General features: G+C 35.0%; 108 protein-coding genes and 19 tRNA genes (1 of these 127 only partly in view). 69 read left to right on the top strand and 58 right to left on the bottom strand.

The features are described 5' to 3' along the window. Positions 1–15: 15 nt before the first annotated feature. From JOE44_RS13610 to JOE44_RS13590, 5 genes are all read right to left on the bottom strand, one after another. A complete protein-coding gene (locus JOE44_RS13610; protein ID WP_105684364.1) occupies positions 16–732 on the bottom strand; it encodes a DUF3822 family protein in 717 nt (238 codons plus the stop codon). A gap of 18 nt (positions 733–750) precedes the next feature. Further along, positions 751–1,245, bottom strand: coding sequence for a Smr/MutS family protein (locus JOE44_RS13605; protein WP_105684363.1), 495 nt, complete (start codon positions 1,243–1,245; stop codon positions 751–753). A gap of 120 nt (positions 1,246–1,365) precedes the next feature. Further along, positions 1,366–1,863, bottom strand: coding sequence for a metallophosphoesterase family protein (locus JOE44_RS13600; protein ID WP_209785994.1), 498 nt, complete (start codon positions 1,861–1,863; stop codon positions 1,366–1,368). Further along, complete coding sequence (locus tag JOE44_RS13595) at positions 1,863–2,312, bottom strand: hypothetical protein (RefSeq protein WP_209785993.1); 450 nt, start codon at positions 2,310–2,312, stop codon at positions 1,863–1,865. Before JOE44_RS13595 ends, JOE44_RS13600 begins: the two co-directional genes overlap by 1 nt. 58 nt (positions 2,313–2,370) lie before the next feature. Next, a complete protein-coding gene (locus JOE44_RS13590) occupies positions 2,371–2,835 on the bottom strand; it encodes a hypothetical protein (protein ID WP_209785992.1) in 465 nt (154 codons plus the stop codon). Between the two features lie 88 nt (positions 2,836–2,923). Between JOE44_RS13590 and JOE44_RS13585 the strand changes: the two genes are divergently transcribed. Continuing rightward, complete coding sequence (locus tag JOE44_RS13585; RefSeq protein WP_209785991.1) at positions 2,924–4,468, top strand: serine hydrolase; 1,545 nt, start codon at positions 2,924–2,926, stop codon at positions 4,466–4,468. A gap of 163 nt (positions 4,469–4,631) precedes the next feature. Here JOE44_RS13585 and JOE44_RS13580 read toward each other — a convergent pair whose 3' ends face one another. Together JOE44_RS13580 and JOE44_RS13575 are read right to left on the bottom strand one after the other, a co-directional pair. Next, complete coding sequence (locus tag JOE44_RS13580; protein ID WP_209785990.1) at positions 4,632–5,525, bottom strand: archaemetzincin; 894 nt, start codon at positions 5,523–5,525, stop codon at positions 4,632–4,634. Then, positions 5,506–5,982: a histidine phosphatase family protein gene (locus JOE44_RS13575; RefSeq protein ID WP_062675602.1), complete on the bottom strand. Its 477-nt coding sequence runs from the start codon at positions 5,980–5,982 to the stop codon at positions 5,506–5,508. The genes JOE44_RS13580 and JOE44_RS13575 overlap by 20 nt, the downstream gene beginning before the upstream one ends. Before the next feature lie 115 nt (positions 5,983–6,097). On the opposite strand from JOE44_RS13575, the gene ruvX reads away from it, so the two are divergent. From ruvX to JOE44_RS13550, 5 genes are all read left to right on the top strand, one after another. Beyond that, positions 6,098–6,514 carry a Holliday junction resolvase RuvX gene (ruvX, locus tag JOE44_RS13570; RefSeq protein WP_209785989.1) on the top strand — a complete coding sequence of 139 codons (417 nt, stop codon included), beginning with the start codon at positions 6,098–6,100 and terminating at the stop codon, positions 6,512–6,514. Continuing rightward, the gene (def, locus tag JOE44_RS13565; protein WP_105684357.1) at positions 6,511–7,083 is read left to right on the top strand and encodes a peptide deformylase; all 573 of its coding nucleotides are present in this window, start codon (positions 6,511–6,513) and stop codon (positions 7,081–7,083) included. Before ruvX ends, def begins: the two co-directional genes overlap by 4 nt. Positions 7,084–7,158: 75 nt before the next feature. Then, a complete protein-coding gene (locus JOE44_RS13560; protein WP_209785988.1) occupies positions 7,159–7,716 on the top strand; it encodes a DUF5606 domain-containing protein in 558 nt (185 codons plus the stop codon). Between the two features lie 321 nt (positions 7,717–8,037). Next, the gene (gene mazG / locus JOE44_RS13555) at positions 8,038–8,805 is read left to right on the top strand and encodes a nucleoside triphosphate pyrophosphohydrolase (protein WP_209785987.1); all 768 of its coding nucleotides are present in this window, start codon (positions 8,038–8,040) and stop codon (positions 8,803–8,805) included. Between the two features lie 57 nt (positions 8,806–8,862). Then, positions 8,863–9,738 carry an SdiA-regulated domain-containing protein gene (locus tag JOE44_RS13550; RefSeq protein WP_209785986.1) on the top strand — a complete coding sequence of 292 codons (876 nt, stop codon included), beginning with the start codon at positions 8,863–8,865 and terminating at the stop codon, positions 9,736–9,738. A gap of 183 nt (positions 9,739–9,921) precedes the next feature. Here the strand turns inward: JOE44_RS13550 and JOE44_RS13545 are convergent, their stop codons facing one another. After that, positions 9,922–10,644, bottom strand: coding sequence for a hypothetical protein (locus tag JOE44_RS13545; RefSeq protein WP_209785985.1), 723 nt, complete (start codon positions 10,642–10,644; stop codon positions 9,922–9,924). Positions 10,645–10,960: 316 nt separating this feature from the next. Further along, the gene (locus tag JOE44_RS13540) at positions 10,961–14,677 is read right to left on the bottom strand and encodes a metallophosphoesterase (RefSeq protein WP_209785984.1); all 3,717 of its coding nucleotides are present in this window, start codon (positions 14,675–14,677) and stop codon (positions 10,961–10,963) included. Positions 14,678–14,703: 26 nt separating this feature from the next. On the opposite strand from JOE44_RS13540, the gene JOE44_RS13535 reads away from it, so the two are divergent. Continuing rightward, positions 14,704–15,879, top strand: a complete 1,176-nt coding sequence (locus JOE44_RS13535) for a Pycsar system effector family protein (protein WP_209785983.1) — start codon at positions 14,704–14,706, stop codon at positions 15,877–15,879. Positions 15,880–15,896: 17 nt separating this feature from the next. Beyond that, positions 15,897–16,820 (top strand): bestrophin family ion channel, encoded by a 924-nt coding sequence (locus tag JOE44_RS13530; protein WP_209785982.1) that lies wholly within the window; start codon positions 15,897–15,899, stop codon positions 16,818–16,820. Positions 16,821–16,828: 8 nt separating this feature from the next. Here JOE44_RS13530 and JOE44_RS13525 read toward each other — a convergent pair whose 3' ends face one another. The 23 genes from JOE44_RS13525 to JOE44_RS13415 all read right to left on the bottom strand — a co-directional run bounded on the left by JOE44_RS13525 (position 16,829) and on the right by JOE44_RS13415 (position 42,352). Continuing rightward, on the bottom strand, positions 16,829–19,141 hold the full coding sequence (locus tag JOE44_RS13525) for a GAF domain-containing protein (RefSeq protein ID WP_209785981.1): 2,313 nt from the start codon (positions 19,139–19,141) through the stop codon (positions 16,829–16,831). 310 nt (positions 19,142–19,451) lie between these two features. Then, positions 19,452–20,567, bottom strand: a complete 1,116-nt coding sequence (locus JOE44_RS13520) for an SH3 domain-containing protein (protein ID WP_209785980.1) — start codon at positions 20,565–20,567, stop codon at positions 19,452–19,454. Between the two features lie 350 nt (positions 20,568–20,917). Beyond that, positions 20,918–22,054 (bottom strand): SH3 domain-containing protein, encoded by a 1,137-nt coding sequence (locus JOE44_RS13515; protein ID WP_209785979.1) that lies wholly within the window; start codon positions 22,052–22,054, stop codon positions 20,918–20,920. Beyond that, the gene (locus JOE44_RS13510; RefSeq protein WP_209785978.1) at positions 22,041–24,290 is read right to left on the bottom strand and encodes a hypothetical protein; all 2,250 of its coding nucleotides are present in this window, start codon (positions 24,288–24,290) and stop codon (positions 22,041–22,043) included. The genes JOE44_RS13515 and JOE44_RS13510 overlap by 14 nt, the downstream gene beginning before the upstream one ends. Before the next feature lie 12 nt (positions 24,291–24,302). Next, the gene (locus JOE44_RS13505; protein ID WP_209785977.1) at positions 24,303–25,154 is read right to left on the bottom strand and encodes a DUF4280 domain-containing protein; all 852 of its coding nucleotides are present in this window, start codon (positions 25,152–25,154) and stop codon (positions 24,303–24,305) included. Further along, complete coding sequence (locus tag JOE44_RS13500; RefSeq protein ID WP_209785976.1) at positions 25,126–26,184, bottom strand: hypothetical protein; 1,059 nt, start codon at positions 26,182–26,184, stop codon at positions 25,126–25,128. Before JOE44_RS13500 ends, JOE44_RS13505 begins: the two co-directional genes overlap by 29 nt. Positions 26,185–26,339: 155 nt before the next feature. Then, positions 26,340–27,719 (bottom strand): NADH-quinone oxidoreductase subunit N, encoded by a 1,380-nt coding sequence (locus JOE44_RS13495; RefSeq protein WP_105684347.1) that lies wholly within the window; start codon positions 27,717–27,719, stop codon positions 26,340–26,342. 16 nt (positions 27,720–27,735) lie between these two features. Beyond that, positions 27,736–29,229, bottom strand: coding sequence for an NADH-quinone oxidoreductase subunit M (locus tag JOE44_RS13490; RefSeq protein ID WP_105684346.1), 1,494 nt, complete (start codon positions 29,227–29,229; stop codon positions 27,736–27,738). A 2-nt stretch (positions 29,230–29,231) separates the two neighbouring features. After that, positions 29,232–31,145: an NADH-quinone oxidoreductase subunit L gene (nuoL, locus tag JOE44_RS13485; RefSeq protein ID WP_209785975.1), complete on the bottom strand. Its 1,914-nt coding sequence runs from the start codon at positions 31,143–31,145 to the stop codon at positions 29,232–29,234. 2 nt (positions 31,146–31,147) lie between these two features. Then, a complete protein-coding gene (gene nuoK / locus JOE44_RS13480; protein WP_002983557.1) occupies positions 31,148–31,477 on the bottom strand; it encodes an NADH-quinone oxidoreductase subunit NuoK in 330 nt (109 codons plus the stop codon). A gap of 4 nt (positions 31,478–31,481) precedes the next feature. Next, positions 31,482–31,979: an NADH-quinone oxidoreductase subunit J gene (locus JOE44_RS13475; RefSeq protein ID WP_209785974.1), complete on the bottom strand. Its 498-nt coding sequence runs from the start codon at positions 31,977–31,979 to the stop codon at positions 31,482–31,484. Beyond that, positions 31,979–32,536, bottom strand: coding sequence for an NADH-quinone oxidoreductase subunit I (locus tag JOE44_RS13470; protein ID WP_034693420.1), 558 nt, complete (start codon positions 32,534–32,536; stop codon positions 31,979–31,981). The genes JOE44_RS13475 and JOE44_RS13470 overlap by 1 nt, the downstream gene beginning before the upstream one ends. 153 nt (positions 32,537–32,689) lie before the next feature. Then, positions 32,690–33,754, bottom strand: a complete 1,065-nt coding sequence (gene nuoH, locus JOE44_RS13465) for an NADH-quinone oxidoreductase subunit NuoH (protein ID WP_105684411.1) — start codon at positions 33,752–33,754, stop codon at positions 32,690–32,692. A 92-nt stretch (positions 33,755–33,846) separates the two neighbouring features. Further along, positions 33,847–34,845, bottom strand: a complete 999-nt coding sequence (locus tag JOE44_RS13460; RefSeq protein WP_105684344.1) for a 2Fe-2S iron-sulfur cluster-binding protein — start codon at positions 34,843–34,845, stop codon at positions 33,847–33,849. 41 nt (positions 34,846–34,886) lie between these two features. Beyond that, complete coding sequence (locus JOE44_RS13455) at positions 34,887–35,798, bottom strand: hypothetical protein (protein ID WP_105684343.1); 912 nt, start codon at positions 35,796–35,798, stop codon at positions 34,887–34,889. A gap of 5 nt (positions 35,799–35,803) precedes the next feature. Next, entirely contained in the window at positions 35,804–37,162 is a 1,359-nt protein-coding gene (gene nuoF, locus JOE44_RS13450; RefSeq protein ID WP_105684342.1) for an NADH-quinone oxidoreductase subunit NuoF, read from the bottom strand. A 102-nt stretch (positions 37,163–37,264) separates the two neighbouring features. After that, positions 37,265–37,774 (bottom strand): NAD(P)H-dependent oxidoreductase subunit E, encoded by a 510-nt coding sequence (locus tag JOE44_RS13445; RefSeq protein WP_034693429.1) that lies wholly within the window; start codon positions 37,772–37,774, stop codon positions 37,265–37,267. Between the two features lie 103 nt (positions 37,775–37,877). Then, a complete protein-coding gene (locus JOE44_RS13440) occupies positions 37,878–39,101 on the bottom strand; it encodes an NADH-quinone oxidoreductase subunit D (RefSeq protein ID WP_209785973.1) in 1,224 nt (407 codons plus the stop codon). Positions 39,102–39,179: 78 nt separating this feature from the next. Then, the gene (locus JOE44_RS13435; protein ID WP_034693433.1) at positions 39,180–39,674 is read right to left on the bottom strand and encodes an NADH-quinone oxidoreductase subunit C; all 495 of its coding nucleotides are present in this window, start codon (positions 39,672–39,674) and stop codon (positions 39,180–39,182) included. 6 nt (positions 39,675–39,680) lie between these two features. Further along, positions 39,681–40,241 (bottom strand): NADH-quinone oxidoreductase subunit B, encoded by a 561-nt coding sequence (locus tag JOE44_RS13430; protein ID WP_002983540.1) that lies wholly within the window; start codon positions 40,239–40,241, stop codon positions 39,681–39,683. A 99-nt stretch (positions 40,242–40,340) separates the two neighbouring features. Continuing rightward, positions 40,341–40,712, bottom strand: coding sequence for an NADH-quinone oxidoreductase subunit A (locus JOE44_RS13425; RefSeq protein ID WP_047096005.1), 372 nt, complete (start codon positions 40,710–40,712; stop codon positions 40,341–40,343). Positions 40,713–40,985: 273 nt separating this feature from the next. Beyond that, positions 40,986–41,162 (bottom strand): hypothetical protein, encoded by a 177-nt coding sequence (locus tag JOE44_RS13420; protein ID WP_002983535.1) that lies wholly within the window; start codon positions 41,160–41,162, stop codon positions 40,986–40,988. Positions 41,163–41,221: 59 nt separating this feature from the next. After that, positions 41,222–42,352 (bottom strand): GTP cyclohydrolase, encoded by a 1,131-nt coding sequence (locus tag JOE44_RS13415; RefSeq protein ID WP_209785972.1) that lies wholly within the window; start codon positions 42,350–42,352, stop codon positions 41,222–41,224. 104 nt (positions 42,353–42,456) lie between these two features. Between JOE44_RS13415 and JOE44_RS13410 the strand changes: the two genes are divergently transcribed. After that, complete coding sequence (locus tag JOE44_RS13410; protein ID WP_185126835.1) at positions 42,457–43,167, top strand: zinc metallopeptidase; 711 nt, start codon at positions 42,457–42,459, stop codon at positions 43,165–43,167. Here the strand turns inward: JOE44_RS13410 and JOE44_RS13405 are convergent. The 8 genes from JOE44_RS13405 to rbfA all read right to left on the bottom strand — a co-directional run bounded on the left by JOE44_RS13405 (position 43,164) and on the right by rbfA (position 51,523). Next, positions 43,164–43,769, bottom strand: a complete 606-nt coding sequence (locus tag JOE44_RS13405; protein WP_105684339.1) for a YigZ family protein — start codon at positions 43,767–43,769, stop codon at positions 43,164–43,166. The genes JOE44_RS13410 and JOE44_RS13405 overlap by 4 nt on opposite strands. 321 nt (positions 43,770–44,090) lie before the next feature. Continuing rightward, a complete protein-coding gene (locus JOE44_RS13400; RefSeq protein ID WP_165791713.1) occupies positions 44,091–44,255 on the bottom strand; it encodes a hypothetical protein in 165 nt (54 codons plus the stop codon). Positions 44,256–44,318: 63 nt separating this feature from the next. Continuing rightward, positions 44,319–45,344, bottom strand: coding sequence for a bifunctional diaminohydroxyphosphoribosylaminopyrimidine deaminase/5-amino-6-(5-phosphoribosylamino)uracil reductase RibD (gene ribD, locus JOE44_RS13395; RefSeq protein ID WP_209785971.1), 1,026 nt, complete (start codon positions 45,342–45,344; stop codon positions 44,319–44,321). Between the two features lie 62 nt (positions 45,345–45,406). Then, entirely contained in the window at positions 45,407–47,209 is a 1,803-nt protein-coding gene (locus tag JOE44_RS13390) for a DUF349 domain-containing protein (protein ID WP_209785970.1), read from the bottom strand. A 74-nt stretch (positions 47,210–47,283) separates the two neighbouring features. Further along, the gene (locus JOE44_RS13385) at positions 47,284–48,021 is read right to left on the bottom strand and encodes a shikimate dehydrogenase (RefSeq protein ID WP_209785969.1); all 738 of its coding nucleotides are present in this window, start codon (positions 48,019–48,021) and stop codon (positions 47,284–47,286) included. A gap of 62 nt (positions 48,022–48,083) precedes the next feature. Continuing rightward, positions 48,084–49,874: an endonuclease gene (locus JOE44_RS13380; protein WP_209785968.1), complete on the bottom strand. Its 1,791-nt coding sequence runs from the start codon at positions 49,872–49,874 to the stop codon at positions 48,084–48,086. Between the two features lie 80 nt (positions 49,875–49,954). After that, on the bottom strand, positions 49,955–51,160 hold the full coding sequence (locus tag JOE44_RS13375; protein WP_209785967.1) for an ABC transporter permease: 1,206 nt from the start codon (positions 51,158–51,160) through the stop codon (positions 49,955–49,957). 3 nt (positions 51,161–51,163) lie between these two features. Further along, positions 51,164–51,523, bottom strand: coding sequence for a 30S ribosome-binding factor RbfA (gene rbfA, locus JOE44_RS13370; RefSeq protein ID WP_209785966.1), 360 nt, complete (start codon positions 51,521–51,523; stop codon positions 51,164–51,166). Positions 51,524–51,616: 93 nt separating this feature from the next. Here rbfA and mce point away from each other — a divergent pair, with 93 nt between their 5' ends. From mce to JOE44_RS13340, 6 genes are all read left to right on the top strand, one after another. Next, positions 51,617–52,015: a methylmalonyl-CoA epimerase gene (mce, locus tag JOE44_RS13365; RefSeq protein ID WP_105684333.1), complete on the top strand. Its 399-nt coding sequence runs from the start codon at positions 51,617–51,619 to the stop codon at positions 52,013–52,015. Positions 52,016–52,077: 62 nt separating this feature from the next. Further along, a tRNA-Ile gene (locus JOE44_RS13360) sits at positions 52,078–52,151 on the top strand. Between the two features lie 369 nt (positions 52,152–52,520). After that, entirely contained in the window at positions 52,521–52,814 is a 294-nt protein-coding gene (locus JOE44_RS13355; RefSeq protein WP_348635073.1) for a hypothetical protein, read from the top strand. Between the two features lie 191 nt (positions 52,815–53,005). Further along, entirely contained in the window at positions 53,006–54,301 is a 1,296-nt protein-coding gene (locus JOE44_RS13350; protein WP_209785964.1) for a DUF262 domain-containing protein, read from the top strand. A 1-nt stretch (position 54,302) separates the two neighbouring features. Further along, positions 54,303–55,316, top strand: coding sequence for a DUF3696 domain-containing protein (locus JOE44_RS13345; RefSeq protein WP_209785963.1), 1,014 nt, complete (start codon positions 54,303–54,305; stop codon positions 55,314–55,316). Between the two features lie 4 nt (positions 55,317–55,320). Beyond that, positions 55,321–56,193 carry a hypothetical protein gene (locus JOE44_RS13340; protein ID WP_209785962.1) on the top strand — a complete coding sequence of 291 codons (873 nt, stop codon included), beginning with the start codon at positions 55,321–55,323 and terminating at the stop codon, positions 56,191–56,193. Between the two features lie 299 nt (positions 56,194–56,492). On the opposite strand, the gene JOE44_RS13335 is transcribed toward JOE44_RS13340, so the two are convergent. From JOE44_RS13335 to JOE44_RS13280, 12 genes are all read right to left on the bottom strand, one after another. After that, positions 56,493–57,479 (bottom strand): GLPGLI family protein, encoded by a 987-nt coding sequence (locus JOE44_RS13335; RefSeq protein WP_245169784.1) that lies wholly within the window; start codon positions 57,477–57,479, stop codon positions 56,493–56,495. Next, positions 57,361–57,687, bottom strand: a complete 327-nt coding sequence (locus JOE44_RS13330) for a DCC1-like thiol-disulfide oxidoreductase family protein (RefSeq protein WP_209785960.1) — start codon at positions 57,685–57,687, stop codon at positions 57,361–57,363. The genes JOE44_RS13335 and JOE44_RS13330 overlap by 119 nt, the downstream gene beginning before the upstream one ends. A gap of 11 nt (positions 57,688–57,698) precedes the next feature. After that, a complete protein-coding gene (locus JOE44_RS13325; protein WP_209785959.1) occupies positions 57,699–58,235 on the bottom strand; it encodes a hypothetical protein in 537 nt (178 codons plus the stop codon). Between the two features lie 18 nt (positions 58,236–58,253). Then, the gene (locus JOE44_RS13320) at positions 58,254–58,931 is read right to left on the bottom strand and encodes an ATP-binding cassette domain-containing protein (protein ID WP_209785958.1); all 678 of its coding nucleotides are present in this window, start codon (positions 58,929–58,931) and stop codon (positions 58,254–58,256) included. Then, positions 58,924–59,823 (bottom strand): hypothetical protein, encoded by a 900-nt coding sequence (locus JOE44_RS13315; RefSeq protein ID WP_209785957.1) that lies wholly within the window; start codon positions 59,821–59,823, stop codon positions 58,924–58,926. The genes JOE44_RS13320 and JOE44_RS13315 overlap by 8 nt, the downstream gene beginning before the upstream one ends. Next, positions 59,816–60,223 carry a hypothetical protein gene (locus JOE44_RS13310; RefSeq protein ID WP_209785956.1) on the bottom strand — a complete coding sequence of 136 codons (408 nt, stop codon included), beginning with the start codon at positions 60,221–60,223 and terminating at the stop codon, positions 59,816–59,818. Before JOE44_RS13310 ends, JOE44_RS13315 begins: the two co-directional genes overlap by 8 nt. Before the next feature lie 487 nt (positions 60,224–60,710). Then, positions 60,711–61,349, bottom strand: a complete 639-nt coding sequence (locus JOE44_RS13305) for a hypothetical protein (protein ID WP_209785955.1) — start codon at positions 61,347–61,349, stop codon at positions 60,711–60,713. Between the two features lie 52 nt (positions 61,350–61,401). Next, positions 61,402–61,674: a hypothetical protein gene (locus JOE44_RS13300; protein WP_105684325.1), complete on the bottom strand. Its 273-nt coding sequence runs from the start codon at positions 61,672–61,674 to the stop codon at positions 61,402–61,404. 389 nt (positions 61,675–62,063) lie between these two features. Continuing rightward, positions 62,064–62,909 carry a thiopeptide-type bacteriocin biosynthesis protein gene (locus JOE44_RS13295; protein WP_209785954.1) on the bottom strand — a complete coding sequence of 282 codons (846 nt, stop codon included), beginning with the start codon at positions 62,907–62,909 and terminating at the stop codon, positions 62,064–62,066. A 9-nt stretch (positions 62,910–62,918) separates the two neighbouring features. Beyond that, positions 62,919–65,147: a lantibiotic dehydratase family protein gene (locus tag JOE44_RS13290; RefSeq protein WP_209785953.1), complete on the bottom strand. Its 2,229-nt coding sequence runs from the start codon at positions 65,145–65,147 to the stop codon at positions 62,919–62,921. Beyond that, on the bottom strand, positions 65,148–67,328 hold the full coding sequence (locus JOE44_RS13285) for a prolyl oligopeptidase family serine peptidase (RefSeq protein ID WP_209785952.1): 2,181 nt from the start codon (positions 67,326–67,328) through the stop codon (positions 65,148–65,150). A 6-nt stretch (positions 67,329–67,334) separates the two neighbouring features. Continuing rightward, complete coding sequence (locus JOE44_RS13280; protein WP_209785951.1) at positions 67,335–67,502, bottom strand: hypothetical protein; 168 nt, start codon at positions 67,500–67,502, stop codon at positions 67,335–67,337. 196 nt (positions 67,503–67,698) lie between these two features. Here JOE44_RS13280 and JOE44_RS13275 point away from each other — a divergent pair, with 196 nt between their 5' ends. The 4 genes from JOE44_RS13275 to JOE44_RS13260 all read left to right on the top strand — a co-directional run bounded on the left by JOE44_RS13275 (position 67,699) and on the right by JOE44_RS13260 (position 73,349). Then, complete coding sequence (locus tag JOE44_RS13275) at positions 67,699–69,414, top strand: helix-turn-helix domain-containing protein (protein WP_209785950.1); 1,716 nt, start codon at positions 67,699–67,701, stop codon at positions 69,412–69,414. A 178-nt stretch (positions 69,415–69,592) separates the two neighbouring features. Next, positions 69,593–71,341, top strand: a complete 1,749-nt coding sequence (locus JOE44_RS13270; protein ID WP_245169783.1) for an alkaline phosphatase D family protein — start codon at positions 69,593–69,595, stop codon at positions 71,339–71,341. 96 nt (positions 71,342–71,437) lie between these two features. Next, complete coding sequence (locus tag JOE44_RS13265; protein ID WP_209785948.1) at positions 71,438–72,133, top strand: hypothetical protein; 696 nt, start codon at positions 71,438–71,440, stop codon at positions 72,131–72,133. Positions 72,134–72,299: 166 nt separating this feature from the next. After that, the gene (locus JOE44_RS13260; RefSeq protein WP_209785947.1) at positions 72,300–73,349 is read left to right on the top strand and encodes an MBL fold metallo-hydrolase; all 1,050 of its coding nucleotides are present in this window, start codon (positions 72,300–72,302) and stop codon (positions 73,347–73,349) included. A 58-nt stretch (positions 73,350–73,407) separates the two neighbouring features. On the opposite strand, the gene JOE44_RS13255 is transcribed toward JOE44_RS13260, so the two are convergent. Beyond that, complete coding sequence (locus tag JOE44_RS13255; protein WP_209785946.1) at positions 73,408–74,247, bottom strand: DUF4822 domain-containing protein; 840 nt, start codon at positions 74,245–74,247, stop codon at positions 73,408–73,410. A gap of 275 nt (positions 74,248–74,522) precedes the next feature. Here JOE44_RS13255 and JOE44_RS13250 point away from each other — a divergent pair, with 275 nt between their 5' ends. The 12 genes from JOE44_RS13250 to JOE44_RS13195 all read left to right on the top strand — a co-directional run bounded on the left by JOE44_RS13250 (position 74,523) and on the right by JOE44_RS13195 (position 82,022). Further along, positions 74,523–75,236 (top strand): DUF434 domain-containing protein, encoded by a 714-nt coding sequence (locus JOE44_RS13250; RefSeq protein ID WP_209785945.1) that lies wholly within the window; start codon positions 74,523–74,525, stop codon positions 75,234–75,236. A 2-nt stretch (positions 75,237–75,238) separates the two neighbouring features. Then, positions 75,239–75,889, top strand: coding sequence for a hypothetical protein (locus JOE44_RS13245; RefSeq protein WP_209785944.1), 651 nt, complete (start codon positions 75,239–75,241; stop codon positions 75,887–75,889). Positions 75,890–76,085: 196 nt separating this feature from the next. Further along, positions 76,086–77,450, top strand: a complete 1,365-nt coding sequence (locus JOE44_RS13240) for an SDR family oxidoreductase (RefSeq protein WP_209785943.1) — start codon at positions 76,086–76,088, stop codon at positions 77,448–77,450. A 10-nt stretch (positions 77,451–77,460) separates the two neighbouring features. Continuing rightward, a tRNA-Ser gene (locus tag JOE44_RS13235) sits at positions 77,461–77,531 on the top strand. Between the two features lie 8 nt (positions 77,532–77,539). Further along, a tRNA-Gly gene (locus tag JOE44_RS13230) sits at positions 77,540–77,610 on the top strand. A gap of 3 nt (positions 77,611–77,613) precedes the next feature. Next, a tRNA-Ala gene (locus JOE44_RS13225) sits at positions 77,614–77,687 on the top strand. 14 nt (positions 77,688–77,701) lie between these two features. Then, positions 77,702–77,771 (top strand) — tRNA-OTHER (locus JOE44_RS13220). A gap of 108 nt (positions 77,772–77,879) precedes the next feature. Continuing rightward, positions 77,880–78,389: a hypothetical protein gene (locus tag JOE44_RS13215; RefSeq protein WP_209785942.1), complete on the top strand. Its 510-nt coding sequence runs from the start codon at positions 77,880–77,882 to the stop codon at positions 78,387–78,389. Continuing rightward, positions 78,376–80,307: a hypothetical protein gene (locus JOE44_RS13210; protein WP_209785941.1), complete on the top strand. Its 1,932-nt coding sequence runs from the start codon at positions 78,376–78,378 to the stop codon at positions 80,305–80,307. The genes JOE44_RS13215 and JOE44_RS13210 overlap by 14 nt, the downstream gene beginning before the upstream one ends. 4 nt (positions 80,308–80,311) lie before the next feature. Then, positions 80,312–80,381, top strand: a tRNA-OTHER gene (locus JOE44_RS13205). Between the two features lie 20 nt (positions 80,382–80,401). Beyond that, on the top strand, positions 80,402–81,253 hold the full coding sequence (locus tag JOE44_RS13200) for a Sir2 family NAD-dependent protein deacetylase (RefSeq protein WP_209785940.1): 852 nt from the start codon (positions 80,402–80,404) through the stop codon (positions 81,251–81,253). Beyond that, entirely contained in the window at positions 81,237–82,022 is a 786-nt protein-coding gene (locus JOE44_RS13195) for a TatD family hydrolase (protein WP_209785939.1), read from the top strand. Before JOE44_RS13200 ends, JOE44_RS13195 begins: the two co-directional genes overlap by 17 nt. 60 nt (positions 82,023–82,082) lie before the next feature. On the opposite strand, the gene deoD is transcribed toward JOE44_RS13195, so the two are convergent. Then, positions 82,083–82,793: a purine-nucleoside phosphorylase gene (gene deoD / locus JOE44_RS13190; RefSeq protein ID WP_209785938.1), complete on the bottom strand. Its 711-nt coding sequence runs from the start codon at positions 82,791–82,793 to the stop codon at positions 82,083–82,085. A gap of 262 nt (positions 82,794–83,055) precedes the next feature. On the opposite strand from deoD, the gene JOE44_RS13185 reads away from it, so the two are divergent. The 33 genes from JOE44_RS13185 (at position 83,056) to JOE44_RS13025 (ending at position 106,294) form a co-directional block, all read left to right on the top strand. After that, on the top strand, positions 83,056–83,445 hold the full coding sequence (locus JOE44_RS13185; protein ID WP_209785937.1) for a VOC family protein: 390 nt from the start codon (positions 83,056–83,058) through the stop codon (positions 83,443–83,445). 302 nt (positions 83,446–83,747) lie between these two features. Further along, a complete protein-coding gene (locus tag JOE44_RS13180) occupies positions 83,748–84,404 on the top strand; it encodes a hypothetical protein (protein WP_209785936.1) in 657 nt (218 codons plus the stop codon). Beyond that, complete coding sequence (locus tag JOE44_RS13175; protein ID WP_209785935.1) at positions 84,391–84,972, top strand: DUF4919 domain-containing protein; 582 nt, start codon at positions 84,391–84,393, stop codon at positions 84,970–84,972. The genes JOE44_RS13180 and JOE44_RS13175 overlap by 14 nt, the downstream gene beginning before the upstream one ends. Before the next feature lie 12 nt (positions 84,973–84,984). Continuing rightward, the gene (locus tag JOE44_RS13170; RefSeq protein ID WP_209785934.1) at positions 84,985–86,118 is read left to right on the top strand and encodes an AAA family ATPase; all 1,134 of its coding nucleotides are present in this window, start codon (positions 84,985–84,987) and stop codon (positions 86,116–86,118) included. Next, complete coding sequence (locus JOE44_RS13165; RefSeq protein WP_209785933.1) at positions 86,091–86,834, top strand: hypothetical protein; 744 nt, start codon at positions 86,091–86,093, stop codon at positions 86,832–86,834. The genes JOE44_RS13170 and JOE44_RS13165 overlap by 28 nt, the downstream gene beginning before the upstream one ends. Then, positions 86,825–89,203, top strand: coding sequence for a hypothetical protein (locus JOE44_RS13160; protein ID WP_209785932.1), 2,379 nt, complete (start codon positions 86,825–86,827; stop codon positions 89,201–89,203). The genes JOE44_RS13165 and JOE44_RS13160 overlap by 10 nt, the downstream gene beginning before the upstream one ends. Further along, positions 89,193–90,890 (top strand): APC family permease, encoded by a 1,698-nt coding sequence (locus JOE44_RS13155; protein ID WP_209785931.1) that lies wholly within the window; start codon positions 89,193–89,195, stop codon positions 90,888–90,890. The genes JOE44_RS13160 and JOE44_RS13155 overlap by 11 nt, the downstream gene beginning before the upstream one ends. Next, on the top strand, positions 90,883–91,905 hold the full coding sequence (locus tag JOE44_RS13150; protein ID WP_209785930.1) for a hypothetical protein: 1,023 nt from the start codon (positions 90,883–90,885) through the stop codon (positions 91,903–91,905). Before JOE44_RS13155 ends, JOE44_RS13150 begins: the two co-directional genes overlap by 8 nt. Before the next feature lie 283 nt (positions 91,906–92,188). After that, positions 92,189–92,317 carry a penicillin-binding protein gene (locus JOE44_RS13145; protein ID WP_167595381.1) on the top strand — a complete coding sequence of 43 codons (129 nt, stop codon included), beginning with the start codon at positions 92,189–92,191 and terminating at the stop codon, positions 92,315–92,317. A gap of 574 nt (positions 92,318–92,891) precedes the next feature. Continuing rightward, a tRNA-His gene (locus JOE44_RS13140) sits at positions 92,892–92,959 on the top strand. A gap of 6 nt (positions 92,960–92,965) precedes the next feature. Then, positions 92,966–93,039: transfer RNA gene (locus tag JOE44_RS13135), tRNA-Cys, on the top strand. A 74-nt stretch (positions 93,040–93,113) separates the two neighbouring features. Beyond that, positions 93,114–93,187: transfer RNA gene (locus JOE44_RS13130), tRNA-Lys, on the top strand. A 7-nt stretch (positions 93,188–93,194) separates the two neighbouring features. Beyond that, a tRNA-Arg gene (locus JOE44_RS13125) sits at positions 93,195–93,268 on the top strand. Positions 93,269–93,276: 8 nt separating this feature from the next. After that, positions 93,277–93,348, top strand: a tRNA-Asp gene (locus JOE44_RS13120). Between the two features lie 68 nt (positions 93,349–93,416). Beyond that, positions 93,417–93,488: transfer RNA gene (locus tag JOE44_RS13115), tRNA-Pro, on the top strand. A 6-nt stretch (positions 93,489–93,494) separates the two neighbouring features. Beyond that, positions 93,495–93,569 (top strand) — tRNA-Glu (locus tag JOE44_RS13110). A gap of 2 nt (positions 93,570–93,571) precedes the next feature. Further along, positions 93,572–93,645 (top strand) — tRNA-Ile (locus JOE44_RS13105). Between the two features lie 4 nt (positions 93,646–93,649). After that, positions 93,650–93,721, top strand: a tRNA-Asn gene (locus tag JOE44_RS13100). A gap of 725 nt (positions 93,722–94,446) precedes the next feature. Beyond that, a tRNA-Glu gene (locus tag JOE44_RS13095) sits at positions 94,447–94,518 on the top strand. A 349-nt stretch (positions 94,519–94,867) separates the two neighbouring features. Further along, a tRNA-Leu gene (locus tag JOE44_RS13090) sits at positions 94,868–94,943 on the top strand. 109 nt (positions 94,944–95,052) lie between these two features. Continuing rightward, positions 95,053–95,125, top strand: a tRNA-Phe gene (locus JOE44_RS13085). 164 nt (positions 95,126–95,289) lie between these two features. Next, positions 95,290–95,360 (top strand) — tRNA-Trp (locus tag JOE44_RS13080). 100 nt (positions 95,361–95,460) lie between these two features. Next, positions 95,461–95,946: a ribonuclease H-like YkuK family protein gene (locus JOE44_RS13075; RefSeq protein WP_209785929.1), complete on the top strand. Its 486-nt coding sequence runs from the start codon at positions 95,461–95,463 to the stop codon at positions 95,944–95,946. 36 nt (positions 95,947–95,982) lie between these two features. Continuing rightward, positions 95,983–96,354, top strand: a complete 372-nt coding sequence (locus JOE44_RS13070) for a cyclic-phosphate processing receiver domain-containing protein (protein WP_209785928.1) — start codon at positions 95,983–95,985, stop codon at positions 96,352–96,354. After that, a complete protein-coding gene (locus JOE44_RS13065; RefSeq protein WP_209785927.1) occupies positions 96,354–96,917 on the top strand; it encodes a DinB family protein in 564 nt (187 codons plus the stop codon). Before JOE44_RS13070 ends, JOE44_RS13065 begins: the two co-directional genes overlap by 1 nt. Positions 96,918–96,923: 6 nt before the next feature. Continuing rightward, entirely contained in the window at positions 96,924–97,940 is a 1,017-nt protein-coding gene (locus JOE44_RS13060; RefSeq protein WP_209785926.1) for an RNA ligase, Rnl2 family, read from the top strand. 195 nt (positions 97,941–98,135) lie between these two features. Further along, positions 98,136–99,080: a peptidase gene (locus JOE44_RS13055; RefSeq protein WP_209785925.1), complete on the top strand. Its 945-nt coding sequence runs from the start codon at positions 98,136–98,138 to the stop codon at positions 99,078–99,080. A 165-nt stretch (positions 99,081–99,245) separates the two neighbouring features. Further along, positions 99,246–99,809 (top strand): metallophosphoesterase family protein, encoded by a 564-nt coding sequence (locus tag JOE44_RS13050; protein WP_209785924.1) that lies wholly within the window; start codon positions 99,246–99,248, stop codon positions 99,807–99,809. Between the two features lie 106 nt (positions 99,810–99,915). Further along, complete coding sequence (locus tag JOE44_RS13045) at positions 99,916–100,458, top strand: 3'-5' exonuclease (RefSeq protein WP_209785923.1); 543 nt, start codon at positions 99,916–99,918, stop codon at positions 100,456–100,458. A gap of 108 nt (positions 100,459–100,566) precedes the next feature. Continuing rightward, positions 100,567–101,118, top strand: a complete 552-nt coding sequence (locus JOE44_RS13040) for a 3'-5' exonuclease (protein WP_209785922.1) — start codon at positions 100,567–100,569, stop codon at positions 101,116–101,118. Between the two features lie 674 nt (positions 101,119–101,792). Beyond that, positions 101,793–102,212: a DUF6493 family protein gene (locus JOE44_RS13035; RefSeq protein WP_209785921.1), complete on the top strand. Its 420-nt coding sequence runs from the start codon at positions 101,793–101,795 to the stop codon at positions 102,210–102,212. 38 nt (positions 102,213–102,250) lie between these two features. Then, entirely contained in the window at positions 102,251–104,947 is a 2,697-nt protein-coding gene (locus JOE44_RS13030; protein ID WP_209785920.1) for a DUF6493 family protein, read from the top strand. A 3-nt stretch (positions 104,948–104,950) separates the two neighbouring features. Next, positions 104,951–106,294, top strand: a complete 1,344-nt coding sequence (locus JOE44_RS13025; protein WP_209785919.1) for an SWIM zinc finger family protein — start codon at positions 104,951–104,953, stop codon at positions 106,292–106,294. Between the two features lie 139 nt (positions 106,295–106,433). Here the strand turns inward: JOE44_RS13025 and JOE44_RS13020 are convergent, their stop codons facing one another. Then, positions 106,434–106,886, bottom strand: a complete 453-nt coding sequence (locus tag JOE44_RS13020) for a VOC family protein (RefSeq protein WP_209785918.1) — start codon at positions 106,884–106,886, stop codon at positions 106,434–106,436. A gap of 450 nt (positions 106,887–107,336) precedes the next feature. Between JOE44_RS13020 and JOE44_RS13015 the strand changes: the two genes are divergently transcribed. From JOE44_RS13015 to JOE44_RS13000, 4 genes are all read left to right on the top strand, one after another. After that, entirely contained in the window at positions 107,337–108,854 is a 1,518-nt protein-coding gene (locus tag JOE44_RS13015; RefSeq protein ID WP_209785917.1) for a TROVE domain-containing protein, read from the top strand. A gap of 159 nt (positions 108,855–109,013) precedes the next feature. After that, on the top strand, positions 109,014–109,676 hold the full coding sequence (locus JOE44_RS13010; protein ID WP_209785916.1) for a hypothetical protein: 663 nt from the start codon (positions 109,014–109,016) through the stop codon (positions 109,674–109,676). Between the two features lie 252 nt (positions 109,677–109,928). Next, positions 109,929–110,459, top strand: a complete 531-nt coding sequence (locus tag JOE44_RS13005; RefSeq protein ID WP_209785915.1) for a DUF6584 family protein — start codon at positions 109,929–109,931, stop codon at positions 110,457–110,459. 344 nt (positions 110,460–110,803) lie between these two features. Continuing rightward, positions 110,804–111,025, top strand: a complete 222-nt coding sequence (locus JOE44_RS13000) for a phosphate ABC transporter substrate-binding protein (protein ID WP_209785914.1) — start codon at positions 110,804–110,806, stop codon at positions 111,023–111,025. Between the two features lie 892 nt (positions 111,026–111,917). On the opposite strand, the gene JOE44_RS12995 is transcribed toward JOE44_RS13000, so the two are convergent. After that, positions 111,918–112,256: a hypothetical protein gene (locus tag JOE44_RS12995; RefSeq protein ID WP_105684283.1), complete on the bottom strand. Its 339-nt coding sequence runs from the start codon at positions 112,254–112,256 to the stop codon at positions 111,918–111,920. An 11-nt stretch (positions 112,257–112,267) separates the two neighbouring features. Then, the gene (locus JOE44_RS12990; protein ID WP_105684282.1) at positions 112,268–112,696 is read right to left on the bottom strand and encodes a transposase; all 429 of its coding nucleotides are present in this window, start codon (positions 112,694–112,696) and stop codon (positions 112,268–112,270) included. Positions 112,697–113,275: 579 nt separating this feature from the next. Between JOE44_RS12990 and JOE44_RS12985 the strand changes: the two genes are divergently transcribed. Beyond that, the gene (locus tag JOE44_RS12985) at positions 113,276–114,814 is read left to right on the top strand and encodes a SulP family inorganic anion transporter (protein WP_209785913.1); all 1,539 of its coding nucleotides are present in this window, start codon (positions 113,276–113,278) and stop codon (positions 114,812–114,814) included. A gap of 464 nt (positions 114,815–115,278) precedes the next feature. On the opposite strand, the gene fusA is transcribed toward JOE44_RS12985, so the two are convergent. Further along, a protein-coding gene (gene fusA, locus JOE44_RS12980) for an elongation factor G (RefSeq protein WP_245169782.1) crosses the window boundary here: on the bottom strand, positions 115,279–115,343 show its end. It continues 2,002 nt past the right edge of the window; 65 of the gene's 2,067 nt are visible here — the last part of the coding sequence; its start codon lies beyond the right edge, outside the window — the gene reads right to left on this strand; the stop codon is at positions 115,279–115,281.

Raw genomic sequence — 115,343 nt, 5'->3', positions numbered from 1 at the left:
CCTGCAGCCTGGAACCTAATTAAGTATAAAATTTTTATTGGGAATATTGTCAAAAACAATTTTCAGGTTTTTAACAAATTTCTGGAGTTCTGAAATAAATGTTTCATTCTCCGTAGTCTCTCCATAAGCATAAAAGCTGGTTTCATTAATTCCGAAACCTATTTTGCTTAATGTAAACATAATGAAGTAAAGAAAATCTACCTCTGAATTGACATCCAGGTTATTATAAAGAATGATTTTTTTATTGTCAATCGCAAAAAATTCACACTGATTGTGATAGAGATTGATGTGAATTTCCTTACCTGTTTTATTATTAACTGAACTTAGAAACTTTTCACCGGAGAAATTGAAATGAGCCGGTATTGCCAGTTCTTTTATTTTTTTATAATAATTTTTCGGGAAGGTATAATAAAACTGAATGTTGAATTTTTTGTTGATAGAAAGCATCAGCTCTTCCTTTTCTCTGTCAGTAGGAGCATTAAAGGCAATCAGATCAAATCCTGCATCATGTTCAGAAAAACCTTCCGGCATCAGGGTAAAATGATTAAATGCTGAAATCACATGGATTTCCTCATAGCGCTGCTTAATAAGAACTTCGTCCAGCTTTTGCTCAATAAGATTAGCTGGTGTCTCTTCAGTAACGAAATAAGACTTTTCCTCCAGAATGTTTTTGTTTTTAACAATCTGGCAGATCAATCCGTCTTTGGTAAAAAGTAAATTAAGTACGTTCATATTTCAATTCCTGCAAATTTAGTGAAATTCTACCATTACCGCACCCGATTGATGGTGAAGTATTTCCTTATTATAAAAATCAATATTAACCTGGCTTTCCAACACATCCCGAACCATCCTCTGCAAAGTCCCGTCACCAATGCCATGAACAATTTCCAGTCTTTTCAGGTTGTTCTTTCTGCAAAACTCAATCACTTCAATCAGTTTTTCCTTTTGTATAAAGAGTCTTTCAAAGCTGTCATAGTCATTGGGATTCTTTACCAAATTATGAAAATGCAGGTCTAAAACCAAATGATTTTTCTGATGTTTCTTGGAAATTACTTTTTTAGGTTCTGGTTTTCTCACAACCCTGATGTTTTCATACAGATCAGCATCTTTAGGAACCAGTTTTTCTTTAGGATATTGATGGGTAAAGCCATATTCATCTTTAAAAACGGCAATATTTCCCTTCACGGAAGTAATTACTCCGCTTAAATCTTCATCTACTACCGAAACCTTATCGCCGATCTTCATATTTTTTTAAGACTTGTCTGAACCCATTATGGGTGCAAAGGTAAAAAGTAAAAGGTATAGAAAACAAACTCCTTTACTCTCCAACCCTCAAATTCTCCAACTCAGACGCATTCTCACTCATCAAACTCTTGGTCCCAGTTCTATAACTTCCAGATCTTTGATTTCTTCACCATCCACTACAAAGCGCATCATTGTTCTTACTTTATGCCAGCCTTGTTTTCCACAGGCACCGGGATTCAGATGGAGCAGACTGTTTTTCTCATCATACATCGCTTTCAAAATATGCGAATGCCCTGAAATAAATAATTTCGGAGCTTTTTCTGCAATTTCTTTCTTCGTAAGTGGAGTGTATTTTCCGGGATAACCTCCGATATGGATCATCAAAACTTCCAGTTTTTCGCAAAAAAATCGGTTCACTTCCGGAAACTCAGCCTGGATTTTAGCATCATCAATGTTTCCGTAAACACCTTTCAGAGGTTTTATTTTTTCCAGCTGTTCTATGACATCCAGACTTCCAAAATCACCACAATGCCATACTTCGTCGGCCTGAAAAGCATATTCCAGAATTCTGTCATCAATATAAGAATGAGAGTCGGAAAGGAGAAGGACTTTGGTCATTATCTAATGGTTCTTTCAGTAATATTTTCGTTGTATTTATCTTTGAATACCGCTACACGATCAGGATTTAGCTCTCCGTCATGATTGATCACTCTTTCTTTTAATAACCATCTTACCAGTTTTTCCATTCCTTTTTTGGAATTCATAAAATTGGAGATTTTACCCAAATCAGTAGATTCCACTTTTGTTTTTTCTGTGAGAAAATTCAGGATAAAATAATCATCATTTACATACCTTGGCGTTTCATTATCCATATATCGGTAAAGAAGAATCTCCTCATCGTCTTTCATGGAAAAAAATGAATATTGGGCTACATTGATCTTTTCTGCTTTCAGAATTTGTTTCCCATCCAATAAAACTTTATCATCTTTAATGGTTACATCCTGGGAAAAATATAAATTACAGCTTATCATCAGTAAGAAGAAAGCGAATAACCTGTTTACTGCCATTTTACTATTTTTTAAGATTGCAAATATAAAGAAGCTTTAATAAAACGGATCAGAGATCTTAATCCGTAATATTTTTTGTTCTGCGGATAGAATCCAGTTTCTTTTCAATATCCGCACTGAAAACCTTTTTTAGTTTCAACCCGTTTTCTGTAAGCTTTGAAATAACAAAAGTTCCGGTCATATTCGTATTGGACGGAAATATAATAGTGACTGTGGAATCTGAAGCTTTTTTCCAGCTTCCTATATAACGGTCGGGCTTTTCATTTTTAGTCACAGGTTCTTCTAAAGAATCATATCTTAATGTAGATTTAATCAGGTTTCCTGTGATTTTTCCATTTTTTTGAAATCTGATCCCTTCTTTTCTTGCTTCAAAACCATCCTGTTTTTCATAGGTATAAATATAGGTGTCCATTTTATTTAGATTCCAGGTTTGTAAAAGCAAAGGATTGGATGTTCTGTCCTGAGCTTTCAGGCCACTGATAATGAAAAGAGAAAAAATACAGATACAAATAGGCTTTTTCATGAATACAACTGATTTATCGTAAAGTTTTAGCAATGCTGAAATTAGCATCCCTTAATAATTAGTAAATTTGGGAAAATTAAAATAAACAATGAAACAGAAACTTTCTTTTTTCATTTTTCTTTTGACCGTAGGATTGGCCAATGCGCAGGTTGAAGAAAAAAAACTGGATGAACTGATCCAAAATACCCTGAAAACCTTTGATGTACCAGGAATGTCCGTTGGAATTGTAAAAGATGGGAAAATGATCTATTCCAAAGGGTTTGGTGTACGTTCACTTACTTCTAAGCAGCCCATGGATGATAACACATTGGTAGGGATCGCTTCCAATTCTAAAGGTTTTACGTGTGTGGCACTAGCCATTTTAGCAGATGAAGGAAAACTGAACTGGGATGATAAAGTTTCAAAATATATTCCTGAGTTTCAAATGTACGATCCTTACGTTTCTCAAAATGTAACAATTAAAGATCTTATCACGCACAGAGCCGGATTAGGGCTAGGGCAGGGAGATCTTATGTTTTTTCCGGAAGGAGGAAATTTAACCGTGAATGATATTGTTCATAATGTGAGATACCTGAAACCGGAGAATCCTTTCAGAACGAAATTAGACTATAATAACATCATGTTTATTATTGCCGGAGAAGTAATCCACAGAGTTTCAGGATTAAGCTGGGCAGAATTTATTGAGCAAAGAATTATGAAACCTGTAGGAATGACTTCAAGTTTTGGAAGCTATAACAGAGCGAAGGCTGTAACGAATAAAATTGATGCACATGCTCCTGTAGACGGAAAAGCAATTGCTGTTCCTCACGACTGGAATGAGACAGCCAATGCTGCCGGAGGAATTATGAGTAATATTAAAGATATGACCACCTGGGCAGAATGTCTGTTAAATAACTTTACGACTAAAGATGGAAAAAAACTGGTTTCTGATAAGAATGCTCAACAGCTTTGGAGCCTGCAGATTCCAGACAGAGTAGCTGCAAAAAATCCATATGATACAAGTTTCTACGGATATGGTTTAGGATGGTTTCTGAGTGATGTTAAAGGACACAAGCAGGTACAGCATACAGGAGGATTGATCGGAACTGTTACTCAGTTTACCTTAATTCCGGATATGAAGCTGGGAATCGTAGTATTGACAAATCAACAGTCAGGAGCGGCTTTCAATACGATTACCTATACGGTGAAAGATTCTTACCTTGGGGTAGCAGACAGAAACTGGCTAAAAACTTACGGCGACAGAATGTCTAAAATGGAGGCTGAATTCAACAAACAGAAGAAAGATGCCTTTGCAAAATCTGAAGCATTCAAAAAAGAAAAATCTCTTCAGCCAAAAGCAGAACAGTTTACAGGAACATACAATGATGCCTGGTTTGGTGATGTGGAAATTGCACAACAGGGAAATACCTACAGAATCTCATGCAAAAACTCTCCAAGATTAAAAGGCGAGTTACTTCCTTATTCCAACAATTCTTTCATTATCAAATGGGACGACAGAAGCTATGATGCAGATGCTTATATTATTTTCAATTATGATGAAAACGGAAAGGCAGAATCTGCAAGATTGAAAGCAATCTCTGATGTAACGGATTTCAGTTTTGATTTTGATGATCTGGATTTGAAGAGAAAATAGAAAATGAAATCGCAAAAGATATTCAATAGAAACGGGCTAAGCCCGTTTTTTCATTTTTACCACGATAATGGCTTTAGCCGATGCTAACCACCCCGTCCAAAAATAAATTTTTTGACACCCCTCCGATGGAGGGGAATATGCAACCGGTACAACAAATGTTGGTTTATTTTACAAGATTCAGATCCTGATTTGTTAAAGTAAGTTCTGTGTTAAGATGTAGCTTTTCAAAGAAATTTTTCAGCTCAAGAAGTCTTTTCTTACTGTCATAATGGATACTTGAATTCAGTTTTCTCTGGCAGAGTGAGCAGGCTCTGGCAAGATGATAATCTGTTTCCGATAATGAATTAGTTCCGTTCATCACGCAGTTGGCATTCAGACAATGACTAATTCCAAACATATGACCAATCTCGTGTGAACTGATTTTTATGAGTCTTAAAAGACTTTCATTAAAATTAGAATCTGTTAATTGACCTCCGGCAAATCTGTACATCGAGGTTACTCCCACGCCATCCTCATATGAAGCCAGTCCGAAAACATAGTTCCATTCCGGTTTTGGGAAAAGATCTTGCTCTGTGATTCCCATCAGTACCACTGCATCTTTCGGTTTCCTTTTAATTAGAATACTGTCTAAAACATATCCAGCAAGAACCTGTTTCTGCCCTTCTTTTGAAATTCTTTTAACCTTTTCAGGAAATATTGTATTGGGTAAAACAGGAAGTACCTTTGTTTCCAGCTGAAAATAGGTTTTCAGATATTGTTGGGTAAGTTCTATTTCTTTTTTCTGAAGTTCATCAAATTGCCCGATCGGCTGCAGATAAATAGTGTTCTTTCCAGGCTCAGGTTTTATCTTTTTTAATTTCTGAAAATCTTCAAATGTCTGGAAATGTTCATCATGATTATACCGCCAGCTTCCGGGTTTTGGAGAAGAGGAAAGCTTTATATCATTCAGTGCAATAGATTCATAGTAGTTTTTCTTCTGTTTCTGGCATGAGAAAAGAAGGATTAATAGGGGTACATAAAAAAATAAAGAGGTGAAGTTATATTTTCCCTGGCTCATAAAAGAAGAGAAGTTTCTTTTTAGCACCATCAAATTCGGACCATGATTCACAGTCTACTTCAAAGCCTGCAACTCCGCAAGTGGGGAAATGGAAAATATCCTCAGAAATAGAATTGGCAAAATTGGAAATTCCATTATTGTGAGAAAAGAAAGCAACCGAATTCAGGTTGTCATCCAGGTCATAAATTACAGATTCAAAACTTCTTTCCGAAGGATTATATAATTTTTCATCAGTGGAACAGTTCAGCTGATATGCCTGATTGAAAATTTTACAGGTATTCAGCGCACGCACCGCAGGGCTGGACACAAAATGATCGATGGAAATATTATTGTTTTTCAGGAATCTGGACATGTGCATAGCATCCTCCAGACCTTTGTCTGCCAAAGGTCTGTCAAAGTCCTCCGTTTCCTCAGGCCAATCGCTTTTTGCATGTCTTACGAGGATGAGTTTCTTCATATAATTGTTTTTTGGAAGATTAAAATTATAAAAAAAATAATGGAATAAAACATGATTTATATAAAAAAACTGCGTTATGAATAAAATCAGTAAATTTTACTAAATTTGCAGACTTATGGGACAAATCCTTGCAATAGACTACGGAAAAGCTCGTTGTGGTATCGCTGCAACCGATGATATGCAGATTATAGCCAGTGGGCTGGACACTGTAGAGAACCGTTCTTTAATGGAGTTTTTGAAAAAATATTTCAGCGAAAATAAAGTAGATGACGTAGTAATTGGGCTTCCCATAGATTTGAAAGGAAATGTTTCAGAGGTGGAAACCGATATTTTAAAATTCATTGAAGAATTTAAAAAAGAATTTTCGGATATTGCAGTTCACCGTTTTGATGAAAGATTTACTTCCAAAATGGCTTCATTCTTTATTTCTCAAAGCGGAAAAAATAAGAAAAAGAGGCAGGAAAAAGGACTAATAGATAAAGTAAGTGCAACAATCATATTGCAGAATTTTTTAGAACAAAGATTAAGATGATATTACCGATAAGAGCTTTTGGGGATCCTGTTTTGAGAAAAGTGGGAAAAGATATAGACAAAAATTATCCCGAATTACAGGAATTGATAGATAACATGTTCGAAACCATGTACAGCGCAAATGGCATAGGTCTTGCAGCGCCACAGATTGGTTTGGATATCCGTCTGTTTGTAATAGATGTAACGCCTCTTGCAGAAGATGAGGATTATGAAGATATTAAAGATGAATTGGCAGACTTCAAAAAGGTATTTATTAATGCTCAAATTCTTGAAGAATCTGGCGAAGAATGGAAGTTTAATGAAGGTTGTCTTTCTATCCCGGATGTAAGAGAAGACGTGAAAAGAAAGGGCACAATCGTTATTGAATATTATGACGAAAATTTTGTGAAACATACAGAAACTTTTTCCGATATTAGAGCCCGCGTAATTCAGCATGAATATGACCACATTGAAGGAGTTCTATTTACTGACCACCTAAGTGCTCTGAAGAAGAAACTGGTAAAAGGTAAGCTGACTAAAATCTCTCAGGGTGATGTAAACATCGGTTACAAAATGAGATTTCCAAAGTAATTTAAATAAGGATTAAAAGAAATAATAAAAAGCAAAAAGCTAGTGCTGATTGCAGAATTTACAAAAAATAAAATTATGCTGTTAGAAAAAATAATTTCAATTTCTGGAAAACCAGGACTTTTCAAATTAGTTTCTCAATTAAGAAACGGATTCATCATTGAAGATGTTACCAACAAGAAAAAAGTAAGCATTGGAAACTCAAGCCAAGTAAGTTTATTGGACAATATTGCCATGTTTACATTTGAGAAAGAAGTTCCTTTGTTTGAAGTATTTGAAAATATTGCTAAAAACAACGACTATAAGCCAACGATTTCTCACAAATCTTCTGATGCAGATTTGAAAGATTTTATGCTTGAATCTCTTCCTAACTATGATACAGAAAGAGTATATTCTTCTGATATCAAAAAACTGGCTCAGTGGTATAATATCCTTCATAAAGCAGGATACATCACTCCGGAAAGCTTTGTAAAAGCAGAGCCTGAAACTTTAGAAGGAGAACCGGCTGAAGAAGTAAGCATTGAAAAAGACGCTAAAAAAGCAGCTCCAAAAGCAGAAAAACCAGCGGCTCCAAAAGTAAAAGCTACTTCAGCAGCAAAATCAGCTCCGAAGAGTACACACAGAAAACAAGGATAATTCATTTGAATTAAAAATACAAAGCCTTGTCTGGAATATCCGGACAAGGCTTTTTGTTTTTTATTAGGTAGCAGGAAGCAGATGTTAGGAAGCAGGTAGCAGGTATTAGTGAAATTTTCTGCAGAGTTCAAGCTTCGTCTTTATCTTTAAACCTTAAACCTTAAACCTTAAACCTTAAACCTTGAACCTTGAACCTCGAATCTCACTAACTCCGTATCTCGTATCCTATTTAACCATAAACGTCCAAATTTTCACTTCAAACCTCTACCAAAGACCCAAAATATCCCTTACATTTGTATAAGATTGAATTTCCCATTACTTATGAATACGAAACAGGAGAAACTAGAGGCCTTCGGAAGATTATTGGATATTATGGATGATTTGCGCGAAAAATGTCCATGGGATCAGAAGCAGACATTACAGTCGCTTCGCCATCTTACCCTTGAAGAAACCTATGAGCTTTCAGATGCCATTTTACAGGATGATTTACAGGAAATAAAAAAAGAACTGGGTGATGTTTTGCTTCACTTGGTTTTTTATGCTAAAATAGGTTCTGAAAAAGAGAGTTTTGATATTGCAGATGTTATCAACTCCCTTAATGAAAAGCTGATTTTCCGTCATCCTCATATTTATGGAGATGTTGAGGTGAAAGATGAAGAAGAAGTGAAACAGAACTGGGAAAAATTAAAATTAAAAGAAGGAAACAAATCTATTTTGGGTGGAGTACCGAAAAGCCTTCCGAGTCTGGTTAAAGCTTACAGAATTCAGGATAAGGTGAAAGGTATCGGTTTTGAGTTTCATGATGCAGAAGACGCATGGAAGAAAGTAGATGAGGAGATCCAGGAGTTTCATGCTGAGACTGATCTGGATAAAAAAGAACAGGAACTTGGTGATGTATTTTTCTCCCTGATCAATTATGCCAGAATTTCAGGAATCAATCCGGATTCTGCGCTGGAGAGAACTAATCTTAAGTTTATTTCAAGATTTCAAAAGATGGAAGGGCTTGCTGAAGAGCAGGATTTAAAATTAGCAGATATGTCTCTGGAAGAAATGGATGTTCTTTGGGAAAAGGCCAAAAAACTTTCATAACTTCTGATTGGAACAATTAATGCTTCTTACATTCAATTAAAAAATAAAAATATACCTATGTTACGTTTTCTTATTTTACCTGCTTTGCTTTTATTGAGCTGCAATCCGAAAGCTCAAAATTCTCCTGCTAAAGAAGATGAATTAAAAGTTCAGTTTTCCTTACCTAAAAAGTTGAAGGAAGTTTCCGGAATTACTTTGTCAAAAGATAAGAAAACGATCTGGGTAATAGAAGACAGAGGAAATAAAAATGCAATATACGGGCTGAGTGACAAAGGTGATATGCTGGCAAAGATCCCTGTGGAAAGTGCTGAAAATACAGACTGGGAAGACATCATATCAGATACTCAGGGAAATATTTATATTGGGGATTTTGGTAATAATGATAATAACAGACAGGATCTGGCTATCTTAAAAACAGATTTGAAAGACAGCAAACAAATTACCACCAAGGTTGTTCAGACTACGAAATTCCATTATCAGGGACAGACGGAATTTCCTCCGAAAAAATCAAATCTTTTGTATGATTGTGAGGCTTTTGTAGAAATGGATGGTAACTTCTACTTATTCACCAAAAACAGAAGCAAAGGTTTTGACGGAACTTTCCTTGTATTCCAGGTACCTAATAAAGAAGGGGATTTTGAAGCGAAGTTAATAGGGACGTTAAAGCTTGATGGAGGGTATAACGATGCTGCTATTACCTCTGCTACCATCAATAGTACCAAAGATAAAATTGTATTGCTTACCCATAAAAATGTACATGTTCTTACAGGATTCACGGCCAACGATTTCAGTGCTGCAAAAATTCAGAAAGTCCCGTTGAGTCATAATTCCCAGAAGGAAGCCCTTGTTTTCTTTGATGATAAAACATTAATGATTGCAGATGAGAAAGGGAAGAATGAAGGTGGAAATGTGTATACTTTTTCTCTAAACTAAATTTTTTATAATAAACTAATATCTCGCCAAAAGCATCAACAAAAACATGGAACTATAAATATGATGTCAACGGACAAGTACTCTTATACTTCCCAGTACCATAAATGAATAAATAAAACCCCACAGAGAAATCTGTAGGGTTTTGAATATATGAATGTATTGAAGTGATTGACTTTTTATAGACTATGGAGTAAGATAAGAAATGTGAATATTACCACTCGATAAACGGAAATCCTGCGTATAACGGCAGCGTATTCTGAAGGTTTCTCCGGTATTGAAGAAATTAATGGATGAAAGATTATGATTCAATCCTGTAGTACGTTCTCCGTGCCCGGTGGATATTCCCGCAAGTGTTGTAAGGGCAGGTGATACTTTTTGGATATAAGAATTGGCTGTTCCTGCCGTTTGTCCTGATGGATTTAAATTGAGATCATAGGTAGCATAAGGAACAATATTATAAAATCCCGGTTTTACAACTGTGAAAAGACCTGTTGTTGAATTATAGGTTAAATAAGCCGTATCAATTTTATTACTCACATTGAAAATATAGGTTTGTGAATAATTCTCATGAGTACTGACCGGAGTAGAATGGGTGCCTGTATAACTTCCGCTTGCCGGGCTGATATCTGTTTTGTTTCCAACATACACTACCTTGAGAAAGTTTTCTGATTCAATGGTTTTCCATACCGGAGTATTTCCGGCTCCGTTTGACATTAAGAATTCACCTCTGTTTCCGGAATTTCCTTTTGTTCTGTCATCTCCGCCTACATTCAGATCTTTAACTACCTGAAGCGAGCCGTTGACATGTAATGTATTTTGAGGTGTTGGAGTTTTAATCCCTATCTGTGCATTTAAGTGAATGAACATGACAAATAATGCCATATACAATAGCTTCTTTTTCATCATTTGTTGATTTTTTAATTGCCGCAAAGATAAAATGTTTTTAAAATGTCTATTTTTTAAAGAATTGATAAACATATTGGACTATGTGTAAGTTTGACTTATATAGCTGAAAATATGGCTTTTATTTAAAAGCCATATTTATGTTATCAGTAAAAAATGTGAGTTGAAAATTTTAAATATTAAATTTCATTAAAATTGATATTTTTTGAGGATTCAATTTATAAGTAGTTTAATATACTGTTAAACAGTGTCTTGTGTTGTATTAGGATTTCAATGTTAATAGCAAACACAGAGTTGATTTCATTTTAATAGAAGAAGTTTAAAACTTCATTCCTACTCCGGCAGAAATTCTTCCACCGTCTGAACCATAGAAATAATTCAATCTTGCAGACATCATTTCCACAATACTCAGCCATACCCCTGCGCCGGCAGATTGATGCCATTTTCTGGAATTTTCATTGTCGTTCCATACACGGCCGATATCATATCCGATGAGAATTCCCATGTTTGCCGGAACAATATTATTTCTGACCCTTCCAAAATCCCAGCGGATTTCTGAGTTATTGGTAAAATATGATCTTCCTGAGAACCGTTCATTTCTGAAAGCTCTCATGCCGTTATTCCCTCCGATAGCTGCAGCCTGATAGAATTCAAAATGATTATTATTGATCCACATGACATTACTGGAGTTGGCAAATACAAATTTCCCTTTCTTATCAATTCTGTGGTCAATGGCGAGCTTTCCTTTTACGGTCACAAAGTTTTTGTTGAAATCAGAAAGTGTTGCTTTCCAGTCTGCATTCAACATAAATTCCAAACCAAGAGTAGGGAAGGCCGCATTATCTGCATTTTTATATCCGAATGTATAATTTGCTCCCACAAATTGCTGACTGTTGAATACGCCTGGTCTCACATCCGGTGACTGGTTGATGAAACGGTCCGCTTTTCTTTGTACTTTATTATCTTCAAAAGTCAGTTGAAACTGGTGGCTGAGGTTCATCCAGCTCTTTTGAGAAATAGAAGGAGCAAAGTTGAACTTGGAAATTCTGGCTCTGTTGTATTCCCTTTCTGTATCTTCCTTGTCGTATTCACTTTCATTGGAAAGTCCGAAGAAGTTTTGAGAAAATCTGGGGGTTGTATAAAATGCATCAAGGTTGATATCCCAACCTGAGATGGCTTTTTTAAATACACCTTTGTAGGTAAGACTAAATCCTGCAGTTGCAGTATAAAAATTAGCTTTTAAGCTATGTCTTTGGGTAAAAGGATCACGAATGAAATTATTCACCGTATAATTGGCCAGAACCCCCACAATGACTCCATCGTCCGGGTTGTAATCCAGGTTTGGATATCCGGCAACGGAATTATATTTCGGGTGTTTATAATTATAACTGTTGATATCATAATCATCAGTTATATTCTTGGTTGCATTTCCTGCATTATAGGTGTTCTTCTGAGATTTAAAATCATAAATCTTCACTTTTCTTCCATCCGCAACGTTATAGGTATCATGGTTATATCCCCCAATCAGTCTGATGGTCATTTTAGGATTTCCACTACCTGTTACTACGTAGGTATCATCATCTTCCAGACCATAGATCCATAATTCTTTAGTTTTTGAATGATGGTAAGTCTTTTCAAAAACCAGTTCATTCTGGTCTTTATTCTTACCCAGCTTATATTGCTGTACCAGTACGGAGTGTCCGTTTTTGGTGATCACAAACTTATCAGGATTTACCGTTCCTGCCAGAGGAACTTTTTTCTGCAATACATCATAATACTGTGCAGCGTAGCTCTGAAGTTTTGTTTTTCTTATTTTCAGTTTTCTCTGGATTTCAGCAATGGTGTCATCCTGTACTTCTTTCGGAAGATTATGGAATGCATCATCAATGTCAGCATCAGTCAGATGTTCCTGTATGTATTTTGCCTGAGTTTCCCATTCACTTTGGTCAGCACCTTTTAAAAATACAAGATCCATAGGATAAGGCTCCATCGCAAGCCATTTCACACTGCTGATATCTTCTGTAAAGGTTTTCATGTGGCGGATGGCAGGAACATTCATAATAATCCTGAAGGCTGCACCGTCATATTTACTGAATGCCTGATCTCTGTCTTTAGGGATAGGTTTGTAAACCACTTTGTCGCCCTCTTCATATTGTGCCCATTTCCACTGGTCCGAGTGTCTGTCCCAATCACCGATAAGCATATCAAATAATCTTGCTCTGATATAAGATTCCCTGTCGACAGAATATTTATTGCTTTTGTTGAGGTTCTTTAATACATCATCCGTAGAAACGATATCATTTGCATGATCAAGGGAAGCCAATGTTTTAGGATCAGAAGAAAAACGTTCTTCAATCATATACATTTCATCTCCGTAATTCTCATTGTATCTTCCCAAAGCTTGTTGTTTGGGGATATAGTATAGTTTTGGATTACTATGAAAAATATTGAGCTTTTCCGACATATTTCCAATCGTAAACGGAGTAAATGGATGATTGGTAGTATAAAAATCCAGTAGGAATTTTTCAGGATATGAATCTGCAAGTTCTTCTCCTAATGTACTTTTCTGGAAAGCCATATTGTTTAAGAAACGAATTGCACTTTTTTTCACCCCTCGCATTACAAACTCCTGTCCGTCTGCAGACTTCAGCCGCAAACTGTTGGATTGGTTTCCTCCACCTTCTCTAAAAGGAATATATCCTCCGTTCAATTCTGAAAGGTTGGCCGTGGGAGCTTCAATGGGAATTCCATAATATCTTCTGTAATGATCTCCCCAAAGCCAACGGTAAAACTTTCTTTTTTCAGTAAGCTGAACCGGGTAAATGGTTGAAGAGAATGTTGCAGGAAAAGAATTAGGGAAATTATTGACAAATACATCTGGCTTGGAAATCACGGAAACATGAGTCAGTTTTTGAAGCTGGGCATCTTTGGTTGAAAAATACTCAACATCTGTACTTTCATCTTTTCTGAAATTTAAAACAGCAAAACCGCTGCCTCCGTAGGAAAAGTCTGTCTTTTCTACAATGGTTGCCGGATCTGTTTTAGAACCTGCACCACTGACGATCTGTCTCAGGTTTCCATCTTCGTGATATTGCAGGTTATGATCATGTCCAGAAACGAAAATAATATTTTCTTTATCCTGAACAATGCTTTTCAGCCTGTTGGCCAGATCTGCATAATGTTGGTTATTGATATCTTCAGGACTGGCTCCTGAGGAACTTCTTAAAATATTGATTACACTTGCCACCACAGGAACGGGAACTTTACTCTTTAAAGGAAAGAGATGAGATTTTGCAGAATTGAAACCTGCATGGGTTCCGCTGCTGATGATAGGGTGGTGTAAAGCAACAATTATTCTTTTACCCTGATTTTTAATGATGAGATCTTTAAACTCGGTAAAAAAATCTTCACGGGTTTTGATATTACAGTTTTTATTGATTCCCGGATAATTATCCCAGTTGGCAATTACCCATTCCGTATCGATTGCGATAAGCTTGATATCTTTAGAAACATTAATGTCATCAATAGGACAGCCGTTTTTAGGAAGAAAAGCTTTTTTATCATCAAGATATTTTTTAACCAGTCCTTCCTGGGTATTCAATCCCTCAATTCCATTGTACCAGTCATGATTTCCGGGAATTACGAGTGTTTTTCCTTTGAAATTTTTGGTAATGGCAAGCTGGTTTTCCAGTTTCTGTTTTGCCTGGGCATAGTCTTTATCTGTTTCTTTGGGCATTCCATTGGGATAGATATTATCTCCCAGAAAGATCAGCATAGAGTTACTGTTGGCAGAATCCAGCTTACTTTTCAGTAAATTCAGAGTTTTTTGGGCCTGAGGTTCATCTGCATTTCCTGCATCTCCAATCAGAAAAAGTTTAAAATCATTTTCGGATTTTATTTCGGAATCTTTTACTTCAAATAAGTTTTTGCCCTTTTGTACGTTATAGGTAGCACAGGAATAAAGGACTCCTGCGGACATTACTGTTCTAAGAACAATAGAAGTATTTTTTAGATGAGTTTTAAAGGATAAATTCATAAATTTACATTAACAAAATTTCAGGGATGAGCATTCTACACAAAGCTAAAAATTATGTTGAAATCTTATTCAAAGATAAGTTATCTTCGGTATATTTTTATCATAATTTTATCCATACTGCCTATACTGTCAATAAGGCGGAGGAAATCATGAAAAATACTCCTGTTTCTGAAGAGGATCAGGAGAAGGTACTTGTAGCATTATGGTTTCATGATACAGGGTATATAGAATGTGCTCTGAACCATGAGGAAAGGAGCGTGGAGGTGATGAAAGCCTTTTTACACCAGGAAAATTATCCGGAAAGCTATATTGCAGATGTTGAAAAGTTGATTCTGGCTACGAAAATACATTATGAACCTCAGAACTTGCTTGAGAAAATTGTAAAGGATGCTGATTTCAGTCATTTTGCGGGTCACGATTACAGCGATATTTCCGATGCTTTGAGAAAAGAATGGGAACTGACCAATGTAAGATGTTTTTCCAATGAAGAATGGAATGCCGGAAATCTTGATATGCTGAAAAACAAGCATACTTTTTATACGGATTATGCTAAAGAAAACTGGGAGCCCCTGAAAAAGAAGAACATCAAAAAGATAGAAAAGAAATTGGAAAAAGAAGAAGAGAAAAAAGATAATAAAAAGGATAGCGCAGAGGGTAAAAAGGAAAAAGAAAAATCAGACAGAAGTGTGGATACTTTATTCAGGGTAACCCTGAACAACCATACAAGGCTGAGTGATATTGCAGACAGTAAAGCCAATATTCTTTTATCTGTAAATGCCATTATCATTTCAGTTTGTCTTTCCGTATTGGTTCCAAAGCTGGATGCCCCTAAAAATTCACATCTGATTCTTCCGAGTTTTATTCTGTTGCTATCGAGTGTATTTACGATCATATTTGCTATTTTGTCTACAAAACCTAATGTGACGAAAACAACGTTTACTCCTCAGGATATTGCCAACAGAAAAGTAAACCTGCTGTTCTTCGGAAACTTTCAGCAGATGTTATTTGATGATTATAACAATGCCATGAAAGACCTTATTAAAGACAGGGATTATATCTATGATTCCATGGTGAAGGATCTGTATTATCTTGGAAAAGTTCTGGATAGGAAATATAAACTTTTATCCATTACCTATAAGATTTTTATGGCAGGGATTATTATTTCCGTTTTATCTTTCGGAATGGCTTTTCTTAGTCTTTAATTAATAAACACACACGAATGATAGTCAGACAGCGTACGAATTGGCTGAAAATGTTATTTATATGGAGAGGTTCCGTATTAAAGAAAATTGTTGTTCAGCTTAGCATTATCACGCTGTTTTCTTTGGCTATCTATTTTTTCAAAGGAAAAATATTTGATTATAAAGTGCATCTCAATCCTACCATTTTTACATTGATAGGATTGGCGTTGGCTATTTTTATGGGTTTCTGTAATTCTGCAAGCTATGACCGTTTCTGGGAAGGACGTAAGCTTTGGGGATTACTTGTGATTGAAACCAGGTCTTTGACGAGACAGATTTTATCCTTAGTAAACGATTCTTCACCTAAAGCTAAAGTGGAAAAAGAGAAAATTATTAAGCTGATCTCTGCATTTTCCTGGGCACTGAACTTTCAGCTGAGAGATAAATCCGGGACGGAACACCTTGAAAGGCTTCTTTCTCCTGAACAACTGGAACAGGTAAAGAGTAAGAAATTTATTCCCAGTATTATTCTTGGATTTATTGCAGACTGGCTCAACGAACAGCATAAAAAAGGAAATATAGATACTATTGTAATGACTTCTATGGATCATCAGCTCAATCAGTTTTCTAACATTTCCGGAGGCTGTGAGAGAATTTACAATACTCCATTACCATTTGCTTATAGTGTTTTACTGCATCGCACGGTGTATCTTTATTGTTTCTGGCTTCCTTTCGGACTGGTAGATTCTTTGGGATGGATGATGCCTATGATTGTTTTGTTGATCAGCTATACCTTTATTGCTCTTGATGCCATTATCCAGGAAATCGGTGAACCTTTTGGTGAAGAAGAAAATGATCTTGCCCTGAACAGCATCTGCCGTACGATTGAGTTTTCTATTTTTGAGCAGGCAGGAATTCCTCAAGGAGAGTTGAAGAAACCGGATACTTATTTTGTGGATTAGAATAATTTCTATTCCTGCGGTAGGGTAAAAGAAACCCTTAATGCCAGCAATCCCGTAATTCCCTGAAGATCTTCTACTCTTAAAAATTCTATATCATTTTGTAGAACTCCTTTTTTCTGGAGTTTAGAAATGTAGTCAAGATATTCCTTCTGATTTTCCATTCCGAAATAGACGATGGTGATTTTTCCGGGTGCAGTGATGCGTTCTGAAGAATCTTTCACATGGGCTTTATCCAGACGTTTTTTGATAATTTCGTAGTATGAATTGTAAGCGCCGTCTACATCAAAGCGTTTTTCATCCATTCTGAAACGGATGTCTATTTTTTCATTGTATACAAAGATCAGTGATGCGATATCCAGCGGTACCGGAAGATATTTTTTGAACGACTGAAATTCAAGTTCCATTTTACAGATGGTCTTCAGTTGCCAGTATCTCAGTTTATGAACTACTTTTGAGGTATAATGAAGCTCAGGAGCAATGGTAGTACCAATGTAAAGATTATGCTCTACACCATCAGATTTAAATCTTTCATAATAATGTGGAAATATTTCCTGTGCTTTCACCTGGCTTTCGTCCAGCATATCTGCCAGTTTTCGGTTGACCAGAGTGATAGAATCATCAAGGTTTTTTCTGTGATGATAAAACAGGTCCGTAGAGGTGAAGATGTGTGAAAAATAGTCTTTAATCCTCGTCTTTATTTCCCTTGAAGTTCTTACTTCCAGCTTGCCCTGTAAAAAAGGATGAATTTCTTCTCTTAATAATCTCTGAAAACGTTGTTCTGTATCTGCTTTGATCTCATTGTTGATTTCATTTTCAAAAACATCCAGTGCCAGTACAAATTTCTCTGAATCTGAATTGGTCAACACTAAAATTTCATTCAGCCATTCAATCTGCTGATTGAGATCCTGCAGCATCAGATTAAAACGTTTTTCCGAAGAAGAACGGATATCTGAAACGCCAAACAAAGGAGTAAGATTTTTAAAGGCAATCTGCTTTAAAGTATATATTTTCTTTCCGAGCGATGCTGTAAAATACTTTTCTGCTTCATTTCTGAACTTCCACACCACACTGTCGTGGATGGTTGTATATTCACGCTGGATAATGGCTTCTATCTGATAGTTTTTTTCAAAGTAGAATCTGTTCAGAGAGAAAAGAACCATATCGGTGAAAAACTCCAGTTTTTTAAGCTTTAAACCATTGAAACTTCCTGCAATTGGAGAAGTAAACTCCATGATGGCAAGGAGCTCACCGTCTTTCATAATCGGAATTACCATGAAGCTGTTGACATTATTATCCTTTAATATACTAAAGGAGGGAAGCAGCTTTACATTTTCATCCAGATTGTTTACATTGGAAACAACGACAGGTTTTGAATTATGATTTAAGTTATTAAAAGTCGTCTTACGGGTATCTTCGTCAAAAGCGTTGATCCAGAAATCCAGGATATGATTGGTGAGAAGACTCTCATAAATCGGGAGTTTATCCAGTTTCTGTTCCTTTTTGTTAAAAGTCATCAGGCCGAAACTGAGCTCAGAAACATCAAAATAGGATTTAAAAATTTCCGTCAGATTTTCATTGGGATTCATATTTTCCGGATCAATCTCAATCATACTTGATTTCAGATCGGAAAGGGCTACCTCAGAGGTACAGTCTACCAGTGAAATAATGGTGAATCCTTTCAGTATCCATGATTGCGAAGGGAAATATTTTTTCCACAGTTTAAAATCATCCAGATTTTCCAGCAGCATATCCAGAATATCATCAGATGGAATTTTGGCATCTTCTGTAGGTGTAATTTCCGTGAAATCTGAATTGACTGTAATTTTATAATGCTTCATGATTCCCTGTTTGTTGGGGATATCATAATAAAACGGAAGTGTACTTTTAATATCTTTTTTGAAGTAGCTCTGAAGAATCAGACAGCAGCAGAATACATAAAATTCATTATCTGAAATATTTCTGAGTTCTATTTCGAAGTCTTTCCCTGCATCTTTCAGAATATCTTTAAACCTTTCGGTATAGTTGAAGGTGATATTGGAAAGAGGGATACTTGCTGCTTTTATTTCATTTCTGGTGAGACCTGTGGGGAAAAGATCGGCAAGAAGCAGTCTGATGAGGTCCTCATATTTATCAAGAAGAGCAGTGTCCTGAAACCCTTCTCTTAGCTCTTTAAAATTTCTGGTACTCTCAATTAAAGACTCTGCATAGTTCACCCTGTATTCCAATCTGTCATTATATCGGATATGCTCCAGAACATCCAAATATTTTTTGAATGATATATAAACCTGAAAGGGAGAGTCTTTTTTATAGAGATTAGCCAAGAGGTGAGAAATTTAAAGTAAAGTTATGAAAAAATCACTATTTATAAATTTGTTATTAATTGTTGAAAATAGCCTTTTCTATCACTTTATTTTTGTTTTATAGTGAAATTATTAAAAAGAATATTGAATTTAGTGAATCTCTGTTTCTTTTTATAAAAATATCTGAGCTTTTTAAATGGTAATACAGTTTTAATAAAATAAAAACTTCCATTGACTATAGAAAAGTTTTTATAGTTAAAAATGTGGACAATGGCGAAAAAGAAGGAAAAATCGTCTAAATGTTACTAACCGAAATATATTTTATTATGTATTACTCATTATTTATTCTACTTTTATGAATATAACCTTTTTTGCCATCCTTTGTTTCCACAAGCCACCAATCTCCATTTTGATCTAAAAGCTTTACCTGTTCACCTGATTTTATTTTTTGTAAAACTTCTGAAGTGGTATTTTTATCTTTTCTTAGATTGGTATATCCATCAGGATCACTAATTACTTTATTGTCGTCCGAACCATTGAATATTTCTAAGTTTTCACAAAAGACTTTTAATCTTTCGTTGCCATAATAGCTATTGTGTTCTAACTTTTTAATAAAATCTTTGTTTTTATTGATAAAGCTCTGAATATCTCCAATATCACCTACATTTAATGATTTTTCACATAAAAAAGCAATACTTTTATCACCCTCTGCATAATCGATCTGATTTTTATACATCATATTGAGAATTTCTCCCAATGAATCATATCCGTTTCCTTCTTTGGCTTCAGAGAGTAATTCCTTTGTTTTGCCTTTATAAACAATTTGTTCAATATCATCCACTATACCTTTTCTAAGTACAAATTGGTGATTTTTATTTTTTCTTCCGAAAATTAATTCATGGAAGGATGTTATGTTTGAAAAATCGAAATCTTTGAAAGCAAAATCTACAAGATCTTTATCTTCATTATATCCATAATATAAAACCAGATCTTTTGTAAGATAAGGATCTCTCATTTTCAGGATTTTTAACGCCGTTTTATCTTTATAAATAATAAATTTATTATACTGATATAAAATATCTGGCGTGATAGAATATTTAGCATCAGAATCGCTATCCTGTACTAATATAAATGCTTTACTTTTTATAGCAACTTCTGGAAAATCCGAAATTCTCAGGGAGACAATCCTATTGGTATATTCATCAATATTTACCCCGTAAACTTCTGATATTCTTTTGGAAAATAATTCAGAATCAGGAAATTTATAATTGAAGTTTTCTAAAGATTTAGCTCCATAATTAATAATATCTGGTGAAAGATTATCATAATTGAACTTAGTGTTATCACCTTCTTCAACCAGGTTATAGGGAGCTTTATTTTGTTGTGCTTTATCAGAACAATAAATCAGCGAAATGAATAGGAGAAATATTAAAATACATTTTTTCATCTGTAATACTTTTATTAAAGTTTATTTGCTTTTTTTAAAGTTTTGGATAGCTAACCTTTCAAAAATTGTTGGTGGTTTCAAGATATTGATGAGAATATTTCCTTAGTAATTTTTGATCTAAAATAATTTTCCTGTTGACTGTTTGATTTTAATGTAAATCTATAAAATTTTAAAACGATAAACTGTAGTAATTCTACGATAAGTGATAAATAAATTTTAAAGTAAATATATCAACAAAAAAACCTCCCATTAAATGGAAGGTTTTATATATATGTATCATTTTTATATCTCAAAATATAAAAATAGGAAATTGTCTAAATGATAACTATTGCAAGTATATTTACAGCGATTCATTCGCTCTTTATTCTACTTTTATGTACATACCCTTGTTTGCGATCCTTTGTTTCCACAAGCCACCAATCTCCACTTTGATCTAAAACTTTTACCTTTTCACCAGATTTTATTTTTTGTAAAACTTCTGAAGTGGTATTTTTATCTTTTCTTAAATTAGTATACCCGTCAGGGTCATTAATAACGGCATATGATTCTGAAGTTTTCCCCTGATTAAATGTACTGTAAGCTTCTGTGGCATTTCTGAGCAAAGGATCATTATAAAAGTCATTGTTTTTAAAACGCTTCATCAGCTCTTTGTCTTTATCATAACAATAAGATACCATTCCAAAGCCTTCATTTTGGCTCCAGTCATTATTTTCATTTTTCTTCAACTGAGTGTGGAGTAGAAAAGCTAAAGCTTCATCTGTCTTTGATTGATTTACAGGGCTTTTATTGTTCATCATAAATCTTATAAGCTGGGAAATTAAGGCAGGATTATGATTAAATAACTTTAAGATGAGCCCTTTTCTTATTGTTTCTTTTCTACTATTATCATTATAAAATAAAATACTCCAATTAAAGTATTTGGGCTGATCCTCTATTGACGTTATATTTTTGACGGCTGTTTTTATCAACAGGTCATCCTTCTCATAATCAAACAGGATGACAATATCTGTGGCAAGATCTTTTTTCCAGTTCGTAGCATCAGTTATAGCATTTTTATCATCATGGTATAATATTTTGTTTAAGGCTAATACTTCTTCAAAATAAGGATGCTTTTTATTTTCCCTGATTTGGACCTTTAATTGGTCCAAATCAGGAAGATTATCTTGACCAATCTTGATAAATCGATCATTTTTATTAATCATGTAATCAGCATATTCGTTATTAATAATAATTTCGCTATATCCTTTAGAGGCAAGATCTTTTGAACTGATTCCTAAATAGGTTTTATTTCTGGTATCAAAATCAATGGCTGAAGGAGAGGAATATTTTTTTATGGCAAAGTATTCTGTGAATAAATCTATTTCTTTATCATCCATTATTTCCGATTTTATTATTGTTTGTTTATCATTATTTTTGTCGTTTTGCCCATTACAGGCTATATTTATTGATAGTAACAGTATTAATATCTTATTTTTATTGAGCATCATCTTTTTTATTTTTGCGGTTAGTATTTGCATCTTTAGGGTCAGGAACTGTACCATAAAAACTAAACATATCTTTTATTTTTTCAGGAGAAACTTCTTCAATATAGATTTGAATTTTCTTCCCTTTTGCTGTTAATTCTGAATATATTTTTGTTATCTTAGGCATATCCGCATTGTATACTCTTAGACATCCATGTGTAACCATTAAAGGGCCATTATCGGTTAATCCTTTTTTACCATCTCCCATAGTATGTCCACAATGAAGAAGAATACCCGATCGTGAACTTGCTTTTAGTGCATCTCCTGCTTCTGGGCTCAGTCTAATGACGCCGTGGTTACCAAATGATACACCCGTATTTGGAGTATCCAATTCTAGTTTTGTATTCCAAAGTCCATTGGGGACATTACCATAGCCACCATTAGTGTATCTGTCTTCACCTCCTGTTCCTAACCCTAGTACATAGCACTTGTGTAAAACCTTTGTATCATCAAAAAACACTAATAACCCTTCTTTTTTTCTATTTGAAGGTACAATAACGTCAATGTAAGCATTTTTTGTAGTTGCTTTATAGATTCCATCATAAGTTTGCAGCTTATTTTGTTTGTTATTTTTTGAAGGAGGAGAGCAAGAATCAAGTTGTAAGGTTATTATTGCTTTTTTAAAATATTCCTCAGCTACTTTTAAGTTTTTAACACCAACATTGATCTTCCTTCTGATATCTATAACTTTGTTTACATCATTAACCATTAAATCAGAATTACTCAGCCCTTTACCTTTCCAGTCTGCTAATGCACTGAGAACAGCATATTTTGGTTCTGTGGGCATATCATAATAAGTAACAAAATCAAATAAATCTACATCTTTTATAGTTTTTTGTTTTCTGTTTTCTTCAAATTCAAATTTATCAAAATGCTTTATCCTTTTTTCCGAAGATATTAATTCGTTGTAGATTTTTGCGGGAACATATTCTTTAATCAAGCCCATTGCAGATTTGTAATTACCTTTGCCCGTTAACTGAATCAAGCCTTTTCCCCGGAAGTTAAAGCCATCTCCGCTGGCTTCATTTCCATTACCGTTACCAAATCCGTTTTCAGCTGCATATAAAAAACTGAATAACTTTTTTTGATCGGGTCTTTCGCTACAGAATTCTTCAATCTGTCCTCTTTTATCCAATAATTTACCGCGATCCCCAAAAGTACCACTACGGATATTTCTTGGAATATATTTTACATTTCCTTCTGCCATTTCTTTTTCTCTAAAATGGGTTTCTGCTGCAATTTGAGCTAGAAAATGAGCTTTTTTTGCACACGTATTTATTCCAAAATCTAATTTATATTTATTAATCCAATTAACACAATCCATTCTGAAAGTTTTGTCACTTTCCCCAAATATTTCTTTTATTTCATCCCACGTAAAATCTTTTTCACACCTCGGACATTTCCCTTCAGAATTTTGCTGATTAGGATCCTGTCCCACATTGGTGGCGGTCTCGGGGTTTTCTGGTGGAGGATTGATGCCATTTCCTTTTACCGCAATGATCTGATTCAGGACCTGAACTGTTTGTGGGCTGAAAGTGGAAATATTATTATGTTTAACTACCAAATAGTATTCATGTTCTCCTCCATCTATCATAAAAGATATTCCACTTCCCTGAGCTTTTTTCATCATCAATTCAGTAAGGACTATATTTTCATCATTTACTCCATTAGCATTAACTGTAATTTCTTTTTCATAAAGTAGTGTATTTTCGTCTCTGTTGTGTCCGGTGTCTGCTGTTGTGTCTCGTTCCCAAACCTGTAAAAGCAGCTTTTCTTTAAACATATTCTGCGTTTTTATTTCAGCAACTATGGTCTGACCATATTTAGGTTTTATTGTAATCTTATTTTTATTGCTGTCAAGGAGCGTTAATGATATAATTTTAGGTGTTCCTTTCCTGGGTTTTATGTAAATAATGGTATTGCCCTTTTTTTCAGGAGAATTTAGATAACCCTCTACAAAGAATTCCTGTCCAAGAGCTTTTTCTTCAAAAGTAAATGTCGCCGTTGCCCCTTTCTTTTTGATATTGGTAGAAGTATAACTTCCATTATTTCTTTTTCTGAAGAGTTCCCAAGTGACATTATTCCCATTTCGTTGGCTGGCAGGAGTTTCCTTATACCATTCTGTAACTGAATAGGATGCCGGAATACCAATTTGTGGATTTGTGGGGCCTGTTATTTTTGCTACACCTTTTTTTGACATTGCCTTATAATTTTAATGTGCATAACTATTTTCATTATCAATCTCTTCTTTCAGCTCATCAATGTTCACTACGGGATTATAAATATGCTGTTCCTGAGAATCAGCATTGGCAATCTGCATTTTGCTGATTCCGTTTTGTTGCCCATGCTTCAGGACCGTAATTTTTCCGCCGGTAGTGCACATCAATTCAGAAATTTCTGTTAGACAGTTTTTCCCCATTACCTTCACTTTTTCATAGGTTTTCTGCCATTTTCCTGCAGGAGCATAGATACAAGGTAGATATCCTCCAGAACTCGGCTTGAGTTTACATTGACCGAAAGGTTGTACAGCAGGATCGAATTGTAAATCATCTTCTGTTACAGCCAGATAATCACCTTGATCTTCTGCATTATTCCAGTAATGTTTTTGATGACTTGTCACTTTAAATCTTGGAAATTTGAACCCCTGATTACATTGGCACATACCTTTTTGAATAACGAAATATTTTCCATCATGTTCATTGGTGCCCTTATTTTCCTCTTCAGTCTTCTTAGTCTCTTTTTGATTTTTTGAAGAAGTATTGCCTAACTCCCCCGCAGATGAATCTTCGTTTGAACTTTCATTATTATCAGGATGAGTTTTAGTATTGATTTTCTGCACATCAGAATTGATATCTTCGTTCGGTCTGATGATTTTATCATTGGTTAAAAACTGTAGGTCTTCAGGAATACAAATTTGTTTCCCTGCCTTTAACTCTCCATGTATAATAGCATTTTGGGGGCACGAAAGATTGTGAAAAGTTTTTAAATAGTTTTCATCTTTTATATTGAACTTTTGGGCAATATTGGCAAAAGTATCATTGTCCTTTGTGATATAAATTTTCATTTGTTTTTTGTGTTTTTATATTTAAATCGTGTTTATAAAATAATTCATTCCTATGACAGATAAGTACTGAGGCACTTACTTCAACTAATTGTTTAGTAAGTTTATCCGTGAAATAATGTATATATATGCTGGCATTTATATTTTCTTCCTGTTTTTCATTTTCAAAACGAGATCCTTTTATTAATTCCTGAAGGCTGCAATTCTCTGCAATTATTCCTTTAATGACTGTTTCAACATATTCTATATTTTCATGAAAATATTCGGCATTAAAATCAAATTTCAATGGAAAAGAATTGTGGTATATTTTGAAACATTCTACCCACCTTGATTTTCTGCTAAACCAATTCATATTGGGAAATAATATTTTATTTAATAAGGTAGAGCTTATCTGTTTTAGAAAATATTTTTCATTTGAGATATTTTCATAAAATAAATCAATATAGGCTTTTGAAGGCGCACCTGTAAAAAAATCTCCGATCGCTGTTTGATTATCTTTAAATTTTTGTACTAAAGTTTCATGATCAGCAAATAAAGATATTTTCCCATCAGGGGATATAATAAAGGGAATAGGAGAAACTGTTTCCATACAAGCTAGTGCAAGTGAGGATATTTTGTCAACCGGTGTGCTGTTATTTTTTTTGACATCTTTTTGTCTCGTTGTGGCAATAACCTGGTCTGCTTTCTGCTCTATTTCAATATTAACTTTATAATTAAATGTTAGTTCACTTTTATTGAATTGCTGTATATTTTCTTTGATATTATATTCATCAGCGTGAAACGAAGCTAAATCCTGGACTGAAGGAAGTCTTTTTTGTAATAGGTCTTCATGTTCTTCTTTTGAAATATAGGCTATAGGTATCAAAATAAACTCGACTCCCCTCAGGCTGTCAAACCACAACTTATCCATCTTCCCACAGTTTTGATTATGAAACTCTTTTAGGTCGTGTTTGTTCATATTCATACGAAATGCAATAGAGTTGAGGCTATCACTTGGCTTTACTTTATATTTGATAAAATCTTTTTTCATCATCAATTTTATTTCAAATAATGTAAATCTATAAAATTTTGAAAAGATAAACTGTAGTAATTCTACGATAAGTGATAAATAGATTTTAAAGTTATTATATCAACAAAAAAACCTCCCATTAAATGGAAGGTTTTAATATCATTTATAATAAGGTCGTTTTACAACCCGAACATTCTTGCAAACAGATCCGGGAAAACCCCAAGGATGATAATCAAAGCAATAACAACTACTGCAATGATGTTGTAGGTAAGTGTTACTTTTTCTGATGACTTGAATGTTGATTCTTTGAAGAAGAACATTGCGATAATCAGTCTTAAATAGTAAGCGATAGATAGGGCAGAACCCAATACTGCTACCAATACTAAGAAAGCAGCACCATTCATAGCCTGGGAGAATAAAGCAAATTTCCCCATGAAACCAGCTGTTAACGGAACTCCTGCCATTGAAAGCATAGAAATCGTAGCTGCTGTTGCTAATAAAGGTTCAGTTTTCGCCAATCCTTTGAATGCTCCAAAAGAGGTTTCTCTTTTTAATTTCTCTACCCAGATCAGGCACATGAAAACTCCTACTGTAGATAAAGAATACGCAAATAAATAAAAGGCAAGGTTATAGGTAGAAAGGCTTGTCATTCCGAAGAATACCAATCCGATATATCCTGCGTGGGAAACTGAAGAGTATGCCAGCATTCTTTTTGCATTCGTCTGAGCAAGACCCATAACGTTTGCCAAAAGTAAAGTAATGATTAAGAATACTCCTAAAACATTGATCCATTCGTGAGTAACTCCGGCAAAACCAAGAGTCATCAATCTGAACAGCGCAAAGAATCCTGAGATCTTTACCACACTCGCCATGAAAGCGGTGATTAATGAAGGAGAACCTGCATATACATCAGGGCTCCACATATGGAAAGGCGCCAATGCTACTTTGAAGGCCAATGCACAAAGGATTAGTAATACTCCTAAGATGAACATTACATTCCCGGCATTTGCCACTCCGAAGTCATGAATCTTGTACAAATCAAAACTTCCTGCACTTCCATAGATGAACGCAATCCCGAACAGTAAGAAACCTGTTGCGAATGCACCCATAAGGAAATATTTAATAGAAGCTTCGTTTGATCTAAGATCCGTTTTGTTAGCTCCTGCCATTACATATAATGGAATAGAAAGGATTTCAACACCTAAGAACATCGTCACTAAGTTCTGATATCCGAAAAGGATGATCCCTCCACATAATGCAAATAGCATCAATGCATATAATTCTGACTGGTGGCTTCTGTGATTGCTGAAAGCAAAACCTCCCAGAAAGAATAACAATAAAGTTGTTACGATTGATATTTTAGTGAATAATGCAGTATTGTCACTGTACTCATACATATGCTTGTAATGATCGAAAAACGAACATTCCGGCATAAAACTTACGTACAATGCGATGATTAATCCCAAAATCCCAATGTATCTTGCGAATTTTCCTTGTTCAAAAACTCCTGAAAATAACGCAATAACTGCCGTTAGGAAAACAATAATTAAAACACTCATTTCTTAAAATATCAAATTAACTTACCATTGATTGGTAGATAAACTTCACCGAACTACTCACCATGTCGATTACCGGTTGTGGGAAAATACCTAGTAAAATAACAAAAACCGCTAAACTTGCCAATACAGAAAATTCTACCCCTGATAAATCTTTTGCTGTACTTAAAACTGCTTCATCTCCTTCTCCAAACATTGCTTTTCCGTAGAATCTCAATAAATACACCGCACAAAGAATTACCGTAAGACCAGCAATTACTGCTGCTGTTCCGTTAAAATCATATACTGATTTCAACAAAATAAATTCCCCGATGAATCCATTCGTTAATGGAACTCCCATTGAACCTAATATAATGATCAAGAACAATACAGCAAACTTAGGAGCTACTTTAGCTAAACCACCCATTTGTCTGATGTCTCTTGATTTAAATCTCTTGTATAAAATATCACAACAGTAGAATAATCCTACTACGTTGATACCGTGGGCAAATGTCTGTACCAATGCTCCTTCAGCTCCTTCCACATTGAAAGTTCCTCTAAGAGTTACTACTGCAGAAGCGAAGATCCCTGCTACCATCAATCCTACGTGAGAGAAAGATGAATACGCAATGATTCTCTTCATATCCGTCTGGATAATAGCGATCAGAGCACCGTGAACAATTCCTACAATAGCAAGAATAATTACGATCTGTCCTGAAATTCCTGCTATCGGAAGCGGAGTGATTGGAAGTAAGTAACGCATTACCCCATATACTGCCATCTTAAGCATGATCCCGGATAACAACATCGATCCCTGAGTAGGAGAGTAGGTATAGGTATCAGGCTGCCATGTATGGAAAGGGAATACCGGTAATTTCACTGCAAATGCAAAGAAAATAAACCAGAATACCACCGTCTGCTGTACTTCATTCAGTTGAGCATTGTATAAATCTGTTAAAGCGAATGATGCTGAGTGGTTGTACACATAGATCAATCCGGCTAACATAAATAACGATCCAACGAATGTATATACGAAGAATTTCGTAGTGAATTCAAACCTTTTATTCTCTTGTCCCCAAAGTCCGGCAATGAACCAAATTGGAATCAAAGTTACTTCCCAGAAAATGTAGAATAACAATCCGTCTAAAGAAGTAAACACTCCTACAAGACCGAACTGCATTAACAGAATCAATCCGTAGAATGTATTTCTGTAGTTTACACTTTCGTTGAAAGATGATAAAATAATGATTGGAGCCAGAATGTTGGTCAATAATAAAAGAAGCATGCTCATTCCATCGATACCGAAGTGAAGAGAGCTCTTCATAAATTGTGACCATGGATAATTGATCTCATGCTGCAATACGCTGTCTACTGTCGGAGTAAAATCAAAATCCGAAAGTATGTAAAACGTAAGGAGCATTTGTACCAATGCAATTCCAAGCGCCAAATATTTGCTGGAATTATTCTTCCAGGCAAAAACTAATCCCGAACCTACTAGAGGTAAAAGTAATAATGTTAATAATAAACAAGACATTATTATTGTAATAAAAAGTTAACAATTAATATAATTCCCACCGCTAAAGACATGATAAGGATATATGTCTCTACATTTCCGTTCTGTACACGCTTCATAGCTTTTCCGCTGTCTTCAGCACCATCACCTACAAAGTTTACAAAACGGTCTAAGATACCCTTATCAAACATTTTTCCTCCGCGTCCTAATCCTTCAACAGTTTTTACAATCAATGCGTTGTAAAGTTCGTCAACGTATAATTTCTTAGCAGAAAGCTTTTCCCATCCGGTGTAGTTTTCCTCTGCAACAGCCATCTTTTTCTTACTTACATAAGTATTTCTAACGATGAACCATACAGAGAAGAACATAAGCACTGTAGCTGCTAATAAGATCATTTCAGTATTAAAAGGTACTCCTGAAAGAGTAGCTTCCATCTGGCTGAAGCTTTGTTCTGTAAGAACTGGCTTTAACCATTCCATCAGTTTAGCATAGTGCCCGTGACCGATGAAGTGTGGCAGGTTGATGAAACCTCCGATTACAGAAAGAATAGCCAATACGATCAATGGTAATGTCATATTAGACGGGCTTTCATGTAAGTGGTGTTTTTGTTCTTCAGTACCTCTGAATTCTCCGTGGAATGTCAAATAGTACAGTCTGAACATATAGGTTGCAGTCATTGCCGCTAAAACAAATAAGATTACCCAGTAAACAGGGTTTTTAGCGAAAGCGGCTACTAAAATTTCGTCTTTAGAGATCATCCCTGATAATAAAGGGAAACCTGAGATGGCTAATGTTCCGATAAGGAATGTAGCGTGTGTAAGAGGAATATATTTTTTAAGACCTCCCATGAAACGCATATCCTGTTCGTTGCTCATTGCGTGGATTACAGAACCTGCACCCAGGAATAATAAAGCCTTAAAGAATGCGTGTGTCATTACATGGAACATTGCTGTTGTATAGGCTCCAAGACCTAAAGCGATGAACATAAATCCAAGCTGTGAAACGGTAGAGTATGCCAATACTTTTTTGATGTCGTTCTGACGTAGTGCATAGAATCCTGCCAAAGCAGCTGTTAAGAATCCGATGAATAAAATTCCTCCCTGTACAGTAGGTGCCAAAGTAAATAAGAAGTTTGATCTTACTACCAAATAGATCCCTGCTGTTACCATCGTTGCCGCGTGGATCAACGCTGATACAGGAGTAGGTCCGGCCATCGCATCCGGTAACCATGTATATAATGGAACCTGAGCAGATTTACCGGTAGCACCGATGAATAAACTCGCTGTGATAAAGATAATCACTGTTCCGTCTAATTCAAATTTTGAAGCGTTTTCTGCTACAGAAAGATAATCTACAGCATTGGTCTGTGAAGCGATCATGAAAATACCGATCAATAACGCAAGGTCACCAATTCTGTTCATGATGAAAGCTTTTCTTGCTGCTTTACCGTATTCTTCGTTAGTGTACCAGAATCCGATCAACAGGTAAGAACAAAGACCTACACCTTCCCATCCGATGAACAGGATCAGGTAGTTGCTTCCCATTACCAAAAGTAACATGGAGAAGATGAAAAGATTCAGATAAGTAAAGAACTTGTAGAACCCTTTATCATGACTCATATATCCGATAGAGTATAAGTGGATCAGTGAACCGATACCCGTAATGATCATTACCATCATTAAAGAAAGCTGATCAATCTGGAATCCAAAATTGATTTGAACTCCATTTACTCTAAACCATTCAAAAGCTTTTACAATAACAGGCTGGCTTTCAGAATTGAAATTCATGAAAATACTTACTGCAATACAGAAAGATCCAAAAACCATCAAAGTAGCCAAAGATCCTACCAATATTTTTGGAAGATTTTTTCCGAATAACCCGTTAATAAGAAACCCTAAAAGTGGTAAAAGTACTATTGCATATACTAGATTCTCCATTCTTATCCTCTTAATTTATTAAATATACTCACATCTACAGAACGGGTGTTTCTATATAGCATAGCAATAATTGCCAAACCTACCGCTACTTCAGCAGCAGCTACCACCATAATGAAGAAAACTAAAAGTTGTCCGTCGCCGTTGCCTTTATATGCTGAAAAAGCTGCCAATAAAAGGTTTACAGAATTCAGCATAAGCTCTACACAGCCCAGAATCACAATAGCATTTTTTCTAAGCAATACTCCCATTACTCCCAAACAGAACAATACTGATGAAAGAATGATAAAGTAGTCCAAAGGGATGCTTTGTATAAATGTATTTACTTCTCCCATAATTTTATAAATCTTTTTTACCGATTAATACCGCGCCTACAATACCTGCCAGAATTAGGATGGAAGCAAGCTCAAACGGTAAAACATATTCATTAAACAAAAGTCTACCCAGATTTTTCGTAAGACCAATACCTCTGTCTACATTTTCAACAACAATGTGTTTGTCTTGTACTCCTCTGAATACTCCTAAAACTCCAATTAATAAAAGACATGCTGTAAAAACTCCAACAAATTTTAAAGTATTGTTCTTCTTACTTTCGTCTCCTTTATTAAGGTTAAGCATCATCAGGATGTAAAGGAAAAGTACCATGATGGCACCTGCGTACACTATAATCTGGATAATTGCCAGGAACTGTGCATTTAAAAGAATGTACATTCCTGCAATTGAAAACATTGTAACAATTAATGACAAAATAGCATAGAGAGGATTTCTTGCAAATACAAAGTAAACTGCACTTGCCACTGCTAAAAACGCCACCAAGAAAAATAAAAACTGATCCATTATTTTACCGCATTTTTTTGTTTCTCGGATTGTCTTGTCGTGATATCAATCCTTTCATTTATTTTTTCAACTAGTTTATCTTTTCCGTAAATGAAAGAACCTCTATTCGTTTCTACATCCACTAATCTATCCGTAAGATAGATGGCAGATTTAGGACAAGCTTCTTCACACATACCACAGAAAATACATCTTAGCATATTGATTTCATATACTGAAGCATATTTTTCTTCTCTGTAAAGACCTCTTTCCTCTTTAGTTCTTTCAGCAGCCGTCATCGTAATGGCTTCTGCAGGACAAGCTACCGCACAAAGTCCGCAAGCAGTACATCTTTCTCTGCCTTCCTCGTCTCTTTTCAAGACGTGCTGACCTCTCCAGATGGTAGTTCTTGGTTTCTGTACTTCCGGATACGAATATACTGCGGGAGCACCCTTTATCACGGTTCTTACAGCATGCTTAAATGTAATCCCCATTCCTGTAAAGATGGCAGGAAGGTAGATTTTTTCAGCAAGGGTCATTTCTTTATTGGAAACAACTTTTGATCTGTTTGTAAGTTTCATTTAATTATAGATATTAGATGTTAGACACCAGATTTTAGACTAATCTTGTCTGCTATCTTAATTATTTAATATTGACGATTGAAATATGACAGGCTAAAGATAAAACTTTGATTTCATTATCAAATTTTCAAATCAGCTCATTTTCAAATTTTCTTAGTTTGCAAATGCTAAAATTACAGCTCCTGTAATTAATAGGTTTACCAATGCCATTGGGATTAATGTTTTCCATCCTAAGTGCATTAACTGGTCGTATCTGAATCTTGGAAGCGTCCATCTGATCCACATAAAGATTAGAATTCCGATTACCGTCTTCGTTAAGAATGCTACGATACTTAAGATTCCTGCAGTATTCTCACCCCAGTTCTGAGTTACCCATTCAATACCAGGATAGTTGTATCCTCCGAAGAAAAGAACTACCATGAAAGCATTGGAAATAAACATGTTCACATATTCTCCGAACATATATAAACCTAACTTCATGGAAGAGTATTCTGTAGAGTATCCTGTTACCAGTTCAGATTCACACTCAGGTAAATCGAAAGGGTGTCTGTTGGTTTCTGCTAAAGCGGCTACAAAGAAAACAAGGAAAGCAATCGGCTGGTAGAAAATATTCCAGTTCATTCCGGAACCCCAAGGAATAACGCCCCATAATTTTCCGGTAGTCTGGCTTTCAGTAATTTCTTTCAAATCTAAACTTCCTGTCATCATAATGATAGAAAGAAGTGCTAGTCCCATTGCCAATTCGTAAGAAATCATCTGAGAAGAAGCACGGATAGCACCTAGTAATGAATATTTATTGTTCGAAGCCCAACCTCCGATCATAATTCCGTAAACCCCGATGGAAGCCATTCCTATGATGAAAAGTACACCAACATCAATGTTCGCTACCTGAAGATCAAAAGAAGTACCTGCAATATTTAAACTTTTACCCCAAGGAATAACAGCTCCTGTAATCAATGAAATAAACATTACCAAAGCTGGGCCTAATACGAAAAGGAATCTTTCTGCATTGGCTGGTGTAAAGTCCTCTTTAAAGAAGAATTTTCCACCATCAGCAAGAGGCTGCAGTAATCCGAAAGGTCCGGCTCTGTTGGGACCAATTCTATCCTGCATGATAGAGGCTACTTTTCTTTCTGCCCAGGTAGAGTAGGCTGCAATCGTTAATGATAGTAGGAAAAGTGCTAATACAAGTATAAGTTTAAATGTAAGTAAATCCATTTTTATTTTTATAGATGTTAGATATTAGAAGTTAGAAATTAGAATGAAGAAAATCTGTCATCTAATATCTGAAATCTGAAATCTTATTAAAATTATTTTTCGTCTTTTTCACTGATTTCTTTAGCCATCGGATTGTCTAAAACTCTTAGCTCATCCTTTGGTTTTTCGTAGTGGTTCAATGAAATTACAGAATGTCTGTCGATATGTCTAGGACCTTCAATGTTCCAGTCTGATAATGCTTTTCTTTCGAAACGACATGTGTCACAGATGAATTCTTCTACTTCACCCCACTGGTCTTTTCTTGCAGTTACTCTTACAATTTCGTCACCTTTAAACCATACTAAAGCTTTTCCGGAACATTTATCACATTTACAAGTAGCATTCATAGGTTTTGTGAACCATACTCTGCTGGCAAAACGAGCTGTTCTGTCTGTTAATGCTCCTACCGGGCAAACGTCGATAACGTTTCCGATGAAGTCATTGTCTAGCGCTTTATTTAGATAGGTTGAAATTTCAGCGTGATCTCCTCTGAAAAGAATACCGTGTTCTCTTGTTTCTGTAAGCTGATTGGCTGTTAATACGCATCTTGCACAAAGAATACAACGGTTCATATTCAATTTGATGTTCGGACCAAGATCATCAGCTTCGTAAGTATTTCTTTCGAATTCTGTTCTTGTGTTTTCCACACCATGCTCATATCCTAAGTCCTGAAGATGACATTCTCCTGCCTGGTCGCAGATAGGGCAGTCCAGCGGGTGGTTTACCAATAGGAATTCGGTAACCGCTTTTCTTCCTTCCTGAGCTTTCTCAGAAGTAAGATTTTTTACTTCCATCCCGTCCATTACATTAGTTCTGCAGCTTGCTACTAATTTTGGCATAGGGCGTGGGTCTGCTTCAGATCCTTTAGAAACTTCTACCAGACAAGTTCTACATCTTCCTCCACTGGTTTCCAGCTTGCTGTAGTAGCACATTGCAGGAGGTACAGATTTACCACCGATTTGTCTTGCAGCTTCCAGAATAGAAGTCCCAGGCATCACTTCGGTAGTTTGTCCGTCTATAGTTATTTTGAATTTTTTAACTTCTTCGCTCATATGATATGCTTTAAGCTTTATGCGTTAAGCAATAGGCTTTGTTATTTATATTTCTTTGTATTAAATGTATATCCAATTCCTCCCAGAATTTGTCCGAAAACAAAATCCTGACGTGCTTTGTCTGGTTTATTATTCAATGTAGTTTTAATATCCCACATATTAATATAACCGGCTTTTCCTTCTAATCTCAGCATCCAGTTTTTCCAGAATACCAAGTTAAGACTAGATCTGATATCAGTTCCCATACCTGCAACGTGAAAACGATCACTTCTTTCATTACCAAAAAGTTTTACATTACTTTTCGGAAACATAAATCCGATTCCGGCTCCATAAGACCATACTAAATCTATATTTTTCTTATGAACAAGATTTTTGTATTTCTCAAGACCTAAGTTTTCATAATTAAGTCCATCAGTATGTTCGAAAGTAAGGAACTTCTCATCTGCAAGATTCACCTGCCCGTTTTGAACCATTGCTGCATATTCAGGATCTGAAATATGTCCTTTGAAACCAACAGTCTGGTTCTGATCCATTACATATTTCATATGGTCTATCCCTAATACCAATGCTAAATTGTCTTTAATGAAATATCCTATTCTGAAATTATACTGTGTTACAGTAAACCAGCTTGGATCAAAATAGACAATTCCGAATTTTGTAGGTCTGTCTTGTGCGGTTACGTTATTCAATTGAAAATCGTATCCGTTTCCGGTAAAATGAATGTCAGAATTACTATAAGCGGCTCTGTTCCATCCATAAAATACGAAAACCTGACCTTTTTTGCTTAATGGTAGAGGTTTTTCCTTTTTCTCAGCTTTAATCTGCTCTTTCTCACTCACTACATATGACAAATCCTCTTCTACGGATCTGTTATAATTTGCGGTATCACTCTTCTTGTTCTGTGCAAATACAAGATTCGACATCATTAAGCCGACAACCAATAATTTTTTCATTTTACCTACGCATTCTTTTCAACGGCCGGGATAGGATCTGCATAATGTGCCAATCCATAATTCTGTGTCTGAGACAATTCTGGGTTTTTCACATGCCACTCAAATTCATCTCTGAAGTGACGGATTGCTGCTGCAACCGGCCAAGCTGCTGCATCACCCAACGGACAAATCGTATTTCCTTCGATTTTTCTCTGGATATCCCAAAGCAGATCGATATCTTCCATTTTTCCTTCTCCTTTCTCGATTTTCTTTAAAATCTTGTACATCCATCCCGTTCCTTCACGGCAAGGAGTACATTGTCCACAGCTTTCGTGATTGTAGAATCTCGCTAAAGTCATCGTGTGATCTACAATACACTGGTCTTCATCCAAAACGATGAAACCTCCTGAACCCATCATGGTACCGGTAGCAAAACCACCATCTGCCAATGATTCATAGTTCATATATCTTGGCTCTCCGTTCACTGTTCTCAGCAATAAGTTAGCGGGAACGATCGGAACAGAACTTCCTCCGGGGATACAAGCCTTTAATTTTTTACCGTCTTTAATACCACCGCAATATTCATCAGAGTAAATGAATTCTTCTACCGTGATGGTCATGTCGATTTCGTATACTCCTGGTTTGTTGATATTTCCACAAGCCGAAATTAATTTCGTTCCTGTAGATCTCCCCACTCCGATTTTAGCATACTCAGCACCTGTAATATCAATGATCGGAACAATTGCAGCAATAGACTCAACGTTGTTTACTACGGTTGGTCTCTCCCAAAGACCTTTTACAGCCGGGAATGGCGGTTTTAATCTCGGGTTACCTCTTTTTCCCTCAAGGGATTCAAGCAATGCAGTTTCTTCACCGCAGATATATGCTCCACCACCTCTCTGTACATAGATTTCACAGTCGAAACCTGTTCCTAAAATATTTTTACCTAAAAATCCTGCTGCTTTGGCTTCTTCAATAGCTTCTTCAAGGATATCCGGAATCCATGAATATTCTCCACGGATGTAGATATAAGAAGTATTGGAACCTAAACAGTAAGAAGAAATTAGCATTCCTTCAATCAATAAATGAGGAAGGAACTCCATCAGATATCTGTCCTTGAATGTTCCAGGCTCAGACTCATCTGCATTAACAACAAGGTGTCTTGGAACGCCTTCTGGCTTTGCCAAAAAGCTCCATTTCATTCCTGTTGGGAATCCAGCTCCACCACGACCTCTTAGTCCTGAAGCTTTTACTTCTTCAAGAATTTCGTCAGGAGTCATCTTCAAGGCTTTTTCAGCTGCAGTGTAACCTCCCTGTTTACGGTATGTTTCAAAGTAGCGAATACCTTCTATATGTGCGTCTTTAAGTAAAAGTTTTTTACTCATTGTTATTTGCTTATTGCAATAGGCTTTTGGCTTCTTGCATTAATTATGATTAAACGTTAAGTGAATAATTTAAAATCTAAAATTTAGAATTTAAAATTTCTATTAGTCTAAAGCAACTTGTCCCTGTCTGCAAAGATCAAGGATTTCATCTACTTTTTCTATCGTTAAATTTTCATGAAAGAATTTTCCTAACTGTAGCATTGGTGCATATCCACATGCTCCAAGACATTCAGCTGGCTTTAATGTGAACATACCATCTTCAGTAGTTTCTCCATCCTTAATGTTCAGTTTGGTTCTGATATGGTCAAGGATTTTTTCGCTTCCACAAACCATACAAGGCCCTGTTCTGCAAACTTCCAAAACATATTTACCAACCGGCTTCATATTAAACATGGTATAGAAAGTAGCCACTTCATATACTTCGATCGGTTGGATACTTAATAGTCCGGCAACATAATCCATCACAGGAACATCTAACCATCCTCCGAATTCTTTCTGTGCCAGGTGAAGTACAGGAAGAAGAGCAGATTTCTGTCTTCCTTCAGGGTATCTTGCGATAATTTTGTGTACCTGTGCTAAACTTTCCGGTTTAAAAGCTATTGTTTCGCTCATTTTATTTTGTTGTAAAATGTACATTGTACAAAGTACAAAGTATTTATTAACTATTTATATTTTCAAGTACATTGTACATCCTACATTGTACTTTTTACAATTGTTATGCGTCTAATTCTCCCGCAATAATATTCATACTACACATCGTTACAATGGCATCTGAAATTACAGAACCTGTAATCATTTCAGGATATGCCTGATAGTAGATGAAGCATGGTCTTCTGAAGTGAAGTCTGTAAGGACTTCTTCCTCCGTCACTCACAAGATAGAATCCTAATTCTCCGTTTCCACCTTCTACAGCATGATAAACTTCTCCTTTAGGAACATCCGTTTCTCCCATTACAATTTTGAAATGGTAAATTAATGCTTCCATTTTCTGATAAACATCTGCCTTTTCAGGAAGATAGAAATCAGGAACATCCGCGTGGAATGGTCCTTCTGGAAGATTGTCGTATGCTTGATTGATAATTTTTAGAGATTCCCAGATTTCCTGTTGACGAACCATGAAACGGTCGTAAGTGTCACCAGAAGTTCCTACTGGAATGATGAAATCGAAATCTTCATAAGAAGAATATGGCTGTGCAACTCTTACATCATAATCTACTCCTGCTGCACGTAAGTTCGGACCTGTGAACCCGTAGCTTAATGCTCTCTCGGCAGAAATAGCTCCTGTACCGATGGTTCTGTCCATGAAAATTCTGTTTCTTTCTAATAGCGTACAGAATTCTTTGAATCTTGCCGGGAAAGTTTTTAAGAAGTCCTTTAATAACTCATGAAACTTAGGGGTGAAATCTCTTTCAAATCCTCCGATTCTTCCCATATTGGTTGTCATTCTGGCTCCGCAGATCTGCTCATACATATCATAAATACGTTCTCTTTCGATGAACATATACGTAAGACCTGTAATTGCTCCTGAGTCCATTCCGGTTACCCCGTTACAGATCAGGTGGTCACCGATTCTTGCCAGCTCCATCAAGATAACACGCATATAGTCTACACGTTTTGGAACTTTAACGCCAATCAGTTTCTCTACTGTCATGTGCCAACCTAAGTTATTGATAGGTGCAGAACAGTAATTCATACGGTCTGTAAGGGTAGTGATCTGAGAATAGTTTCTTCTTTCAGAAATTTTCTCAAATGCTCTGTGGATATATCCTACGGTTTGCTCTGCGTGAAGGATTCTTTCTCCGTCCATCGTTAAGATATTCTGGAAAATCCCGTGAGTAGCAGGGTGGGTAGGTCCCAGATTCAGGGTATATAATTGTCCGTCAATCTGTTCCTTACTCTCGTACTGGTTTAGTATATTAGATAATGAGTTATCTTTCATAAGTATTATAATTGATAATTGATAGTTGATAATCGATAATCATTTATCTATCATCATTTATCATTTATATTTTATTTTTTATCTTCCGAACATGCTATCGTTCTTGTCGGTTCTTGTACCGTCTTCAAGGCGATATTCTTTCAACATTGGGTGGTATCCAAGATCTTCCATATTCAAAATAGGTCTCAGATCCGGATGTCCTTTAAATTTAATCCCATAGAAATCATACGTTTCTCTTTCCATCCAGTTAGCTCCTGCATACAACTCTACAAGAGAGTCTACTTCAATATTTTCTCTGGACATAAAGATTTTCAGACGTAATCTGAAATTGGCCATCATATTATGCAAATGGTATACAACACCAATTTCCTTCTCAGGGAATTCAGGATAATGAATACCACAGATATCCGTCAGGAAATTAAATTCCAGTGATGAATCTTTAAGATAGTGAATGATCTTCTTGATATCTTCTTTCTTCACCTCAATCGTCAGCATTCCGTAAGGTTCTGAGCTTGAAATAACAGATTCCGGAAATTCTCTTGTGATTGCTTCTAATACAAATTCGTTTGTCATTTCCGTTTAGTTGCTTATGTTGTAAGAATCTAATAACTTCTGATATTCAGGCATGTCTCTTCTTCTGATGCTTTCGCTTTCTGCAAGAGCTTGTACCTGCATTACTCCTTCAATGATCTGCTCAGGTCTTGGAGGACATCCAGGAACATATACGTCTACCGGAATAATTTTATCAATTCCCTGAAGTACAGAGTAGGTATCAAAAATACCACCGCTGGAAGCACATGCTCCCACTGCTACTACCCATTTCGGTTCAGCCATCTGAGTGTAAACTTCTTTCAGTACTGGTCCTAATTTCTTTGATATAGTTCCGCAAACCATCAGCATATCTGCTTGTCTTGGAGAGAAAGAGTTTCTTTCCATACCAAATCTTGAAGCATCATATGTTGGGTTCAGGGTAGCCATAAACTCAATACCACAACAAGAGGTAGCAAATGGTAACGGCCAAAGTGAAAACTTTCTTGCCATCCCGATTACACTGCTCAGTTTTGTTGCGAAAAACCCTTCTCCTTCATATCCTTCGGGAGCAGGTGCATCTGTTCTTATTACTGGTTTTTTATCTGACATTTTTAGTAAATATTTAAAGATTAAAATATTTAAAGATGAAAACAAGACCTTTACAATCTTTAAATTACTTAAATAAAATCAATCTTTTAATGTTAAAATTTATTTATCCCAATCCAGTGCACCGCGTTTCCAAACATAGAAAAACGCCATGAAGAAGATGGCAACGAATGTAAGTACAGCAAGGAATCCTTCCATACCGAATTCTCTGAAGTTTACAGCGTAAGGATAAAAGAATACGATTTCGATATCGAATAGTACGAACAATACCGCAGTCAAGAAGTACTTGATAGAAAACGGCGTTCTTGCATTTCCTTCTACAGGAACTCCACATTCCCAGCTTTGGTTTTTTACAGAGTCTCCTTTTTTCTGTTGTGGCCCCAAGAAATGTGCCCCAAGCAAAGAAACAGCTACAAATCCTACTGCTACACCAGCCTGGATAAGGATTGGAATATAACTTTCAGGTAAATTCATTTTTGCATTATTATCTCAATTTGCAAATTTAGCGAATAAACAAGAAAGCATGAAATTTATCAGCTTAAAAGTCGGATGAAAATGAGTTAAATCGGTAATTTAGAATCAATAAAAATTAGCTTTTTGGGACTATTTTTTTGTTGTGTTTTTCCCCTTTTTTTGTAGTGACTCTGGAAAAATTGCATTCACTACATGCAATTTGGATATTTTGAATGTACGCAATTCAGGATGAAAATAGGGTGGTAAAGGACTTATTGATGTTGATTTTAGATCTTATTTTTTCATTTTTTTCAAAAGAGTATAGGCCATAAAGGAAATGTATCCAAAAAGAATACTGGCAAAAAGAATATTAATCACCGTATTTGTTTTGTCATCCGGTGACTGGAAAAAGAAGTTGTAACTGATAAATCCTACAATTAAAATAGCGAAAATAATGAGTTGTGGTTTCATAAAGTTCAGAGTTTAGAGTTTAAGGTTGTGAGACTGCTTCTACATTGTAGAAATGTACACTACTTATTCACTTCCATTGAGTAGGTTCTTCTTCGTTTATGGTTAACAGGGTTATAATCCTGCCAAAGAAGCTGCACACTTTTATTTTCTTCCAGTTCAGGATTGGTCTCAGCAAAATCAATTCCCATGCTTGTAAATCGTACAAAAATTTCCTTGAAAATAATAGCAGTTACCCCACGTCTCTGGTATTCCGGATGAATTCCGATAAGATAGAAATTGGCACGGTCATTCTTTTTTCCGGCTTGTAAAAAATGCCACCATCCGAATGGAAATAATTTTCCTTTTGATTTTTGTAGTGCTTTGGAATATGAAGGCATTGTGATAGCAAATGAAACCAGCTGCTGATTTTCATCTACCACGCAGATTACATAATTTTTATTGATGAAAGGGAAATATTTTTCTCTGTATGTTTTGATTTGCTCATCCGAAATAGGAGTGTAAGTGGAAAGATGTTTGTATGTTTCATCTAAAAGCTTAAACATAGGCTCTACATAAGGAAGAATTTCTTCCTTCGACTTGAAATTAAGAACCTTCAGTTTATATTTCTGAGCAATTAATCCACTGAATTTTTCTACTTTTTCGGGAAGTACTTTTGGAAAATTCATTTCATACTCTACCCATTCTTTTTCTTTGGTTAATCCAAGATTTTCCAAATGTTTTGGATAGTATGCGTGATTATAAATTCCAATCATTGTCGCCAGTTTATCAAATCCCATGGTTAGCATCCCTGCTTTGTCAAGATTGGTAAATCCCATTGGACCTTCTATCATGTTGATATTATGTTCCCTGGCGTAGTCGGTAGCGGTTTGTATCAAAGCTTTTGAAACTTCAGCATCATCAATAAAATCTATCCAGCCGAATCGTACCTTTTTAATGCCTAATTCCTTTTCCTCTTTATGATTAATAATCACGGCAATTCTTCCTGCAACTTTGTTATCTTTTAAGGCCAAAAATTGTCTGGATTCTGAATATTGCAGGGCTGGATTTTCTTTTTTATTCCAGATTTTCATTTCGTCTTTAATAAAAGATGGAACATAGTACGGATTATTTTTGTACAGATCCATAGGAAACCTTACGAATTGTTTGAGCTGGTCAGCTGTTTTTACTTCAATAATTGAAATTGTAGACATGTTTTTGGGGATGAATTAGAGGACAAATATAAATAATAATATCTTATACTTTGGCACAGTTTTTATATGATTATGGGTGAAATTAAACACAAAATTTATATAAAATGGTGGGTTATTATATCATTATTGGTATTTCAATGTTGGTGAGCTGGTGGGTTTCGTCCAGATTGAAATCGAAATTTGAATATTATTCCAATGTACACCTTCGAAATGGACTTTCGGGGAAAGAAGTAGCGGAAAAAATGTTGAGGGATAACGGAATAAATGATGTTCAGGTCATATCAGTACCCGGGCAGTTGACGGACCACTATAATCCGGCAGATAAAACAGTTAACCTTTCAGAAGGAGTTTATATGCAGAGAAACGCAGCATCGGCGGCAGTAGCAGCTCACGAATGCGGACATGCAGTACAACATGCAGTAGGGTATTCTATGTTGAATTTACGTTCAAAACTGGTTCCTATTGTGAATATAAGTTCCAATCTGATGCAGTTTGTTCTTATTGCGGGTATCGCAGTAATGGCTGCATCAAGAACGATTGAAAATCCGAATGGAAATACAACTGTTCTTGCGATTGGAGTCGCTATGTTTGCAATGACAACGCTTTTTGCTTTTGTAACACTTCCGGTGGAATATGACGCGAGTAACAGAGCTATGAAATGGCTTAAAGATACAGGCACTGTAACTGCAGAAGAATTTGTAGGAGTACAGGACAGTTTGAAATGGGCTGCAAGAACTTACGTGGTAGCTGCCTTAGGTTCTCTGGCACAGCTTCTTTACTGGGCATCTTTGCTTCTTGGTGGAAGAAGGGATTAATCATTAAATTCAAATGAAACATATTGCATCTCGGAAAGTTTTTCTGAGATGCTTTCTTTTTGTGCCAGTTTTAATGAAGCGGTAAGAATGCAGTTTTCATTAGCATCGAAATTCAAAACTTTAGCATCAAATCTAGAAAGCAACGTGAAAATTGTATTCTGCTGATTGAAATTAAACTGGATTTCAACTTCTGTTTCCAGTTCTCTGGTAATGATATGAGCTTCTTCCAATGTAATCTTCGCAGATTCTTTATAGGCTTTTACCAGTCCTGAAACTCCCAGCTTGGTTCCTCCGTAATAACGGACTACAATCACCAGTATGTTGGTGATTTCATTCGCTAATAGCTGGTTGTAAATAGGTAACCCGGCACTTCCGGAAGGTTCGCCATCATCATTGGCACGATAATTCTCACCATTTAATCCCATTCTGAAAGCATAACAATGATGGGTAGCTTTCGGATGTTCTTCCCTTATTTTTTCCAGTGCACCTTTTAATTCCTTTTCATTGGTCACCGGATAAGCAAATCCGATAAATTTGCTTCCTTTTTCTTTTAAAAGGGTATTTTCTATGGGTTTTTCTATGGTTTTGTATTCAAACGTCATTAGAGTTCCTGCTTTGTTTATGCAAAAGTATTAAATGCTGTAGTAACTTCCATCATTATCATAAATTAAGCCGTCAATTTTGACGGCTTATACTTATTATCTAAGATTTTTAAACTTTTTAAGTGCATAAATCCTCAGGAATCAAGCATAAATAGCTTGTAGGGCCACAAAAATCTGTAGGGCATTTATCTCTGCATCTCGTAGGCTGTCCATTAGGTAGAGTACAGTTTACAAAGACTCCTCCCTGGATTGCTTTTAAGCCGGATTTTGATATTTTTTTCAAATCTTTCATAGTATTATTTTTTATTGAATACTATTGGATTAGCATGAGAATGTTCCGTCTGCCCAAGGTGGTGGACAACTCATACTGGATGGAGTAGCACAGCAATGCTGCAATGAAGGTGGATAAAATGAGCAGCATTCAGGAGCATTTCCTCCGTTTACTTTTTTTAGATTCTGTCGTGAAACTTTCTTTACATTTTTCATAGTAATTTTTTTTTGTGTAACTAATGTAAATAAATTATTTCATTTAACGGTGATAAAAAGGTTTTATTTTGCTTTGAAAAAAGAGATTGTATTGTCTCTGAAATTTTCAGTTTTAGCGTTTGAATGATTGAATTCCGGGGCTTTTGTTCCGTTTTCCAGTTTCAGATTTTCATTCTTAATAACAATGGCTTCGTCCCAAAGATCAGCATTAATAAACTGCTGCAGCGTAAAACGGCCTCCTTCAATAATAACAGATTGTATTTGTTCTTTGTATAAAGCTTCCATCAATTCCTGAAGAAAATTATCCTTATTGATTTTGATGAATTGAATATGTCCTTCAGTAGACTCTTTTATAGAATTTAAAACCAATGTTCTTGCTTCATTGTTGTAAATATTGAAATGGGCTGGAACTTTTAAATCAAAATCAATCAGAATTCTGACAGGATTTACGCCTTCTGCATTTCTTACAGTGAGACTTGGGTTGTCATGCAAAGCGGTTTGAGTTCCTACCAGAATGGCATGCTCGTCAGCTCTCAACTGATGAACAAACTGATTCACCAAGGTGTTGGAAACAGCAGTTGGTTTAAAATCCTTATCCAAAAATCCATCACCGGATTCTGCCCACTTTAGAATGATATAAGGTCTTTTCTTTTCGTGATAAGTGAAAAATCTTTTGTTAAGTTCAATGCACTCTTTTTCCAGGATTCCGGAAACGGCTTCAATTCCTGCATCCTGAATGATTTTTTTTCCTTTACCATTCACTTTATCATGGGAATCCATTGCTCCAATCACCACCTTTTTAAATCCTAATTCTTTAATCTTTAAAGCACAAGGAGGCGTTTTTCCATAATGAGCACAAGGTTCCAGAGATACATAGATCGTTGATTCCGGAATAAGATCTTTATTTCTGACCGAATTGATAGCATTGATTTCAGCATGGTTTTCTCCGGCTTTATGATGGTAACCCTCGCCAATGATTTCTCCGTTATGTACAATCACACTTCCCACAAGTGGATTAGGATACGTGTTGCCAAGTGCCTTCTGAGCCAGCTCGATGCATCTTTTGATATAAAATTCGTCGTTGTTCATAGTATAAAAAGAAAAAGCGAAGACAAATTGCTTTGCTCCGCCTTTATTTATTTTGTTATCTGTTATTCTCCGCTGATGATGCTGTGGAGATTTTGTTTTAATGTTTCAAGATGAGCTTTTTTCTCATCAATCGTGTTGTACGTGTCTTTTAATAGAGGATTTTCTCTTGATGGTTTGTTGAAGAAAGAAAGGTTGTTTTCCAGTTTTACGATTTCTGCCTCAAGATCAGAGATTTGATTTTTGATCTTTCTCGCTTTGTCGGTAAGCTGATTTTCAGATAAGCCTTCTTCTTTCAGTTCAAGTTCGTTGATTTTGTTTATTTTCAATTTCTCTCTTAATGTTTTGTTGAATTCAGAGTTGATTGAAATTTTATCTCTAGGAACTTTTCCAATATTATTCCATGAAGTTTTGATCTGTTCAATTTTTTCGATGCTGCCTTCTTCATTGGAAACTTCTTTAAGTTCATCCAGAAGGGCTTTTTTGTTCTTGTAGTTCTCCTTCCAGTTGTCAGTAGAGGTATTGCTTTTCTCTCTGTAGTTGTTGAAGAATGCATTACAGGCATCACGGAACTCATCCCAGATTTTATTGGTCATACTCTTAGGAACGTGACCAATTTTTTTCCAGTCTTCCTGAAGCTTTTTGAATAACGGAACAGCAATATCCCATTCCTCATTATTCATATTATCCTGTGCAGTCTGGATCAGTTTTAATTTTTCTTCAAGATTAGCTTGCTGAGAGCCTTTCAACGATTTGTAGTAGTTGTTTTTCGTTGTATTAAAACCTCTTAGTGTCGTTTTGAAATCATTCCAGTTTTGGTTGGAAAGTTTCCTTGGAACACTTCCTGTTTTTAAAAAGTCAGAGCGCAGATCTTCCACTCTTTTGATGGAATTCTGCCAGTAGTTATGGTTAGGCGTTTCTGAAGGTTCAGAAAGTTTCTTGATTTCAGCAATGATCTCGTTCTTCTTTTCAAGGTTAACGGCCTGTTCTTTTTCGATAGAAGCAGAAAGTTCAGATTTTCTTTCGTGAATTTTGTTGGAAATTTCTTTGAATTCTTCCCATGTTTTTTCACGGAATTCTTCTGCTACGGGTTCAGCTTCTTCTTTCCATAATTTATGAAGGTACTGAAGCTCATTTAAAGCTTTTTGAATTACCGGTTCGTTTTCCAGTTCTTTAGCTCTGGCTATAATATGCTCTCTTTTTTCCAGGTTGTGGCTGTATTCCTGTTCTAAAAACTCTTTGTTCAGATCCAGCATCTGATAAAATTGATTCAGGTGGTGGAAATAGTTATTGTTAAGAATTTTGAATTCAGATTTTGCAACCTGTCCGGCTTTTGACCAGTCTTCTTTAATCTCACGGATGGATTTGAAAAGATTGATTCCGGGTTCAGAGTTGGTATAAAGGTTTTTAAGTCTTTCGATAATACTTTGGCGATGGTCAAGATTTTTCTTTTGCTCTTCTTCCTGTCCTTTCTGGAAGTCTTCATGTTTTTCTCTGAAGATATTGACCAATGCAGAATACTTAGTTTGAGAAGGGTGTTCATAGCTGAAGTTTTCAGCAGGATTTCCGGCTTCTATATATTCATGTTTTTTATCCTCCACTTCATCATGGATGTAATGACTTGCTTTTTCCTTCAGTTGGTTGAATCTTTTGAAATTCTCACCAGCATTGGGAGTGTTGATGATTTTTTCCATTTCCTTTAAAGCATCAGCAAGGGAAATTTCTTCTTCATGTTCTTCCAGGTGTTCTGCTGCATCATCTTCATGTTGGTTTGCATCATGAGAAACTGCGTTTTCTGATGTGTCCTGAGATACTTCGTTAGGATTTTTCTTTTCTTCGTTTTCAGAAAGATTGTTTTCTGTAGTCATAGCAAATCTTTTATGTGAGTGGCGTTAATATCCTTTAAATATAGCTGAAAGGCCAATTAAAGCACTAATTTATGTTATTTTTTTTGAAAATTCCAAATTTCCCAAGCTTTTTCTGCTTGCTGTTCAAGCATATAATATCCATTCACGGTCTTTGCTCCTTTTTCAGAGGCATTGATGATGAATTGAGTGTAGTTGGGGTTGTAAATCAGATCAATAACCAGATGGTCTGAAGAAAGCCCGTCAAAAGGAAAGTTCAGACAGTCTTTAACATTCGGGAAAGTACCTACCGGCGTACACTGAATGATAATTTTATGCTCTGCAACAGTTTCCTGATCAAGGTTTTCAAAATTGATTTCCGTACTTCTGGAAATGGTCACAGAAGGAATATTATGTTTGTCTAATGCATATTTGACAGCCTTTGCCGCACCTCCGTTTCCTAAGATCAAAGCTTTGTCGTGTGAAGGTTTTCTGTGTAAAAGAAGCGTCTTTTCAAACCCGAAAGCATCTGTATTATAACCGGTCTTCTTACCATCCTGAATAAGAACACAGTTGACAGCGCCTATTTTCTCAGCTTCATCACTTAATTCATCAAGATAATCGATTATTTTTTCTTTGTAAGGAATGGTAACATTAAATCCTAACAGCTCCGGAAATGCAAAAAGATTTTCCACTTCATTGATTTCATTCAGATCAAAAATATCGTAGGAGAAATTCTGCAGCATGAGCTTTTGGAACTTGTTTTCGAAGAATTTTTTAGAAAAAGAATAGGAAATATTTCTTCCTATCAATCCTAATTTTTTATTGGAATCCATACATCAAAAATAAAAAAAAGACCGGATAAATCCGGCCTTTGATTTGAAATATTTTTTAATAATTAATCTACGATAAATTTAGTAGAGAAATGGTCTGCTTTCAGAATGTAAGTTCCTTTTACCAAGCCTTTAAGATTTATTTTGTTTGAATGTCTGAAAGGATTAACAATCGTTTCAATTAATTTTCCTGAAAGATCATAGATACCAGCTTTTGAAATTTTGTCAAGGTTGTCTCCTTTTACAAATAATTCATTATTTCTTACCGGGTTAGGGTAGATGGTAAATGCTGATTGAGCTTTTTGGTTTTCAGCAGTAGCTAGCGTACCGAAACATGCCCAGCTAAGGTCATCCAAAGCAACTCTGTTGGTAGTAGAAGAGTTTGTCAGCTTAATGACAACATTTCCGCTTACATTTATATTGTTAAGGGTAGTTGTCGTTGCCACATTACTGTAAGGAATAGTTCCTACATTCACATCGTTTACGAAAACATTGATATTACCAGCGGTTCCAGAGAATTTCAACTGTGTGGTTAAAGTTAAATTCTGAATTCCGCTTGAAAGGGTTGAACTTGTTAAGTTACCATTTCTGATGGTAATGGCTTTGTTGTTGATGGTCTGGTCAACTCTTGCGTCAGTTGCTGTCCAGGAGATTCCGTTGTTCGTCCAGGTTGCTGTCATGTAAGTGTTTGCTGCTCCGGTAATCATTTCAAAATCCTCCGTTCCACAGCTTCCGCCTCCGGCAGGAACGTCAAGAGTAGTTGCTGTAGCAGTTGTACTTTGTGGAGAAGAGTTTCCGAAAGCATCTTTAGCAATTACATAGAACGTATATTGAGTAAGTGGAGCTAATCCTGATACAATTGTAGATGTTGTTGTACCGGAAACCGTAGCTTTTAATGTACCATTTGCATAAACCTGGTAAGTAGTTACTCCTACATTATCCGTAGCAGCTGTCCAGCTTAGAGCGATAGAGTTTGAAGTAGGATTGTTGGCTACAAGGTTGGTTGCTGCTGTAGGAGCCTGGTTGTCAATTACCGGAGATCCCCAGATTTGAGAAACATATTCAGGATGATCAATGAAAGGGTTTCTGTTTCCCTGGTAAGTATAAGAAGCATTGTTTCTTGCAATTTCTTCTGCAGATACAGGATCCATTGCATTCCATATTAAATACTGATTGAGTGCCCAAGGCTGCAGTCCCGGGAATGGTGTATTGCCAAGCATGTCGCCGGAAGTGAAAGTGGAAAGTTTGTCTTCGTATCTTGTTACAAAATAAAGGAACATTCTGGCAATATCTCCTTTAAAAGCATCAATGGGTTCAAATACAGTACCAGAGTATCCTGCAGATACGGAGGTGCCTAATTTTGATCCGTTTTTAGAGGTAAAAGAAGTATTTCCTACGAGTCCGAAAGGGTAGTTGGATCTCATTCCGTTTACTTTTCCATCTGTAGCACGGATAAAATGAATATCAGCTACCATGGGAGAAGCACTGTTGAATAAACTCTGAGGAATAACGTGTTCTCTATTGTAACAGTCGCCTTCATTAGAGTAGCCATTAGATCCACATTGGTTGGTTCCCAGGGTGAAATTATATTGGTCCGGTCCATTTGGATTTTCAGAATAGATATCCAGAATAGTTCCGTCATTCTCATAAAAATAGTCGCGGTCAGTGGTCGCATAACCTGTCCATAAGCCACCATAGCCATTATCTATATGTCCATTGGTGATAATGTTCTTAAGAGCTGTTTTAAGAGCTGCACCTGTTAATCCTGCCGGTTGATTGTAATATCCAGCCGGAGCTTGTGCTAAAGTGCTGATAAATGTCAGACTTAATAGAAAAAAAGATAAAATTCGTTTCATTTCTTTAAAATTGGGGCGTAAAGGTACGAAAAAATGAAACCGAAGTATATTAACTTAATGTAATATATAAACTTAGAATATTAGTTTTTAGTAATATATTCTTTACTGATCTTTGAAAAGAACCATGAAATTGTGATTCCAAATAAGGACGCTGTAAGTGCTACGATAAGGTAATTTTTGCCCACAATTTTTACAGGGAATGGAAGAACTTCATTAGCTCTGAAAAACTCTGTGTAGAGCTGGAAGTAGCAAAGTGCTGTTCCAAGAATCAATCCGGTAATCACTCCGGAAATAACAATCAGGATTCCGGTGTAGAAATAAGTCATTCTTAAATGGCTTAAAGGGAATCCAAGTGATATCAATGATTTTGCCTGCTCTTTTTTATCAAGCTGAAGGATGATAATGGCTCCGGCAAGATTAAAAGTGGTAATAAAAATGACGAGTGCAAAAATCAGGTAAATAAAAAGTTTTTCCGTGTTGATCATTTTCCAGAAAGCAGCATTCTCTTCTTCCTTGGTTTTAATCTCAATATTTTTCCCAAGCGAAGAAAGCAGGCTTTGTTTTACTGCATCTGCATTTTCCGGATTTTTCAGTTTAATAACAATCTGGTAAGCCGATTTTTTTGGAAGACTAAGTAATTCCTCTGTAAGTTCAATAGGAGAGATGATATAGTTATCCAGCTGATCTTTTCCTGGGAAAACGCCTGTTACCAAAATATCTCTTTTGTTGTAGATATCTTCTTCCTTACTGATAATCCCTGTTCCCGGTTTGGGCATAAAGATCGTCGCATAATGATTGGAAGAATCCACAGGGATTGAAAGTCTGTTATCCAGACTGTTTTCCATCAATACTTCATTGGAATATCTGAAACTTGGATAAGTTCCATAGAACACCTCTTTATTAATAGGGTTTACTTTTACATAAGCGGAATCAACACCTCTTAAATAAGCAATGTCACCCTTACCATTGAAACTGATGTACACTTTTTCTTCAATAACACGGGAGAAACTTTTGATTTCTTTATTACTGCCCAAAACTTTACTGACGTTATCCAGATTTTTGATAGTTTTTCCGGAAGCACTTTTTAAAGTAAGATCAGCATGAAGATTGGAAATAAGGTCTTTGTTCAGATCTTCGAGGCCTGAAAAAACAGAAATGATGACGAACATTGCAGTCACAGCAACCGTCATGGCACCTACAGCCAGCCACGTAATGAACGTAACGGCAGTACTTCCTTTTTTAGCCAAAAGGTATCTGGATGCTATGTAAAATGCAATATTCTTCAAGATCTATAAAACAGGATTGTCGCCTTCGCCTCTTAATTCTCTTTCCAGTTTTTCAACATCATCAAGAGCGGTATCCAGGTAAAAGTTCAGTTGTGGAATGATACGTACCTGTTTTGCCATTTTCTGGCCGATAAAATTTCTGTATTGAGTCTTGTTTTCTTCAATCTCCTTCATGACAGCGGTACGGAATTCCTGCGGGAAAATGCTTAAATAAATCTTAGCAATTCCTAAGTCGGCAGTTACTTTTACATCTGAAACAGATACCAATATGCTCTGTTTGCTCTCTGCAGCCTGTTTGCGGAAAAGCTCTGCGAAGTCTTCCTGAATGATCTGTGCTACTTTTCTTTGTCTGTTACTTTCCATAATTTCTGCAAATTTAGTACTTTTGTTTGAATTGATACTTTGAAATTCAACTGCAGTATCAAATTTACGATTTAATTATATTTATTAATAGTTATGAAGCTAGAACATATTGGTATTGCTGTAAAGTCTTTAGGCATTTCTGATGAACTTTTTACGAAACTCTTAGGAAAAGAATCTTACAAAAAAGAAACTGTAGAGAGAGAAGGCGTGGTGACTTCTTTTTATGAAACCGGGGAGAGCAAAATCGAATTACTGGAAGCCAGCAATCCTGAAAGCCCGATCTCAAAATTCATCGATAAAAAGGGTGAGGGCATCCATCATCTGGCATTTGGGGTTGAAAATATCCTGGAAGAAGTAAAAAGATTAAAAAAAGAAGGATTTCAGTTTATCTCTGAAGAACCGAAAGAAGGTGCTGATAACAAATTAGTTGTATTCCTTCATCCAAAGTCTACCAACGGAGTACTGGTAGAACTTTGCCAAGAAAAGCAATAAAAAATTTTGTAGTGAAAGAAATTTTACTATTTTTGCAAACACAAAATTTAACCAAATTTTGAGGTCCTATAGCTCAGTTGGTTAGAGCACCTGACTCATAATCAGGTGGTCCCTGGTTCGAGCCCAGGTGGGACCACTACAAAAACTCAAAAAGCCCCTATTTAAGGGGTTTTTTGGTAATTATAAGTGTTTTAAGTTCGTCATATTTGTTCATGTTTCGTCAAAAAAAGTTCCCCTTTTCTCCCCTAAAATAAAAGTTGCATTTGCGTGTTTCCATAATTATCAATGTAAAATTTATTACTATCTTTAATTTATATTGGTTTTTTTGATTTAAACATTTGATTTTCAGGTGTTTAATTTTATTTTGGTATATTTTATACTATATTAGCTCAAAATTTCAATGAAAGTGATTTTATAAATCCCAAAAAAGAAATCTCATGAGTGATAAATTTTCAATAAAAGCAGTTTTACGCACTTATAAGATTCTAAAAAGGTAAAACATCCGATTTCTATTCAAGCTATTATGAATTCTAACAAGAAGAGGATTTCAATTGGAGAAAGTATAGATTTGAAAGATTGGAATAAAAAGAATGGTTTAGCAATAGGGAAAGGGGATAAAGACTTAAATTCAAAATTAATTAATGAAAGGAGTGGACTAGATAAATATCTTAGAAATGCTAATTTACCAAGAGTTCCATTAACATTCAGATTAGTTGATGATTATTTCAAAAAACTGATTACGATATGGATATATATCAAAAAATATTTTACGACACCTTTTGTCGTTTCTTCGTATTAGATTTGTAATTATAAATTAATGTAGATAGAAACTAATTATAGCTAATAATTATTTAAAAGGGTATCAAAATCCCTGCTGTGAATGTCGAGAATATATTTAATGAAGAAACGAATTAGATATTTATGATTTATTATTAAATAATAGCTAACATAGAATTACTAATTTTGGAGAATATTAAAAAACAAAATATAATGGAAGATAATAATATTGTAAATCCTATTGATGAGCAAATTATGGATTTTGAAGGGGAAGAAACATTAGATGCAAGCTCTAGTGAGGACGATATTTACCCATATAAAAATATTAATATTGCTAGAGATACTTTATCAGCATTTCAATTATATAGAAAATATAATAATAATATTATTAAGCTTGACCCAGAATTTCAAAGGGAAGGCGTATGGAATCTAAAACAAAAATCTGAATTAATTGAATCGATTATTATAGGTATTCCATTACCAATTTTGTATATAAAAGAAAATAAAGAAGGAGATTGGATTCTTATTGATGGAAGACAAAGATTGTCTACGATATTTGATTTTATGGATAATAAATTCGCACTATCTAATCTATCGATTTTAAAAGAATATAATGGATTTAAGTTTAGTGAAGAAAAAGAATCTAAAAATGATTTTGAAAATACTCATAAAGATTTCCTCAAGTCTAATATTAGAGGTAAAATAGAAGATGTAAATTTAGTTCTACATATTATAAAAGAACCTACACCTGAAAGATTGACTTATGATTTATTTGATAGGGTTAATAGAGGAGGAACTAGGCTAAATAATCAAGAGATGAGAAATGCAATATATCAAGGCAGTTGTACAAAATTTCTCAAAACTCTTAGTAAATTAGATACTTTTAGATTGGTAACTTCTAATATTCCTACCTACAGAATGAAAGATAGATATTTAATATTGAGAACACTATCTTTTTATCTTTGGCGAAAAAAAATCTCTGTTGATCATGAATCTATTAATAAAAATAAGATTGAATATCGAAGCGATTTAGAAGACTTTTTAGCAAAATCTATGAGATTTATGAATACTAAAAGCTTTGATATTTCAGATATAAAAGATGAGAAATATTCAAAAGAAGAATTGGATAGTCTGATTTTAAACGAGGATATTTTTTATAATAATCTATTTAAAAGTTTCAATAAAGCAATGGAAAATGCTTATAGTTTATTTGGTGACGATTGCTTTAGGCTTCCAAAAGATGGAAAAATTAGAAGACCAATTAACATGGCTTTATTTGAGGTGTTTGTTTACTTTTTTATTGAAATAGAAGACTGTTTCGAGAACAATAAAAATTTAGTTATTTCAGAATATAATAGGTTGAAAAACAATGAAAAATTTAAAGAAACGGGTGATGAGGATGATAATTTTGTTAGAAGCTTAACATATACTGTTGATAGTAATAAATCAGTTTATAGAAGATTTGATATAATAGATAAATCCATTGAAATAATAAAATTATTAAGTTAAAATGATTCAAAAATTAATTATAGATAACTTTAAATGTTTTGATAAAGTCGAAATTCCTTTGAAAAATATAAATATATTCTGTGGAACTAATTCTTCGGGAAAGTCTTCTGCAATTCAATCATTACTTTTAATAGACAATTGTTTATCAGAGGAAAATTCTTTAAATAGTAAGTGGTTGAATTTAGGATATTTTGAAGAAATAAGAAACTTTATAGTTCGAAGAGAAGCTATAAATATTGAGATTGAACAAAATGATATTAAATATAATCTTTGTATAGATGAGGATGGTATTTATTGCGAAAAAAATGAAACATATAAGAAGCTAAATTATATTTCAGCTAATAGGGTTGGACCTAAAGATTTTTATCACAAAATAACTTCTACTAAAAACTTCATAGGAGAAAATGCTGAATTTCTAATAGATTATCTTTATAGAAACTCTACTCGAACAATAGATTATGAACGTATGTATGATAAGCAGAGTAGTACTTTGGGGTATAATGTAAATTTATGGCTTAAAAAAATATTAAATGCTAATATTAATTTAGATAATATTATTTCTGGTAATATAATTACTGCGAACTATAATTATAGAGATAATAAACCTGTAAGGCCATATCATATTGGTGCGGGTATTAGCTATACAGTGGGAATTATTATACTTTGTTTAAGTGCTTCAAAAGATGAAACTATTGTCTTAGAGAATCCTGAAATACATTTACATCCTAAAGCTCAATCCGAATTGGCTGCCTTTTTATGTTTTGTAGCTAGTAAAGGAGTGCAACTTATTATTGAAACTCATTCTGATCATATATTTAATGGAGTTAGAAAATCTATTAATAAGAAAGAAATTTCCAAAGAATTAGCTGAAATTCATTTTTTTGAATTAGATGAAAATAATATATCAACTAATAATGCTATTTGTTTAAATGAAGAAGGAAGAATATTAGACATGAAGAAGGGATTATTTGACCAATTTGATAATGATTTGGATGAACTTTTAAATCTGAGGTAATTATATGGAAGTTTTGTTAAATGAACTATCTATTCATAATCAATTTACGTCCTTTGAAGATTTTAGGAATACGGCTTTATTAGAAATAATAAAATTTCTTAATTTGCATAAAGAGGGCTGTATTTCTTTATCTAAAAAGTCAGATATTTATTCTCGAGAAGTTTATAGAGCTAATACATTACATGAAATAATGACTTCGGGAGATATGGGTAGAACTGATGAAATGAGAAAGCTTAAAAGTCAGTTATTTAATATTTTTGATGATCCTTATTGGGATTCTAATAGTTTGTGTGATAGTAAGGCGAAGTATTTATGCGGAAAACTAATTGTAAACAATTCTGCATTAGCAGAATGTTACGAAAGGAAATCTAGTTTAATTTCTATTTCTCCATCAGATTATCTTAAACCTTTAATCGAAGTAATAAAAGATAAAAATCCTCCCCAAGACTTATTAAACTTTATAAACGTAAAAGATTTGATTCTTGATTTATATACAAATAATCAGATAAGTTTTGAATCGTTCTGTAAAAATTATTATCCAGCAACAAAACTTAATTTTACGAAACTTAATTCTAATGATAGCTTTGATTTGATAACGGATAATAGAGATGAGGTTCAATTCCAAAATAGTTTTGATATGTTCTCAGAAGCAAGTTGGACTGATATTTTAAAGCAAGGAGGAAAAGGAGATGGAAAGGTAGGTCTTGCTTATGAGAAGTATCATGATCAAGATTATTTTATTAAGAAATATTCTCTAGCATCTGATGAGGTAGTTTACAAGTTTAGAGTTACTCAAAAATATAGAGCTTTTGGATATAGGAAAAAGGATATTTTTTATTTATTAGAATTTGATTTAACACATAAATTAAGTGATTAACTATCTTTGAAATAAAGATTGAAAAGTTCCCTATTTTTCTCCTTTAAATTTCATGAATTGCTAAACCCATTAAATAATAGAAAAATAAGATATTAGTTCGAGCCCAGGTGGGACCACAATAAAATCAAGCACTTACAGAAATGTGAGTGCTTTTTTTATTTGTTAACTGCAACAATGCTGAACTCTTTTTTCATTTTTCAAGTTTGAAATGTGGAACAATTTTGAATTTGTAGTTTCCGAAATAATAAGACAAAAAAAACAGGACAATACTGCCCTGCCTATACTTTTAATTAAATACTTTATTCTCTTTCAATAGGATTATTGTTAAGCTTATAAGATTCTTTTATTTCTTTCCCTTGCTTCTCAATAAAGTCTTTTACCTTCATGTCTGTTCCAGGCATTGTCATACCTAATAATTGAGGGGTTAGCTCACTTCTCATGGCAGCTAAAGGATCTTGTTTGTAATTTTCGAATGTTTTTGTGAATCTTCCTTTTTCTACGATCTTCACATTACCACTGGTAAATTTTTTAACCAGTGAATCTTCACTGCTATCTTTAGCTTTTCTATTTCCTTTTAAGGTAAATGAATAATGTTGTTGATCGTCTTCTATTTTTACAATTAATCCAGGTAAACCATTAAATTTATAGGGACCGTCATTAAAAGGGAGATCCTTACAAAACCAGGCAGTCCATTTTCTTCCTGCAAAATTTAATGTTGCTTTCTGGGCATTATATTCACCGATTTTTTGTGTTTCTTTCTGAATTTTCCAATCAAAATTTAATTTTTCCTGATAGCCAAATGTAATAGGAGTCAATCCGTTCATAATATCTTCAGTATATTGAACTTCCATATCAGGATGTTTTTTTGTTACAGAATAGGTAAACCGAACATTGGGAAGAGCTGTTTGATTTTCATAGATACCTGTTTTTTGCATTTTTTTAAATACTTCGTTGGAGATCGAATCTGAAACAATTAATTGATAATCTTTAAAGATTGATTGATCTTTTTTAATATCCAAAACCATCATCGCTGTTTCATTTCTTAAAGAATCTTTTTTAGGTTTATATTGTACTTCATAAAAAAAGCGATTTATTTCCTGGGCTTTGGTTTTGATCGTTATTAAGAAAAATAATGGTAGTATTAATAAGTATTTCATAGGGTAATTTTTAAAAATAGTATCTGTATTTTGCAAAAATTTTATAACAAAAATCTGTAAAAAAAGTAGGCAAAAAAGAGAAAAAAGAAATAAACCTCCAGGGAGAAGTAAAGTTGGCCAATATTTCAAATATTGCCTTTGATCTTACCCAAACTTCATTGTTATTGACATAATATATGGTTTGAAGATCTATAAATTTTATTCCTTTATCACGAAGAATTTTTCTTGCCTCTTTGCTTCTTACGGACGTGATTTCCAGTGTTTCAATGTTTGATTGGCTCCATTTTGAAAACCGGGTGCAAAACTTACATTCAGAATCATAAATAATAACTTTCATTTTGTGAAATTTTAATTCGGTTGTAAGTCCGAATGATTTTTTATGTTTTTATATTGTGATAAAATGAATAGCGAAGAAAATGATCCTGCCAACAGACCTGTAAATATCATCACGCCACTTTGGAGAATAAATGGAATTCTTTTCATGTAATCAATATTTTTTGAGGTTACCGCATATTGTCTGGATATAATCTGCAATGTTTCCGCATATTTTAAAGACAGCGTTTTATCAACTAAAGCATAGACGAAAACATCAATTAAAAAAATCATAATGCTGCTTAGGATAAACGTACAAATGATATAATAAAAATTTGCGATATGATTTATTTCTTCTACACTCTTATATTTCTTTAAGGATAGAAACAAAATAATGGCGGCTATTATAAAAGCAATAAGCAATGAAAAAACAGGGAAAAAGGCAACGGCCGTCATACTGAAATTATCATAAGAAAGAGCGTATGCAAGGCCATAAATACATCCTGTAAAGGATAAAGCGATCACTATTGAAGTAATAAAAATATACTCCAATGAAATAAGATTATTGTCCATAGAAATTAGTTTTAAATGCTAAATGTTTGTGTAAGAGACCCAATCTTTCTGAATATCTTCTGTAAGATGTGTCCTTATTAAATGGTATTCTTCTGAAAGATAAATTTTAACGAATTTTCCATTTTGTAAATGACCGATATAATCACAGCAATGGGTAAGAGTTTCCATGATGTGAGAACTTATTAAAACGATCTTATTCCTTTTTTTTAATTCATCAATAATAAAATAGAATTTTTCGACACTGTCAAAATCAAGCCCGTTAAATGGTTCATCAAATAAATATACTGGCCTGTCAATTAAAATATTACAAAGGATTGCAAGTTTCTTTTTTGTTCCTAATGAAAGCTTTTCAACAATAGCATCTGTGGGAATATTAAAGAAATTTGTCAGTTTTTTCATTTTTTCATCCTCGTTTTCATTGATAAACAGACTTAAAATATCGTTAACTGATAGGTAAGGATAAAAATAATTTTCAGATTCCAGATAAGAAATATCTCTTTTACTTATAGGTTGATTTTGTAGTAATATCTGCCCATTGTATTTTGTATTTTGAAAAATAGATTCAAATAAAGTTGTTTTTCCTGCACCATTTCTTCCTAGAACCCCAAATATGCACCCTTCATTTATTTCTAAATTAAGGTTATCTATAACTTCTTTGGCGTTATACTTCACTGTAATATTTTGTATCCTAAACATATTGAGCAATTTTCTTTAAGGCTGATTTTCTATTATTTATTATATAAATTATTGCTGGAATTATCAACCCAATAATAAGGGCAAATTTGAAAAAGTCTGCATCATTGACATGGGTTGTCTTTATTTTTTCATTATAACTTATATACTTATGAATAACAATGATATAATTTGAAAGTAAAAGATAAAGACTGAAATAAATTATATATTCTCTTTGTAAAGGATTTAAAAATGCAAAGGTGATGATTGCCGGAATTGAAATCATCCAGCAAATCAAAAAAGAAGACATGATTTTTTTTTCTAATCTCAATTTTGAAAACTGCAGAATGAGAATTTCTTTATTTTCCTGGAGTGAATATACATGCAGGAGAATGTGCAGCCAACATAATCCTAATATTAGTAAAGTTGCCGGATGATATCCTAAGAAAGCAGAAAGTAATCCAAAAGAAAAGAAAATTACAATATTCTTTCGGATGTAAGCTTTCCATTCTAATAAGGCATTTGGAATTTTATTGATAAATTTTGGATTTGCAACATATTTTTTAAACTTTAATAAGGGCAAAATGAAGCATAAAAAAACATTTCCCAAAAAGACAAAGTTGCTTTCTTTAAAAATGAAAAATAAATTTATGAATGTCCAAATTATACAATATTCTAATGCAAGGCTTATATAAAATTGCTTTCCTAAAATATTCTTTAAAAAATTAATATCCTTTCGCGTAAAATGAATGATAAATAAAACAGTTGATGAAATTAATGCATAATAACTAGTGTTATTTGTTTTAAAAAAGACCAAAAACAAAAGTATTATACTTACTAAAAGACCAATATCCATACTTTGGTTTGAAGCTTTAAGTAATAATTTTAATCTCAGTTTCAGATATCTTTTAAGCATATTCTTTACTAAATATTTTTCTTTTGAATAGCAATGCAATTTTTTGAAAATAGACTCCTGCTTTTTTCCATTCCTCATCACTTATGAAAAAACCGTAACACATCATAAATAGAATCTCAAAATCATGAATCATCATAAAAATATAAATTCCCAGATGGATCAGTATTCCAAGAGCGAATACAACATATTTTCCGGTTTTATGCCAGGCAAGAAAAGGAAATGCTAACTCCCAAATTAACGTAATATAGGTGGAAAGCGTCACAAAAATTCCATTTTTTGCTAAGATGTTATTCATTTCTGTTCCTTTAAATCTTTCTAATTGCAGAGTATAATAAGTGGCAACACCACTGAACCACACTTTAGCATTGAATTTGAATATGGCAGAAACGAAATAAATCAAAGATAAATGAATTTTTATAGATAAAACCGATATTTGATTGACAAAATAGCTGATACTGTCTTTTTTTTGCTCGGTACTGTTATTCAAGGTAAAATATCTGTAACAATCTGTAAAAATCATGTATAGTAAAAGAAACTTCAGCAAGTTATCACCACCATTTAATATAAAAGGATAGGCTCTTTGAACTATTTCCACAGAGATATATAACAATAATGGAGTGATATACCTGAAAATTCCAAAGGCAAATAAAATACTTAGCAACAATATGACACTAAGAATAATATTAATGTTTTGAAAAATAGTAGACTGATGAATACTAAATAGCTGAAATATCTGATTCACCGGAGCTGCTTTCAGAAATGTAGCATCAGTGATTAAATCCTTATTAAAAAATAGTTGTAAGTATTTTTTAAACACATGTATTGATATCAATATCCTGAAAACAGAAAGGTATATATAGTGATTTGAATGGAATAGTTTTTTCATTTTAAAAAGGATATGGATTGAATGCAATTACTTTAGATTCTACATTGGGCTTTTTACTTTCTCTATTGGCAAACTTTTTAATTTCTTCAGAATTTATGTTTATGGTTACATATTTTACTGACTTTAATTTCTCTACGGACATTTTATCTTTTCCAACAATCTTTGCATAGTCTTTCAATAAAAGAAAACCTTGAACATGTTCAGGGACTTTATTGAGTCTTTCTACTGCAAGAAGATTTGCATTGTGAAGATCTAATCCGGGCTGTTCGGTGTTTATTTCAGTTCTTTCTTTCACGATTGTATTCACAATACCTTCAATAGATCCATAAATTGTATAATCTACCATTTCGGCTCTACCATTAAATGGCCTTGTATTTCGTTTTGATTCTATAATTGAAGAATAAACTTCGAAAGCGGCAATTTCATTTTTATTTTCATCCAGATAAGTAAAATAAAGCTTGTAGTTAAATTGCGGTGGAGGAGCAAAAAAACTCCACTTTTGAGCAAAAAAGGTAGAAAATATTTTCATCTCTTTTTGGTACTCAATTTTTATAAAATTATTGGGTGAATTATATAAAAATGTAAAAAGCCAATAAATTGATACACAAGTAACTATAAGTATTTTAATTGCTTTTTTCATAATTATTGGGAAAAAAAATGGCTCATTGTACTAATGAGCCATTAAATCATTATTAGTCTAAGTTCTGAGTGCTTGCTGAAACCTCATCTGTTGCATGTAGACCATCTACTATAGCTGAAACAACCATTACTGCAAGAAGAACGGTACCGGCAACAGCAGATACACTTGAACCTGGAGGAAGTGCCTGGCGTGATGTGTTAGAAGACTGTACTTGGTCACCATAAGCGATACCTTGTGCTTTAACTACATTAGGCACTAAGAAATTTAATGCAAATACGAATGCCATTCCACCTGCGAAAACTGAGTTTCTGATTTTTTTGTTCATGATAAATTTTGTTTTTTTTTGATAATTAATTTTGCCATATAATCCCTGGCATGGGCGTTTTGCTGATCAGCGTTATTTCATTTTTATATTGCGCAGATATTAAAATAAAAAGGTTAAGATTATTTGTTGTTCTAACCAAGGCAAAGATGCGTGTGTTTTTTTGGGGACACAAGAAAAGGATAGCGGGATTTATAAATTTTGGGTGAATATCCTTATGGATTTATAAATTTAGATAAGGGATTTTTAGAATTTAAGTAGTTGTTTATTAGTTTTTTATATTGGATAAAATATCCTGTATAAAAACTTATGAGAAACTCATGTAAAGTTTCTTTGGGGAAGGGAAATAATATCAGAAAATAGAAGTAGAAGCGGTGATTTTGAAAAATTTTTTATAAAGATGATTGATAGGCCATCGTTTTATAATATCTCAGTAGGTAATCATAAATCACCATTTCAAATAATCTCTGTTGAGAAACAAATAATCTATTAATATTCATATGAAAAATGCTCTGAAATAAAATTTGCAGAGACATTTCTAAAGAGTGGTTGTTCTGTTTATGAAGAATACTTTGCAGCGCTGAGTGTTTTTCTTCAATATTATAAATAATAGCGTTTCTTTCTTCCAAAAACTCTTCGGAATTAATAAAGTGTACAAATGTAGGTTTAAACTCTCGGTATTTTTTGTCTAGCTGGCTATTGAGTCTTTTATCTGCATTAAATTCTTGTTTAAAAGTAGTATTATAATGTTTGATCCACTCCAGTTTTTTTTGAATGGGAAGGTTCAGTTTATTCAACATCTCATCAATGTAAAACAAGCTAACCATGATCTTTTCTTCATCACTATAATGCAGACATTTCAGCGTAAACTCACTGTTTTTGTGAAAGAGTGTTTCCACTTCTTCCATTGTATTTTTTCCGTACCTTTCCATTTCCCGGTTATAGGTATCGGTCATAATGGTAAAGATCTCTCCGCTGTCTATATAAAGCTGAAAAAGTCTATGGGCTGCAGTAAGAATTTCATTGTAATATTGGGGATCATTTAATTTTAATCTTATCCTCAAATGGGATCTGGGATCATAATACCGTATGAAAAACCACTCGGATATATAGCCGTTTGTCTGAAAAAATTCTATTAAAGGCTGTATCACTTCTTCAAGGATACTATCAGAAGTTTTTATACCTGTGTATATTTTCAGGTATAACCAATCGCTTCCAGGGATAAAAGTTCGTTGCATTGTTAAATCTTACTTATTTTTATCTTTAATCGCTTTATACATTGGAAAAATAAACTCTCGTCTAAAATGATCATTTTCATCATATAAAAATTCTTCTATAATGATTGATTTTTCACTTTTAACGGTTTGAATAAAAAGCTTTGCCATGTCATAATTTTCGAGAGTCATGGTTAAAGTATTATCGAATTTAGACCATTGAATCCAGTTTGGAATTTTTCTTTTATTTCTCCAGCTTTTTATTTCTTCTAAAAAATCTTTTTTGTTACCCTTTAGCTGATCTAACAAAAAAATATCTTTTTCTGTAATCTTCCATCGTGCTTTTGAAAGAATAATATTATGGTATTCTATCCTTGGCAAAAATGTATAAATATATTCTAAATCACCCCAGTTAAAATAAAGCCCAGGTCTCATATACTGTGCATGCAAGTCGGATAGGAAATGATAAACAGGTAATGTATTTGTATAATAATTATGAGCGTTTGTCAGATAAGGGATAATCCTCTTATTTAGTTTTTTTGAACGTAAAATAATCTCATCATTCTTTAAAGAAATATAAAGATCTTCTGTTGAAATCTGGTTTTCTGCGGGCAATAGAGATTGAGCTAAATAAGGAATCTCATACGCTCTCAAAGTAGGCCTCCGTATTATATTTCCTATTCTTGCTTCCGGTAAATGGATGATTTCGGCCAGGATCTCATCAGGTCTGAGTTCTTCTTCTTTTTGAGCAATATTTTTGAGGAGATTCTGTACTTCCGATTTTTCGGAACAAAATCGCCCTAACAGGGTACCGGCACTACTTCCTGTACTTGCATTTAAAAATATTTTTTCCTGATGATTTTCAGAAATAATTTCAGCCATGATAGATGTTGTATCAGGCATATCATCCCAGTTTTCTTCAAAACCTTCAAAATCCGCATCTGTTAGTTTGATACTGTATTGACTGTCTAATAAAGCTTCCTGTAATTTCTTATTAAGTATGATCTGAACCGGAGTAAACTCAATTTTTTTGTTTTGTTTTTCCTGCAGAGTAGGAAGTGCCAAATCTTCTATATAAGGATGGATACCCTTTGAAGATACATTTTGCTTATATCCAATACCTATTTCAGTGTCCAAGACATAGAGTAGGGGCATTTCCTGAGTATCAAACTTTTCGGTAAAAGCTTTTTTAAATTTTGAAAATTGAGTTTCTTTTTGTTCTACAGTAATCTTATTCAGAAAACTTATTCCTTTTTTTATTTCCTTTTTCCAACTTGTTGATAAGTAAAAACAAGATTTATTATAGAGATCCGTTTGAAAGAGATATTTTTGTTCATAATCCATTGTAAGGGATTGTACTATCTCTCTGATTTCATCATATAATTTAGTTGGATTCCCAATATTTAAATCCAGTTTCTCCAGCTTATTTTTTAAGGAAACCAACATTTCAGTTTCGTTTTTTATTCCTAATCTGTTGAGAACAGTAATGATGGCGTTTAAAAAATCGGTTCCTGATACATTGGGTTCCAGTTCACTTACCAGAACCTGATTTTCAATTAATTCTTCTACAAATTCTCTTGCATCATTTTCTGTTATCTCTTCATTAATAAGGATATGCGAAATCTCGCTAATGGTTTTACCTCGTTCTGAAAAATTTATTATTTGCTGTAATTCTGCAGATATTGGCGCAGAGGAAATAATGTATTCTCTTTTTCCTCCTGTATATTGATATTCTATATAACGGATTTTGTGGCCTATTTTATAGATCGTGTTATTAGGTGAAAATAAAAGCTTGTTCTTTACAACTGGTAGCTGTGTAAAATATTGTGCCAGAGAAACAAGTAAATGCATATCCAATTTGGTATCCCGTAATAATTGGTCTGCTGGTAGCTGATTTCCTGTTTTGTGGTTGGAAAAGTTGGATGCTTCTACAGAAAATTCACCTAACCCTATTCCAGAAAATAAGCCGAATGGGGTACAACGTGTACTCATTCGGCTATAATATTTTAGTAGGGTATTTTTTAGCTTGTGATGTTCTTTGGGTGAAAATTGTTTTTCTGAGTTCAGCCATTTCTCAAACTCCTCATATAAATTGAAGGAAGCAAGATAAATAGACTCCTTAAAAACAGGATTATTAACAATCTCTTTTAATTTCGCATCTGAAATTTCATCTTGATTGAGCTGTTCCTGAAAGCTCTTTCGTGAGAATAACGGGGTACGTACTACATACTCACTAAAAAAATCATAAGGGAAACGTGACATTTATTTTCTTGTATGTTCTTTGGGTTGGTAGTCAGGATGTCCTAATTGCCAGAATGCAAAAGTGAATATATCATCAATGTTGGTATATCGTTGATCCACTGCAACATTATTTCCATGACCTCCTTCAAAATCTATTTTTAATAATTGAGGATTTGAAGAAATATCATTAAACATTAATTTAGCAGCATATTTTACGGGCTCCCAGACAATAACTCGTTGATCATTTATTCCTCCGGTTATAAAGGTCGCAGGATATTTTTCTCCTTTTTTAATATGATGATAAGCATCCATTTCCAGTAAATTTTTAAACTCTTTTGGATCCTTAACCGTTCCAAATTCTTTAGGCTGGCCATTAGGAGTTATTTCATCTCTTAGCGGATTCATTACTCCTACTTCAGCAATAACTACTTTAAAAAGATCTGGTCTCTCTGTCATGGCTCTTCCTACAGTAATTCCTCCTGCACTGGCACCCCAAATCGCTACTTTTTCCTTTGAAGTATATTTTTCTTTTATCAGATATTCTGTACAGTCTATCAAATCCCTCCATGTATTAGGTTTGGTCTCTTTATATCCTCCTAAACGCCACTCTTCTCCTTTTTCTCCTCCGCCTCTGACGTGAGCTATGGCAACCATTCCGCCCTGAAGAACCCATAATAAATAAGTCTTTGAAAAATAGGGGTTGTTAGAAATTCCATAAGAACCGTAACTATCAATGAGGGTCATATTCTTACTATCTTTTTTTATATTTTTATTATAGAGTAAGGATACAGGGATTTCTTTCCCATCTCTTGATTTTACAACAATTTCACTCACAACAATATCCTTGAACTCAGGATAATTTGCAACGGGTGCAAGATTTTCTGGTGTAAAAGTATTGGTTTTTAGATCATATTTAAATGTTTGTTCCTCATTTGCCCAGCCAGAGCAAGTGATCCAAATATCAGAATAGCTTTCGCTTTTAGATCTTAAATTAATGTCTCCGGAAGGATAGGGAATCTCAATAGCATGATTTTGCCCGTTTTTATGTAAATATAGCTTGGCTTCCACACCGTTTTTTGTAGTGGTATAGTAAATGCCATCTTTTGTAATTCTGTAACTTTTAATAATCTCATCCTTTTTTTCAGGAATCAAAACTTCACCATTCTTAAAGTCTGGATTGATAACACTGGTTTTACATAACTTATTAAGAGATGTATTATAACCTGATATAAAAAATATTTTATCTTTTTGAAAATCTAAACTCTTTACTTTGTCGTCCGGATTGGAAAATAATTTCCAATTTTTTTTACCTGATAATAAATCCTGCTTACTGATGATAAATGTTTTTCTGTAAGATTGGAAATCAACTAACATTCCGATATAATATTGATCCTCGATGTTATAGTCTAAAATTATGGGAAACTGATCTTCGGTAATATGCAAATCTGGATTATTCTTAGCCGAAAAAACGTCTATAGAAGTATTGGGATCAGTTCCTATTTTATAGAAGACCGTTTTCGTATTTTTATAAAAATTCTGAGATGTTGGGTCGGTTGTAGAAAATTCTACATAGATAAATCCGGTATTGTCATCCGTCCATTTTATTCCATCGAAAGTGGCAGGTGCGGAGTTGGTAATGATTTCAGGATGAACGTATTTGGTTTTTACATCCATAATGATTACTTCTGATACTTCTTTTCCCTTTTCAGACATTGAAACTGCTATTTTACTAGCGTCCCAGCTTGGGCTGATGTAATTGATAACAAAAGAGTGGTTTCCATCTTTCTCTTTATAGATCACAGGATCATATAGTAATATTTCTTTACCTAAAAAACCATCCCGATAGTATAGTTTAGCGATCTTTTCATCACCATTTTTCTTTAAATAAAAATATTTGTCATTATTGGTAATTTTCAAATCCGATATAGAGTAGCCCTGCCTTCTGTCAAATTCCAGCCTTTTTTCCAGATAATAGTTTTTTTTGGGAATTTGATTTAATATAGAATTTGTATAATTTGTTTGGGATTGCATCCAATTTGTAGTAGAGGGGTTTTGAAGATCCTCTAGATTTCTATATTCATCTATTATTTTAGTTCCAAAATAATTTTCTGTAATAGGTTTTGAAGGTGCTGCATTAGTTTTTTGAGCATATAAAGGAAGTACAAAAAAGATTGCAATAATGACAAATATTAATTTTTTCATATTTATTTAAGGCTTGATTGTCTGTCTAATGGGAGTATTTGGATCAATATCACCATTTTCATCAAGACCCAGTTGATAACCAAGACCTCCCTTAATTGTTCTTAAATCATTAATCCTCATAATCTGTACTTTTTTTAAAGACAATTTCTTTTGCCCTTTGTTTTCTTTTTTCATGATTGTTCTTGTTAAAAATTATTAGTTCACAAAGAAAGTAATATTTCTTTGACCTAACCAATAAAACATTTATAGATTTATAAATACACGTTTATAAAATGTGAATAAAATAATAATGATCAATAAGTTAAAATCAAAATACAGATAATGTATTTTCTTGAAAAAAAGAATATTTTTGTACAGTATAGAAAAATTAATGAAACAGATATTCCTACTTTTATTTACCTTCTTTTGTAGTCTCTTTTTTACTCAAAGCAAAATTGATAGTTTAAGATTATTGAATTATGAAGAGTTAAAAAATAAGTTTAATGTTTATGATGAATCCAATAAAAAGTTAGAAGCAAAAGCTATTTCTCGATATTATTTATCAAAAGCAAAAAAAGAAAAAAATATCCTTGAAACTGCAGAAGGCTATAACCTTATACATTTAACCGAAGATTTTCCATTGGCTTTAAAGTATGTTGATAGTATGGCCTTGATTACAAAAAATGTGAAAGGAGATATATATCCGGCCAGAACATTTATCATAAAAGGAAATTTATACTATAAATATGACAACTTAAAAGCTGCCCTTGATAATTATATTTTAGGTTTAGAATATTCTAAAAGGCAAAAAAATGTAAAGCAGATCGCTTATGCCAATATGAATATTGCCTATTTAAATAGTTATATGGGAAACAATAAAGAAGCGGCAAAAACATTTCGGTATTATTTATTAAACTCCCAAAATATAACAGATGAATATCAGCATGATCAAATGCGGGTAAGTCTTGCTTACTGCTATATTAAAATTAATAAAATTGACTCTGCCAGATTTTTCATTCAGGAAGGATTACATTCTCCCTTCGTGAAAAAGAATAAATATAATATGAATCAATATTTATATTTATCGGGTCAACTGAATCTTAAAATCAAAAATTATCAAACCGCTATTGCTGAGCTCACCAAGGCGTATAATTATTTTTCAAGCATTAATGATAACAATCAAAACTTTGTCTTATATAGCCTGGGAAAATGTTATGAAGAATTACATAATAAACAAGAGACGATAAAATATTTTACCCAAATAGATGCTCACGTAAAAGAAACAGAGGTTACTTTTCCAGAATTAGGAGATGTATATAATTTTCTAATAGATTATTATAGGGAAATTGGTGATAAAGAAAAACAGCTCTATTATATTGACCGTTTTCTAAAAGTTGACAAAAAGCTTGATGATCAGTTTCGGTACTTATCAACAGAACTACACAAAAAGTATGATACTCCCAATCTTCTACAAGAAAAAGAAGATATAATAAACGAATTAAAAAATAAGAAGACATTTTTATATGCTTCTGTTAGTATTTTAATATTAATACTATTGATGTTTATATATTTTTATTACAAAACGAATAAAGCTGAGAAAAGACATCGAAAAATTGCTCAGGATCTGATTCATTTGATTGAAAAAAGAAACCTTGAAACCATTGAAAATAAAAATGATCAACAGATAAAGACTGATGAACCGGTAAAAGTAGAAAGCGAAAGTAAAACGATTAAAACTGTTCCTGAAGATGTAGCGCAATCTATCTTAAAGGACCTGGACACTTTCGAAAACAAGCGTCACTTTTTAAAAAATGGTATTACATTAACAAGTCTTGCAAAAAATATAAAAACCAATACTGCGTATCTGTCGGAAATTATTAATACCCACAAGGATAAAAATTTCACAACTTATCTTAATGATTTACGGATTGATTATGTTTTAGATCAACTTGTAAAAGATAAAAAATTTCGTTCTTATAAATTACCGGTTATTGCAGAAGAAATTGGCTATAATAATGTACAGGCATTTTCTATTGCATTTAAGAAAAGAACGGGAACTACCCCTTCTATCTATATTAAAGAGATTGAAAAATCAATTTCGAGTTAAAACAATTGAAAATCAATTATACAAATTTCCGTTCCTATTTTCTTTAAAAGAGACATTTTATACCACTAAACTTCCTATGCACAACATTAAACATTTGTTTAAAAAACCATAAAAGATATTTAAAACTCAGTTAACAGCCTTCTTCCTGAGATACCGTTGCTTTGCAAAAAAAGTAATGATGGAAAACAACAACCAATTCAACAGAAGAAGATTTCTTAAAAATTCATTATTGGCTGCCGGAGGAATTTTTATTGCTCCTTTAATTGAAAGCTGCAGCGATGATTTTACCGAAAATGGGAATGCTCCCGATGATCTTAAAAACGGAGGTTTTGAATCCGGTGTAGCGAGTTTTGATCCCAGTGCTACAGGAATCATCATCTGGACCCGATATTCCAAAGGAACTGATGCAGAGATTACATGGGAAATAAGTAAAAACAGCAACTTTTCAGAAGTAGTAAGAAGAGGGCAGACCAATGCTACGGGAGTGAATGACTTTACAATAGCGGTGGATGTACAAAATATTTCTTCCAATACAAAATATTATTACAGATTCTATAATACCAAAACCAAAGAAGTGAGTGTAACAGGGGAAACTCTTACTTTACCTTCAAAATCAGATGCCGTAAGTGAAGTGAAGATGGCAGTAGTGTCTTGTTCTAATTTTCCTGCAGGGCTTTTTAATGTATATGGAGCGATTGCAAAATCGGAAGCTGATGTAGTGGTACATCTTGGGGATTATATCTATGAATACGCACCGGGACAATATGGTACGAATCCTTACACCAACCCATTAGGAAGAGCCCATCAGCCAGCAAAAGAAATTCTTAACCTCAGCGATTACAGAGAACGATACAGACAGTACAGAGGCGATAAAAATCTTCAGCTTCTTCACCAGAAAAAGCCATTCATCTGTGTTTGGGATGACCATGAATTTGCCAATGACACCTATAAATCAGGAGCAGAAAACCATCAGCCTAATGAAGGAGATTTTCAGGCAAGAAAAATGGCCGCTTTCCAGGCATACAGTGAATATATTCCTCTTAAAACAGGGAAGGACATGAGAATTTACAGAAGTTTCAACTTCGGAAATATCGTTTCCCTTTACATGATGGATACGAGAGTGATTGCAAGAGACAAACAGATGGAATATTCGGATTATCTTGATAACACGGGAAATTTTAATCAGCTACAGTTTAAAACCGATTTCTTAAGCACCAGCAGAAAACTGATCGGAAATGAGCAGATGTCATGGCTGAGCTCGCAGATCAATGGTGATACGGCAAAGTGGAAAGTGCTTGGACAGCAGATTTTAATGACTAAAATGATGGTTCCAGCTGAATTATTGATGCTTTTGAATCAGATTTTAGCAGAAATAAAACAACATGGAAGCGCACAGCCGGCTACGATGCAGGCACTTCAGAATACCATCACACAACTGATTATTCTTAAAACAAGATACAAACAGCAGGATCCTACATTAACTGCACAGGAAATTGCCAGAATTACAACAACTCTGCCTTATAATTTAGATGCATGGGACGGATATTTCATGGAAAGAGAACAGCTTTATTCTCTTCTCGCGGGAAAAAATGTAGTGGTACTGGCTGGAGATACCCACAATGCATGGTTAGGAAAGCTGACCGATGCTCAGGGTAAATTCATCGGAACAGAATTAGCCTGCAGTTCCGTTTCTTCTCCTGGTCTTGAAGGATATCTGGGAATCAGCTCAGATCCTACAAAAGCAATAGAACTGGCTCAGGCATTTTCATTGCTGATTGATGATCTGGAATATGCCAATCTCTACAAAAGAGGATATCTGCATGTGAAATTTACTGCTGGCAGTTCTGTGGCAGAATGGAGATTTGTAGACAATGTGATCTCCGATACTTACAATACGACAACGGAAAAAACCTATACAATTTCATAGTTTCAATAAACATATTTATTTTCAATTAAGTAAAAAGAGTCATGGTGTGCCACTGTGGCTCTTTTATGTTATTCCCTTTTTTCGTATCTTGAACAGATGCAAGAGGATATAAGAAAAGATTTTTTACCATTAGTTTCTAAAACATGGTGGTTCATGACCTGGCTGACCAGGATTTCTGGGATGCTTTTATTGTTGGCCGCCTTTCTGTTGATATTGGGATTGCCTGTTGTGATTAGCGATAAAGTGGTACTATTTGTTGTCATAGCAATACTATATTATCCGGCTCTTGCATTCGGTTTATATCGTTTCTTTCTTCATCAGAAGAAAATCAGAAAAAGAGTGGTTAGAAAGATAAGGGTTGATGATCAGGGAATTCATTATAAAAGAGCAGATGGAACAACAGATCATGTCCTTTATCAGAACCTGAAAAAATATTGTTTTTCAGATGAATATGATGTAAGCATTACCCCAAGAAACAAAATCTATGTATTGTGGGTAAATGATGGTGGCTCAGTAGCAGAAGTTGATTTTGATGGAATAGAAGCAGGCTACAGTTCTTATATTGGAAATTTAAAAGCCTTACGAAGAAGATATATTCAGGGAATTGTGTACTTCAGACCGGACTTGCACATTGATCCCTTAGTTTATGACGTCTACTATATCAATCCTGTTGATTTTACATTTGATAAAAAAAAGTATTGGACAGCATTTGCGCAGACTTTTGCAATATTGATCGTATGCTGTACAGTATTAGGAATTATTATCTTGGGACTGGTTAAATGGCTTTTTTAAGAATAGACCTCATCAGATGATGGAGGATTAAAATTTCCACCTCCCTTCAATTTTATTTTCCCATCTCAAAATCTTATGCTTATATTTATTTTATATTAAGGTTTGGCCAGCCAATAAGATAGAGAGTATTTCTTTAGAAACTAATGCTGGATTTAAAATTAAGTGAATGAAGAATTTGAAAAAACAGCTCGGACAGTTTCCCGATGAAAAAAGAAAAGAATATTTCAATACACTTCCCAATTATCTCAACGGAAGATTTCAGAATATATTGACAACACCTGCATTATTAGAAGGCGAAAGTATGACCAAACTGCTTCTGCAAAGCCTTTGCAAGGTAGAAAATACATCACCAAAGAAAGCTCTTCCTTTTGTAGTAACTGATCTCAACAATCTTCAGCCTGATGAAAATGTACTGGTGTGGTTTGGGCATAGTTCCTATTTCATTCAGGTGGATGGAAAGAAATTTCTGATAGATCCTGTTTTCAGTGGAAATGCTTCCCCCATGCCAGGTTCTATAAAGGCTTTTCAGGGAGCCGATTATTATAAACCGGAACATATGCCGGATATAGACTTCCTGCTTATTTCACATGACCATTGGGACCATCTGGATTATAAAACTGTTCAGGAATTAAAAGATAAAGTTGGTAAAGTTATTTGCGGCTTGGGAACCGGGCAGCACTTTGAATATTGGGGCTGGAATTTTGACAGAATCATCGAAAAAAACTGGTGGGAAAGTATAGACATTGCAGAAGGTTTCAGAGTTACCCTCACTCCGGCAAGACATTTTTCCGGAAGATTACTGAACCGTAATATTTCACTATGGACTTCTTTTGTTTTAAAAACTCCAACGAAAAATCTGTTTTTGGGTGGTGACAGCGGTTATGGAAATCACTTTACACAAATTGGAGAACAATATGGACCATTTGATTTAGCCATCTTGGAAACCGGGCAATACAATGAAAAATGGCCTTACATTCATACTTTGCCGGATCAGTTGATGACAGAAATAAAAGAACTGAAAGCCAAAAACTTTATTCCGGTACACAACTCCAAATTCAAGCTGGCGCAGCATACCTGGTATGAACCTTTGGAGCTTGCTTCGAAACATGCAGAAGAAAGTAATATTCCAATAACACTTCCTGTGATCGGAGAAAAAGTAAACCTAGATCAGCTGGGAACAATCACCTGGAAAAAGTGGTGGGAAGAATATATTTAAAATTAAAAAACCTGCTCATCACTGAGCAGGTTTTTCCTTCTTATCAAAAAAATAATCACTACAAAGGCTCCTTATGGTTTACCTTAGTATGTATAATATCGTAAAATACTGCTGGGTTAGCTGCATCAGGGGTAATTCTATAAGTAAACGTGGTTTCGTTCAGAACCAGAATATCCACAACACGCGTAAAAGTAGGAGTGGTAAGGGTTCTTTTTTTCCCATCTGGAGAAATAGACCAGGTTCCTTCAGATCTCAACACATCATTCAATCCAAAAATTTTAAAAGTTCCGTTAGCTTTGAAATAAGAATAGCCTACAAATCCGGATACACTGGCATCAGTTAACGCTACACTATTACCACTTTTATCTTTCGCACCTGTTGTTTCCCAGGGAGTGGAAGCCAGAGTAAGCTGTCCGTTGGTGGGTTCTGCATGAGCAGTTTTCGTATGGATGATATCATAATAAACAGACGGATCGCTGGAGTTGGGACGAATTCTGTAGGTAAATTCATTTTTATTTAAAACAAGAATTTCAACATCACGGGTGAAAATAGTAGTTCCATCCGGATTCAATGCTGCAATAGTTCTGGTTTTTCCCTGTGCGTCTACAGACCATGTTCCCATAGATCTCAGCACATCCGTAAGATTGTAAATGGCAAACTTCCCATCTGCTTTGAAATAAGCAAAACCTACATATCCGGCAACACTGGCATCAGTAAGGGCTACACTATTTCCGTTTTTATCTTTAGCTCCTGTCGTTTCCCATGGAGTAGAAGACAATGTCTGTGAGGGAGTCTGCTGTTCAATAATAATTTCATCGTCATCATTTGAACATGAAACGAAAGATGCTGACAACAAAACAGCTGCAGACAAATAACATAATTTTTTCAGGGTATTCATAAGGGTATTTTTTAAGTCTTTGCAAACTTATTCCTAATAAATATCAATACATTGTATAAAACATCTCTTTTGTTGTAGAAAACATAACAGATTCCGATTCAGAATGAGAAAAATGATATTGTAAACAAATGCTGCTAAAAGTGGTACTTAATTCCCCTCCTCTGGAGGGGTAGCAAAAATTCAAAGAATTTGTGACGGGGTGGTTATGGTTGCTGACTTTCACCAATAAAATAAATTTTCTGCCATAAAATTCACCAAAAATTCTATTTTTGAGTATGAATAACAGAAACCGCGGAAAAAATACTGGTGATGATACCCTTTTCGGCTCGGAGAAACAGATCAATAAGCTGAAACTGGCTGTTGAAGATATGAAGTATCTGCTAACCAGAGAGTACCCGGAAAAAGCGGCTTCTGATCTTGTGGGTAACAGATATAGATTGAAAACCCGCCAGATACAGGCTCTGCGTGGAGCATCCGCATCTGCTGTACAGCTTCACAACAGAGAATTGAAACACTTAGAAGCATCTGATTTAAATGGAAAAACAATTTATCTTGATGGTTTTAATGTTCTGATCTTGCTGGAAAGTCTGCTTTCGGAAGCCTATATTTTTGAAGGTTTGGATGGCTGTATCCGTGATCTTTCCGGAGTTCATGGCACCTATAAAAGAGTTAATCAAACCTTGAAAGCAATGGAATTGGTGGCTGCTTTTCATCAAAAAAACCAGATTCAGAAATTGATATGGATCTTTGATAAACCGGTTTCCAACAGCGGAAGAATCAAACAGAGTATTCTTGAATTTGCGGAGCAGCACCAGCTCAATTGGGAAGCGGACCTGCAATACAATCCCGATAAATTTTTGGCGGAGAGTTCGGAACTCATCATTTCCTCAGATGCCTGGATTCTGGATCACTGTAAAGAATGGTTTAATTTGATTGGATATTTGATTACAGAAGAAAATATTTCTGTTAACCTCATCAAAACGAAATAAGTATGAATCTGTTTGAACCTTATATTTCCCTATTTTCCGAAGCCTGGAAAGATCAATATCAATCTGTTTTAGTAAAAGAACATCTGGAAAACCTGGAAAAAAATATATATAGATTTAAGGAAAATGCCTTGGAATGGAACTTCCCTTATTTTAACGAAGAAATAAAGATCAACAGACAGGAAAGCTTTGAACAATTTATTACCATTCTTGAAAGTAACCATTCCGATGAGGTGAAAGCAAAACTTCTGGAAGCCATTCCGTTTGAACATTGGCTGAATATCTTAGGTCAAAGATTAACCTCTGCAAGTATTCGTGATGAAAATGGAATTCCTCCGTTGAAATCAATCTTGATCAATGCCTGTAAGGAGCCATTTAATAATGAAATTACTATTGCACAGAGAGCCTGGGAGAAGCACATCGGGAGAATGGATGACGATTTCTGGGGTGAGATCAAAGGAAATAATCAGCAGAAACAGGAGAAAGTAATGGCTAAAATCCATAATATTCTTGATCATAAAACCTGGTGGAATGTTTTCTTCCACTACAAACACGAACTGGTTTTTGAAGTCCGGGAAAAAGAAGGCCACGGTATCCGATGGAGCCATGGAGGAACAAAATTGATCGGCTTTCTCGAAAAATTTATCAATGAATAAATAAAGCATAAACATCTGTGTCATCTGTGAAATCTGTGGGAAAATACATAAGCCTGCAAATTAGACAGATTAATCAGATTTTTTAATCTTAAAACTATTTTCTCTTTTCTTTTTTTCGTCTTTTTTCACCTTCTTTTTAACTGCGTAAAAACATTGCGCACTATGCTTCTAGTTTTGCAGATATAAAACAGAAGCTATGAATCAATCAGAACAAAAATTTTCAACCGAAGAATGGGAAACATGTCTTAAGGTTTTGAATGCCCTGAAAGAAGACCCTTTCCTGAACCCTGATAATAAAATATTTTCAGGCCTGATTACGAAGATTCATAAGAATGCCAAAAAACAAAGCCGTCATGAAAATTATTCTGAAATGAAGTCTCATGATCTGGTGGTAAATTCCAATGCGGTATTGATGCAGAAAGCATTGGCCGGTGTCTCTGCTTTTTATGATGATGAAAAAGAAGAAGTAAAACTTACAAAACTTCAGATTCCCAAAAACTGCTACTGCTGTAATCAAAGTTATCAGTATGCCCATTCTTTCTATTCCAGATTATGTTCTGTATGTGCCGGAGAAAATTATGAAAAACGTTTTGAAACGGTAAATCTTACAGGAAGAAATGTAATCCTGACAGGAGGAAGAGTGAAAGTAGGTTTTGCTACTGCATTGAAGGTGTTGAGAAACGGGGCCAATTTGGTTTTGACAACCCGTTTTCCGGCACTGGCGATGGAGCTTATGCAGCAGGAGGCAGATTATGAAAACTGGAAAGATAGACTTTGGATATATGGTTTGGATCTTAGAAATCTGAAGGCGATTCAGGATTTTATAGACTTTTATAAATTGAATTTTGATACGCTGGATATTCTGATCAATAATGCTGCACAGACCATAAAATATCCTGATGCATATTATCTTCCGATTATAAAACGTGAAAAAGAAAAACTGGTAGAATTTAAAGATGTCCATACTCTGATCCCGAATCAGACGGAAATCTCAAATGAAACAGCAAAACTAGAATATGCTCATCATGAAGAAACGCAGGTGGCCCTTACCCGTTTTGGACAGCCGGTAGATGATAGAGAAAAAACAAGCTGGAATTCTACACTGGAAGAAGTTTCTATGTATGAACTGGTAGAGGTGAACCTCATCAATCATATTGCCCCTTATTTCCTGATCAAAGAATTGAAACCATTGATGAAAAACTCAGCGTTTAAAGAAAAATTTATCATCAATGTCACTTCATCAGAAGGAATTTTCAGTTATGAAAATAAAACGGTTTTTCATCCACATACCAATATGACAAAAGCAGCTCTGAATATGATGACTCTGACGTCTGCAAGAGAATTTGAAAATGACCAGATTTATATGAGTGCCGTAGATGTAGGATGGATTTCTACAGGAGCCAAGGAAAGCCTTAGAAAGAAGCAGTTTGAGATGGGATACATTCCGCCACTGGATTCTGTGGATGGAGCGGCCAGAATTCTGCACCCTGTTATAGAAGGTATAAAAGGAAATTATTTCAGCGGAGTTTTGTTGAAAAATTATAAAGTTCACACCTGGTAAAATCCAAACGGAGATAATAGTATTAAATGGAAAAATACATTTTGCTAAAATGAGTTGCAGGTTCGATTCCTGCTTATCTCCCAATCATAGAAACGGTAGCTCAACGGAAGAGCGCTGGCCTGCCACGCCAGAGGTTGCGGGTTCGATTCCTGTCCGTTCACAGGAGTACATAGTTCAAAAGGAAAGGAATACGTCCTCAGCACGGACGAGCTGCAGGTTCAAATCCTGCTGTACTTCCAATATAAACAATGGAGATAATAGTTTAACGGAAAAACGATTCCCTGCCCGGAATCGATGCATGTTCGAATCGTGCTTATCTCCCTAATTAGGAAGTCAGAGCAGTAGCTTAATCAGGAAAAGCATATCCATGGAGGATAGGTTACCGGTTCGATCCCGATCTCTTTGGCTTTCATTTTAAAATATAATACCATGCTTAAAAAATTATTGATTTATCTGAACATTATTGATGAAGTTCAAGTTCCGGTACCTATGCAATGGAAAGAAAGAACCCCAATGGAAAAAGCGTTGGAACTTTCCAGTAATGAAATGCTAAAAGAAAGACAAAGAATTTTACAGGAGCAAAAAAGAGAAGCCTCAGAAAGCTTAGTGAGAGAAAAGAAAGTGACAGAACCTATTCTTACCCTGAGAGAAAGAAAAACAAATCGAAGCTATCGTAATAAAATTAAAAATCTTGCAGAACATGCAAAGGATTACAAAGAATACTGTCTTGAGAAAACGAGCAACCAGCATATGTTGAAAACAGAAGAATATCATATCTATGCTAAAGCCGGAACTACAGAAGCATTCCAGATTTCTGAAGATGCCTTTATAACCCATAATGAGCATAAGATGCTCCGTATAGAGAGCGATTACTTTGTAAAATATATCCAGCAGGAATATAACCCGATAACTCAAATGATAGAAAATGCATACGACTGATACCCTAAAAAAATATAAAATATTCTCCAAAGAAGACTGGGCGAATATTGTTTTTGATGACCATGCTCTGATAGAAGTGTATGCTAAAAACATCACCTTTCATTGTACAGAAATACAAGGAAGCTTGCTTTTGCGTGGCGAAGGATGCCGTTTTCCGGAGCTGAAACGTATCACAGGAAACCTCTCTATTGACGCCAAAAATTGTGAATTGCCAAAACTGGAAACAATAGAACGTCATTTTACCATGCATTGTCATACCGTGATGAACGACCTTAAACAAGTCAGAGGAAATTTTAAGTGTATTGTTGATACTACTTTTAAAAACCTGGAAACTATCGGAGGATGTATTTCTGTAAAGAATGCTACGGTAAATACAAGGAATGGAAAGTTGCTGAAAACAAGAGATGTTATTCCTGTTCAGTATCAGTTTCAGGCGGATTTGCTTCTGAAAGATGGTATTTTTGATATCAATATCCTTGGAGATAATATTATAATTCCTCATCAGGAAATCCGTGGCAAAATTACGATTGTGGGGCGAAATGTTTCATTCCCGAATCTGTCATTTGTGCATGGTACGCTTAGAATAAGAAGTGAATATCATATTGGGCATAAATTTACCCATCATTTTCCTGTGCTGAAGAAGTTGATCGGTAACCTGAAATTTGAAAATACCGGTGTTTCATTTCCGGTGCTTCAGGAAACAAGCGGAAGTATTCATATGGAAAATGGTTCTTATGTCACTTTTCCGGCGCTTGAGAAATCAGGTAATATAATGCTCAATGGAGGAAGCAGAGGATCATTTCCGGTTCTGACTGATATTAATGGAAATTTCATGTATAATGGTTCTGAAAAGTGCAATTTGAATGCTCTTCAATATGTGAAAGGCGTTTTCAATACCTATAATACGGTTGCTCCCAACATTGCTGAAGTAGGAGATCTGATTATCCATGAAACCGATAGTTTTGAACACCTTCAAAAAGTTAACGGGAAAATTCAGTTTTTGTATAATGTGAACCCTACAACAGATTTTAAATCGTTGGAGTATCTTGGAGAATGGGGAGATTCCAGGATGAAGGACCTGAAGTTTCCAGCATTGGAATGTATCAACAATTATTTGTACGGTACCTATGATGGCTTTGAACATATTGCAAAGAATATTTATTTTAAAATAAATAACAACCTGCATATTACGAAAGATGATTTCATGATCTCACGGACATCTTTCCCTTATATTTTCCAGGAAAAGCGTTATCCTTTGAGAAAACTGGTTGCGATCTTAAAATTAAGACACAGCAGCTTTCAGAATTTTGAAACCCGTGAATATGAAAGACAATGGGAGTCTTTTGCTACTCCGTTTTTCACACAGGTTTTAGATAAAATTGAAAGTCTCTGGACGGAAGTGGAGCCCATGAAATATGAAGAATTCTTTAAATCAGAAGATCGGAATTTTAAACTGTTCTGCTTCAGTTATTATGGCGTAGGAAATCTGATGGAAAAACTTGAAGCCAAAAAGATCAATGAAAAAGAAATTGAAATTGCCTACCAGGAGTATGATGAAAACGGAAATGAAAAACTAACCCAAAAAGTTAACCGTTATGAAGTGCATGAAGTTGAAAACCGTAAATTGGGAGTATTCATCTGGGGAAGCCGGGCAGAATATTCTTATGCAGTGAAATGTTGGTGTCCGTCTACGGAAAAAGAACACTGGCTGTGGATAGAGGAGGGATATAAAGGTGATGCCTTGACAGCCATTGCATCTACCTTCAGAATACACAGTAATCTGATTCCTTATATAAAATGCTTGAAGAGACAGGGAGATTTGCTCATCTGTGAATTGAAAGAAAAAGTAACTCCTATTGGAGAAATACGACCTCTTACAGCTTCAGAATACTTTAATCTTCTGAGAGCCGAAACATAAACAAGAAACAGTAGTTTAACTGGAAAAATATTCCACTCAAAGGAAGGTCATCGGTTCGAACCCGGTCTGTTTCTATTTTTTTTAACTAAAAATTATGGAAGAATTACAATCAATTTTACATACCATTATCAAAGAAAAAAAAGGATATATTACATTTCTTACCGGAGCGGGAATCTCTGCAGAAAGCGGTCTTCCAACATATCGCTCCATTGATGGAATCTGGATCAAAGGTACTAAGTACCATCGTCCGGAAGAATTTGGAACATTAAAATATTTCAGACAAGAAACAGAAGAAGTCTGGCAGTACAATCTTTTCTGGAAGAAACTTATTGAAGAAGCACAACCGAACGAAGGACACTTTGCACTGACAGAAATAGAAAACCTTCTGGGAGAGAGATGTAAGCTGATCACTCAGAATGTAGATGGCCTTCACCAAAGAGCTGGTACACAGAAAGTTTATGAAATCCATGGAAATAAACAGAAAGTACGTTGTTCAAAAGAATGCAGCGAACCTATTGACTTTCCTGAAAATGTGAAGCAGAAAGAATATACTGAAGATCTTACACCAGAAGATATTGAAGGTTTGAAATGTAAAAAATGTGGAAGCTGGCTAAGACCTCATACATTATGGTTTGATGAGTCTTATAACGAAAAATACTACTATTTTGATACCGCCTATGATATTGCTGATCACACAGATATTTTATTTGTCATCGGAACTTCAGGATCTACGGCACTCCCTGTCAATATTGTAGAAACAGTAAAAATAAGAGCCAAATGGATTGTGCTTATCAACCCTGAAAGTGATACTTATTTCGATTATATTCTGAAGGGAAGCAAAACACTCTATTCAATCCGGGAAAGCAGCACATTGGCATTACCACAATTAAAGACAATGATTAAAGAAATAATAAAAAATTTAAAAACAAATGAACACATACATTGATATTGGCATTAATCTGACCAATAAACAGTTCTATAATGAACACGAAGAAATTATCAACCGCGCTTTGGATCAGGGGGTAGAACATATGATTCTCACTGGAACCAGCGTAAGAGGTAGCAAAGAATCTGCAGAAATTGCAGAAGAATATCCGGAAATTCTATTTTCAACAGCTGGAATTCATCCTCATGATGCCAAATCATTTAACGATGAAAGTATCAATGAACTCAGGAAATTATTGAAACAAGATCATGTGATTTCAGTAGGTGAGTGCGGACTGGATTTTGACCGGGATTTCTCTCCGAGACCCATTCAGGAAAGATGTTACAAAGCTCAGCTGGAGCTTGCAATAGAAGTTGATAAACCGCTTTTTCTTCATGAAAGATCTGCATTTAAAAGGTTTAATGAGATCACAGACGAATATCTTTCCCAATTACCCGAAGCCGTAGTACATTGCTTTACCGGAACATTGAACGAAGCAAAAACATATCTGGATAAAGGATTTTATTTAGGATTCACAGGCGCAATCAGTGATGAAAAAAGATTTAAACACCTGGAAGATGTTATAAGATATATTCCTCTCAACAGGATGATGATTGAGACAGATGCTCCTTTTATGCTTCCGAAAAATATGCCCAGAATGCAGAACAGACGGAATGAACCATCCTTTTTACCTTACGTAGCCCAAACGGTTGCCCATCTGAAGAGGATCAGCATTTCTGAGGTGGCGGATGAGACTACAGAAACCGCCAGAAATTTTTTCAAACTATAAAAAAGAGCTCTACTGATAAAGTAAAGCTCTTTTTTTATAGCGAATTTGCTTTTTCGGTTCTTATAAACTCTTGATTGCCGATTCCAAAGCCAGCTCCATCATTGGATTCAATGCTTTTTCTCTTTCGTCAGCAGAAATTTTCTCATGGGTTGGGATAATATCCGTTACCGTAAGAATAGTCGCAGCATTTTTTCCTAAATGTTGAGCATTGGCGAATAAACCGAAAGCTTCCATTTCTACTGCAGGACAGTTGTATTTTGTAGCAATTTCCGGAGTTGCAGGATCTTTTCTGTAGAAAATATCACTACTGTGGATATTGATGGCTTTAGCATTTAATGATAATTCTTTAGCCGTTTCATTGATGGTCGTAAAGATATTCCCCTGGTGAGAAAGGATTTCATCTTCAATTCCCCATGCATATTTGGCATAAGTACTTTCGCTGGCTGCTTTATCAATATTTAAAATATCAAAAAGTTTAAGATCTGTGTTGTAAGCACCACAAGTCCCGATTCTGATGATCGTATCTACTTCGTACTCTGTAAACAATTCAAAAGAATAAATTCCGATACTTGGGAATCCCATTCCACTTGCTCCTACAGTGATTTCTTTACCCTTATAAAGACCTGTATAATAAAAAATTCCTCTGGTTTTGCTTACCAGTTTAGCATTTTCTAAATAATTTTCAGCAATATACTGTGCACGAAGCGGATCCCCCGGCTGCAATACTACTTTAGCAATTTCTCCTTTTTTTGCACTGATGTGAATACTCATAATGTTATTTTGAATGGAGCAAAGATAATAACTTTTAGATTGTCTCCGTGATTGCGATAATGGAAACAATGAAGGCTTCTCATATCAATAGAATACATAAGATGTTATCAATAAATGCTTTAAATAGGATTTGAGATAAAGTCTTTTGTATAATCCAAAACATAACCTGGCAAATACAGAACTATAAAAGAATAATTAGGAGCAGGTATTGTAGAAACAGGGCGGTTACATTTGCAGGAATTAAATAATTAAAATTTTAAAAATGAAAATAGAGCATATTGCCATTTGGGTGAAAGACCTCGAAAGATCAAGAGCGTTCTATCAGAAGTATTTTGGAGCGGTTTCCAATGAAAAATACCATAATCCTGTTAAAAATTTTCAATCCTACTTTTTAAGTTTTGAGAATGGCTGCCGTCTTGAAATCATGACCAGACCGGATATTAAAGAAAGTGAAAACTCTTACAAATCCCAGCAGTATGGAATCATTCATCTAGCATTTTCCGTAGCCAGTGAACAAAAAGTGGATGAGCTTACAGAAATATTGAGAAATGATGGATACCAAATTGCAGGAGAGCCACGTACCACGGGAGACGGCTATTATGAAAGTGTAATCCTTGATCCGGAAAATAATATCATTGAAATCGTAGCCTAAACCGTCATTGCGAGGAGCTTTAGCGACGAAGCAATCTTCTCAGAATAATTGAAAGGGTTGGAAAACGCGAAGGCGCAAGAAAATCAAAGATTTTTAGCAAAGATACTTCTTAGTGATTTACTTTATTAGAATGATAGTTCACTATATTAAATTTTATCGAAGATAAAATCTTTGCGACTTATTACATTACATATATTAAATTTTGCGCCTTTGCGTTTTCCAACACTTTAATTCCACATTTAACATGAATCTTCTTCACAAAAATTTTATTCTCAACGAAATAATTTTATTTTTGTTAGATCATGGAAACCAAGTCACCGTTTTTAGACACGATCTTTTTGCTTCGTAAGGAAGAATGTATTACTCTTTTTTCAAGCTTACAGAAAATTTCCCCTCAGGAAGAGGCGGATGCAGGAGATTATTTTGAAACAGAATTCGAAAAAGAAAGACTTGAGTTTCTATCCGATCAACTGACTTATAACAAAGATGCTGCCGTATGGGCTGCAAAAGTGCTCTATCACAGTGCACAGCTTTATCTCATCAGAGAAAATACAGAAAAAAATATTGGAAATCTTATTCCTGGATTTAAAGGAACCCGGGATACTTCTTCTATTTTATCCGCAGACTTATCATTAAGGTTTTTACCGCCGGTGATTGTTGCTTTAAACTCTGTAGATCCTGAAGACCCTTTAATTGCCATGCTGGAAGATATTCTGACCCAGTTTCACTATTCCGGAATAGGATATGATCTTAACCTGAAGAATGTTAACTGGAAGGAAGAATTAAAAGACAGTACCTACCGGAAGTTATATCTGGAAAGAATTGTTGAAAAAAAAGATTATAAACTGGCAGAAATTCCGTTCATTAATAAACTACTAATAGCCGAATTCGGAATGCACAAAGATGCCTTCTGGCGAGAACTAAAAACTATAACCGAAGACTACAATGAAAACCTATGAGAAAGTATTTGAATTTTTAACCGATCCAACCAAAGAAACTTTCCTGAAATGCCGTGAAATGGTACTCAGTGATCCGGAATACGATCCCTATTCGGAAGATATTGAAAACATGCAGGATTTACTGAATGAAGGGAAATTTGAAGAAGTTGTACAATATACCAATGTCAATATTCTGCTGAGCCCAAGGGCACATATTTATAAGTATTTTGCTTACAAAGAATTGGGTGATGAAAAAGGCAGGCATATTGAAATGACAATAGCACAGCTTATTTTTGAATGCCTTGAAAAAACAGGTGACGGAACCAAAGATTCTCCCTATATTATCACAAGAATTTCCGATGAAAGAGATCTGATCAGGCAGCATTTTAATAAACACGATGTTTCACAAAGCCTGATCAAGGAGGGAAATAAGATGATGGATGTCCTTACACTGGATGATGGAACGCAGCTATACTTCGATATTAAAGATCCTTACCAGAGACTGGCTTTTTCATTCAGCAAAAGAAATGAAGAGGTAGAAAATAAAGAAGAACAGAAATCCGAGAAGAAAAAGTGGTGGAAATTTTAATTTTTTAAATCAATGAATCAGAATATAAATCAGCTTAATACAGTCCTTAACTACGTAAAAGATACTTTTGTAGGTAAAAATGATGTCGTAGATCTTTTGGGAATATGCCTTTTGGCAAGAGAGAATGCCTTTTTATACGGGCCTCCGGGGACCGCAAAATCTGCGATTGTCAGAACTCTGGCTAAAACAGTAAAAGACGGCAAAAATTTTGAATATCTGCTAACCCGTTTTACAGAACCGAACGAGATTTTCGGACCCTTTGATATCAGAAAACTGAAAGAAGGAGAACTTCTGACCAACACGGAAGGAATGATGCCCGAAGCTTCAATGGTCTTTCTGGATGAGATCTTTAATGCTAATTCTGCAATTTTGAACTCACTTCTGACAGCCCTCAACGAAAAGATCTTTAAAAGAGGAAAAGAAACAAAACACTTACCAGCATTGATGTTTGTAGGAGCAAGTAACGTTCTTCCTGAAGATGAAGCACTGAATGCATTATTTGACCGTTTTCTGGTAAGAATTAATGTAGACTATGTAAATCCCGAACTTTTACAACAGGTACTTTTAGCCGGAAGAAAGCTGGAGAATGATGAAGAAACAGAAGTTCCGGAAATCCATGCCGATGAAATCAGGCAGCTCCAGAGCCTATGCCGGACAATAGACCTTAAACCCATTTATGAAGTATATCTGAATACCATTATGAGTCTTAGAAATACAGGGATTGCTATTTCAGACCGTAGAGCCGTAAAACTTCAGAACCTGATTGCCGCAAGTGCCCTGATCTGTGGGAGAACAGAAGCCGTACTTTCTGATTTATGGGTGTTGAAACATATCTGGGATACAGAAGAACAGATTGAAATTCTGGAAGGAATTATCAACAGAACGATCGAGAAAGATGATCATCCGGATTCCCATCCACAGGCAATGCATAACAAAACTCCCAATCCGGAAGAAGTGATGAAAGATGTGAAGATTCTGGTGGAAAAATGGAATGAAGGAATACTGAGTTTTGAAGAACAAAACGTAATAAAAGACAAACTGAGATATCTGCAGACCCGTTGTGAGTGGATCAGAAATCCGGATCAGAAACAATATATTCAGCAAGAAATTGAAAGCTTATGGCAGAAGATTCTTCAAAGTGTTTAAAAGAATTCTGGGCAGAAATTCCCCGGGTAGATGAAGATTTTCTGGGCTCAATCCGAGACTGGAAAAACGTTCAGATTGCTGTAGATGATAAAACAATCTGGTTGAAAGGATTTACGGATGAACAGGCAGTTGCTTCCGAAATACAACAATTGCCGGATTTTATTTTATATGAACTTCGTGATGGACTTTTATTCAGAAAAGATGCTTTAGTTCCCAGTAAAAAAATGAGAACAGCATTGCTTTGGATTCCCATAGACAAGGCATTACAGCTTCGTCTTCCTCCTTCGAACCAAAACTATTTTGGAATTCAGGAACAGATTCAGATAAAACTGAAAGAAAGTGATGAAGAACAGACGGTAATTGCTCTGCTCAGCAACATTGCTGATATTAAAGAAACTATCGTCACTTTGCCTAAGTTTAAACTGGAAAAAATACAATGGACGTTACTGGGAGATAAAGCTCTGTTTATAGGCGTTCCATTATTAAGCTTTCCCGGAAAAGCCTATTGGACCAAAGATAAACATCTGCTGCCTGCCGGTATGGATTTTGAATTTAAAAATGTAAGTATGCTGTTGCAGCAGAAATATAATAAAGAGCTTGAAGGATGGTTGTTATGGCATGAAAATGGAAATAGTATTTTAATAAAAGATACTGATTTCCGTCCATTGTCCGTAAGCTCATTCCGTCTTACCGAAAAATCAAGAGAATGGAATTAAAGACTTATTTCCAGTCCTATGAAAACTACTTTTGGGAATGGAAAACGGATGAAGATGTTCCCGGTGACTCGGGTTATCATGAAAATAATCTCCTCTCCATCCCTGGAGTGGGAGCAATTGCTTACAGGCCTTATGTAATGGAGATTCTGAAAGAACTTCAACCGCAGGGATGGCCTCCGTTTGGAGCATTGCTTATGGTTTTGTATGCCATGCAGGATGGTTATACAGATTTTTCCGGCCCGTTGAGACGTACAGTAGATTTCTACAGTGGAGAAGATTTTGAGTTCAATGCGGAAAAACAAATTGAATTTCTTGAAAAAATAGAATCCCTTCCCAAAATTTATAAACAGAAACAAAACAGAATTGTACTGCTGCTGACTTTATTTAATAATGGTTATAACAGAGTAGCAATCCTTCAGGCAGAGGTTAGTCTAAAAATCTACTATAAAAGACCTCATGAGCTTGCCATAAGCGCAGAAAAAAAAGATGCTGATTCATTAGCTTTGAAAAAAGATCTGAGTGCTTTGGATCTGAACGAAAAGTTTCCAACCGTACAATCCATCATTGATGCTATGAAAGGTTTGATTGATGAGCCAGAGCTTGAAGATGAAGTGGTAGAAGAAGAAACAACGGCCAATACGGATAAAGATTTTATCAAAGAATTAATTGATGAACCCAAGACCTTCCAGGTAGGAAGCCTCATTAAAAGAATATGGAGCGGGCTGAAAATTCCGATGCGTCATCTCTCTCCCGGTGAACAGCCTATCGGAGGGATTTCTGATATGACCAATAAAGGTGATTTTCACAGAATGCTTCTCACCGAATTTGCCAATGAAGATGATGTTTTCATGAATCGTGTGGCAAATAATGAAGCCCTTTATATTCAAAGAGAAATTCCCCCTGAAGAAAATATTTTTGAAAGAATTATCCTGATTGATACTTCCCTCAGAAACTGGGGGACCCCGAAAGTATTGGCTTATGCTTCTGCAATAGCCATTATTAAACATCCGAAAGCCCATTCCGAATGTAAAGTCTTTGCACTAGGCCAGACAAACCTACCCATTGCGCTTAACAAAGTGGAAGAAGTGGTGGAAAACCTCAACCAGGTAAGTCCTGTGCTGGAAGTTTCAGAAGTTCTGGAAAAATTTTTTAATGAACACCATTCACAAAAAGATATTGAAGTTTTCTTCATTACCCATCAGGACAATATGGATGATGAGAAAATTCAGCGGGTTGTATATCAGAACAGAGATAAACTGAAGTTTTTGGTGACAACAGCTTCAGATGGTGAAATTAATTTTTATAAACATCATAAAGGAGCAAGAAAACATATTCAGAAAATAAAACTTCCATTGCAGGAAATGTGGGCCAATCCGCCGCAGCAAAAACAATCTGCTCAGAACTTTAATGGAAAGAAAACAGATCTTCCGCAAAATTATCCGATCTTATTCCCAACACCCGTTAATAAGATTGCTAAGTTCTTATATGAAGGCGAATTTTTCATTCTGAGTTCAAAAAAACAATTGCTGAAGACTTATCTTTCCGATAATTATTATGACAGACATTCCTATGATTATTATAAAACACATCATGGCTGTGAAGTACTGTTTGATCAAATTTCCATAAAACCCAAAGGACAGTTTGCTCTTGCAAAAAACAGACAGCAGCAGTTTATTCTGTGTCAGTATCAACCTGGTCAGAAACTGATTTCAAAGCTTAATCTTAATACTGGAGAATATTCTGAGCAGAATCTTACAGGGATGAATATTCCGGAATCTTATATACTGATTTATTTTGGCCGAAATTTTTATCTGCATCACCCTGACAATGCTACCCATTATAAAATTAATATGGATGGAAACATTTCTATAGAACCTATTACCGGAAAAGAAAAAGAATTTGAAAAAAATACCATAAAAGCAGAAGCCGAAGTGGCAAAATTGCAGGGAAGCGGGTTGAGAATTGTTAATAATTTCAATAAGATCGGAATCAACACCTTTCAAAATCTTGTTGTTTCAGGAAATGAATTATATAGTGCTTCTGAAAACACCCTGGATTTTTCCAAAAATAAATATGATATTAAAATTTTCGCAGAGCAGAATAAAAATAAATTTACATTTCCGGATGGAAGTGAAATTATTACCGATTCACGGGGAATGCTGACGTTCAGAAGCAGTAATAAAAGCATTGAAGAATTCTTTATTCCCTCTACTTTGGGAGGCTTTCTATCACTGGCAACTTATACGGAATTTGGAGGATCAGAATATTATCTTCCGGAGCATGCCCTGTTGAAAGTAAGAACCATGGATGATATGTGTGATAGGTTTTTAAAACCGTTTATAGAACAGATTTTGGATTATGGAGCTTAGAATAAAACCTTTCCCGAAAAATAATTTTCCCAAAAAAGGACTTTTGATCAGAGGCTCTTCACCTGTGGTATGGCTTCAGGAAATGGAAATCCTTGGAATCAGTTTGAACCAGGTCAGGTCTTATGCGATCCCGGCGGATATTCCCAATGTGCTGTATGGTTGTTTTCTGGTTTTTAATGACCATGTTCCACAGGAAATAGGCAGAAATGCTTACTTTCAAAATGTGGACGACAGGCTTTTTATTCCTGAAAATACAACTTTTTATCCCAAAATAAATCCGGAAGACTGGGCACAGCTTGATTCCCGTTTTCTGATTATGCATCCTGAATTCGGATTGGTAAAGCTGTCTGAAGAAATTGATTGGATTGCTCTGATTCAACAGCCCGGAACGATAGATGAAAGCATCAGAAAACCTCTGAAGGGCGTTTCAATTCCTCAAAAAATAGAAAGCTATACGGTTGAAATAGATGACGAAAAAGTCATGGAAGCATTACAACCAAAACAAACTGAAGAAGAATGGATGAACAGCCTGCCGTTTGACCTTAAAAAAGTGATGGCCGGGAACAAAAAAGAAATAGAGAAATATTTACAATATATTGAAAAATATCCTGAAAGAGCTGTGGAGTTAGGCATTTCTTTGGATGTTATGGGAACTTCCCGAGGAGATGGTTTTGGTAAGTTTACCTGGCTGGAAGGATTATTTGGCGGGGGTTCAGGTGGGAAAACAGAAAGTGCAGGAACGAGGAATTTTCGTAGAGCATTCTGGGCGCTCATTATTGTAGCTATTGTTTTAAAGATTGCACTGCCTTCAGATAAAACAAATTCAGGTCAGGAAGAACATAATAATTCATCAGGAACTATTATAAACAATGCCGTAAAGGCTCCTTCTGATATGATTGCTTTTCAGTCCGGAACTTCGGAAATTGATCTTAAGATAGATTCAATGTATCATCAGGAGAGAAAAGGATTGTCCCAAGAACTTATTCATGCGGGAATTATAGAATCCAAAACAAAAGAAGACAAAGAAAACTATAAAAAAGCAGGTGGCAGAGAGGTAAGTGAAATAGGAAGAGATATCAGTAAGCTTGTGAATAAAGAAAAACAGAGCCGAGATTCATTAAAAATCATTTACACTAAGAAAATTACAAAACATATTGAAGAAAAAACTGAAAAACTAAAACGCAAAATTTCAGACTCTCTGAAACAGTATACCAAAGGAAAACCCGTGAACGGTGATGTGGTAAAATATCTCCTGAAAAAAAGAAAGGCTTTAATGGCTGATTCGCTTGGTAAACTTTACGGGACATTGGATATCGTGGACCCTTCTTCTGCTTCCATAGACAAATCGAAAGTAAAAGGCTTGGGTACAGAAGGTACTCCTCTAGAGAAAAAGGCTCCGGTTTCAGATATTCTGTACATGGTTATTCTCATGATTGCCGGAGTAGGATTGTATTCATTTCTCTTTAAAAATAAATCATTACATCTTGGTGGAGATAATGTACCGGCATGGATTAAATTTATTTTAATAACAATCCTTGTGGTTATGCTTGTGTATCTATTTTATCCACTGGTGAAAATGTTCGGATACAACTGGTTTGTATGGGTACTTGTGATGGCTGTGATGTTACTTCTTTATCGTCTTTTCAGAGAAGATAAAACCATTTTAAAATCCGATGATGATGAATAGACAGAAATTTATAGACAAATTTATGGCGGCATTCGTGTTGCTGGCGATGTTTAAGATTATCGGAATTGTTGCCCAGCTATTCCGTGAAAGTTTCTGGAGTGTGGCAGGAACATTGGGTATTTTCTTAATTGTGGCGTTTATTATCCTCATTGTGATCACTTCCTTAAAAGATAAAGAACAAAACAACAGAAATTCAGCAGGACGAAAAGGCAGTGGGAGCAGCAGTTTCTATCTGGAAAACTCACTTTTTGACAGAATCCGGAGCAAATATGAAGAGCTGGCCGAAAAATACATTGCTGAAAAAGATTATAAAAAAGCTGCGAGAGTTTATATGAATCTCCTTCAGGATAACTACAGAGGAGCAAAAACATTAGAAAATGGTGAGCTCTACAATGAAGCAGCAGTAGTATACCTAAAAAAGCTGAACAATAAATCCGATGCTGCCGTTTGTTATGAAAAAGCAAAGCAACATAAAAAAGCCATTGATCTTTATAAAGAAATGGAGCAGAAAGAAAAAGTAGGAGATCTCTATAAAGAAATCAACGATCTTAAAAATGCTCATCACTATTATCAAATGGTTGCTGATGATTATGTGAAAAACAGTCAGATGGTAAAAGCTTCTTTGGTATACCGCAGAAAAATGGAAAAAATAGAAGAGGCTCAAAAAGTTTTACTGAAAGGATGGGAAGAAGATAAAGATGCCTTCAACTGTTTGAATAATTATTTCGCCAATATTTTTGATATTAAAAAACTGGAGTCTGAAATACAGAATTTATATGAAAAAGCTCCGGCTCACAAAAAAATCACGTATCTGGACGTTATGAAATATGAATTCAAGAAAGATCCAAAACTCCACACCGTTACAAGAAATATAGCTTATGAAATCATTGCTGAAAAAGTAAGCACCCGATCCGAAATTGTGAATGAACTGAAGTTTTTTAATCCAAATGATGAAGTGATTTTGAAAGATATCTCAAGATTCAAAACAGGAAGAAATAAAATGTTTAGAAATTAAAAAACTGAAAATAGAACATCCGCTTCATCTAATCAATGTTAATTGATTTCTCTTAGCTCCCTTAAGATAATTATTTAAAGGAATAAAAGCTTTGCGTTTAAGATAGAATAGCAATTTTGTTGGAAAATCGCAAAGACGCAAAGTTTTATCGGTGATAAAATCCTCGCGCCTTAAAGCACAATTTTTTGATATTATTTTGCGCCTTTGCGTATATAAAACCTTCCAGAAATTGTAAATATTATAAAAATGATACCAAAAAGATTTATCTTTGCACCAGAAAATTATGACAATACAAAGAGCACATATCAATGCAGAACTATTCAAAAGTCCTTCTAATAAAGGATTATTTGGACGTGATGAGGTGATATGGAATGAGGCGAAATGTGCTGACTTTGGAAATTATTTACTATAAACTTGTAAAAAATTAAAAAAATACAACAGAAACGCCTCGGAAAACCGAGGCGTTTTTTGTTTTTTAGGTCAGAAATTATTTAGAATGAAAAAAAATAACCATAAACATGAAAATTTTTTAATAAACAATGAAACTTTAATACGATAAAATAGAGTGATAAGCAACCCGATGAGAGACAGTCATTTAGGTAATTAAGATATCCGCAAAATATTGCGGACAGAAATTCTCTATTCTTAAATTTAAACGTAATTAATTGATTATCAATAATTTAATTTGAAAATTTATTTGCGGATTCCAAAAATTCATATTTACTTTGCAACCGAAAATTGAAAGCAACAGATTTTCAGGATTCAGTTAAAAATAATTTAGAAACAAACAAAAATAAAATGAAACAGTTACACAGCATATTCAATCAATATTCAAAACTATTCGGACAGGAACCGACAGGTGTTGCGTGTATTCTTGATCGTGGAATTGTGGATAAAAGGTGCTTATATACGTGGGTCAGCTAATGATCTCTTACGTTAAAATATATGAAGCGCCTCCCGAAAAGAGGCGCTTTTTTTATGGTTTCTTTAGCTTATTTGGTAAAGCGCCGGTCTGTGGAACCGGAGAACAGGGTTCGATCCCCGGAGATACCCAATATAAAATCTTATGGCTCAATTGGATAGAGCGTTGGTTTACAACACCGAAGGTTGAAGGTTCAAGTCCTTCTGAGATTACAAAAAATGTGAATTACGAAATTAAAAATTGGCACACAAAGCGAGCTGATTATTAATGATTCACAAGCCAAAACAATCTCATAGCTCAATGGGTTAGAGCACCGGTCTTTTAAACCGGGGGTTGAAAGTTCAAATCTTTCTGGGATTATAAAAACGGTTCCGTAGCTCAACTGGATAGAGCATGGGTTTTCTAAACCCAGGGTTAGAGGTTCGAGTCCTCTCGGAATCACAAAAAAAGGTCTATTGAGGTAATGGCTAACCTGCCCGACTGTCTCTTGGGCACTGCGAGTTCGATTCTCGCATAGACCGCAAAGATTCATAAAAAACTTCGGTTCCGACTGTCTCTCGGAAAAGGATTTTAAAGTGAATCTGCAAAACTGGAAAGATAACGGTGGTTGTTTACCCGCCTTGGACGCGGGAGGTCGCAAGTTCGAATCTTGTTTTCCAGACAATTTGTTCCATTAGCATAGTGGTAAGTGCATTCGGCTTTCTACCGAACGACAAGGGTTCGATCCCCTTATGGAATACCAATGATTTCGTAGCTCAAGTGGTTAGAGTATCGGTCTGATACACCGAAGGTTGAAGGTTCGAGTCCTTCCGGAATTACAATGATTTTGTAGCTCAATGGCAGAGCACCGGTCTGTTAAACCGGAAGTTGAAAGTTCGAGTCTTTCCAAAATCGCAGGTAACTAATTGTTAATTATTTCAGGAGAAAAAGTAAAAGTTTGTCGAGAGCAGAAGATCTTTACGCCAAACACAAAAAATACAGACAGGCTTTTCTTCTCTCCGGATGAATTAGAAATTAAAAAATATCATTTATAAATTTTTAGGTAAAAATAAAGTTTGTCGAGCGCAGAAGTTCTTATATCAAACAAATTAAGACAGACTTTATTTTTTAATCTGATGGTTCGCCGAAGGGGAAGAGTCGGGACGGTCTGCAAAACCGTTGTGTAAACTGAGTGGGTTTGAATCCCATAACCATCTCAATGTAAAAACTATAGAAGATATAAGAATCTTTTATCAATGATCTTTTATCATCTATAGCAAAGAATATCCTTTATTAATAAAAGAAAAAGGCTGTCGAGCGCAGAAGATCTTTAGTTAAACATTCAATAAAGACAAGCCTTTTCTTTTTTTCAAAGGAAAAATGAGGAATTACTTATTATTCATTACTAATTGCTCATAAAAATCCGGAAGTACGCCGAAGTTGGAGAGTCGGGGCAGACTGACATGAGGAACGAATTGAACGATTCCTTAAAAAAATGAAAGTAATAGAGTTAAAATCTGTTGCTTCATTGCTGAGTAGGTTCGAATCCTACTACTTCCACCCAACCACTGATAATGTAATGGCAGCATGCAGGAAATGTACTCTTGTTGTTTAGGTTCGATTCCTGGTCAGTGGGTAATGCTCTATTCGTCTAACGGTGAGGACGCCTGCCTTTCGAGCAGAAAATAAGGGTTCGATTCCCTTATAGAGTACTGGATGTGAATAACTGGTCAATATTAAATTGATTTAATACCATGAAAGTTCAGATTTAAAAAAAATTGGCCAGTTGCCATTCACACAGAAAATGAAGAAAAGAGAAAAGGACTGTCAAGAGCAGAAGATCTTTAGTCAATAAAAATGGACAGCCTTTTACTTTTTTAAAACAAAATACATTAGAAATGAGAAAGGTTTGTCAAGCACAGAAGATCTTTACAAACACTAACAGGCATAGTTTATCAACAGACAGAGCTTTCTCAAACCTAGACATAATATGAGCAATAAGTAATAATGAAAATAGAAAATATTACTAATTACCAATTACTCATTACTTATAAAAAACCTGCGGGAATGGTGGAATGGCAGACACTCTTGATTTAGGATCAAGCTTTTGGGGGTTCGAATCCCTCTTTCCGTACCAAAAACATAAATGATAAATATCAATGATAAACGATTGCTGAGCAATCCATCAATTATCAATTATCAATTATCAATTATCAATTATCAATTATCATTGATCAATTATAATCGGAAGAGTGGTGTAGAAGGTCTGCACGTTAGTCTGAAAAACTAAAGGTACAGGTTCAATTCCTGTCTGTTCCACAAAATATAAATGATAAAAGATCAATGATCAATAATTGCTGAGCAATTCATCAATTATCAATCATCATTGATCAATTATAAAACTGATTCATAGTGTAATAGGCAGCACACAAGATTTTGATTCTTGGAGTTTAGGTTCGAGTCCTAATGAATTAACAATATTTACTCTGATAGTGTAATGGCAGCATCTCAGTCTCCAAAACTGATGGTATGGGTTCGAATCCGGTTCGGAGTGCAAAAAATAGAAATTAGAAACTAGAAGTTAGAAATTATGATTTCTAGTAATCATTTATCAATTATCAACAATCATTTATGAATTAAAACATGTAGAAAAAATGGAAACGCAACAACAAACATGGCAGAATATGAACGGGAAATTTTTCCAAAACTCTATCACACAGCTGGTAGAAGAAGCCATCATCCGCGAACAGGCAAACGGACACCGTCTGAAAGTATGTGTGGGATCAGACTCTCATGTATACGGAGATGCCATCAATTATGCTACGGCAGTAGTATTTATTCGTGAGGGAAAAGGAGCGTTTACCTTTATCAGAAAAGAAAGAGAAATACAGAGTATCAGTATCAAGGAGCGAATGCTTAATGAGGTTAACAAATCCGTAGAAATTGCATACGCGATCTGCTCTGTGTTGGATACTTATGGTGTGGAAATGGAGGTACACGCAGACATTAATACCGATCCCGATTTTAAATCCAATGTCGCATTGAAAGATGCAATGGGATATATTCTTGGAATGGGATATGTGTTTAAAGCAAAACCTTATGCCTTCGCAAGTTCCAATTGTGCTGATATGATGGTGTAATAAAGCGGGAAGCTTAAAAATTATATAAATTAAATCATGGAAAAAACAAAAAGATTACTATTTCTGGATGATATAAGATACCCGATTGAGGCTTATCATTATACCAAACAAGATATTTTCCTCAGAAATGACTGGCATATTGTTCGGAATTACGAGCAGTTTGTCAACAGAATCCTGGAAAAAGGACTTCCGGAAATGATTTCTTTTGACCATGATCTGGCAGATGAGCATTATTTGGATCAGCATTCTCAGGAATATGTCGAAAAGACAGGGTATGACTGTGCCAAATGGCTGATAGAATATTGTATGGACCATTATCTTGACCTTCCAAAATTCTACTGTCATTCTATGAACCCTGTAGGAAAGGAAAATATTCTTAGCCTTTTAGATAACTTTAAAAAACTGTAATGGACATTTTTAGATATATTCAAGATATAAAAGTACACCTGAAACTCACATTTGGTGAGGTGGACGAATGGTTCAGAAAAGATAAAAAAACGTTGAATCATCAACCTTCAAACGGAGGTTGGACGATTCAACAGATTTTAGAGCATATTTATCTTACGAATTTTTACCTGTTGATCCTTATTGAAAAAGGTTTCAAGAAAGCAATGAAAAATTCTTTGAATCTTGACCTTGAATCTGAAATTGAAAACTACAGTTTCAATAAAGAAAACTTTGACAGGGTAGGTGAGCATGGCGCTTTTGAATGGATAAGACCGGAACATATGGAACCGAAAGGAGAAATGAGTCTGGATGAAATCAGAAGCCTCATTACTCAGCAATATCTTCAGTGTTTACAATATCTGGAAGTAATGGGAAATGGTGAAGGTTTCTTGTATAAAACGACAATGACAGTAAATGAACTTGGGAAAATTAATGTATATGAATATATTTATTTTCTTTCACTCCATGCCCAAAGGCATATTACCCAGATGAAGAAAAACGAATCAGAAACGATTAAAAACTAAAACAAAATGATTTTCAAAACATATAACTCTATAGAAAATGCTTACCAGGCCCGTGTGATCGAACAGATCAGGATGCAGGGTTTTGGGGATGAGGTTTTCATTGTACAGGAAAAAGTTCACGGGGCTAATTTCTCTTTCTTTACCGACGGAAAGGAAATTAAAATCGCGAAGAGAACTGCTTTCATCGAAAAAGATGAGAAATTTTTCAATGCCTATCAGATATTGGAACGCTACAGAAAAAATGTAATAGAAGTGTTTCAAAAAGTGAAAACCATCTACCCGGATGTAGAAACTGTAGTCATCTACGGTGAATTGTTCGGTGGCGGTTACAAACATAAAGAAGTGGAGCCTGTAAAAGATGCGGTAAAGGTACAGAAAGGTATTGAGTATGCACCTTACAACGAATTTTACGCCTTTGATATTAAACTGAATGGAATTACCTATTTAGATACGGAAGTGGTCAATCAGATTTTTGAGGAGACCGGTTTTTTCTATGCTAAAATCTTGTTTCAAGGGACTCTTGAGGATGCTTTGAGGTATCCCAATGTTTTCAATTCAAAAATTCCGGCTTGGCTGGGATTACCTGAATTGGAGAACAATATGTGTGAAGGTACTATCGTAAAAACTTTGAAAACCCAATATTTTGGAAACGGGGCAAGGATCATTCTGAAAAATAAGAATGAAAAATGGATCGAGAAATCCAAAATGGTTAAAAAAGAGGGAAAAACTGTTCATAAACAGATCTACTTCAGTGAAAAAGCTCAGGAAATCTGGGAAGAAATACAAAAATATGCTACAGCCAACAGATTGAATAATGTGGTAAGCAAAATCGGCGAATTCGAACCTAAAATAATAGGTAAAGTGATTGGTCTTTTTTCACAGGATATTTTAGAAGATTTCCAGAAAGATTTTCCGGCCACTTTTACAGCAATTGAAAAAGAAGAGCAGAAAAGGATCAATAAAAAGTTGAATTCTTTAGTAATTGATTTTATAAAAGAAGAGTTGATGACTCTTAAAGTGTAGTTTCGGTAAATTTTACCGAAACTTTTTTATATATAAACCAAACCATAGAAGCAACATAAGTCTTAGAAACTTAATTTTCATTATGCAGTAAGTTTGTCATTCCGTTAGGAATCTCAATTAAAAGTGAAAATATATCTAAGATTCATTCAAAATGATAAATGTTATAGAGATTTATGGTTCAAAAAAGAAAAAACTATGTTACAGGCAGAAATAAAAAGTCTTTTAAAAGAAGACATCAGTATATTAATCAAAATTCCTAATTCCGGAAAGCATTATCTGTGTGATTGTGGAGAAGCGAGTTTGTTGACTGTGAAAGAAGTTCAGTCTATATCCGCAATATTCATCAGTCATACTCATATCGATCACTTTTCAAATTTCGATGGAATTTTCAGACATCAGATCGGAAGCGGAGAAAAGGTTGTAATTAGTGGACCGAAAAATATTCACCAACAAGTTGAGGCAAGATTGAAATCTTACACCTGGAATCTGATTGAAGAAAACGCAATTGCCTATGAAATCCGTGAGATTGTTTCAAAAGACGAAATTAATATCTATGCTCTTCGTCCGCCACACTGGAATCTGGAACTCATCAATACCCAAAATTTCCTTTTTGAAGACGAATATGTCAACGTTGATTTTGCCATTCTTGATCACAAAACAGATTCTATAGCTTATTTGTTTAAAGAAAAAGATACAGTAAGCTTCAATGAGGTTGAGTCCGGATTTAAAAAAGGAAAATGGATCAGCGAACTGAAGACCGCTTTTGAAAATAATAGCAGAGACAAAGAAATTGAAATTGAAGGAACTGTTTATAAAGCAGCCGATCTTTTTCATTTGTTAACCCGTAATGAAGGCTATAAGCTTGGTGTCATCATGGATCATGCTGTAGACAAAAGCAATTATGAGAAAATAAAAGCAGTGTTTGGAGGAGCAGATCTGGTGTATATTGAAACATTTTATAAGGATTCTGATCAGGAATTTGCCAGGATCAATCATCACAGCTTTGCTTCCGCATCAGGGAATATCATGAATGAATGCGAGGTGAAAGAAGCCATTCCGATTCACTTTTCGAGAAGATACACAGAAAGCGATCAGGAAGAAATTGAAACTGCTTTTTATAAAGCATTTCGTAAAAATTAATTAAAAATATTTACCAACTAAAACTACAGTATTCACAGAATAATAATCTATACAGTTGTCATCCTGAGGAAGGAAGAATATGCTTAAAGTGAAAGAGATTCTTTGTTTCATTCAGAATGACAGCAAAGTGTTGAAAATTTTGTAGTTAAAAAAACAATTAAAAAAATGAAACCCAATATATTTTTTACAGCAGACCATCATTTTGGTCATGAAAATATTATAAAATTTTCAGAGAGACCCTTTGAATCACTGGATCATATGAATGAAGAACTCATTAAAAGATGGAATGAGAAAATAAAACCCGGTGATGCCGTCTACCATTTAGGAGACATGAGTTTAGGAAAACCGGATTTTACCAAAGATATTTTAGACAGGTTAAATGGCAATATCCATCTGATCAAAGGCAATCACGAAGGGGCAGCTTTAACCTATCCCAAGCGGTTTGCTTCCATCAGAGATTATCACGAACTGAAAATTGATGAAGCAGATAACAGCAACGGAAAACAAAAAATCATTCTTTTCCATTATGCCATGCGCACCTGGAATGGCTCGCACCGAGGTGTCTGGCAATTATACGGTCATTCACACGGAACATTGCCGGATGATGAGATGGCTTTGAGTTTTGATGTAGGGGTAGACTGCCACAATTTTTATCCCGTTTCCTACGAGGAAGTCAAAGAATTCATGAAAAGGAAAAAATGGACGCCTCCATTTGCTCCCAGAAATTAATTGCTGGTAAAAAGTAGTGGATTGATATAAGAAAAAGATATTCATTTAATATTCAACTGCCTTTATCATACATTTTACTTTTTACAAAGTACATTTTACAATAACAATGAAAACAACCAATGAGATTATAATCATCGATCTGGAAGCGACATGTTGGGAAAACGACAGAATTCCCAGCGGACAGAAAGTTGATATTATAGAAATAGGAATTTGCAAATTAAACTTAACATCAAAAGCAATTTCCCAGAAACAAGGCATTTATGTAATTCCGGAACGATCAGAAATCAACAGATTCTGTACAAAACTGACGGGAATTACTCCGCAACTGATAGAAGAAAAAGGAATATATTTCGAAGAAGCCTGTGAAATAATCAGAGAGCAATACCATTCTGCACCACTTACCTGGGCTGGATACGGGAACTTCGACGGAGAACAGATTATAGAACAATGTGACTGGCTCGGTATAAAGAATCCTTTTTCAGAAAACTATATCAATGTGATGTATGAATTTAAAAGACATTTCGGATTACACAAACAAATAGGACTTAAAAGAGCCCTGGATTATCTGAACATGAACTTTGAAGGCACCCACCACAGCGGAGCAGACGATGCTTATAATACAGCCAGAATTTTAACTAAGATTCTGTAATTAGGAAGGAAGCTGGAAGACTGAAGCTGGAAGGAAATTTAGTTATAATAAAAAAATTTCCTCTTCCTGCATCCATCTTCCGCCCTTTAACAATTAAATTATAAACACGTGAAAACAACAGAAAATATATTAATAGTAGACCTCGAAGCAACATGTTGGGAAAACCGCCCGCCAAGAGGTCAGGAAAGCGAGATCATCGAGATTGGTGTATGCATCATGAATGCAAAAACCGGGAAGATCTCTAAAAATGAAGGGATTTTAATAAAGCCTCAACATTCAAAAGTAAGTCCGTTCTGTACGGAGCTTACCACTCTTACCCAAAATATGCTGGATCATGAAGGAATCATGCTGGATGACGCATTCGATATTCTGAGAGCAGAATATGATTCGGAAGAACTGACGTGGGCAAGTTATGGAAATTATGATCTGAACATGCTTCAGAACCAGGCAAGGAGATTCTACAACGATTATCCAATGAGCGATGACCATATCAATGTGAAGACATTATTCGGTGAAATTCATCCTACCATCAGAAAAAGTGTAGGAATGAACCGTGCTTTGGGTGAATTGGGTATGACTTTAGAAGGTACGCACCACAGAGGAGTTGATGATGCCAAAAACATTGCGAAAATTCTGCATTGGTGCCTGAAGAATTATTAAATGACAGGGAAGTAACTACAGCTCAGTTTAAAAATGAAGACTGTCTCAAATAATGAGGCAGTTTTTTATTTTGTAACTATATAAAATTTAGTGAATTACAGCCCTGTTTTTACCATTTTAAAAAAAAATTAACGTATCTGTATGATAAAATGATTTTATGGTAAGGTATTACAAATTTTAAAATTAAGACACCAAATGATGTGTAAATCTCAAAGCAGAGGGGTTTTATATCCTTTTTTAGTAATATATCTTTAAACAGAGAATTATTAATAAAGAGCTGGAAGTATGCTGACAGTTGTTTTATTAACTTAATATTTTGTTAAAAAATTCACTTTAATGGGATAATTTACTGTCTGTCAGTCATTTTTTTTTATTTTAGCCGACAAGAATGAACTTATGTTTATTGATGAGGTTTTTGAGGTAATATATTTAAACTGAGAAATAAAGAATAAAATTCCGGATACAATGAGATACCGACTGATTTTGTTAAGATTGACCTTCCTTAAAAACTGTTTTTTTTAATAAATGATTCAATTCTTATGGTGGTGTTTATCATCATGACATGATCAGAATTTTATAGAGAGCATCCTGTTTTTTCAGGCTCTGTTTTTACAGTAGAAAATAATGGAATTTTATTAAGTGCTGTATATCAGTTTAATATTGGGTAGAATACAGTGCTTCCAAATGTTGGGATAAATCTGGATTTACCTTCCCGGAAGAGGATATATTTATTCCTGTTTTCCGGACTGTTTAATAAATATGAAACACTCTGTGGTACGGCTTTTGAAGCCGTATTTAACAAGGCAGTTTTGAATGATTTAAAAGAAATGAAGTTGGGAATAATAATTGGTAAAAAGTTAAGTTTTGAACAGAATCAAGTAAAGGGGTTTGCCCACGGTTTTTCAAAACTTACCAGTCTGATTAACAGTTGCAATATTGCTTTTGGAAAGCTGCTGATTCCCATTCTTTCAGCGGTTACGAAAACGGTTTTTAATGCCAAAAAGCTCCTCGGGCTTTATCATAAACTGTTACAACAAAATGGGTATGGACAGGAAATAGTTCTTATCAGACTGCCCGAAGAATGGAAAAAATGAATAACCTGAAAACAAATTTATACATCAAATTAAAGCACATGAAAGAAAGACTTTATGAGATCCTTAATGAGGAAAAAATACATGAGATTATCCCCTTTCTAAAAGAGCTTAGTATTGAAGAAAGGAAAACACTGATACCGTCTATAAAGAAAATGGACCGTGAAATCAGTAAAATTATAATGACTAAAAACTCCTACCACACGGCAGGATCTGTAAACCAACACTCCATTATAGATATCGCATCTTTTGTCTGCATGGACAAAAAGAACTTTGGTAAAAACTACTGGAGCCTTTTCCGTAATGCAGAACAAACCGAACAGATACTGGAATGGGGATGTCCGGAATGGTTTTCAGACTTTATCAATGAATCGGTAGAAGCTGAATTTACGGCATTCAATTATAAAGATATTTTAGGATGGACAGAGAAAGGCTATGTACAGCCCAAACCGGAACTGCTGGGACATCACCTAAGTAATTATCCGGCGGATCTTGACCATCATCCTGAAACCCTCAGTACTCATTTTTGGTATTTGTGTGAATATCCTTCCAAATCTTTGCCCTTCCGTAAAGAATGGTTTCCTATCGTACAAAAATTGATTAATGAGAAGAAAATTGAAAGAAAAAGATTCTTGAAAGAATGTCTTTTGGCTTCTAACAGAAACTTTAATAAAAATGTTACAGGCTGGTTTATGGACACATTTACCTCTTTAAAACCTACTGAAGAAGAACTGTCGGATCTGCAGGATGAATTACTCGCAGGGCTGGCTTCCTCACAGTCAAAAGCAGTGAATACGATTCTGTCACATTTGAAAAAAATAGTGGGAACTCCTGAATTTAAAAATGAGGAATTTTCACACTATCTCCCGAAACTGTTGAGCTCAGAGGTAAAAACAGTAGTGGTTTCCAGTCTGGGGCTTACTGAAAAAATATTTCAGAGAAAGAAAATGGATCCTGATATGCTTGGAATGGCTTTAAGTACAGCATTTGTCAGTAAAGATGACGGGATACAGTCAAAAGCAGCAAAGATTATCCTTAAATATATTCCGGCTTCAGAAAATATGATTGAGGCGCTTTCTCATTATTCAGATAATATACTCACCAATGTGCGTCCTCTTTTGGCAAAATATATTGAAGAAAAACAGCCGGAACTTGAGGCGATAGCTTCAGAAAAACGACAGCTGGCAGCAGATGAAAATGCAGTACAGATCCTTCAGAATTTTGAAGATCTGATGTTCTATCTTCCTTTGGCAATGGATGATCCGTATAGTTATCATTGTGATATTGCTTTGACAGGGTTTATCAAATTTGCCGGAGATGTAGATGCTGAATCTGTAAAACTGATAGAACCTGTATTTTTGAAAGCCTGTAAAACCATTGCGAAATGGGAAGTCCCTTATCTCAATGTTTTGTTATGCAATGCAATTATCAATTATGGGCTGGCTTTAAAGGAAGAATATCCGGTTCAGCTAAAGAATCTGGAAAAAATATACCAGAAAACCCAGGAAGAAGAATCCACAAGAGAGTCTTATTCCAATTATCAGAAAAAATTGGGTCCAATAGAAGAAGTTGGGGCAGATTGTCCTGCAAGGCAGGCGTTTAAGGAAATTGCTATCTATGCGGTTGAAAAAATAACATCCGGAAATAAAATTCCTTTGTTATTTCCTATCACCCATGCTCCATGCTGGATTTCTCCCGTTACTTTGGTAGAGAGGCTGGAGCATTATCAGAATAGTAATACAGAGCCTCATCATCTGGATATTCAGCTGGCACTGCAGCGTTGTGCTTTAGATGATACTTCAAAAGCTATCGCGGAAGTTGAGAAAAGATTAAAGGGTGAATATAAAGAGTTGCTGCTTTTCTTCTTTGGTAAAAATGCCAATCCTGAAGGTAAGTTTATACATCCTTCATGGTGGATGACAGCTGGGATTACCCGTTCACCAGAGACTGTTTTTGAGGAATTCAAAAGTTTCGGATATGATAATATTCCTGCAGAATTCTTTTCAGGAGCTTACCAATGGAAAACAATTGATAATAAGAAAAATTCATACTATCCTGTGGAGCTGAATATTGTCATTCCAAAATATCATCTTGAAAAAAGAAAAGAACCTTTATTCATGGAATATTTTGTTGCTGAACAGAAAGAGCTTAATGAAATTCCTGCGCTCATGCTTTGCTTTCCCAATACCCCTGCAAACGCTCTGGCGAAGGTAATCAAGTACTGCCTTTTCTATTCCGGAATTGCAGAAGTGTATGAAAGAAGCCTTGTTTTAAATACTGCTAGTACACTGTATCAGATCAAAAAGCCCTTGGATGAAATTGGCTATCTGTTTCTAGGCACTATTTTCCTGGACAGTGATAAAACCATCCGTGGGACAGCTGCTGAAATTTGGCTTGAACATGTTTCTTGCCAGATGATGGATAATGCATGGCTGGGAAGAGTGATTGGTTTACACGAGAAGCTGGAGTGGGCTCCGGTTAAGAGATTAACAGATCTTATGCAGCATCACATGCTGAATGTAAGTAAGAATCATAATATTGCCCTTGAGGAATTGATTTCCAATATTCTGCTTCAAATGGAAGACCCGGTTACCAATCTGAAAAGAATTCTTGAAATTTATCATGAAGTATTGGCTTTGAACCAGTCATCTGTCCATAAAGAAGTTATAGAAAAAATAAACAGCTGGAAAGAAAACTCGAGTCTGAAAAAAATCTGCAATCTTCTTCTGAAAAAATAGATTATGGAAGATACGCTTATTTATAACTATTCAGGAGTATCCTCTTTAGTCAGAAGAGCTGCTCTTGAAGAGTTGTTTCTCGCCAAATACAGTGAAATTCATAAAAATACAGATGCTCCCTGTTTTTTCTGGGGAAATGTGGGGCAGCCCTTTATTTTAGCTCGATGTCTTATCACGCTTTCCAATATTGTGAAATCCAGCTTTAACCTTTCTCCGTTTCAGATGGGACTTCTTAAAGATCCTATCGTGACAGCAGGAAATGAAAGATTAAGGTTTGAAGGTTTCTCACACTGTGCAGGAGTTTATGCAAGAGTAGATGTACTGCCTGATGGATTGGATGGTGAGTTTCTGGAAAACGGAACAACGAATGTGGATTTTAATCAGCCTATGATAACGGCTCTGGGAAGTATCCGTCCGAATGAAAAGATTATGCTTTCTGTAGGGCGGAAAGAAGTCGGTCTATATAAAGAGGAAAATAAAATAATAGAAAGAAAAGTGCCTTTGCCTACAAAATGGATTAAAGGACTGGGAACTGTTCAGGTCTATTTATCAGAATCTGAGGAACGTCATACTTTTAATAAAATCCAAACTCAGCAACTGTTTCGCGGAATGCCGAAAGGGATAGTGAAGTCAGATTATTATTTGATAGTCAGAGGAAATAAACCTATTTTTTCTCCGGTAAAATCTGCAGATGCCGTTTGTATTGGAGGGCTTAACAGGCTTCGCCTTTTAGAACCTCTTCTTCCTTATATTGATTGTATGAAGGTTTTTTCCCATACCAATAGACAATCTACAACATGGCAGCTCTATATGGGGAATATCAGATTCAGTTTTTCTTTGTCGAGAGAAAGCTGGAGAGGTTTTTCAGGAGAAGGAGCTATTCTGGAAAGTCTGATTTCTGATGTTTCTGATGAATGGATTGATGTTCTGGATAAATATGCTTATGCCAATCAATCTTTCAACCCGGAGAAACTTGCTTTGGAAGAAAATATTAGTTTTATCAAAGCTGAAAACATTACCAGGCGGCTTGCTGCAATGGGATTACTCGGCTACGATCTTGATGAAAAAGAATTTTTCTACCGCAGGCTTCCTTTTAAGTTAAGCCGTATTATCGGGCTCAATCCCCGCATAAAAAACGCTGAAAAGCTTATAGAATCCGGAAAAGTAGAAATTTTAAATAATAGTAAAGAAAGAACAGAAGCCAGAGTAGAAGGAACCGGAGTGCATCATACGGTAATCATTGACGAAGAAAAAGAACGTTGTACCTGCGAATGGTTCAGTAAATATCAGGGTGAAAGAGGACCCTGTAAACATGTATTGGCAGTAAAAAAACTGGTAAATGTTTAAAAATTGCTGATGCTCATTTTATTATTTTGTCAACAATCGCACAGGCGCAAAAATTTAATTTTTTGAGACGAGCTTTACGGTAAGCTCATATTTTTATTGCGCCTCTGCGTTGTATTTACATTCAACGAATATACTTCTATCAGTTTTCGGCCTGTTTCATCCACTCTTCATAGCTCAGTACACCCAATTCCGGTTTGCTTTCACCTTCAAGAATAGAAATAAACTCAAGCTGGTTTCCATCAGGATCATTAAAATAAATGGCCAGTGCAGGCATCCATGCAAATACCATAGGTTCAATACTGCCGTTTTTCAAAAAATTGTAAGGCTTTAAATTCTTATTTTCAAGGAATTCTACTGAATAATTTAAAATATCTTCCTTACTGCTGGAAAAAGCAAAATGCCTGGTCTGAAGATTCTCCTTCTGTTCCCATAGTCCTAACATAAACTCTTTCCCTTCGCCAACCCATAAAAAAGCAATAGGTCTGGTTTCATCTCTGTGAGCCAGTGTTAATCCTAATACTTCTGTATAAAACCCTATCGCATTTTCCAGATTGCTCACCTGAACATGAGTCTCATATATTCCTTTAATCATAGCTTAATTTTAATAATAACAAAGCTAGAAAACCCTTTCCGGAAAACTCACTATAAACGATTTCTTAAATGGAAATGAATGATAGAAGGATTTTATAATTAGGAATTAGGAATTAGGAATTAGGAATTAGGAATTAGGAATTAGATTGTCATTAAATATCAATATCAGTTTTCAACTTTTATTCAATAGGGGTGGGCTTTAGCCCACTTTATAAGAAAGCTCTATTCAAATGGCTTTAGCCGAAACTTAGAAATCTGTGTAATCTAAAAGATCAGCAAGAGTTATTTAAGCACAAAATATTCTGCATACATTATCATTTAATTACATTTTAAATAAAAAATCTAAGAAAATTTTTCTACGCAAATAGATTGCGCAATACTGTTTTTACTTTGCATCAGAAATCAGAGAGGAAGTATCAATCTCTCCAATGTTTAACAAAAAACAGTAACCATGAAATTTAATTTTTTAAGAAAAGAAAATAAAGTAGTACAGAACTACGAAGGTGCAAAAGCTTATGCGATGACACCTGCAGAAGAATTGTATAGTGCTGTTGTTACAACAGGACTGTCCGATGCCAACTATGAAAAGGGAAATGACAGATTAAAAAGAATACAGTCTCTGATCAAAAAAAACGACCCTGAGTTTGTTGCAAAACTTGCCGTGTATGCTAGAAAAGATATGTACTTAAGATCCATTCCTTTGGTTTTGACGACCGAATTGGCAAAGCAGACTTCCGGTACAGACCTTGTAAGCAAAACAGTAGATGGAGTGGTACAGAGAGCGGATGAAATTACAGAATTACTGGCGTATTACCAGCTTGCGAATAAAAGAACGGATACCAAAAAACTCAATAAACTCTCAAAGCAGATTCAGAAAGGTTTGGTAAAATCATTCAATAAATTTGATGAATATCAGTTTGCAAAATACAACAGAAAAGCAGAAGTAACCCTGAAAGATGCGCTCTTCCTGGTTCATCCGAAAGCTAAAGATGAAAATCAGCAGTCTGTTTTCAACAAAATTGCCAATAATACACTGGAAACCCCTTACACTTGGGAAGTAGAACTTTCCGTATTGGGTCAGAAGAAATTTGCAAACGATGCAGAAAGAAAAATGGCCTTCAAAAACAAGTGGGAAGAATTGATTTTCAGTAACAAATTAGGCTATATGGCAACCATGAGAAACCTGAGGAATATTCTGGAAGCCGGAGTATCACCTGATGCAATGAATAAAGTTTGCAGATATCTTTCCGATGAAAAAGCAGTATCCAACTCAAAGCAGCTTCCGTTCCGATTCCTGGCAGCCTATAGAGAATTAAAAACAATAGATTCTCCTTATCTGTCTTCAGTATTGGAAGCCTTGGAAAATGCGGTGGTGGTAAGTGCTGAAAACATCAAAGGTTTTGGCTTTAACACTTCTGTAGTAATTGCCGCGGATGTGTCAGGCTCTATGCAGAAAGCGGTTTCCAGCAAAAGTAAAATATTGCTGTATGATATCGGTTTGCTGATGTCTATGATCTTGCAGTCACAGTGTAAAAACGTGGTGACAGGTATCTTTGGTGATCGCTGGTTAAGAGTTCCAATGCCGAAAAACGGTATCTTAAGGAATGTAGATGCATTCTACAAGAGAGAAGGTGAAGTAGGATATTCTACCAATGGTTATCTGGTCATCGAAGATCTGATCAAAAGAAAAGAACAGGTGGATAAAGTAATGCTTTTCACCGATACCCAGCTGTGGGATAGCACTGGAAACAGAAATTCTTTTGAAGACCTTTGGAACAGATATAAAACCATCGCTCCTTATGCAAAACTGTATATTTTTGACCTGGCAGGTTATGGTCAGCCGCCGCTCAATGTCAGAAAAAATGATGTATACCTTATTGCAGGTTGGTCCGACAAAATTTTCGATGTACTGAATGCTTTGGAAGACAAAAAATCTGCAGTGAAAATGATTCAAAAAGTAGTGCTGTAACAGGCACTGCTTTTACATAAAAACAGATAACCACGAAAACAATCAATATATTTAGGAGCTTAATCCCGCTTTCCACTGTATCTTTTTCGCCAAAGCTTTTTGCAAGCCATTAAGAAAAAGGATGCCGTTGCAATCGGGGCTAAAAAAAAACGATACGCTATGAAACTTATTAATACCATTGAAATTAGTCCACTGAGATATGCTAAAGAAGAATTCGAACTGCCGGAAATTTCTGATTATCCGGATCCTGAAGAGTGGTATACAAAATGGGAAGAAGTTGCTTCTCGATTGAATTTCAATTTTAAGACCATTCAAAAAGGATCTTATCTGGTTGATATTGAAGATATTGATGATGACAATCTGGAACTCATTGTTCAAGCAAGGCTTAAAGATATAGATTTTGATGATCCTGAAGTATTGGATCATATACTGGCTCTTGATGGCGGAATTGTTTTAATGATGGATGATGAAATTAAAATTGCTCCAAATTGTTGCAGTGATATCGGAAATAGTGATGAATGGCAAAGAATCTTTCAAAAAGAATCTTCAGATTGGTCAGATTTATGGATCGGGCATCCCTGGATTTTCTATAAAAAAGAGAATGGCAAAATTAAGTTTTCTGATTATTCAGATGAAAATCTACAAGATTTTAAAGACATAAAAGCCATTTTTGAAGTAGATGAATATCAGCTAAAGACAGAATTTGAAAAAGTAATACAACAACAAATCAATTTTAAAAACAGAATCTTAGAAATACTCAAAAAAATGGAAATTAAAGAAGCCGAAAAAATTTCAGAACTTTTAGCTGGGATCAGAAACTGACATAGGAAACGGAGGCGTTAAAAAAATAAACTATGCGAACGTTAAGAAAATTCTACTGTTTGAAGCGCGACACAGAAATTGAAACGAAGAACTCATATTACATTCGCGCAAGTTTTAGAATTTTTAGAGAGCGTAGATTATTTTTAGCCGGAGTTTCCAAGTCTTGAACTTTTGGTTCTTTTGCTTCAAGGCAAAACGAACAAAATCAAAAAAACTCCTACAAATGGTCACTTGGCTTAATTTAAAATAAATATGATGGGTAATTTAATGTATAGAATTGAACAGGACCTTAAAGCAGGCAGAAAGAAAAAAGCATGTGACAGGCTAAGAAATATGATCAATCAGTTTCCCAATGATATTTCCCTGAGAAAAAAATTAGGACAGATTTATTTTGATGCAGGATTTCTGGATGAAGCAGGTAAATTTTGGATTCTATGTACTCCAGAGAATAATGAAATGAAAAATGCTGTGGAGATTTACAGAAAATCATTGAGTAATTCAGGAAGCGCAATTCTAAAAGATATTGTTTTCAGAGGAGACAAAGAATGTCTTGATGAGTATGCCATGAAAGTAATAGCTGAACTTGAGCAAGATAGTTTCAAAGCCACAAAGCATATTCCTGTTTTTAAAGCTAAAATAAGAGAAAAGGGAAAATATCCAGAAAGTCAAACAGGTTTTCTAAGTACACTTGGAACTTTTTTATTCATTGGATCAATTATTTTGATTCCTATTCTCGGAATATATAAACTGTTTGAATTGATAAAATCATTATTCTTTCAATAAAAAAATAAACTACGTAAAAAGATTGCGTACATGTAATATAGTTTTGCAGTGTTAATACTATCGGTGCCGTTAGAAAGACCTACTTCGATTCCAAAAACAGACAGAGCCTTTCACATGATTGCCCGCTAGCTAACCAATGCCGTCGATAAGAGTTTCATCGTCAACTTCCAATTGAATATCATTTACTCTTATTATTAATTTGCTTGGTTTTTTAATAAAAAAATAAGTGCGTAAAAAGAATGCGCACTAGCGATATAAATTTGCAAAAGATAAAACGAATAATTATGATTCATCATAAACCAAATCTAAAAGGAACACTGTATTGAGGTTAATACTCAATACTTATGAAAAAAATTAAAAAAGTAAGAAAGAAATTCGGATTCAATGAATATGGATTGACTGACTTTCCGAAGAAAATTTCCGGGGTACAGATTTCAAGAATCTTGTACGGGAATGAAATGGGTTGTTCGTACTGTTTTCCACACGGTTATGAAGTGGTGAATGCAAAGTACACAAAATTCCAGAGAAACTGGAAGAAGTATAGAAGAACTCAATGGAAAAATTAAAATCAGGTGTCGTTTTGGAATCATACTTCGAGTTAATCCTTCAGATGCAGGTTCAATTCCTGCCATTCCTGTTGTAAACGGAATGTAGCTCAAATGATAGAGCAGAGGGAAAGGAAAAGGTTCCGCCACTTTTATCCTGATCATATAAAAGAGGGTCGCAAGGAAGGCTTACTAAAAACTAATAAATGAAAAACAAAATAATCAGGTGTCGTCTTAGAATCATACTTCGAGATTGAGTAAACATTGGGTCGCAGGTTCGAATCCTGCCTTTTCCCCCGAAAAGGAGAGGTAGCTCAGCAGGTAGAGCAAATGCACGGAAGATTCTGAAAAAAATTACCTTGATTGATATAAAAGAGTGCCTTAGAAAAGGCCTACTTCGGTTTAATTTGGTTCGACTCCAGAAGGTCATGAAAGTGATCTTGTACAAGTCTTTTCGAATCTTGCCTCTTTTTATTTTAAAAATAAACAAGTGCCGTAGAAAAATGTTACTTCGCTCATCACGACGGGGTCACGGGTTCGAGTCCCGTCTCTTCCACAACAAAAAACACAGTCTATAATAGGAAGAGTAGCTCAGTTGGTTAGAGCACGACTACATTATTCGCGTATTGCCTTGTTTTCATAATATAAGGAGCCGGAAGTGGGACGTTGAAAGATTTCTTTGTATCATAATTTTCTATAAAGTCAGAGTAATTTTCAGACTTTACGATCTTTCTTCTTTCCACTTCCAGCTTCTTTATAACTATTGTAAAGTGTCGTTAGGAAAAAATTCATCGTAACACAATCATGGGAGGAATAGCGAAGCCGGTCACTCCGGCAAGGTTATCCGGTTCGACTCCGGCATACGTACAGCCCGGTTTTTTCCTTATTATTACCTTTAAAAAATGCCGGTAGATTACTTACCGGCATTTTTCATTGTATCTTCAAGCTCTTCTTCAAACATCCCTTTCCATTTCGAAAGCGTAGTCCTGCTTATTTTATATTTTCTGGACATATAGCTTGTGGAATGACCGTGTTTTTTCTGATACTGCAGCAATTTTAGCATCGTCTGCCGGTCATACGTTTTGAGCTTTTGGTTTTCTCTTGACTGTTTGAACAGTTTCTCGTTGAACTTAAGTACATCCTCACTGGTATGAAGCTTTTCAAGAAGCTCTTTGACCTTTGGATCCTTTAGCTTTTCAGGATATTCCATTCTGAGCATATCCATATATATTTTCTTGTAATTCGGGCGCATGTCTTATCTGTTTATCCGTTTGCATTGTCACCCTTCTGAAGCCATCTGTGGAGGGTGCTTTTCGGAATGGAATATTCTTTAATGACTTCGCTTTGGGTCATCTCACCGGAAAGAATCCTTTTCATGATAAAGTCTTTGATTTCCTGGGTGTAAATGTTTTTTCTGAAGTAAGGCGTTTTTTCAGATTTCTGTTGGTTCTTGTTGATGGCAGACGGTGGAGCATATAAAATCAAATGTGAGCTGTAGAGTCTGAAAAAATCGTATTCCAATAATTTGCTCCATCTTAAAAGAAGATCTGTATCCATTGATCTGCTGTCATACATCATTTCGACAGCCTCTTCATCTTTACTCAAAAATTTGCATATCCTCTCTGCTGTTATTTCATTTTCATCAACCCTCTCCTTAATAAATTTCCCAATATGGATTTCTTTATATAACATTTTTACTGAATATTGTTCTTTTGTTTAAACTTATATATAAAAAAACGAAAACAGGCGATATATTATTTTGAATAACAGGAAACAATTCACAAGAAATTGAAATTGATAAAAGATAGAACGTATGATTTAAGAATACTAAAATAGGCTTCAAACATCTTAAAAAACAGGCGGGTAGGGATCACCTTAATCTACTTGGATATATTCTTTATTTTCAATGGGTTTCTTCTTCTTCTCTTCCAAACTTCTTTTCCTGCCATTTGTGTGAAATAATATATAACCTATTAAGGTTTTACATAATTCTATGAGTAAAAGCTATAGATAAATTGATATACAGCTTTTTACACAATGAATTTTTAATTAGTACCAAATAATTGCTTATTCGCTTTCAAATGTAAACAAAAATAAGACGTAAAAATAGTTGAAAATGTAAAAATCATACTTTATATATTTATTTTAATTAAAATTAACATATTATAAGAACCAATGTGTGAATTATTCAAGATGATAGATAGGGCAGTGAAAAAATCATAAAAAGAAAAAATTGTATACCATCGGGACAGTCCATACCTTTGCCTATCAATGAAAAATACTATAAGCTTATTCGATTTTTCAAAAAAAATCAATTATAAAAATGAACTGCTGGCTGGCTTTACTGTGGCTATGACGATGATTCCGGAATCTCTGTCATTTGCGATTCTTGCTGGTTTGTCTCCACTTACGGGGTTGTATGCGGCCTTCATGATGGGACTTGTAACTGCGGTTCTGGGAGGACGTCCGGGAATGGTTTCCGGAGGAGCAGGAGCAACGATCGTTGTATTAATCGCCCTGATACAATCTCATGGAGTAGAATATCTTTTTGCCACTGTAGTCCTTGCCGGAATCCTTCAGATGATGGTAGGAATCTTTAAACTCGGGAAATTTGTTAGACTGATTCCGCAGCCTGTTATGTATGGATTCCTGAACGGATTGGCCATTATTATTTTCATGGCTCAGGTAGAACAGTTCAAAATTACTGACAGCAGTGGAGCGGTAAGCTGGCTGCAGGGAATGCCTTTGTACATCATGGCGGGTTTAACTGCTCTCACGATTGCCGTGGTCTACTTTTTTCCAAAAATAACGAAAGCAGTTCCTGCCTCTCTGGTGGCTATTATCATCATATTTGCTGTAGTTCTTGGATTTAATATTCCAACAAAAACAGTAGCAGACATTGCCCATATCAGTGGAAATCTTCCCAGTTTTCACATTCCCCAGATTCCTTTCTCCCTGGAAACTTTACAGATTATTTTTCCCTATGCCTTGATTATGGCCGGAGTAGGACTTATTGAATCTCTTCTGACATTATCCATGGTGGATGAAATTACCAATACCAAAGGAAGCGCCAATAAAGAATCTGTAGCTCAGGGATTGGCTAATATTACCAATGGTTTCTTTGGCGGAATGGGTGGATGTGCGATGGTAGCACAGACTTTGGTGAATCTTAATGCAGGTTCCAGAGCGAGATTGTCAGGAATAATAGCATCGCTTCTTATTTTAATAATCATTCTTTGTGGAGCACCTGTCATTGAAAAAATTCCCATGGCTGCTCTGGTAGGAGTTATGATGATGGTAGCAATCAGTACTTTCCAGTGGGTATCCATCAGGATTGTGAATAAAATGCCGAAGTCTGATATTTTTGTAGGAGTTACCGTAGCATTGATTACGGTGATTCTGCATAACCTGGCTTTAGCGGTTTTAGTAGGAGTTATCATTTCAGCATTGGTTTTTGCCTGGGATAATGCTAAAAGAATTAGGGCGAGAAAATATGTGGATGAAAATGGAATAAAGTATTACGAAATATACGGACCTCTATTTTTTGGTTCTGTGACAGCATTTACAGATAAATTTGATCCGGTGAACGATCCGGAGCAGGTGGTTGTTGATTTTAAACAAAGCCGTATTGTAGATATGAGTGCAATAGATGCTCTGGACAAGCTATCCAAACGCTATAAACAGGAAAATAAAACAGTACATCTGCGGCATCTCAGTGAAGACTGCCGGAAGATCCTTAAAAATGCAGAAGCTGTAGTAGAAGTGAACATTCAGGAAGATCCAACCTATAAAGTGATGCCGGAAAAGTAGGGGAGAAGTCAATATGTGAATTTTGCTTCGCAAGTGAATAGTGAATTATTGTAGTGTATAGATATTGACAAGCGTCAGCGGATTGACGATTGATCATTCATATGTCACGGTCAATAGTGAATTTTGCTTCGCAAGTGAATAGCGAATTGTTGTAGTATTTAGAAATTGACAAGCGTCAGCGGATTGACGATTGCCCATTCACATGTCACAGTCAATAGTGAATTTTGCTTCGCAAGTGAATAGTGAATTTTTGTAGTGTATAGAAATTGACAAGCGTCAGCGGATTGACAATTGACCATTCACCTGTCACAGTCAATAGTGAATTTTGCTTCGCAAGTGAATAGCGAATTGTTGTAGTATTTAGAAATTGACAAGCGCAGCGAATTGACGATTGACTTTTCACAACAAAATTACCCAATAAACCAAACAAGGACTGTAAGAAAAAATCTACAGTCCTTGCTTGTTTAGGTGATTAATGTATTCGCAATAAAATCAGGCACTAAAGCATAGCGCGACAATTTCATGCTGA

The sequence above is a fragment of the Chryseobacterium sp. PvR013 genome (assembly GCF_017833095.1).
Taxonomy (GTDB): domain Bacteria; phylum Bacteroidota; class Bacteroidia; order Flavobacteriales; family Weeksellaceae; genus Chryseobacterium; species Chryseobacterium culicis_A.
This window is presented reverse-complemented; position numbering and strand designations above follow the sequence as displayed.

Coding starts and splice junctions, on each gene's coding strand:
- JOE44_RS13290 (WP_209785953.1), bottom strand. CDS start 65,147: ATGTCACGTTTCCCTTATGATTTTTTTAGTGAGTATGTAGTACGTACC.
- mce (WP_105684333.1), top strand. CDS start 51,617: ATGAAGCTAGAACATATTGGTATTGCTGTAAAGTCTTTAGGCATTTCT.
- JOE44_RS13490 (WP_105684346.1), bottom strand. CDS start 29,229: ATGTCTTGTTTATTATTAACATTATTACTTTTACCTCTAGTAGGTTCG.
- nuoF (WP_105684342.1), bottom strand. CDS start 37,162: ATGAGTAAAAAACTTTTACTTAAAGACGCACATATAGAAGGTATTCGC.
- JOE44_RS13145 (WP_167595381.1), top strand. CDS start 92,189: ATGACAATACAAAGAGCACATATCAATGCAGAACTATTCAAAAGTCCT.
- JOE44_RS13075 (WP_209785929.1), top strand. CDS start 95,461: ATGGAAACGCAACAACAAACATGGCAGAATATGAACGGGAAATTTTTC.
- JOE44_RS13440 (WP_209785973.1), bottom strand. CDS start 39,101: ATGAAAGATAACTCATTATCTAATATACTAAACCAGTACGAGAGTAAG.
- def (WP_105684357.1), top strand. CDS start 6,511: ATGATATTACCGATAAGAGCTTTTGGGGATCCTGTTTTGAGAAAAGTG.
- JOE44_RS13445 (WP_034693429.1), bottom strand. CDS start 37,774: ATGAGCGAAACAATAGCTTTTAAACCGGAAAGTTTAGCACAGGTACAC.
- JOE44_RS13545 (WP_209785985.1), bottom strand. CDS start 10,644: ATGATGAAAAAGAAGCTATTGTATATGGCATTATTTGTCATGTTCATT.
- JOE44_RS13320 (WP_209785958.1), bottom strand. CDS start 58,931: ATGTTTAGGATACAAAATATTACAGTGAAGTATAACGCCAAAGAAGTT.
- JOE44_RS13245 (WP_209785944.1), top strand. CDS start 75,239: ATGAATCTGTTTGAACCTTATATTTCCCTATTTTCCGAAGCCTGGAAA.
- JOE44_RS13500 (WP_209785976.1), bottom strand. CDS start 26,184: ATGATGAAAAAAGATTTTATCAAATATAAAGTAAAGCCAAGTGATAGC.
- JOE44_RS13000 (WP_209785914.1), top strand. CDS start 110,804: ATGAAAAAAATTAAAAAAGTAAGAAAGAAATTCGGATTCAATGAATAT.
- ruvX (WP_209785989.1), top strand. CDS start 6,098: ATGGGACAAATCCTTGCAATAGACTACGGAAAAGCTCGTTGTGGTATC.
- JOE44_RS13240 (WP_209785943.1), top strand. CDS start 76,086: ATGAATCAATCAGAACAAAAATTTTCAACCGAAGAATGGGAAACATGT.
- JOE44_RS13560 (WP_209785988.1), top strand. CDS start 7,159: ATGCTGTTAGAAAAAATAATTTCAATTTCTGGAAAACCAGGACTTTTC.
- JOE44_RS13495 (WP_105684347.1), bottom strand. CDS start 27,719: ATGAGTGTTTTAATTATTGTTTTCCTAACGGCAGTTATTGCGTTATTT.
- JOE44_RS13600 (WP_209785994.1), bottom strand. CDS start 1,863: ATGACCAAAGTCCTTCTCCTTTCCGACTCTCATTCTTATATTGATGAC.
- JOE44_RS13390 (WP_209785970.1), bottom strand. CDS start 47,209: ATGACTACAGAAAACAATCTTTCTGAAAACGAAGAAAAGAAAAATCCT.
- JOE44_RS13275 (WP_209785950.1), top strand. CDS start 67,699: ATGAAACAGATATTCCTACTTTTATTTACCTTCTTTTGTAGTCTCTTT.
- JOE44_RS13470 (WP_034693420.1), bottom strand. CDS start 32,536: ATGAAACTTACAAACAGATCAAAAGTTGTTTCCAATAAAGAAATGACC.
- JOE44_RS13005 (WP_209785915.1), top strand. CDS start 109,929: ATGATGGGTAATTTAATGTATAGAATTGAACAGGACCTTAAAGCAGGC.
- JOE44_RS12990 (WP_105684282.1), bottom strand. CDS start 112,696: ATGTTATATAAAGAAATCCATATTGGGAAATTTATTAAGGAGAGGGTT.
- JOE44_RS13380 (WP_209785968.1), bottom strand. CDS start 49,874: ATGAAACGAATTTTATCTTTTTTTCTATTAAGTCTGACATTTATCAGC.
- JOE44_RS13045 (WP_209785923.1), top strand. CDS start 99,916: ATGAAAACAACCAATGAGATTATAATCATCGATCTGGAAGCGACATGT.
- JOE44_RS13605 (WP_105684363.1), bottom strand. CDS start 1,245: ATGAAGATCGGCGATAAGGTTTCGGTAGTAGATGAAGATTTAAGCGGA.
- JOE44_RS13325 (WP_209785959.1), bottom strand. CDS start 58,235: ATGGACAATAATCTTATTTCATTGGAGTATATTTTTATTACTTCAATA.
- JOE44_RS13340 (WP_209785962.1), top strand. CDS start 55,321: ATGGAAGTTTTGTTAAATGAACTATCTATTCATAATCAATTTACGTCC.
- JOE44_RS13425 (WP_047096005.1), bottom strand. CDS start 40,712: ATGAATTTACCTGAAAGTTATATTCCAATCCTTATCCAGGCTGGTGTA.
- JOE44_RS13530 (WP_209785982.1), top strand. CDS start 15,897: ATGATAGTCAGACAGCGTACGAATTGGCTGAAAATGTTATTTATATGG.
- JOE44_RS13185 (WP_209785937.1), top strand. CDS start 83,056: ATGAAAATAGAGCATATTGCCATTTGGGTGAAAGACCTCGAAAGATCA.
- JOE44_RS13295 (WP_209785954.1), bottom strand. CDS start 62,909: ATGCAACGAACTTTTATCCCTGGAAGCGATTGGTTATACCTGAAAATA.
- JOE44_RS13015 (WP_209785917.1), top strand. CDS start 107,337: ATGAAATTTAATTTTTTAAGAAAAGAAAATAAAGTAGTACAGAACTAC.
- JOE44_RS13585 (WP_209785991.1), top strand. CDS start 2,924: ATGAAACAGAAACTTTCTTTTTTCATTTTTCTTTTGACCGTAGGATTG.
- JOE44_RS13280 (WP_209785951.1), bottom strand. CDS start 67,502: ATGAAAAAAGAAAACAAAGGGCAAAAGAAATTGTCTTTAAAAAAAGTA.
- JOE44_RS13065 (WP_209785927.1), top strand. CDS start 96,354: ATGGACATTTTTAGATATATTCAAGATATAAAAGTACACCTGAAACTC.
- JOE44_RS13350 (WP_209785964.1), top strand. CDS start 53,006: ATGGAAGATAATAATATTGTAAATCCTATTGATGAGCAAATTATGGAT.
- JOE44_RS13435 (WP_034693433.1), bottom strand. CDS start 39,674: ATGACAAACGAATTTGTATTAGAAGCAATCACAAGAGAATTTCCGGAA.
- JOE44_RS13270 (WP_245169783.1), top strand. CDS start 69,593: ATGGAAAACAACAACCAATTCAACAGAAGAAGATTTCTTAAAAATTCA.
- JOE44_RS13265 (WP_209785948.1), top strand. CDS start 71,438: ATGCAAGAGGATATAAGAAAAGATTTTTTACCATTAGTTTCTAAAACA.
- JOE44_RS13385 (WP_209785969.1), bottom strand. CDS start 48,021: ATGGATTCCAATAAAAAATTAGGATTGATAGGAAGAAATATTTCCTAT.
- JOE44_RS13050 (WP_209785924.1), top strand. CDS start 99,246: ATGAAACCCAATATATTTTTTACAGCAGACCATCATTTTGGTCATGAA.
- nuoH (WP_105684411.1), bottom strand. CDS start 33,754: ATGGATTTACTTACATTTAAACTTATACTTGTATTAGCACTTTTCCTA.
- JOE44_RS13215 (WP_209785942.1), top strand. CDS start 77,880: ATGCTTAAAAAATTATTGATTTATCTGAACATTATTGATGAAGTTCAA.
- JOE44_RS13505 (WP_209785977.1), bottom strand. CDS start 25,154: ATGAAAATTTATATCACAAAGGACAATGATACTTTTGCCAATATTGCC.
- nuoK (WP_002983557.1), bottom strand. CDS start 31,477: ATGGGAGAAGTAAATACATTTATACAAAGCATCCCTTTGGACTACTTT.
- JOE44_RS13550 (WP_209785986.1), top strand. CDS start 8,863: ATGTTACGTTTTCTTATTTTACCTGCTTTGCTTTTATTGAGCTGCAAT.
- rbfA (WP_209785966.1), bottom strand. CDS start 51,523: ATGGAAAGTAACAGACAAAGAAAAGTAGCACAGATCATTCAGGAAGAC.
- JOE44_RS13420 (WP_002983535.1), bottom strand. CDS start 41,162: ATGAAACCACAACTCATTATTTTCGCTATTTTAATTGTAGGATTTATC.
- JOE44_RS13300 (WP_105684325.1), bottom strand. CDS start 61,674: ATGAACAAAAAAATCAGAAACTCAGTTTTCGCAGGTGGAATGGCATTC.
- JOE44_RS13590 (WP_209785992.1), bottom strand. CDS start 2,835: ATGAAAAAGCCTATTTGTATCTGTATTTTTTCTCTTTTCATTATCAGT.
- JOE44_RS13200 (WP_209785940.1), top strand. CDS start 80,402: ATGGAAGAATTACAATCAATTTTACATACCATTATCAAAGAAAAAAAA.
- JOE44_RS13405 (WP_105684339.1), bottom strand. CDS start 43,769: ATGACGTTTGAATACAAAACCATAGAAAAACCCATAGAAAATACCCTT.
- JOE44_RS13060 (WP_209785926.1), top strand. CDS start 96,924: ATGATTTTCAAAACATATAACTCTATAGAAAATGCTTACCAGGCCCGT.
- JOE44_RS13330 (WP_209785960.1), bottom strand. CDS start 57,687: ATGAAAGTTATTATTTATGATTCTGAATGTAAGTTTTGCACCCGGTTT.
- JOE44_RS13540 (WP_209785984.1), bottom strand. CDS start 14,677: ATGAATTTATCCTTTAAAACTCATCTAAAAAATACTTCTATTGTTCTT.
- JOE44_RS13195 (WP_209785939.1), top strand. CDS start 81,237: ATGAACACATACATTGATATTGGCATTAATCTGACCAATAAACAGTTC.
- JOE44_RS13010 (WP_209785916.1), top strand. CDS start 109,014: ATGAAACTTATTAATACCATTGAAATTAGTCCACTGAGATATGCTAAA.
- JOE44_RS13510 (WP_209785978.1), bottom strand. CDS start 24,290: ATGTCAAAAAAAGGTGTAGCAAAAATAACAGGCCCCACAAATCCACAA.
- JOE44_RS13475 (WP_209785974.1), bottom strand. CDS start 31,979: ATGGATCAGTTTTTATTTTTCTTGGTGGCGTTTTTAGCAGTGGCAAGT.
- ribD (WP_209785971.1), bottom strand. CDS start 45,344: ATGAACAACGACGAATTTTATATCAAAAGATGCATCGAGCTGGCTCAG.
- JOE44_RS13260 (WP_209785947.1), top strand. CDS start 72,300: ATGAAGAATTTGAAAAAACAGCTCGGACAGTTTCCCGATGAAAAAAGA.
- JOE44_RS13165 (WP_209785933.1), top strand. CDS start 86,091: ATGGCAGAAGATTCTTCAAAGTGTTTAAAAGAATTCTGGGCAGAAATT.
- JOE44_RS13315 (WP_209785957.1), bottom strand. CDS start 59,823: ATGCTTAAAAGATATCTGAAACTGAGATTAAAATTATTACTTAAAGCT.
- JOE44_RS13155 (WP_209785931.1), top strand. CDS start 89,193: ATGGAGCTTAGAATAAAACCTTTCCCGAAAAATAATTTTCCCAAAAAA.
- JOE44_RS13345 (WP_209785963.1), top strand. CDS start 54,303: ATGATTCAAAAATTAATTATAGATAACTTTAAATGTTTTGATAAAGTC.
- JOE44_RS13160 (WP_209785932.1), top strand. CDS start 86,825: ATGGAATTAAAGACTTATTTCCAGTCCTATGAAAACTACTTTTGGGAA.
- JOE44_RS13250 (WP_209785945.1), top strand. CDS start 74,523: ATGAATAACAGAAACCGCGGAAAAAATACTGGTGATGATACCCTTTTC.
- JOE44_RS12995 (WP_105684283.1), bottom strand. CDS start 112,256: ATGCGCCCGAATTACAAGAAAATATATATGGATATGCTCAGAATGGAA.
- JOE44_RS13515 (WP_209785979.1), bottom strand. CDS start 22,054: ATGATGCTCAATAAAAATAAGATATTAATACTGTTACTATCAATAAAT.
- JOE44_RS12985 (WP_209785913.1), top strand. CDS start 113,276: ATGAAAAATACTATAAGCTTATTCGATTTTTCAAAAAAAATCAATTAT.
- JOE44_RS13285 (WP_209785952.1), bottom strand. CDS start 67,328: ATGAAAAAATTAATATTTGTCATTATTGCAATCTTTTTTGTACTTCCT.
- JOE44_RS13580 (WP_209785990.1), bottom strand. CDS start 5,525: ATGAGCCAGGGAAAATATAACTTCACCTCTTTATTTTTTTATGTACCC.
- JOE44_RS13400 (WP_165791713.1), bottom strand. CDS start 44,255: ATGAAAAATGTAAAGAAAGTTTCACGACAGAATCTAAAAAAAGTAAAC.
- JOE44_RS13210 (WP_209785941.1), top strand. CDS start 78,376: ATGCATACGACTGATACCCTAAAAAAATATAAAATATTCTCCAAAGAA.
- JOE44_RS13170 (WP_209785934.1), top strand. CDS start 84,985: ATGAATCAGAATATAAATCAGCTTAATACAGTCCTTAACTACGTAAAA.
- JOE44_RS13305 (WP_209785955.1), bottom strand. CDS start 61,349: ATGAAAAAAGCAATTAAAATACTTATAGTTACTTGTGTATCAATTTAT.
- JOE44_RS13595 (WP_209785993.1), bottom strand. CDS start 2,312: ATGGCAGTAAACAGGTTATTCGCTTTCTTCTTACTGATGATAAGCTGT.
- JOE44_RS13070 (WP_209785928.1), top strand. CDS start 95,983: ATGGAAAAAACAAAAAGATTACTATTTCTGGATGATATAAGATACCCG.
- JOE44_RS13430 (WP_002983540.1), bottom strand. CDS start 40,241: ATGTCAGATAAAAAACCAGTAATAAGAACAGATGCACCTGCTCCCGAA.
- JOE44_RS13175 (WP_209785935.1), top strand. CDS start 84,391: ATGAAAACCTATGAGAAAGTATTTGAATTTTTAACCGATCCAACCAAA.
- JOE44_RS13020 (WP_209785918.1), bottom strand. CDS start 106,886: ATGATTAAAGGAATATATGAGACTCATGTTCAGGTGAGCAATCTGGAA.
- JOE44_RS13180 (WP_209785936.1), top strand. CDS start 83,748: ATGGAAACCAAGTCACCGTTTTTAGACACGATCTTTTTGCTTCGTAAG.
- JOE44_RS13025 (WP_209785919.1), top strand. CDS start 104,951: ATGGAAGATACGCTTATTTATAACTATTCAGGAGTATCCTCTTTAGTC.
- JOE44_RS13575 (WP_062675602.1), bottom strand. CDS start 5,982: ATGAAGAAACTCATCCTCGTAAGACATGCAAAAAGCGATTGGCCTGAG.
- JOE44_RS13535 (WP_209785983.1), top strand. CDS start 14,704: ATGAGCATTCTACACAAAGCTAAAAATTATGTTGAAATCTTATTCAAA.
- JOE44_RS13255 (WP_209785946.1), bottom strand. CDS start 74,247: ATGAATACCCTGAAAAAATTATGTTATTTGTCTGCAGCTGTTTTGTTG.
- JOE44_RS13610 (WP_105684364.1), bottom strand. CDS start 732: ATGAACGTACTTAATTTACTTTTTACCAAAGACGGATTGATCTGCCAG.
- nuoL (WP_209785975.1), bottom strand. CDS start 31,145: ATGGAGAATCTAGTATATGCAATAGTACTTTTACCACTTTTAGGGTTT.
- JOE44_RS13150 (WP_209785930.1), top strand. CDS start 90,883: ATGAATAGACAGAAATTTATAGACAAATTTATGGCGGCATTCGTGTTG.
- deoD (WP_209785938.1), bottom strand. CDS start 82,793: ATGAGTATTCACATCAGTGCAAAAAAAGGAGAAATTGCTAAAGTAGTA.
- JOE44_RS13410 (WP_185126835.1), top strand. CDS start 42,457: ATGGTGGGTTATTATATCATTATTGGTATTTCAATGTTGGTGAGCTGG.
- JOE44_RS13460 (WP_105684344.1), bottom strand. CDS start 34,845: ATGAGCGAAGAAGTTAAAAAATTCAAAATAACTATAGACGGACAAACT.
- JOE44_RS13520 (WP_209785980.1), bottom strand. CDS start 20,567: ATGAAAAAATGTATTTTAATATTTCTCCTATTCATTTCGCTGATTTAT.
- JOE44_RS13055 (WP_209785925.1), top strand. CDS start 98,136: ATGTTACAGGCAGAAATAAAAAGTCTTTTAAAAGAAGACATCAGTATA.
- JOE44_RS13030 (WP_209785920.1), top strand. CDS start 102,251: ATGAAAGAAAGACTTTATGAGATCCTTAATGAGGAAAAAATACATGAG.
- JOE44_RS13415 (WP_209785972.1), bottom strand. CDS start 42,352: ATGTCTACAATTTCAATTATTGAAGTAAAAACAGCTGACCAGCTCAAA.
- JOE44_RS13455 (WP_105684343.1), bottom strand. CDS start 35,798: ATGAAAAAATTATTGGTTGTCGGCTTAATGATGTCGAATCTTGTATTT.
- mazG (WP_209785987.1), top strand. CDS start 8,038: ATGAATACGAAACAGGAGAAACTAGAGGCCTTCGGAAGATTATTGGAT.